Genomic DNA, 115343 nt, shown 5'->3' on the forward strand with positions numbered 1-115343 from the left:
TTGCGGTTGACCGCGGCCCGGGCGACGCCTCGCAGATCGGCTTTGCAACCTTCGGCGGCACGATTGCGGTGCAGTCGGTGGAACCGTCGCTGACGCCGAAGTTCACGGTCTTCGGTTCGTACGGCAGTTTCAACACCTGGACGAGCGGCGCCGAATTCAACACCGGCGATATGCAGCAGTGGGGCGATGCGCGTGCGGTGGTGGGCTACAACCACGTCGGCAGCGATGGTTATCTGACCAACGGGGCGCAGCGCCGCGACAACTTTTTCTTCAAACTCGACAAGCCGCTCGGCGACGACACGCTGCTCACCCTGTATGCGGACTACAGCCGCATTCATCAGAACGTGTCGCTCGGCGCGACCGCGGCGCAGATCCGTCAGTTCGGGCCCAACTTCGGCCTGAGCGGCGATCCGTCGAGCCAGTCGTACTACGGCTACAACTTCGATCGCATCAGCACGGACTTCGAGTACATCGGCATTAAAACGAAACTCGCGGACTGGAAGATCGAAAACAAGCTGTACACCTACGCGTATTACCACGACGGCTTCAATGGTCTCGATCCGAACGGGGAAACGCCGAACGGCACCACCTTTGGGCCCAACAACGTGCCGGGCCAGCAGATGGCCAACAACTATCGCGCGTTCGGCGACGTGGTGAACGCCGAACGGCAGGTCGGCCCGGGCAAGCTGCAACTCGGTGCATGGCTCACGCATCAGTCGAATTCCCGCGACAACATGAACGTGGACGACTCGCTGAATTTCGCGCTCGAGCAGCTGAACTTCACGATGCACGATACCTTCCTCACGTTCGAACCGTTCATTCAGTACGAGTGGCAATTGCCGCACGGGCTGACCGTGACGCCGGGCGTCAAGTACGTGTCGTTCAATCGCAGTATCGACTCGCCGATCGATCAGGGCTCCGGTGCGGCGGTGGACTTCAGCCATACATGGACGAAGGTGCTGCCGTCGCTGACCCTGCATGAGCAGATCAACCCGAACTGGAGTGCGTACATCCAGTACGCACAAGGTTTCCTCGCACCGAACCTGAATGTGTTCTATGTGCAGAATCCCTCCGTTTCCGGCCAGCCGGATCCCGAGCAGACCGATAACTATCAGATCGGCACCACCTACAAGACCGATCGGCTCACCGTGTCGGCGGACCTGTACTACATCAACTTCCGCAATGCGGTGACGAGCCGCGTCGTGGGCGGCAACGCGACGTTCTCGAATGCGGGCGGCGCGGTCTACAAGGGCTTCGAATCGGAAGCGACGTTCTATGCCGGACTCGGTTTCAGCCTGTACGGCAACCTGACTTTCAATTCGGCCAAACAGAAAAGCACCGGCACGTGGATGCCGAACGCGCCGCAATCCACAGCCGCACTCGGCGTGATCTATGAACGCGGTCCGCTGGCCGGTTCGCTGATCACCAAGTTCGTCGGCCATCAGTTCGGTGACACGGGCGATACGCAGCCGCTCGGCGGATTCGCGGTGACGAACCTGTCCGGCGCCTACACGATCAGGAGCCCGGCTGCGTGGATGCACAACACGCGCCTTGGTTTCGAGATCGACAACCTTTTCAACCGCACCAGCATCAACGGGCTGGCCGGCTATACCGCTGCCGACAGCACGCCGCTGTACTGGACGATTCCCGGCCGTGCGTTCGTTGCCACGCTATCCACCGACTTCTAACTGGAGATTGACTCAATGAATGTCGACACCCTGTTGCATCTCGCGAACGATTCCGGAGGCGTGCTGTACGCGATCGCCGCGATGCTGTTCGTCGCATTGACGGTGATTGTCGAGCGCTTCTGGTTCCTGCATCGCCTCGCGGCGTGCGGTCACGATGCGCTCGAACAGATCGACCGGCTCGATCATCTCGACGCGGCGACGCTTGCCCGGCTCACGCAGCAATATCGCGACTTGCCGGTGGCACGTCTCTTTTCGATGGCCTCGCGTTTGCAGACCACGCACAACCGCGACGACCTCGACGCGCGCTTCAACGAGGTCATCATGCGCGAGGCGCCGCGCATCGACCGGCTGCTGTGGGTGCTCGATACGATCGTCACGCTCGCGCCCTTACTCGGCCTGTTCGGCACGATCATCGGCATGTTCAACGCGTTCCAGGTGTTGTCGAACCCGGGCAACACGCCAACCCAGGTGACTGGCGGCGTTGCCGAGGCGCTGGTTGCTACCGCGTCGGGGTTGTTTGTCGCGATGCTGGGCCTGGTGTTTTTCAACGGCTTGCATAACCGGGTTCGCTCCGTTGTGCACCAACTGGAAACGTTGAAGGCCGCGCTCGTGAATCGCATGGCCGGCGCCGTGCATGAGCCGGTAGTGCGAGGCGAGCGCGAAGGGCTGCGCGCCGTTGCTGGAAAGCCGGTGCCGCAAGGGGCATGACGATGAAGTATTTCGAAGCGCGCAAGGCACGCATCGAGATCATTCCGATGATCGACATCATGTTCTTTCTGCTGGTGTTCTTCATCATGATCACGCTGCACATGATTCCGAATGCGGGTCTGAAAACACAGTTGCCGTCGAGTGCGAGCACGCAGGCACTGCCGCCGGCAAAGGTGATGGTCACGCTGTCCGACGATGGCGCGATGTCGGTCGAGGGCAAAACGGTGACGGCCGCGGAACTCACGGCGATGTTGTCGGCCCGGCCCGATGCGGCGCATACGGCCGTGACCATCGCCGGCTCGAAAGTGGCGCAGATCCAGAAACTCGTTGCCGTGATGGACGCCTGCCGTGCCGCGGGCGTATCGCAGATCGCGTTGGCCGCACAACCCGTGGCGCAGTGAGATGGCGACGATCTCCACTTACGCCCGCGTGCCGGAGCGACGGCGCATCTATCTGGCGGCAGCGCTTGCTCTCGCCGTGGAGGCCGGCGTGCTCGCCGGCGCGTATCGGATGCTGACACATCGGCATGTTGCGCAGGCCGAGCGGCCGGCGACGATGTTGACGCTCGCGCCAGCGGTGGCTCCCACGCCTGCGCCCGTGCCTGCGGCGCAGCCGGTCGTGCCGCCAGTGGCGCCCCGGCCTCAGCCTCAGCCCGTGGTGCATCCGCTGCAGCCCGTGCGTCGTCTCGAGCGTGCGATGACGCCGCGCCCGGCCGTGCCCGTGCCCACGCCGGCAACGCCACCTGAACCGGCGCCGGCACCCACGCTGCCGTCGGCCACCCCGACGGAGCCGCCTGCGGTGTCTCATCAGGCCCCGCCACCGCCTGTCGCTGCGCCCGCGACACCGGCCAAACCGGGCGCGAGTTTCGAAGCCGCGTTACGGGCGGCGATCCAGTCTGCCTTGCATTACCCGGAGTCGGCTCGCATGGGCGGCATCGCCGGCCGGACGCGGGTGGCTTTCGACTACCGCGACGGTGTGATTGCCGACGCGCGAGTCGTCGTCTCCAGCGGTGTTGGCCTGCTCGATCGCGCCGCGCTGGCGGCAGTGCGCGACGCGGTGTGTCCGAAGCCGGAACCGGCCTTTGCAGGCAAGACGCTTTCCGAACAACTGTGGGTCACTTTCAACCTAAACGAAACCGAATGAAACCGATTCTTTCCGCACTGACGGCCGCACTCTCGCTCTCTGTTTTCGCCGTCGCAGGCACCGCCCGCGCGGGGGTATTACCGCCCGGCGCGCCGGTGCAGCACGTGCTGCTGATCAGCGTCGACGGCCTGCATACCAGCGACCTCGCTAATTTCATTCAGGCGCATCCCGATAGCACGCTGGCGAATCTGTCGAAGCAGGGCGTCGACTACACCAACGTCCATACGGTTGAGCCGGCTGATTCGTTTCCGGGCCTGCTGGCGCTCGTGACCGGCGGCACGCCTGCGGTGACCGGCGTGTATTACGACGACTCGTACGATCGCGAGCTTGCGGCACCGGGCAGCGATTGCAGCCGGACGGGGACACGGGTGCGTTATGACGAGTCGCTCGACACGACCGGCCCCGACGGGCGCGATGCAATCGATCCGGCCAAACTGCCGCGCGATCCGCAGCACGCTTGCGCGCCGGTCTATCCGCACGCGTTTCTGCGCGTCAATACGATCTTCGAAGCCGTGCATGAAGCGGGCGGCTATACCGCCTGGACCGACAAGCACCCGACTTACGAACTGGTCGAGGGGCCGTCCGGCCACGGCGTCGACGATCTGTTCCTGCCGGAGATCGGTGCCAACTACGAAGGCCTGAGCAATGTGACGACCCGTGAGATCACCGGTTCGCTCGGCAAAACCGAAGACTACGACGATCTGAAGGCGCACGCGATCATCAATGAGATCGACGGCTTGGCCCACGACGGCAGCCGACACACGGCCGTGCCGAACGTGTTCGGGCTGAATCTGCAGGCGGTGAATGTCGCGCAGAAACTGTACGGCTACCGCAATGCCGACGGTGGCCTGACGCCGGGTGTCGATCGCGCGATCGGTCATGCGGACCGGTTGATCGGGCAGTTCGTCGGCGAACTCGAGAAACAGCATCTGCGCGACGACACGCTGGTGATCGTGACGGCCAAGCACGGCAACGGTCCGATCGATCCGGCGCGTCTTAGCAAGATCGACGAGCGCCGTCTGCAAAAGGTGATCGACGACGCCGCGCCCGGTGCGCTCGCGCAACTGACCACCGACCACGGCGCATTGATCTGGCTGCACGATGCGTCCGCGACCGGGCGGATCAGCGCCGCGCTACGCAGCCAGGCGAAAGCGCTGGGGATTGCCGACGTGCTGAGCGGTGAGCGGCTGGCGTTGCGGTTCCCCACGCCGCTGCAGGACAGCCGCACACCGGACATCGTGGTGGTGTCGCGCGACGGTGTCATATTTACGCCACCAAAAGATGGCAAGCTCGCCGAACACGGCGGTTTTCATAACGACGATACGGCGGTGGCACTGCTGCTCTCGAGTCCGCGGCTTGCCGATCAAGGCCGCCACGTGACGTACCCGGTCTCGACGACCCAGGTCGCACCTACCATTCTGGCCGCGCTCGGCTTGCCGCCCACCGCATTACAGGCGGTCGCGCAGGAAGGCACCGCGGTGCTGCCGGCCGCGACCTGGGCACCGTCGCGACAACTGGCTCAGGATCAACGAGGAACGCATCCACTTGGCAAGTGAACTGCCGATTTCCCTGCTATGCGGGAGCACGCCGCGCGTGCTGGTCGTCGAGGACGATCAGCACGTCGCGCTTGAAATCCATGCCGCGCTCGAAGACTACGGTTTCGAGGTCGAATGCGTGCCGACCGGCCATCATGGTTTGCTGCGCGCGCTGAACGGCGACTTCGACGTGGTGGTGCTCGACCGCATGCTGCCGGACATCGACGGCCTGTCGATCCTGTCGACTCTGCGCAACGTCGGTAAGCGCACGCCGGTGCTCATTCTGAGCGCGCTCGGCGCCGTCGACGAACGCGTGCGCGGACTGCGGGCCGGCGGCGACGACTACGTGACCAAGCCGTTCGACGCGCTCGAACTGACCGCGCGGCTGAACGCATTGCTGCGGCGCCATTCGTCGGTGGGGGAGCCGTCCCTGCTGTGCGTTGGCGATCTGACGCTCGATCCTGCCACGCGCGTCGTTCAGCGTGCTGGACAGACGCTCGAGTTGCAACCGCGCGAACTGGCCCTGCTTGAATACCTGATGCGTCACGCGGGCCAGGTCGTCACGCGCGCGATGCTGTTCGAGTCGGTCTGGAATTACCCTTTCAATACGCAGACGAATGTCGTCGATATGCATATTTCCAATTTGCGGCGCAAGGTCAGCTGCAATGGGCGCCTCCCGGCCATGATCGTGACCGTGCGCAATGCCGGCTATATCCTCCATGCCGACAGCTAGGCGCACGGCGCGTGTCAACGCGGGCAGCGTCGGCTGGCTGGTGATCGTCTTCGTCTGTTCCGCGATCGCGTTGTTCGCGCTGCTGTACTGGCTGACGACCAGCTATCTTCTGCATGAAGTCGACGAGCGTCTGCGTGGCGAGGTGGCTGAATTCCACACGATCGGCCGCGCCGAAGCGATTGCAAGCATCGCCGCCTTGAGCCGGCGCGATATCGCCAACAGCAGACCGTATGGCGTGTTCGATGCAAACGGTGCGTGGCTCGCGGGCAATGTGGCGGCCTTGCCAGCCGAGCTGGACCGCAAACCCTTCAATTACACGCAGACTTTCGTGGATGGCGGCGCGCAGGTTGAAGGGCACTATCGCGGCATCATTGTGCCGACCACCAGCGGGGTGCGGATTGTGGTCGGACATTCGATCGATGAGATCCTCGTTTTCGACCATACCCTGGTGAAGACGCTATGCGCGGGCGTGATGCTGACGATTCTGCTGGCAATCGGCTGCGGTGCCGCGCTCAACTGGATGTCGAACCGGCGCATTCGCGCGATTAGCGAGGCGAGCCGCGAAATCATGAAGGGCAAGTTGAATCGCCGTCTGCCCACACGTGGCACGAACCACGATCTCGACCGGCTGGCGTCGATCGTCAATACGATGCTCGACGAAATCGAGCACCTCGTCGAAGAGGTGCGGGGCGTGTGCGCCGGCATCGCGCACGATCTGCGCACGCCGATGACGCACTTGCGCGCGGGACTTGAACGGGCCGGGCGGCGTTCGCAAACACCCGAGGACTATGCGAGCGCGATCGATAGCGCGATTGTGCAGTCGGATGTGGTGCTCAATCGTTTCACGGCGCTGCTAAGGATCGCGGAGATCGAGGCGGGCGGGCGTCGCGCGAGTTTTGGACCGGTATCGCTCGATACGGTGCTGCGCGATGTCGTCGATCTCTATGAACCGCTTGCCGACGAGCGGGGCTTGACGATGAAGTTGAAGGCGATTGCGCCGGTGGAAGTCATCGGCGATGCCGATCTGCTGTTTGGCGTGGTCGAAAATCTGCTCGACAATGCGTTGAAGTTCACGCCGCGAGGCGGCGAGATCACGCTCGAAGCGCGCCAGGCCGGTGAGCTTGCGATACTGGAGGTGGTGGACACAGGACCCGGCATCGAACCTGGCGAACGCGAAGCGGTGTTCCGGCCGTTTTATCGCAGTGGCGGGGCAAAAACGCAGGCAACGGCTGGGCATGGGCTGGGTCTGAGCCTGGTCGCGGCGATTGCGCGGGTACATGGCGCGGACATTTCAATCAACGACAACCAGCCGGGCTGCAAGATGCTGATGCGATTCGGACGGGATTGAGGCTTATGCGTCGTGTTGCCCGGTCGTCCGCCAAAAGCGCTACCCCAAGCTCACGATTAATGTAAATTGGTTGTCCTTGAGCGTGCTTTTCAACGGACTGACCCATGAAGAACGGAAAACCCAAACTGACTCGTCGGGATGCAGACGGTCTTTTCCCCGAGTTGCAGCAAAGCGGTTCCCATCTCGCCAGCCGGCCTGACAATCCGTTCGGAGACGAGGGTTCCAGAACGACCGATCGGCGTGATCGTGACGAGGCATCGCTCTGGAAAGATAACCTCGTCACCTTGCCGATAGGGGTCGAGTTGCCGCCCGGGTATGCGTCGGTGCAGCAGGTGCGCGACGCGATGGAAAAGGCATGGCGCATGAAATGGGTTCGGGAAAGCGGCAACGAGATCGTCGCGGAATTTCGTGAAGGCTGGGCGGCTGTCCGGCCGGCGAGCGGGGCGGTGGAGTTGAGAGACGCAACCGGCGTGGTCCGGGCCGTGTACGGCTGGGCAGGAGATGCCGAACTGAGACTTCTGCCGCGCTATCGGGTCGAATCGCAGGCGAACAGTTCAAGCGGTCTCGGCAGTCTGGTGGTCCGTGATCGCGAGAATGGACAGATTCTTGAACGGTCGGCGACCTGGTCTGCTCAGAGCGGAACCAACCACCCGGATTGGACCCGGCTTTCGACGTGGCTCGATAAGCAGTTTCCGCTTCACCGCGATCCGCTGCGACTCTGGACGGATTGCGAAGACAGCCGCGGTTGAATCCGGTGCATCGAAAATCCGCGTGACGCCACCCTTGCCGTGAGGCATGCAGGCCGTGCCTCGACAATCGCAAAGAACACCGCTATGCAACACCTGAAATACCTGCCCGGCTACCCGTCGACCCTGCAGGAAAAAGTCAGAAAGCTGATAGCCGATGACCGGCTCGGCGACTATCTGAGCGAGAGATACCCCGGCGCGCACACAGTGCAAACTGACCGTGCCCTTTACGAGTACTGCGCGGAACTCAAGCGCGAACACCTTCGCAACGGCGCGCAGATCGACAAGGTTGCCTACGACAGCAAACTCGACGTCGTGCGTCACGCGCTCGGCCTTCACACCAGCATTTCACGCGTGCAAGGCGGCAAACTGAAGGCCAAGAAGGAAATCCGCATTGCCTCGCTATTCAAGGACGCCGCGCCGGAATTTCTGAAGATGATCGTGGTGCACGAACTTGCTCATCTGAAAGAGAGCGACCATAACAAGGCGTTCTACCGCCTCTGCGAGTTCATGCAACCGGGCTACCACCAGATTGAATTCGATCTGCGTCTGTATCTCACGTATCGCGATCTGACGAAAAGTCAGACCTGAACGTCGAGCGTCAGGCCGCAACCGCATCGAGCTGTGCCGACGCTGTCAACAACACCGGAATCGACTTCGACGTCGGCGTGCCCGCGCCATCGGCGACCGAAGAGAGCGGTACCAGCGGATTCGTCTCCGGGTAGTAAGCCCCAAGACACCCACGCGGAATGTCGTACTCCACCAGCAGGAACCCGGCTGCGTGGCGCTCGATCCCGTCGGCCCATACGCTCGTGATATCCACGCGCTGACCCGCAGCAAAACCCAGCATCGCCAGATCGTCCTTGTTGGCGAACAGCACGCGGCGTTGCCCATACACGCCGCGATAACGATCGTCGAGACCGTAGATCGTCGTGTTGTACTGGTCGTGTGAACGCGTCGTCATCAGGGTCATCAGGCGCTCGCCGTGCTCCGCGCGCGCCTGATGAATCGGCGTGTCGACGTCGATGGCGTGCACCAGGAATTGCGCCTTGCCGCTCGGCGTTTTCCAGATCCGCTCGCGCGACGCCACGCCCAGGTGAAAACCACCCGGGTGCTTCAGGCGTTCGTTGTAGTCCTGGAAGCCCTCGATCACCTGCGCGATGCCGTCGCGAATCAATGCATAGTCGGCTGCCTGAGCGAGCCAGTCGACTTTGCCGCTGCCGAGCGTGGCGTGCGCCATGCGCGCGACGATCGCAATCTCCGACAACAGATTCTCCGAAGCCGGCTTGTTCATGCCGTACGAGATGTGCACCATGCTCATCGAATCCTCGACGCTCACGCCTTGCGCCACACCATTTTGCAGATCGATTTCGGTGCGTCCGAGCGTCGGCAGAATCAGCGCATCGCGTCCGTGTATGAGGTGGCTGCGGTTCAGCTTGGTCGTGATGTGCACGGTCAGATCGCATGAGCGCATGGCTTCCCATGTGCGCGGCGTGTCCGGCGTCGCGATCGAGAAATTGCCGCCGAGTCCGATGAACACCTTCACCTTGCCGTCGAGCATCGCCTGGATCGTGTTGACGACATCGAGACCGTGCTCGCGCGGCGGCTCGAAATCATAGACTTCGCCGAGCCGGTCAAGGAACGCCTGAGTGGGCCTTTCCTCGATGCCGACCGTGCGGTCGCCCTGCACGTTCGAGTGGCCGCGCACCGGGCACAGGCCGGCGCCACGGCGGCCGATATTGCCGCGCATCATCATCAGGTTCGACAGGATCTGCACCGTCGGCACGGAGTTCTTGTGCTGCGTGAGGCCCATGCCCCACGTCGAAATCACCGCGCGGCCCTTCACGTAGATATCGGCGAGCTTCAGCACGTCTTCAAACGGCACGCCCGATTCCGCGACGATGGTGTCCCAGCTTTCCGCGCGCAAGTCGTCGGCGAAGGCATCGAAGCCCACCGTGTGTTCGGCAATGAACGCGACGTCGAGCACGCGTTCGAGACCCGAGGCCAGCGCTTCGTCGTCGAGCTCGATCACGCGTTTGGCAACGCCCTTGATCAACGCGAAATCGCCGCCCACTTTCGGCCGGATGAACACGGAGCTGATCTTCGTGCTGCCCATCGTGATCATCTCGACCGGATGCTGCGGGCTCGCAAAGCGCTCGAGCCCACGCTCCTTCAGCGGATTGATCGACACGATGGTCGCGCCGCGCTTCGCGCACTCGCGCAGCTCGCCGAGCATGCGCGGATGGTTGGTCGCCGGATTCTGGCCGAAAATCAGCAGCGTATCGGCGTGCTCGAAATCGTCGAGCGTGACCGTACCCTTGCCGATGCCGACCGTGTGCGGCAAACCGCGGCTGGTCGCTTCGTGGCACATGTTCGAGCAATCGGGGAAGTTGTTGGTGCCGTACATGCGCACGAACAACTGGTACAGGAAGGCGGCTTCGTTGCTGGCGCGGCCCGACGTGTAGAAGGCGGCGCTGTCGGGATGGTCGAGGCGCTTGAGATGATCGGCGATCAGATCGAAGGCTTCGTCCCAGCCGATCGGCACATAGCGGTCGCGCACGGCGTCGTAGACGAGCGGATCGGTCAGGCGGCCGTGTTGTTCGAGCTCGTAATCCGACTGCGCCATCAGTTCTTCAACCGTGTGCGCTTCGAAAAAAGCCGGCGTCACGCGCTTGCTGGTCGCCTCGGCCGCCACGGCCTTGACGCCGTTTTCGCAGAACTCGAAGGTCGACGCATGCTCGCGGTCCGGCCACGCGCAACCCGGACAGTCGAAGCCGTCCGGCTGATTCTGCTTGAACAGCATGCGGTAGTCGCCGCCCGTCACCTTTTCCTTGAGCAGGTTGAGGGCGACGTATTTGAGGGCGCCCCAGCCGGCGGCGGGGTGGGTATACGGTTCGATGCGAGCTTCGGGTTTCTTCATGATCTTGCGGCCGGATGTGGCCTGGACGAGGCTTTTATGCCGATGCATGGAAGCCTACTGTGTTCCAAAAGCGCCGCAGCATACAGAAAATCGGAAAGAAGAGGGATACAGTTGCTTGATATTTGTCATAGACTGGCGTTCCCGCGCACGCGTTTGTTTGAGCCAGGTCCTTGAAACTGTACGAAAAACTCGCCGATGAAATGACCGAAGCCGTGCGCCGCGGCGTCTTCGCGGCGGGCGAGCGGATTCCGTCGGTGCGGCAGGCGAGCCTGCAGCACGGCGTCAGCATCAAGACCGTGCTGCACGCGTACGCGTTGCTGGAGAGCCGGGGGATTGTCGAGACCCGGCCGCAGTCGGGCTATTTCGTGCGCGACGCGGTAGCGACGGCGGCCGCGCTCGACGAGCCGCGTCTGAACCGCCAGCCGGCAGCCCATACGCCACCGGTCGCCGCTACGGTCGACGTGAGCCGCCTCGTGCTGTCGACCCTGCGCAGCATCCGCGCGCACGACGCCGTGCCGCTCGGCTCGCCGTACCCCGATCCGTCGCTGTTCCCGTGGCGGCGCATCAACCAGTACGCGAATGCGATCGCCCGGCGCCACGCGAGCTGGAATCTGATCGACGACCTGCCGCCCGGCAATCCCGAATTGATCCGCCAGATCGCGCGGCGCTATGCCGAGAACGGTGTGCCGGTCGACCCGGACGAAATCGTCATTACGCTCGGCGCGACAGAGGCCATCAACCTCAGCTTGCAGGCGGTCGCGAGGCCAGGCGATACGGTTGCCGTCGAGTCGCCGACTTACTACGCGATGCTGCACGCCATCGAGCGTCTCGGCATGCGCGCTATCGAAGTGGCGACGCATCCGGTCCACGGCATCGATATCGAGGCGCTGGCCGAGATCATCGGCCGGCAGAAGATCGCTGCGTGCATGGTGATGCCGAACTTTCAGAATCCACTCGGCTTCCAGATGCCGGACGGGCGCAAGCGGCAACTGGTCGAACTGCTCGCCGCGCACGAGATTCCTGCCATTGAGAACGATGTCTATCAGGAGCTGTACTTCGGCGAGGCGCGGCCGTCGACCCTGAAGAACTTCGATACGAAGGGGCTGGTGCTGCATTGCGCGTCGTTTTCGAAGAGCCTGACCGCGTCGTACCGGATCGGTTGGGCGATGCCTGGGCGCTATCGTGCGCAGGTCGAGAAGCTGAAGTTTCTCAACACGCTGACTACGCCTTCGGTGCCGCAAGTCGCCGTCGCCGATTATCTTCGGCAGGACGGTTACGACCGGCATCTGCGGCACGTGCGCAAGCTCTACCGGCAACAGGCGAGCATCATGATGGCGATGGTGCAGCGGTTTTTTCCGGCGGGCACACGCATGTCGACACCGCAAGGCGGCTACGTGCTGTGGGTGGAATTGCCCGAACGGGTCGATTCGATGCGGCTCTATCAGGCGGCACTCGCGCGCAGCATCACGATCGGGCCGGGCATGATGTTTTCGATGCGCGACGATTTTCGGCATTTCATCCGGCTCAATTACAGCTATCCGTGGACGGCGCAGACCGAGGCGGCATTGAAGACACTGGGTGAACTGGTGGCGCAGATGGCTCGATAGCGTCGTGCCGGGCCGGGTTCGAGCCGGCCGAGTTTGAGCAAAGCGAGGAGACATTCACGATGGAAGACAACGAACTCGATCCGGTGCTGCTCGCCATCCTGGCGCAGTTGTGGCGCGCGTATCAGGAAACGCCGGGCGGCGTGTGGTCGCTGGCCAAGCTTTCCAAGCAGGCCGACGTGCCCATGAGCGCCTTGCGGCGGCAGTTGACGGCGCTGACCGACGGCGGTCTGGTGGACACCACGTTCAACGAGGAAGGCACCGGGACGGCGCGTCTGAGCGAGATTGGCCAGGGCTTGTGCGCGGAGCTGTTTGCTGACGGTGGTCCGGCGGACCCTGCTGACCCGCCGCCGCAGCTTCATTGAATTGCAGCGCAATTCGCTGCGAGGACTTCGCGGCAGGCTCGGACGCTGATCTCGAACGGGTTTTTCGCTCACAAAGATACGAATTCCGTTATGGGCGAGATAACGGGAAATAATTTTTGCGCTGAAATTGACCTTCGAATATGGCCCCTTATGCTGGTGCCTTGCCCGGGACACAGCCGCGCTGTGGCAGGCACCTGGAAACCCTTTTCGGAGAATTCATGAAAGCAACGCTGGCGAGAGTGCTGAATCACTCACTGCGCATCAAAACCGTCCGGACCGTTCTCGCCGCTGCGCTCGGCGCGTCCCTCGCGTTCAGCGCCGCGACGGCGGCCGCCGCGAGCGCACAGCCGCTTGGCATCGCCTTCGTCTACCTCGGCAATCCGGGCGACGCCGGCTGGACCTACGCGCACGAGCAGGGCGTGAAAGAGATCGAGGCGAAATTCGGCGACAAGATCAAGGTGACGCGCGTCGAGAACGTACCGGAGTCGGCGGATTCGGAGCGGGTGTTTCGCGACCTGGCGTCCAAGGGCAACAAGATCGTGGTCGGTTCGAGCTTCGGCTTTCAGGATTTCGAATTGAAGGTCGCCAAGGATTTTCCGGACGCCGTATTCGAGCATGCGACCGGCTACAAGAAGGCCGCCAACTTCGCCACCTATGACGTGCGGACCTATCAGAGCGCCTACCTGGCCGGGCTGGTCGCCGGTTATACGACGAAGTCGAACACACTTGGCTTTGTCGGCTCGGTACCGGTGCCGGAGGTAGTGCGCAACATCAACGCGTTCACGATGGGCGCACGCTCGGTCAACCCGAATGCGCGCGTGAAGGTCGTGTGGATCAATAGCTGGTTCGATCCGGGCCGCGAGAAGCAGGCCGCCGAGACGCTGATCGGCCAGGGTGCCGACGTGCTGATCCAGAACACCGATTCGACGGCGACGATGCAGACGGCCGAGCAGAAGAAAGTGCATGCATTCGGTTGGGACTCCGACATGAAGAAGTTCGGGCCGAACGCGCAACTGGGTGCATGCGTGAGCAACTGGGGCGTGTACTACTCGCATCTGGTGCAGCAGGTGATGTCGGGTACGTGGAACAACTCGCCGGTATGGTGGGGGCTGAAAGAGAAGGCGATCGATCTGGCCGACATCAACACGGACGCGGTATCGCCGACGGCGCAAAAGGCGCTGAACCAGAAGCGCGACGACATCATCTCGGGCAAGTTCAATCCGTTTGCGGGTCCGATTACGGATCAATCCGGCGCGGTGAAGGTCGCCGCGGGCAAGTCGCTGAGCGATGCGGAACTGCTGCGCTTGAACTGGTTCGTGCAAGGGGTGGACGGGTCGCTGCCGAAGTAATTGATTGATCCGGTTACCTAACTATTATTATTAAAGGAGATCGCCCGTGAGCCTTACCGTTCCGACCGATGCCGGCGCCGGCGCCGCAGGTGTGGCGCCGACTTATCCGCCGCAAGGTTTAACGCCGACCCACGAGCAGATCGTGCGGCATTTGCGGCATTCGAGCCGGGTAGCCGAACGGGCGACGCTGCTGGGGCATCATCCGTTCGGCGCGGTGCTGATCGGTCCGGATCAGGAGACCGTGTTGATGGAGCAGGGCAATGTCGACACGGTGAATCACGCCGAGTCGGTGCTGGCTCGCGTGGCGGCGCTGAACTTCACGCCGGAGTACTTGTGGAGCTGCACGCTGTACACATCGGTCGAGCCTTGCTGCATGTGCGCCGGCACGATGTATTGGGCCAACATCGGCCGCGTCGTGTTCGGCATGACCGAGAAACGCCTGCTGGAGGCGACCGGCGATCACGCCGAAAATCCGACCATGAGCGTGGATTGCCGCTACGTGTTCGATCATTGCCAGAAGCTCGTCGAGGTGATCGGCCCGGTGGCCGAGGTGGAGGCGGAGGTGATGGCGGTGCAGCGGAGATTCTGGAGCGCGAGGTAGCGCTATTGCTCGTTCGTCGACGAGAGCATCGCCAGTCCGCAGAACCAGTCGCCACCGTGCGGCTGATATTTCCACCGCCCGGTGCTCTGCCTGATCACGGTGGAGCACTGGTCATTCACGACGATCCCCGGATTTGCCGCGGTGCATCGCAGCATCGCGGTTTCGCTTTGCTGTAGCGCGGGCATGACAGCTTTGCGCCGGAGGTCGGGTTCCGCGGGGATATCCGGTGCGCCGGTTCGCATGCTTTCGATCAGCCGCTGCAACTCCTCGATTCGCGTCGCATACCACGTCCCCAGACACCCGGCGTCGCGGCAATTCGCTTCCCGCCACGCCCACTTGCTGTCACTGTCGGTGAGAAACGCGCGACGGTCGATGACCCGTCGCCGCGCTTTCCAGTACAGTTGTCCAAGCGTGTCATCGAGTTTCGAGAGCGCTGGGTCGTTGCAGATCATCCGTTCGGTGAGCGAGCGACCCCGGTTGCAGTCGAAGCTGGTAGCGTGAGCGGGCAGATACGTGAGCATCAGTGCGACGACAAGGAGGGGGCGGAAAATTTTCATCGTGGTCTCGGCAGCGCATGGGTTTTTCATCCAACGGATGATCGGCCGGGTCGCCGGAGTACAGATGCCCGAGAACAGCGTGAGTTCGGGTGGGTGATTACCAAATCTTGCCTTGCACGGGCCACCCCCAGGACATGCGTGCCAATGCGGGACGCGAAAACGGGAGGAGCAATGAAACGACACTTCATGCCATGGCTGTACGCGGCGGCCGGCCTGCTGGCCTTGCCCGCAGTGGCTTCAGCGCAGTCGCAGGCATACACGAACAGCAGCGTCAATGTGCGCGCCGGGCCTGCCAGAGACTATCCCGTCGTGACGCAGTTGCCGGGTGGGGTGCCCGTGACCGTGATGGGTTGTATCAGCGGTTACCAATGGTGTGACGTCGCCGCGCCGAATCTGCGCGGCTGGGTCTATGCGGGGCGGCTCAGCTATCCCTATCAGGGCAGCAATGTGCCGGTGATGAGCTACGGCACGGTGATCGGCCTGCCGATCGTGACCTTCTCGATCGGGACTTATTGGGGCAATTATTATCGCGGCCGGCCGTGGTACAACCAGCGCTCGCGTTGGGCGAATCATCCGCCGCCTCCGCCGCCGAGACCCGGTGCGGGACGGCCGCCAGGAGGCCGTCCGCCAGGGAATGTGGGGGGCCGTCCGCCACCCGGGAATGTTGGCGGTCGCCCGCCAGGTAATCGGCCGCCGGGCAACGCGGGTGGCCGTCCACCGGGCAATGCAGGTGGCCGTCCGCCGGGCGGTCAGCCGCCGGGCAACGCGGGTGGCCGTCCACCGGGTGGTCAGCCACCGGGTAATGCGGGAGGCCGTCCGCCGGGTGGTCAGCCACCGGGTAATGCAGGTGGCCGTCCGCCGGGCGGTCAGCCGCCGGGCAATGCAGGAGGTCGTCCGCTAGGCGGGCGTCCACCGGGTGGCCAGCAAGGCGGTGGGAATAATCGCCCAGGCGGCCCCTCGCAGGGCGGCGGAGGCAGGCCCCCAGGAGGTGGAAACGGCTGAGGCATCCGGGGCCGGTCTATCCGGCCCACACGTGCTCCTCAGTACGCCGCGTTCAGAAACGCCGAGCTGACGGCTCGCAAGGTTTCCTGCGAGCGTGGATCGCTCAGCCGCGTATGCAATACCACCTTCGAGGTCGGCAGCGGCGGCAGGCCGAGTTGCTCGCCGACCTCGATCGCGCCTGCCGGCGCCACGCGCTGCGCCAGTGCGGCGACGGCAAGTCCCGCGCTGACGGCGGCGCCCACCGCCATCACGCCACCGCCGACGAATACCTCGGTCCACGCGATCCCGGCCGTATCGAGCGCATCCGTCGCAATCGCGCGAATCCCGCACGGCGCAGCGAGCGTCGCGAGCCTCAGCGGCTGCCCCTCGCGATGTTGCCAGCCCGGCGCGGCGAACCAGCCAAGCCGCTCCTCGGCCAGCAGTTGTCCATCGCGGCGATCGCCCTCGCGGCGGCCGATTGCCGCGTCCACTTCACCCCGCTCGAACCACGCGAGCACGTCGCGCGACGCGGCAATGCGTACCTCGATGACGAGCAGCGGATCGTAAGTCGCGAGCCGTCCCAGCAGGGCCGGCAGATTCGGCCCGGCCACGTGATCGCTGATGCCCAGCTTGAGCCGGCGTTCCGGCGTGTCGGCGGCGCTTCCCGCCAGGGCGCGTTCATGAGCCAGCAGCAATTGCCGGGCAGCGCCGATGAACACATCACCGCGCGGCGAGAGTCTGACCACTCGCGGCGTGCGCTCCAGCAAGCGGTAGCCCAGACGCTCTTCAAGTCGTTTGAGCTTGAGGCTCATCGCGGCTTGTGAGGTGTCCATGACTTCGGCCGCGCGCGTGAAACTGCCGAGATCCGCCACCAGCACGAAGGCCTGGATCGCATCCAGATCGAGAGGACGGGAGAGGGTTGGCATATTGAAATTTTATTGCAGATATAAATCACCATATCTTGCTGTAATGATCGCACCGGCGCAAGCTCGTCATCAGTCAAAACCAGGAAGGAGTTCGTCATGTTTGCCAAACAATATTCGCACCGTCTGCCGTCCACCTATGACATGGGAATCATCCGCGAACGCGCGACGCGGCGCGGCCCGCTGTGGGACGAAACCGAAGGCCTGGGTTTCAAGGCCTTCGTCGTCCGTGAGCGCGGCCGCTATGGCGCTACGGCGAACGTCTATTCCGCGGTGTACCTGTGGCTCGACGCCGAGCAAACCGCCGACTTTTTCATGGGCTCGCGCTTTCAGAATGTGATCGACGATTTCGGCCGGCCCGAGGTCGAAACCTGGCTGCCGCTCGACGCCCGCAAGGGGCCGGCGCAGCGGGCGCTCGCCTTGTATCGCGACGAACAGCCGATCGGCGAGCAGGACAACCGTGCCGAGTTGCGCGCCGCGCTGACCGGGGAGAATCGCCGCATCGCGGAGCAGGACGATACGGTGGCCGTGGTCTCCGCGCTCGATGTCGCCAACTGGAAGCTGATCCGTCTCACGTTGTCGTCGGCGGCGCCGGTCGCCACCGCGGGCCGCACGGTCTACGAGGTGCTGCATCTCGCGCGGCCGGGCGTCGCGAGTCTGAAGTGAGTGCGTGTGGCACATCAGGCCGCGGCACGTTCAATCGTGGCGGCTCCAACAGTAGGGCGGGTGAAAGCGGTTCGACAGCCGCGCCTGCTGTGCGCGATTCACACGCGCGAGCCGCTCCGCTCGATGCCCGTGCAGCGCTGTCCGCCCATCTGGCAGGGCTGGTGCTGACGGCGGGCTTGATCGTTGGATTCACCGTGTTGATGGCGCCGTTGCTGCATTGGCTGGCGAGGTAGCCGCCCGGCCGAAGTATTTCGCGCTATGCATCGCGATTAAAGTGCGCCGCCCTCGCGTAAACCCCGGTGCGCCGCGTACACTAACCTGCCGATGTGGGGTTAGGGGGCGCACAAATGACACGCGAAGCGACATCAGATTACGCGATGGGAGCAACGCCTGAGAGCACCCGCTACGGGCCGGATCGGGCCGAGGGGGTGCTGGCTTCGGAGCGTACGGTGTTGCGGCTGATTACCCGCAACACTCCGCTGCCCGAATTGCTCGATGAAGTATGCCGTCGCGCGGAAGCGCTGCTCGGCGAAGGCGCGGCCTGTTCGATCCTGCTACTGGATGCGGACGGCGTGCGCGCACGCGTGGGCGGCGCGCCTTCGCTGCCGGCGCATTTCAGTGCCGCGATCGACGGCGTTGCGATTGGTCCAGGGGTAGGTTCTTGCGGCACCGCGATGTTCGAGCGGCGCATGGTGACCGTCGAAAATATCGAAACCGATCCGCTGTGGGACGATTTCCGGCACCTCGCGTTGCCGCTCGGCTTGCGCGCGTGCTGGTCGGTGCCATTTGAAAACGATTCCGGCACCGTGCTGGGCGCGTTCGCGGTCTATCACCGCACGCCGCGCCGGCCGAGCGCCGAAGAGGCGGCGATACTCTACGACATCAGCCACAGTGTCGGTCTCGCCGTCCATCAGGACGCCATGGCGCAACGCCTCGCGCGCAGCGAGGAGCATCACCGGCTGGTGGTGGACCATCTGAACGAGGGCATCGTCGTGCAGGCGCGCGACGGCGTGGTGCTGGCCTGCAATCCGAGTGCGCGACGCATTCTGCGGGCAGGCGCCGAACTGATCGGCCACGACATTCTGACGGTGATGGTGCGTGCGTATCACGAGGACGGCTCCCTCATCACCGAGGCCGATCGTCCAACTTGCCGGGTGCTGGCGAGCGGTAAGCCCTTGCTCGGCATCACGATCGGTCTGGAACTGATCGACGGCGATGTCATCTGGATTACTGAGAATGTCGTGCCGATCATCAAGCCGGGCGATAGCGAACCCAGTTCGGTGCTGATCTCGTTCACGGACATCGGGCCGGTGCGCGAAGCGCAACGGCAGCTCAAGTTTCTGGCCACTCGCGATCCGCTTACCGGGCTCTACAACCGCGCCTATCTCGCCGAGCGGATGCGCGATCTGTTCGCGCCGGCGGGCGTGGCCGGGATGGGCGAACTGGCGCGGGTGGCCGTGCTGTTCGTCGATCTGGATGGCTTCAAGAAGGTCAACGACACCGCGGGTCACGAGGCCGGGGATGCGCTGCTGTGCAGCGTGGCAGAGCGGCTGTCGGCGTGTGTCGCGTTCGGTGACACGCTCGCGCGCGTAGGCGGCGACGAGTTCGTGATCGTGGTCAGCGCATACGAAAACACCGCTCATCTGATCGCGCTCGCCCAGCGCATTCTCGACACGATCGCGGTACCGTTCGCGGTGGCGGACAACGAGTACTACATGGGCGCGTCGATCGGCATCAGTCTGTTTCCCGAAGACGGCCAGGACGTGCCCACGCTGATGCGTAACGCCGACTCCGCGATGTACCACGCGAAACAATGCGGCCGTAACAATTTTCAGTTCTTCACGGCCGAACTGAATCAGCGTCTGCAACGCCGCTTCATGATCGAGCAGGCCTTGCGGCGCGCGCTCGCTACCGACGAACTGAGCCTCGTGTATCAGCCGATCGTCGATAGTCAGTGCGGCCGTACGATCGGCGCCGAAGCGCTGCTGCGCTGGTACAACAGCGATCTGGGCAATGTCTCGCCGGTGGAATTCATCCCCGTGGCCGAAGACGCCGGCCTGATCGTCGAGATCGGCGCCTGGGTGCTGGCCCGCGCCTGCGAGCAGGCCGCGCAATGGCGGCGCACGCTCGCGCCGGATTTGATCGTTGCGGTGAATCTCTCGCCCCGGCAGTTCAAAGGCGGCCTGGTGGAGCGGATCGAGCGCTGTCTCGAGCAGTCCGGACTCGAACCGGGCGCGCTGGAGCTGGAGATCACCGAGCGGCTTCTGATGAGCGACAGCGATGCTGTCCTGCCGATGCTCACTGCGTTGAGCGCGATGGGCGTGCGGATTTCCGTCGACGATTTCGGCACCGGCTATTCGTCGCTGTCGTACCTGAAGCGGTTTCCGCTGCATAACCTGAAGATCGACCGATCCTTCGTCGCCGGGTTGCCGGACCATCGCGATTCGATCGCGATCACCCAGGCGGTGGTGGCGATGGCTCATTCGCTTGGCATGAATGTCACTGCTGAGGGTGTGGAGACTGCGGAGCAGGCGGCGTTTTTGCGCGGGATCGCTTGCGACAAGCAGCAGGGGTATTTTTACAGCCGGCCGGTCGGCGCGAGTGCTTATGCGCGTAGTTTATGTGACGCGCAAGTGGGGATGGCCGGCGCGTCATGACTGTTCTGGCGTTTGCGGCCATGGCTGCAAACGCCGAAAACCACGTCGGCGGGCGGGCTAATATAGCGGGCTAATACAGCAACCTTGCTGCTACGCGCGCCCCGATCCGATTGTTCAGATTGACGAACAAGTGCCTTCGCGTTCCCGGTATTTATCCGCGCGTCCGGTCTCCCTACAATCCTCCCATCGAATGTTATTTCCGCGCCGTGCCGAAACGGCCTCGCGCGATGGGAGCCGCAATGGGACCCGTTCTACCCGCCTTGATCAAGAACCAGCTTTACCGGCCATCGGTGGTGCTGCCGATGGTCGCCCTCATGCAGGTGATGGTGTCGCAGGATTTCAACCTCGGGCAGGTCGGTTGGGTTGTCGCGACGCGCGGTGCGCAAGCCGCGCTGCAACGTTCGCGCGAATTGATCTGCGCGGTGCACTGCCACGCCTGAATACCCTCCGTCAGACGCAATCTCTGTCAACCGGCGCGCGCGCCACCGGACCCGCACCGCGCAACGGAAACGATCGAAAGGACGATAAAGGCAAGTCGAAGCGCTGAGCGTAAGATGCTACGACCAGCATCCCAGCCTCGGGAGATTTGCCATGCCACAGCATTTCGACGCAGTTGTGATCGGCACGGGACAAGGCGGTGCGCCGCTCGCCGTGCGCCTTGGGCAAAGCGGGCGTAAAACCGCGGTCATCGAACGGGCGGCTTTCGGCGGGACCTGTGTGAATGTCGGTTGCACGCCGACCAAGTCGTATGTGGCAAGCGCTCGCGTGGCCCACGTGGCGCGTCATGCCGCGGAGTTGGGCGTACAGGTGGGCGGCGCGGTCAGCGTCGATCTGGCAGCGGTCAAGGCACGCAAGGACAGGATCATCGGCGAGTCGCGCGACGGCGTCGAGAAATGGCTGCGCGGCGCCGACAATGTCACCGTCTTCAACGGCCACGCACGCTTCACCGGCGCACATACGCTTGCCGTCAGCGGCCCGGATGGCGCCGTGCTCCACGAACTCAGCGCCGACGAAATCTTCATCAATACCGGCACGCGCGCAGTCGTGCCGCCGCTCGACGGGATCGAGCGAATTCGCTACTACACCAACTCCAATCTGCTCGAACTGACGGAATTGCCGGACCATCTGGCGATTGTCGGCGGCAGTTATATCGCGCTCGAATTCGCGCAGATTTTTCGCCGTTTCGGCAGCCGGGTGACGGTGCTGGTGCGCGGTGAACGCATACTCACGCGCGAGGATGCCGACTTCGCCGATTCCGTGCAGAAGGTGCTTGCGCGCGAAGGCGTCGAGTTTATGTTCGGCGCTCAACCTTCGCGGGTCGAGCCGCATCCGCATCATGAGAACGAGGTATGCATCGGCTTCGAGCAGAACATTGCCGCGCTCGAAGCATCGCACGTGCTGTTCGCCACGGGGCGTGAACCGAATACCGACGATCTCGGCCTCGACGCCGCCGGTATCGCGCGGGACAAGCACGGCACGATTCCCGTCGACGGCCAGTTGCGCACCAACGTGCCGGGCATCTGGGCAATCGGCGACATCAACGGACGCGGCGCGTTTACCCACACGTCCTACGACGATTTCCATATCGTTGCGGCCAATCTGCTCGACGGAGGCACACGCAGCGTCGACACACGCATCATGGCGTATGCGGTATTCGTCGACCCGCCGCTTGCGCGCGTCGGGCTCTCGGAGGCCGATGTGCGCAAGGCCGGCCGCGATGCGCTGATCGCCACCATGCCGATGACGCGGGTGGGCCGCGCCCGCGAGCGCGGCGAGACCGACGGCTTCATGAAGGTGCTGGTCGACGCCGGGAGCAAGCAGATTCTTGGCGCAGCGATCCACGGCATCGAAGGCGACGAAGCGCTGCACACGTTCATCGACATCATGACCGCCGGCGCGCCGTATCCGACCTTGCAATACGCGATGCACATTCACCCGACCATCAGCGAACTGGTGCCGACTTTGCTCGATGGGCTCAAACCGATGAAATGAGCGGTGCGCCCGGCCGCAACCGCGGACCCAGGCGACAGGCGATAGGCGACAGACCAAGCCGGAGCACAAGCGATGAAACGCATAAGCAGCGGTCCAGGTAGCGGCAATCTCTTCGAGTTCGGCGCGCCGGCAAGCTCTGACGAGCAAGTCGACGCGCTTGTGGAAGACGCCGGCGTGAGCATCGAGCGGATCGTCTCGAGAGGGCACGCAAGTCCGCCGGACTTCTGGTATGACAGTCCGCGCGCCGAGTGGGTCGCGCTGCTGAGCGGCGCGGCCACCCTCGAATTCGAAGGCGAACGTGAGCCGCGTCCGATGAAAGCGGGTGACCATGTGCTGATCGAAGCGCATTGCCGGCACCGGGTGGCGTGGACCAGCGACACCGAGCCGAGCGTGTGGCTGGCGGTCTACACCCCGGAGGTGCGGCGCTGACCGGTGTTCAGACGCAGCCAGGCGGCGTCAGGCGTCGCCGGACAGGTTGATGGGCAGTGACCGATAACGAAGATTACGTCACCATAACGGGATTACACTCGAACTGGCGCGTATCCTGGAGCGAGATCATGCATGATGCCGACCCCAAAAGCACTTTTCGCGGACTTCCGCTGACCCCGGAGCAGGACGCGGAGGTGAGACATTACATAAAAAAGCAGAAGCAGCAGGGCGCGGAGTGGGATACGCCGGAGCTGGCGGCTATGCTGCACGACATGCTGGAACCGCCGGGCGATGACGACGAGGAATTCGATCCCGTTTTCGACGAAACGAAAGACGTCGCGGAACGTGCCGCGGCCTCGATCGACGAGTCGATGGATCCGATCGAGGCGAGCGAAGAGCGGCAAGCCGCCATGGAAATCGAGGCGATGAAAGGCACGAAGCGCTAGGCTCGCGTGACCTGAACCACTGGCGAGCGGCGCTTATTGATCTTGGGTTTGGCCTTGGGTTTTGCCCTGCGTTTGGCCCCGGATCGGTCCTGCGCCGGCCCGACGTCGAGGCAGCGGGGCGCGGCGCTCGTGACTCCACCACGAATCAGGAAAAAAACATGAGCATTAGCATCGTCCAGCTTGGGTCGCCGAGAGCCGCCGACGAAGGCCTGCGGATCGGCACCGTTCGGCGACCACCGCGCGGCGTACCCCGGACGGAATTCGCGACTCGCGACTATTACGACGTGTGGCTACCTAATCTGTCGCCCGCTGCGGAATTGATCAAAGACGCGAAGGCGGCCGCCAGCGACACCGAGTGGCATGCATTTGCGAAAAAATTCCGCGCGCAGATGAGCGATGGCGACACCGCTAAGGTGTTGGACCTGCTTGCCGCATTGTCACAAACGACGCACTTTTCTGTCGGCTGCTACTGCGAGGACGAAAATCGGTGCCATCGCAGTATTCTTCGTCAATTGTTAAACGAGCGCGGCGCGCTGATCCGCTGACGCGTGCCGCTGTGGCCGGTATTCGACAAGTCCGGTTGTCATCGCCGATAATCGGCGGCGTGCGAAGCCTGACCGGGCTTCCAATCTCGACTACACAATCAGGAAACCGACCGATGGGCAAGGGACGCGTCGAAGCCTTCAGCGATGGCGTGATCGCCATCATCATCACGATCATGGTGCTCGAGTTGAAGGTGCCGGAAGGCCACGATCTCGCCGCGCTGCGCCCCGTGATTCCCGTGTTTTGCGCATACGTGCTGAGCTTCATCTACGTCGGCATCTACTGGAACAATCATCACCATATGTTCCATGCCGTGCAGAAGGTCAACGGCGCGGTACTCTGGGCCAATCTGCATCTGCTGTTCTGGTTGTCGCTGCTGCCGGCCGTCACGCACTGGATCGGCGAAAGCCATCTCGCCGCGTGGCCGGCCGCGATGTACGGCGCCGTGCTGTTCATGTCGGCGATCGCGTATTTCATTCTGACCCGTGTGCTGATCCGCGAGCACGGCACGGAGTCGACGATCGCGAAGGCGGTCGGCAACGACTTCAAGGGCAAGGTTTCGGTCGTCATTTATCTCGCGGGCATGGTGCTGGCATTCGTGCAGCCGTGGATCTCGGCCGCGCTCTACGCACTGGCCGCGGCGTGGTGGCTGGTGCCCGACCGGCGTATCGAACACATGATGGAAGCTTGATCATGTGGCTGGCGCTCAAACTCGCATCATGACTTTGCGTACCCACAGCGTCCCAGCCACCCGAATCGGCCTGATCTCCGACACGCACAACCTCGTGCGTCCCGAAGCTCTGCAATATCTCGCCGGGTGCGACGCGATCATCCACGCGGGCGATGTCTGCAATCAGGCGGCGCTCGATGCACTCGCCCGGATCGCGCCGCTTACCGCCGTGCGCGGCAATAACGACATCGCCGGGCCGCTCGCCTCGTTGCCGACACACGTCAAGCTGACTGTGCAACAGGTGACGATCCTCGTCGTGCACGATATCGCCGACGTAGGCGACGATCCGCGTGGTGAAGGCATCGGCGTGGTCGTGACGGGACACTCGCATAAGCCCGCGATCAGCGAGCGCGACGGCGTGCTGTTCATCAATCCAGGGAGTGCCGGACCGAGGCGTTTCAAGTTGCCGATTTCCGCCGGCATGCTCGTTATCGAAGGCGCGCACGCAAGCGCGACATTCGATTTGCTGGTGACATAAAAAAACGGGCCGGCAAATCTGCCGACCCGTTTGGGGACACGTGTGCTGGTTCTGCAACCGGCTCTACCGCATAACCCAGGATCAGGCGCGTGCCGTAGCCGTGGCCGCGTAGCGTTCATCCATCTCTTCCGCTTCACGCTCGCCGCGCAGCACCGCATGCGCTTCGGCACGCGTGGCCACGCACGGACCCGAGCCGAGCAGCGGCTTGCGAGCCGTTTCACGCAGCGCCAGCACCGAGACGATACCGATCAACGAAGCACCCATCAGGTAGTACGCCGGCATCATCAGATTGCCGGTGCTGTCGACCAGCCAGGCCGTCACGAGCGGCGTTGTTCCGCCGAACAGCGACACCGAAATGTTGAAGCCGATGGCGAGCGCGCCATAGCGGATCTTCGTCGGGAACAGCGCCGGCAGCGCCGACGGCATCACGCCGGTAAAGCACGACAGCAGCACGCCGAGAATCATCAGGCCGCTGAACACCGGCAGCATCGTGCCCATGCGAATCAGCAGTAGCGCGGGAATCGACAGCGCGAACAGACCCACGCAACCGAACAGCATCACCGGCTTGCGGCCGATCGTGTCGGACAGGCGGCCGGCTGCGAGCGTCATCGGCATCATCAGCACCATCACGAGCAGCACGAGGAACAGACCGTGCGTTTCATTGAAGTGCAGCGTGGCCGACAGATAGCTCGGCAGATACGAGAGCGCCATGTAATCGGTGACGTTGAAGATCAGCACGAGGCCGACGCACAGCAGAAGCGGCTTCCATTGCTGCATCAGCAATTCGCGGAAAGACTGCTTCGGGATCGCCTTGTCTTCGGCTTCGCGCTGCTCGGCCTGCTTCTTGAACGCAGGCGTTTCTTCGAGCTTCATCCGGATGTACAGGCCGATCAGACCCAGCGGACCCGCGATCAGGAACGGCACACGCCAGCCCCAGGAAAGCAGGGCCTCGCTCGACAGCGTCGCCGTCAGGAGCGTGACGGTACCCGCGCCGAGCACGTAGCCGATCAGCGTGCCGAATTCGAGGAAGCTGCCCATGAAGCCGCGGCGCTTGTCCGTCGAGAACTCGGCGATGAAAGTCGCGGCGCCGCCGTACTCACCGCCCGTCGAGAAACCCTGCACCAGACGCGCGACCAGCAGCAACACCGGCGCGAAAATGCCGATGCTCGCGTAGCTCGGAATCAGCCCGATCGCGAGGGTGCCGGCAGCCATCATGATCATGGTCATGGCCAGTACGCGCTGACGGCCGATGCGGTCGCCCAGCGGCCCGAACACCATGCCGCCGATCGGCCGCACCAGGAACGCCGCGGCAAACGTGCCGAAGGTGGCGAGCAACTGGGCGGACGGGCTCGACGACGGGAAGAACACTTTGCCGAGCGTGACAGCAATGTAGCTGTACACGCCGAAATCGAACCATTCCATCGCGTTGCCGAGCGCCATGGCGCCGACGGCCCGCTTGAGGAGGGATTTGTCGACGACGGTGATGTCGTCGAGGGAGAGGCGTTGTTCTTCTTTGTGGTGTCGCCAGAAGCCGTTGCTGGAAGCGGTCAAGGTGAAAACTCCAATGACTGCGACGAAACTCATGAAAACGCACATGAACGTTCCGCCACGGGTGCTGGGGGAAGTGCAGTTTCGCGAGCAGCGCGATGGCGTCTCCCTCGCCGGCAGGCGATGGAAGGGGGCGTGGAAAAGAAAGCAGAACGCCCGTGCCTCGCGAACGAATCGCGAAAAAACACTCGTCTAGATTGTGCTGACTGTTGCATCTGCGTGGCCGTGGAAGGGGGGCAGATGCATGAGGACGCTGGGGTGGCTGAAAGCTGGCCCACGCGCCGCTGGAAGGCTTGAAACGAAAAAGGCCGGTGCTTTATTTGCCGCTTATGCAGAGTTCAAGCGGGGAAACGACCGACAAGCCTTCTTGTATAAAAACTGTCCAATTCAGGGTGTGGCGGGCCGGGGAAAAGGCAAGCGAAAGGCACGCGAAAACCACTTTGAAAAGAACGCGAATGAAGGTGAAATGCTGTTGGAAAGAGGCACATGATAGCACGATGACGGAGGATCGTGCAAACCCGGCGTGCGCAGGCCGTCCCCGGAAAGGCGCTCAATCCCTTACCGGATGGGGGATTCAGCGGATCGCGAAGGTATGGAAAGGCGGCTTAAAAACGGCCTGAAAATGTACTGACTGGTGAAGCCGGAGGCGCCCCGAAGAAGGACCGGTGAACGGAAAACAGACGAAAAAAAACCGCGCACCTGGCGCGGATTTTTTGTCTGACCCGGTTCAGTTCGGCGAGCGAGGCCGGATGCCGGGGAGCAAGCAATTATTCAGCCGGCGGCGGCACATAACCCTGCGCCGTATCCGCGCCTTCGCCGAAGAAGAACTTTTCCGTCTGCTTCATCAGATATTGGCGTGCGCGCGGATCGGCCATGTTCAGGCGGTTTTCGTTGATCAGCATGGTTTGCTGTTTCAACCAGGCTTGCCACGCTTCCTTCGAAATGCTTTCGTAGATCCGCTTGCCGAGTTCTCCCGGCAGCGGCGGGAAATCGAGGCCTTCGGCTTCCTTGCCGAGTTTCGCGCATTGAACCATACGAGTCATGCTGTGCTTCTCCTTTGTCGACCGGAGCGAGTGCTTCAGCACTTACTCTCCGGTCTCATAAAAAATAGTTACGGCGGGCAGTAGTCGCTTTATATAGGGACGTTCAGAGCTGTTTCATCAGCACGAGCGACTTGCGCTGCCAGTTATAGAGCCGGCGACGGTCTTCCGGCAGGTCGTCGACCGTGACCTTGACGAAGCCGCGCTTGAGGAACCAGTGTTCGGTACGTGTGGTGAGCACGAAAATCCGCGTCAAGCCACGCGCCCGTGCGCGTTGTTCGATGCGTTTGAGCAGACGTTCGCCGTCGCCGGTGCCTTGCGCTTCAGGCGCCACCGTGAGACAGGCCATTTCGCCGATGCGCTCCTGCGGGTACGGGTACAGCGCCGCGCAGCCGAACAGCACGCCATCGTGCTCGATGACCGAGAAATGATCGATGTCGCGTTCGATCTGGTGGCGGCCGCGCCGCACCAGCGTGCCGTCGGATTCGAGCGGTTCGATCAGCGAGAGAATCCCGCCGACGTCGTCCGGCGTGGCTTCGCGCAGGCTTTCGAGGTTCTCGTACGAGATCATCGTGCCCACGCCGTCGTGCAGGAACAGTTCGAGCAGCAGGCTGCCGTCGAGCGCGTAGGGGATGATATGCGCCCGCGCCACGCCGCCGCGGCAGGCGCGGATCGAATGTTTCAGGTAGAAGCCCGCGTCGCCGGTGACTTCGCCGCTTTCATGCAGCTTGTACGCGTCGTCGAGCGACAGTTCGCGCACCAGTTCGGGGCCGTCTTCGCCGGCTTCCATCAGGCCCGGCGTTTCGGTCAGGAACACAATCTTGTCGGCGCGCAGCGCGATCGCGGCCGCCGAGGCGACGTCTTCCATCGACAGATTGAAGGCTTCGCCGGTGGGCGAGAAGCCGAGCGGCGATAGCAGCACCAGTTTGCGGCTCGCGAGCGAGTGACGGATCGAATCCGCGTCGATCTTGCGCACCACGCCGGTGTGCTGGAAATCGACCCCGTCGAGAATGCCGACCGGGCGCGCCGTCACGAAGTTGCCGGACACCACGCTGATGTGCGCGTGCGCCATCGGCGTATTCGGCAGACCCTGGCTGATCGCCGCCTCGATATCCAGACGCACTTCGCCGGCCGCTTCTTTCGCCGATTCGAGCGCGCGCGCATCGGTAATGCGCATGCCGTGCGAGAACTCGGACTCCACGCCGTGCAGGCTCATCTGCTCTTCGACCTGCGGTCGCGAGCCGTGCACCAGCACGATCTGGATGCCCATGGCCTGCAGCAGCGCGATATCGGACACGAGCGCATTCAGGAGCCCCTGATGCACCACTTCGCCGCCGAAACCGACGACAAACGTCTTGTTACGGAACGCATGGATGTAAGGGGCGACTGAGCGCATCCAGTCGACGAATTGCGCATGCTGGGCGAGATCTTCCGTTGCTCCGGCGGGGGCCGGAACGCTCGCGGGCGCGGGGACGAGGTCGGTTTGGGAATTCATGCCGGGGATTATAATGCGCCCCCATGTCGAATGTACCCAAAAGTCCCGCTACGGCGAACGAGAATTCAGCGCCGGCCGCCGATCCGAAGAACGCCGGCGACACGCAGCGCCGCCATGCGCAGGACGCGAACCGCAACGCGCCGAAAACGGTGCGCGAGCCGCGTCGTGGCGCGGACGACGCGCAAGCGCCCGCGCCCAGGAAAAATCCCCCTCAGGGCGGCCGTCGCGAAGCCGCTGCGCCCGCTCAAAAAGCGCCGCAAACGGACGAAGCCGGGCGCAATGCGCGCCGTGAAGCTCGCCCGCCACGCCCGCGGCGTGTCGTCGAGCCGAATCCGATTCCGCCGATCACGTTCCCCGAAGCGCTGCCGGTCTCCGGCCGCCGCGAGGAGATCGCACGCGCGATCGCGCAGAATCAGGTCGTGATCGTCTGCGGTGAGACCGGTTCGGGCAAGACGACCCAGTTGCCGAAAATCTGCCTCGAACTCGGGCGGGGTCTCGGCGCGGGCGGCACCGGTCTGATCGGCCATACGCAGCCGCGCCGGATCGCGGCATCGGCAACGGGCCGCCGGATTGCGGAAGAACTCGGCACGCCGTTCGGCGAAGTGGTCGGCTACAAGGTGCGTTTCACCGATAACCTGTCGCCGGGCGCGTCGGTCAAGCTGATGACCGACGGCATTCTGCTCGCCGAAACGCAGACCGATCCGCTGCTCAACGCGTACGACACGCTGATCATCGACGAAGCGCACGAGCGCAGCCTGAACATCGATTTTCTGCTCGGCTATCTGAAGGAAATTCTCGTCAAGCGTCCCGATCTGAAGCTGATCGTGACCTCGGCGACGATCGACGCCGACCGTTTCGCGCGCCATTTCGGCAGCGACGAGAAACCCGCGCCGGTGATCGAAGTAAGCGGGCGGCTCTATCCGGTCGAAGTGCGTTACCGGCCAGTCGTGGAAGACAGTCCGGCGGTGAAGGCGGCGCAAGGAACTTCGACAGCGTCGCGCGAAGCGCGCGAGCGGCCGAAAACCCAGCGCGAGACGGACCGCGATCTGATGGAAGCGATCGTCGACGCCGTCGACGAACTGTGCCGCGAAGGTCCCGGCGATGTGCTGGTGTTCCTGCCCGGCGAGCGCGAAATTCGCGATGCCGCCGAAGCGCTGCGCAAGCACCATCCGCCGCACACGGAAATTCTGCCGTTGTTCGCGCGCCTCTCGGCCGCGGAACAGGAACGCGTGTTCCGCACGTCGAACGCGCGCCGCATCGTGCTGGCCACCAACGTCGCCGAAACCTCGCTGACGGTGCCCGGGATTCGCTACGTGGTCGACACGGGTCTGGCGCGCGTGAAGCGCTACTCGTACCGCAACAAGGTCGAACAGCTGCAGGTCGAGTCGATTTCGCAAGCCGCCGCGAATCAGCGGGCAGGGCGTTGCGGCCGGGTGGCCGACGGCGTCTGCATTCGTCTGTATGAGGAAAGCGACTTTCAGGGCCGGGTGCGCTTCACTGATCCGGAAATCTTGCGCTCATCGCTGGCGTCGGTGATTTTGCGGATGAAGTCGCTGCACCTGACGGCGATCGAAACGTTTCCGTTCATCGAGCCGCCGCCGGGCCGCGCGATTGCCGATGGCTATCAGCTGCTCAACGAACTCGGCGCGGTCGACGACGACAACCAGCTCACGCCGCTTGGGCGAGAGCTCGCGCGATTACCGCTCGATCCGCGCATCGGCCGGATGATTCTCGCCGCGCGCGATCAGCAGGCGCTCAAGGAAGTGCTCATCATTGCCAGCGCGTTGTCGGTGCAGGACCCGCGCGACCGGCCGATCGAAGCGCAGGAGCAGGCCGATCAGGCGCATCGCCGTTTCGCTGACGAGCGCTCCGAATTCCTCCAGTGGCTGAAAATCTGGAACTGGTTCGAAGAAGCGATCGCGCACAAGAAGTCGAACAAGCAGTTGCACGACGAGTGCCGCAAGAACTTCCTGTCACAACTGCGGCTGCGCGAATGGCGCGATGTGCATTCGCAACTGCTGACCGTGGTGCGTGAACACGGCTGGCGTCTGAACGAAGCCGAAGCGACCTTCGAGCAGATCCATCTGGCGCTGTTGACCGGCCTGCTCGGCAACATCGGCCTGAAAGCCGACGATGAACCGTATTACCTCGGCGCGCGCAGCATCAAGTTCTACCTGTGGCCGGGTTCCGCGCTGGTGAAGAAGGCCGGCAAGTGGGTGATGGCCGCGGAACTGGTCGAAACGAGCCGGCTGTACGCGCGCTGTATCGCGAAGATCGAGCCGGAGTGGATCGAGAAGATCGGCTCGCATCTGTTGAAAAAATCGCTCTCGGAGCCGCATTGGGAGAAGCGCGCGGCACAGGTGTCGGCGTTCGAGCGCGCGATGCTGTACGGCCTGCCGATCTATCACCGGCGGCGCGTGAGCTTCGGCAAGCAGGACCCGTCGCGGGCGCGCGAGCTGTTCATTCGCGGTGCGCTGGTGGAAGGCGAATTCGATACGAAGCTGGCGTTTTTCGCGCATAACCGCAAGCTGCTCGCCGATATCGAGCAACTGGAACACAAGTCGCGCCGTCAGGACGTGCTGGTCGACGACGAACTGATCTTCGGCTTCTACGACCAGGCGATTCCGCAAGGCATTTACACGGGGGCGTCGTTCGAGCGCTGGTATCGCGATGAGCTGAAAAAGAGCGGCCAGCAGGAAGACAAGCTGCGCCTGCTGTATCTGTCGCGCGACGATCTGATGCGGCACGAAGCCGCCGGGGTGACGACCGATCTGTTCCCGAAGCGGATGACGATGGCGGGCGTCGAGATGATGCTCACCTATCACTTCGAACCCGGTTCGCCGCGCGACGGCGTGACGCTCGCGGTGCCGCTGTATGCGTTGAATCAGGTCGACGCGCGACGCTGCGAATGGCTCGTGCCCGGCATGCTGAAAGAGAAGACGCAACTGCTGCTGAAATCGCTGCCGCAGAAGCTGCGGCGTCATTGCGTGCCGCTGCCTGAGTTCGCGGCGGGTTTCGTCGAGCGGCACAGCGGCCCGCGCTTCGGCGCGGGCGGTTTGCTCGAGTCGCTGATTGCGGACATTCGCGAGCAGACCCAGGTCGCGATGAAGCAAGCGGACTTCAAGCTCGAGACGCTGACACCGCATCTGTTCATGAACTTCAAGGTGATCGACGAGCATGGCCGCCAGCTCGCGATGGGCCGCAACCTGTCGCAACTGCGCGCCGAACTCGGCGGCCAGGCGCAGCAGCATTTCCAGAAGATCGCGTCGGGGGCGGCCGGGATAGCGTTGGCGGATGCGGGCGGCGGCGGTGGGGTGGCCGCCGGTGTGCAAGCCGGCGGTTCGGGTGGTGCGGATCGCGCGGGATTGCGCGGTAAGAGCGCTGCCGTACCTGGTCCGCAAACCGCGTCGCAAGACGGCACGCAAGGCACCGCGCTGTACGAAAAGCTGACGACGTGGAATTTCGGCAAACTCCCCGAGTTGCTGGAAATTCGCCGCGGCGGCCAGACATTGTTTGGCTATCCGGCGCTTGTCGACCGCGGCACGCATTGCGATGTCGAAGTGTTCGATTCACCCGATGAAGCCGCGCGTATCCATCGCGCCGGGCTGCGTCGATTGTTCGCGTTGCAACTGAAAGAGCCGATCAAATACCTGGAGAAGAACCTCCCGGGTCTGCGCGAAATGGCGATGCAGTTCATGCCGCGCGGCACCCAGGAGGAGCTGCGCGATCAACTGATCGACACCGCGCTCGATCGCGCGTGTTTGCAGGATCCGCTGCCCGACGACGACGTCAGTTTCCACACGCGCCGTGACGAGGGCCGCAGCCGTCTGACGTTATTGGCTCAGGAAATCTCGCGGCTGGTCGGGCAGATTCTGAATGAATACGCCACGGTGACGAAGAAACTGGTGCAGGCCAAGTCGTTCACGACGCCGTATGCGGACATGCAGAATCAGCTCGACGGGCTGATCGGCAAGCGCTTTGTAGTCGACACGCCGTATCCGCAACTGGCGCATTTCCCGCGCTATCTGAAGGGTATGGCGCTGCGCGTCGACAAGCTGAAGGCGGACCCGGCGCGCGACGCCCGGCAATTCGCCGAATTTCAGCCGCTCCAGCAGAATTACCAGCGCGCGCTGGCGCAACGCGGCGGCGTGCTGGATCCGCGTTTGTCGGAATTTCGCTGGTTGCTGGAGGAGTTGCGGATTTCGCTGTTCGCGCAGGAGTTGCGGACGCCGATGCCGGTATCGGTGAAGCGCCTTCACAAGGTGTGGGAGTCGATGCAACGCTGAGCGGCGCTTGGGGTGGGGCATGCATTTGCTCCATCCTGGCGGCGTGAGTCGCGCAGTATTGCGCGTAAAAAAGCGCGCAACACCACTCCTTGTGAGAATGGCATCGCGCGTAAGGGGGCGGGCCCTTCCGGACCCGCGCCAGCTCGCTGCCATGACGACAACGCTAAAGTCATCACCGTGACCGGCCCGGATCGCACCGATCCTGCTTCCTGGGTGTGCGGCTTACCAATGCATGCCGGCGCCGAGCGACGCGCCGAACTGGCCGCGCGAGTCGGACGTGCCTTGCACCTTGTAGACCCACTTGCCCGTTTCAGACAGTTGCGACACGCCGATTGCCACCGCCGATTGACCCCCATAGGTGCCGCCGGCCATTGCAACCATGCCGCGACCCGGCAGCACCGCTTGCGGCAGGCCCGCGACGGCTAGCGCCGCGGCCGTGCCGCCATACGAATCGCGGCGGGCCGAGCGGATCTGGTCGTCGGTATAGCTGTTGGCCTGACCGACGGCGCCGCTCACGCTTTGTTGCAACTGATTGACGTTGACCGCGTCTGTGCCTTGCACGCCGGCCGCGACGTTGGTGATCTGCCGCTCCTGCCCCGCTGCGCCGACCGATACCGTATTCGCCCGATCCGCGACCGAGCCTTGGCCCAACGCGACCGAGTTGTCGGCGCCGGCGTTCGCCGAAGCGCCGAGCGCGGTGGCGTTGTTGCCGCTCGCAACGGAGTTCGCGCCCGCCGCCACCGCATTGGTGCCCGTGGCTAGCGCGCTCGCGCCCGCCGCTACCGCGTTGGTACCCGTGGCTTGCGCATTCGCGCCTGCAGCGACGGCATGCGTGCCGCTGGCCAGCGCACCTTCCGTATTGCTATCGCCTTGCGCGCCGAAGAACGGATCGGCCGTATTGACGGCGATGTTGCTGACCGCGCCACTGATGGCCGCATTTAACTGGCCGAGATTGACGGCGTCGGTAGCATCCACGCCGTTCGCGACGTTGTGGAGCACGGTGGCGCCGCTTGCGGCGTCGCCACCCAGCGTGACGCTGTTCCGGTTCACCGTGCCGTCGGCGTTGGTGTCGTACATGAGGGCGCCGTCGACTTTGACGGCGGCGGCATCCGCCTGGGCGGCGACCGCTTTGAGTTGCGCGACATTGACCGCGTCGCGATCGTCGCGGCCCGGGGCGAGACTGCTGATCGTGCGGTTGCCGACGTTGACTTCCCCCATCGAGTTCTGTGGAACCGCCAGGCCATACGCGGTATAGCCCGTCTGCGCGCCGAATCGGGTCACGGAACTGGCGCCGAGCGCCACACTGTTGCCGTGGATGGCCCACGCGTTATCGCCCAGCGCGAGGCTGTCTGTTCCGGTGGCGCGGGCGGCGTTACCGATTGCGATGGCGGCGACGCCTGTGGCACCGGCGTTGCTGCCGAGCGCGATGGCGCCCCCCATGCTCGCGGTCGCGCCCGCGCCTATCGCGACCGCTTCCGTCGCCGTGGCGGACGCGAGTCTGCCGGCTGCAAGCGCATTCGTGCCGGCGAGAGCGGATGCGTCGTCGGTGCCGTTGTCCGCGCCGTCGGCCTTGAAGTAGCGCGGCTTGCCAGCATCGGCGAGCGCCTTTAGCTGGCCGACATTGACGGCATCCTGATCGGCCGAGCCGGCCGCGAGGCCGCTCATGGTGCGATTGCCGATGTTCACTTCGCCATTCGAATTTTGCGCAGTCGCGAGGCCGAACGCGCGGTAACCGGTTTGCGCGCCGAACAGGGTGGCGGAGCCGGCGCCGAGCGCCACACTGTTGTCGTGCAGGGCCCATGCGTTTGCGCCGAGCGCGGCGCTGGTGGCCGCGCTGGCCCTGGCACTGTCACCGAGCGCGACGGCGGACCTGCCGGCAGCGCCGGCGCCGCTGCCGAACGCCGTCGCACCGCGCGCGTTGGCTACGGCGCCGAAGCCGATTGCGGTGGCCGCTTCGGCCGAGGCGTTGGCTTGCGCGCCTAGCGAGGTCGCCCCTGTGTCAGTTGCCGAAGCCAGCGCGCCGAGGGCCGTGCTATTGACGGCAATGGCTGACGCGCGCATGCCGCCGGCGAAGGCGCCGGACTGCTGCGCAAGCGCCTCGTGGCCGAGCGCGACCGCGCTCAGGCCCGTGGCGCTTGCCAGCACCCCCAACGCGACCGAGTTCGGGCCGCTGGCGTAGGCCTTCATGCCGGCTGCGAGTGCCGACATGTTTGGCGCCGCGTAGGCTTCGAATTGCGAGGGACCGGAGCCGCTGGCGTCGAAATATAGTGTGGCGGCGGTGCCCGCGGCGTGGGCGGTGGGCACACTCGCCCATAGCACGGCCGTGGCGACGGCGACTCTCGTTCCTGAGGTTTCACACCACCAGCCTGATTGGTAAATCTTATTCATATTCTTAAAACGCTCCTCGGAATGACGAACGTGAACATCGCGTGAAATGAGGGCGATTCGAAAGGCGTCATCGCCCTTGTTTATTGCGCGTAATAAAGCACCGCGAATAACGTATTTTCTGTCATTCGTTTTCGTGCTCTGAAAAGTGGCTGCGCGTTGAATCGCCGGTCTCATGCCCTGATGTTCATGGAGATTGAATGTTGGGCGATGAACGACGGGATTGTCCGGTGCGGGCGGGAAGCGGCGGAATAAGCCAATTCCTAATTGAATCAAAAATCAGTAATTATTGTGGATTTAATTCTGATGAATTTATTGTTAATTGAGTGAATTAAGGAATGATCCTTTTTTGTCTTGGCGTAGACCCTGGTTAATTAAGAAAAAATAATCCTCGTCTGTTAAATCTGAAACTATCGGGAGCGCGTCAAGGCGTGCACCGTTAGCCAATGGACGAACTCGTGTTCAAGTCCTGTGTTTCTTCCTCATCCGTTACCCGCAGTCACCCGCATCCACCTGCATCCACATCAACCGCTGGTCACGGCAATCGTTCTACAATGTCGGCTGTTCTCCGAAGTGAGTTTTCATGCGTAAATTTTTTCTTCCCGGCTTGACTGCCACGTTCGCCGCGGGTGCGGCCGTGGTTGCCGCCGCAGGCTTTTTTTCTCCGGCGGCCCACGCCAACAACGTGATCGTGCTCAATTCCGGCGAAGCCACGCTGAGCCTGATCGACGAGACAACCCATCAGGTCGTCGGCACCGTGCCGACGGGCAAGGAACCGCATCACCTGATGGCCACGCCGGACAATTCGTCGCTGATCGTCGCGAATTCGGTGTCGAACAATCTGATGTTCGTCGATCCGAAGTCGGGCAAGGTGCAGCGCTGGGTCGAGAACATCGAGGATCCGTATCAGATCGGCTTTTCGCCCGACCGCAAGTGGCTCGTTACCACCGGGCTGCGTCTCGATCGCCTCGACATCTATCACTACGACAACGCGAAGAACCAGATGACGCTGGCGTCGCGGCTGCCGCTCGCGGTCATGCCGAGCCACATGGCGTTCACCAACGACAGTAAAACGGTATTCGTCACGCTGCAGGTGTCGGGCGAACTGGCCGCGATCGATCTGGCCACGCAAACCGTCAAGTGGAAAATGAAGGTCGGCAAGGTGCCGGCCGGCCTGTGGATGACACCGGGTGAGAAGTACCTGCTGGTCGGCATGACCGGCGCCGATTACGTCGCGGTGGTCGACTGGCGTAACCAGAAGGTCGTCAAGACGATCCAGACCGGCAAGGGCGCGCATAACTTCCGCTCGCTGGCCGACGGCAGGCACGTGGCGGTGTCGAACCGCGTCGCGAGCACGATCAGCATCATCGACGAGGACACGCTCACCAACGTCGGCGACATTACCGGTCTGATGCCGGGCCCGGACGACATGGAACTATCCGCCGACAAACGCTATCTGTGGGTGACGTTCCGTTTCGCGAAGCACGTTGGCATCATCGACCTGACTACGCGTAAGCTGATCCAGACGATTGCCGTCGGCCGTTCGCCGCACGGCATCTATTTCTTCAATCGCGCGCCGGTGACGGCGCCGAACGGCGCGTAACGCGGGATCAGCCGCCACGAATGAAGTAACCAGGCCAGCACCATGTTCCAACTGATTTTTTCGTCTCTCGACAGTTTCGTCTCGGCCTTGCAGACGCTGCTGTACGTCGACGTGGTGCAGCCGCTGCTGTTCCGTTTCGATCTGATGGATTACGACGAGGACACTTACGACAGCCTGTATTGGGTGATCGTCGGCGTGCTCGAAGTGCTGGCGATGTACGCGGTGCTGCGCCCGCTCGAGGCGCTGCGCCCGGTCGAGCAGTGGGAGAACCGCAAGGCGGTGCGGGTCGACGTGATCTACACCTGGATCGCCAAGCTCGGCATTCTCAACCTGTTCTTCTTCTTCGCGCTGCAACCGCTCTTCGACAACGTGCAGGCCTGGCTGCGGCTGCACGACATCGCGAACGTCAATTTCGACAATCTGTGGCCAGGCGTCACCACGCAGCCGCTCGTCACCTTCGTGATGTACCTGCTGGTGCTCGATTTCGCCGGTTACTGGTATCACCGCTGGCAACATCGGATCGGTGTGTGGTGGGAGCTGCACGCGGTGCATCACAGCCAGCAGCAGATGTCGCTGTGGACCGACGACCGTAACCACTTGCTCGACGATCTCTTGCAGGCGTCGTTTTTCGCGACGATCGCGCTGGTGATCGGCGTGCCGCCGTCGCAATTTGTCGTGCTGGTGGCGATCACCAACCTCGCGCAGAGCGTGCAGCACGCGAATATCCGTCTGTACTTCGGCTGGCTTGGCGAGCGCCTGCTGGTCAGTCCGACCTTCCATCGCCGGCATCACGCGATCGGCTATGGTCACGAAGGGCTCAGGTACGGCTGCAACTTCGGCGTGCTGTTCCCGTGGTGGGACATGATGTTCCGCAGCGTGTCGTGGAGCCGTGAAATGGAGCCGACCGGCATTCGCGATCAACTCGAAGGGCGCCGTTATGGCAACGGTTTCTGGGCGCAACACTGGCTTGCTTTTGTGCGCATCGCCGGGCGGCTTTCGGCGAAACGGCGTGCCAAAGGCAACGACGCCGCCGCAGTCTGAACATTCTTCCGCCCGCTGCTGCCTGCTTCTGCCGGGTTCTTCCGCTTCCTCCTGCTTGCCCCTGCTTCTTGTCGCGCGGCCGGTTTCCCCGGCGGCGCGCCACGTGGTTTATCCTGTGCACGTTCGCGCGTGCGTTCCGTGGTTCGCTTCCGGGCTTCTTGCTGGGCCAGTTGCCGGATCTGTTTCTGGTCCGCACTCCGGTCCACGTCCCGGTCCGTATCCCGGTTCGTTTCGCTATTTTCTTTGTTCCATGGTTTCGTTCACCGGCACTGGCTCGCATGAATGATTTGTTGCGCTCGTTCGGACGCGCGCTCACCAACGCGCTCCACCCGCGCATGCTCTGGCTGACCTTCATGCCGTTTCTCGCGGCAACGGTCGGGTGGGGCGTGATTCTGTGGTTTTCCTGGCAGTCGCTGATCGGCGCGACCCGTTCGTGGCTCGACACCTGGTCGCTCACGGCCACGCTTTATCGGCTCTTCGACTGGCTCGGTTTTTCGGCGTTGCACGCGGCCGTTGCGCCTTTCATTGTGATCGCGGTGGCGATTCCGCTAATCGTCGTCAGCGTGTTGCTGCTGATCGCTACGCTGTCGATGCCGGCGGTGGTCCGCTTTCTGTCGGCACGGCAATTCGCGAGCCTTGAAATGCGTCACGGCGGAACGTGGTACGGTAGCCTCGGTCAGGCGTTGTGGACCACGCTGGTGTGTCTGGTGCTGCTGATCGTCACGCTGCCGCTCTGGCTGGTGCCACCGTTTTTTGCGCTGATTCCGCCGCTGCTGTGGGGCTGGCTGACCTATCGCGTGATGAGCTACGACGCGCTCGCGCTGCATGCGACGCGCGACGAACGGCGTGCACTGGTACGGCGCTTCCGGCTGCCGCTGCTGCTGATCGGCATCGCCAGCGGCCTGCTGGGTTCGCTGCCGACGCTGCTATGGGCCTCGTCGGTTTGGCTGATCGTGCTGTTCCCGGTGATCACCGCGGTGACGATCTGGATCTACGCGTTCATCCTCGTGTTTTCGGCATTGTGGTTCAGTCACTACTGTCTGCGCGCGCTTCAACGCATGCGCGCGGAAGAGCACGGCGCGCGGCACGCGCCGGTTCCTTACTGATTAAATGAAAGAGGCGGCAATGGCATTTGGCGTCATCATCATCGGCGATGAAATCCTGTCGGGCAGGCGTATCGACAAGCATTTGCCGAAGGTCATCGAATTGCTGGGCGCGCGTGGGCTCTCGCTCGGCTGGGCGGAGTACATCGGCGACGATCCGGAGCGCATCACCGCGACGCTGCGGCGCACGTTTGCATCGGGCGACATCGTGTTTTCAACGGGCGGCATCGGCGCCACCCCGGACGACCACACGCGTCAATGCGCGGCGGCGGCGTTAGGCGTGCCGCTCACCCTGCATCCGGAAGCCGCGAAGCTGATTCAGGAGCGCATCCGCGACATGCATCCGGCGAACTCGGCTACACCGCTGGATCTGGAAACGCCGGAGAACCGGCATCGTCTGAACATGGGCACGTTTCCGCAGAGCGCGTCCATCATTCCGAACGGCTACAACAAGATTCCGGGCTTCTCGATCAAGGAGCATTACTTCGTGCCGGGCTTCCCCGTGATGGCGTGGCCGATGATCGAGTGGGTGCTGGATACCCAGTATGCACATCTGCATCACGCGATGCCGCACGCGGAAAAGTCGCTGCTGGTGTTCGAGCTGCCGGAGTCGCGCCTCACGCCGTTGATGGAAAAGATCGAACGTGACTTTCCGGGCGTGCGGGTGTTCAGTCTGCCGAGCGTCGGCGATGCGGAGCGCGGCGGCGTGTATGCGCGGCATCACATCGATCTGGGCGTGAAGGGCGAGCCCGAAGCGGTGGCGGCGGCGTTCGTCAAGCTGCGCGAGGGCGTGCACCTGCTGGGCGGCGATATTGTCGAGCCGGAAGCGGCTGCGGGTAAGGCGCAGGGCTGAGCTGCAGCCGGTTCGCCGCCTACACCGAAGGTAGTCCGGGCGCGTTCGCGCCCATTCCTCATCGGGCTAAACTGATAAGACTCCATGCATCATCGGCCTGTCACATGCAGCGCCGACGATGCGTCTAATTGTCCCGCCGGTCGCCCGTACGATCAGGCGCCGATCCAGGGCAAACCGCGAAAACACCAGCCCGATACCGTCTTCCGATGCCCCTGGCCGTCCTTGTCGCCTTCGAAGCCTTCCAGCAGGTCGTACGCCTTCGCATAGCCCGCCTGGGTGGCGGCGATGGCGGCGAGCTTGGAGCGCGCGGCGCTGCGGCACAAAAACAGCACGGGCGTGTCGGGCGAGGCTGCCTGGCTCAGTTGCTGAAGGAATTCCTGGTTCGGCACGGCGCCCGGATAGCGTGTCCATTCAACATGCGCGTATTGCCCGTCGCCGATAACCGGCCGGCCGACCCAATCGAGTTCGGCACGGGTGCGCACGTCGATGAGACGCGTGCGCGGATCGAGTTGCAGCAGTTCGAACGCCTCGGCAGGCGACACCGCGCCCGCATAGGGCAACTGGTTCTCGGTGCGGCGTTTTTTCCGCCTGGGCGTACAACTGTTCGAGCGTGCTCATGAGCGCAAACCTCCTTCGGACCAAATGACCATTCTAGCGCGCGGCGTGTGGCGCGCATGCGGTTCGGATCCAGCATCCGGACTGTCCGAGGCGAATGAGCAAACGCCCCGTTGTGGTGCATACTTCCGGAAATGCACCAAGATAAAGATGCTGCTCGTTGCTTATTTAGCTGATGCACTAGTTCGGTGCATTTCATGGGCTAAAGATTTCATGACTGCATGTTGTTCGGTGCGTCTATTCCCTGCAAACGCGCGCGCCGTGCGGTTTTGCGCCGGGTTGGCGCATACATGGCACAGAAGCTGCTTTATTGGTGCCGATCGATTTATTCCAGCGGGCTTTTATGTTCATCCTCAACGATCCAGGGGTGGACGCGCCGGGATGGGTCAGCTAGATTGGGCGGCGGCTGAATCCGCCGAATTCGTTAATCAGGAGATAGGTTATGAGTAAATCCGTGGCCGACGTCGTTCAACTCGTCAAAGACGAAGACGTCAAGTTTGTCGACTTCCGTTTCACCGACACGCGCGGCAAAGAGCAACACGTTTCGGTGCCGGTGTCGGCATTCGATGAAGACAAGTTCGAAAGCGGCCATGCGTTTGACGGTTCGTCGATTGCCGGCTGGAAGGGCATCGAAGCCTCGGACATGTTGCTGATCCCGGACGCGAACACCGCCTTTATCGACCCGTTCTACGAAGAGTCGACCCTCGTGTTGACCTGCGACGTCGTCGAACCGGCTGACGGCAAGGGCTACGAACGCGACCCGCGTTCGCTGGCAAAGCGCGCTGAAGCGTATCTGAAGAGCACCGGCCTCGGCGACACGGCCTTCTTCGGTCCGGAACCGGAATTCTTCATTTTCGACTCGGTCCAGTGGAACACGGATCAGTCGGGCTGCTTCATCAAGATCGGTTCGGAAGAAGCACCGTGGTCGTCGGCCAAGGAATTCGAAGGCGGCAACACCGGCCACCGTCCGGGCACGAAGGGCGGCTACTTCCCGGTCGCTCCGGTCGACACGTTCCAGGACATCCGTTCGGAAATGTGCCTGCTGCTCGAACAGATCGGCATCCCGGTCGAAGTGCACCACCACGAAGTCGCGGGTCAAGGCCAGAACGAAATCGGCACGAAGTTCTCGACGCTGGTGCAACGCGCTGACTGGCTGCAGCAAATGAAGTACATCATCCACAACGTCGCGCACACGTACGGCAAGACGGCTACGTTCATGCCGAAGCCGGTGGTTGGCGATAACGGTTCGGGCATGCACGTTCACCAGTCGATCTGGAAAGACGGCCAGAACCTGTTCGCAGGCAACGGTTACGCAGGTCTGTCGGAATTCGCGCTGTTCTACATCGGCGGCATCATCAAGCATGCTCGCGCGCTGAACGCGATCACGAACCCGGGTACGAACTCGTACAAGCGTCTCGTGCCGCACTTCGAAGCACCGGTGAAGCTGGCTTACTCGGCTCGCAACCGTTCGGCATCGATCCGCATTCCGCACGTGTCGAACCCGAAGGGCCGCCGTATCGAAACGCGTTTCCCGGATCCGCTGGCGAATCCGTACCTGTGCTTCTCCGCGCTGATGATGGCGGGTCTGGACGGCGTGCAGAACAAGATTCACCCGGGCGAAGCTGCCGACAAGAACCTGTACGACCTGCCGCCGGAAGAGGATGCAAAGATCCCGACCGTGTGCGCCGGCCTCGACCAGGCGCTCGACGCACTCGACGCGGACCGCGAATTCCTGACGCGCGGTGGCGTGTTCACGGATTCGATGCTCGACGCGTACATCGAACTGAAGACGGGCGAGCTGCAACGCTATCGTCAGTCGGTGCACCCGATCGAATTCGAAATGTACTACTCGCTGTAAGCGGCAATGGCGCTTCGCCCTTCAAACGGCGAAGCGTTTTGCCCGACGCTCGCGATCGGTCACGAAGGGACGGCGGCGCCGTCCCTTTTTTGTTGGACCCGAAGGCGTCTGCTTATGACGTGCGCGGCGTAGAAGCAATCGAAGCAGGGCAATAAGCGGTACACCTGATTTATCACCATCTCCTATCGGCCAGACTGCAAGATGGTTCTGAAGAATCTGATGAAGGCAAGGAAAGGGCACGAGCAGACGCTGTCGGAGGACGCTCAGCTAGTGAGCTCCGGTTTGCTGCCGGGCTTCGAGGCATTGCCCACGGTCGTGCTGGTGCTCGAAAAGCGCACGCTGCGCGTGGTGTTTGCGAACCCATCGGCAGAATCGATGCTCGAGTTGTCGCGTAGGCAACTGACGCAGATGGCGTGGCAGGACATCTTCTCGAATGCCAGCGAACTGGTCGAGACCATCTCCGCGATTGCTGCCAACCGTTTTCACGCGACCCATCTGGACGCCATACTCGAGCGCCCGGGCCATGAGCCGCTGCATGTGCATGCGGTCGTCGGTTTTCTGGAAAGCGCGCAAGACTACGTGCTGCTCGAACTGTTCGAGAACGAGCGGCATTTACGCTCTGATCGTGAGGAGCGCATCAATGACCTCACGGCAGTCAACAAACAACTGATCAGGAATCTCGCGCACGAGATCAAGAATCCGCTCGGCGGGATTCGCGGCGCGGCGCAACTGCTCGAGTTCGAACTTGGTGAGCGTGAGCGCGACGAGTTGCGCGAGTACACGCAGGTCATCATCAAGGAATCGGACCGGCTGCAAACTCTGGTCGATCGCTTGCTGGAGCCGCACCGTCATCCGCATATCGTCGGCGACGTGAATATTCACGAGGTATGTGAGCGCGTGCGCCAGGTGATTCTCGCGGAGTTTCCGCGCGGTCTCACGATCGAACGCGATTACGACGTGAGCGTGCCGGACCTGCGTGGCGACAAGGAGCAACTGATTCAGGCGCTGCTGAATATCGTGCGCAATGCGGCTGAAGCATTGCGTGAACGCATTTCGCAAGGCGACGCGCGCATCGAATTGCGCACGCGTATTGCACGCAAGATCACTGTGTCGAAACGCTTATGTAAGCTGGCACTGGACTTGCATATCACTGACAACGGACCTGGCATTCCCGAGGAAATCCGTGACCGCATTTTCTACCCGCTCGTTTCGGGGCGCGAGGACGGTAGCGGTCTTGGCCTGACGCTCGCGCAGACCTTCGTGCAACAACACGACGGACTGATCGAAGTGGAAAGCCGGCCGGGCCATACCGAGTTTCAGATTCTGCTGCCGCTCGACTGCTAACACCACAGACCCAGTGAGAAAACGCCGGGCCGCCCCAAGTTTTCTCGCCCCCTCGGGGGCCTGGCGCAAAGCGACAGGTTTGGGGGCTCCTTCAAGACTTCTGACCGACCTATATGAAGCCGATCTGGATAGTAGACGACGATCAATCGATTCGCTGGGTGCTCGAAAAAGCGCTCGCTCGCGAAAACTTCGCGACCCGCAGCTTCGCGAACGTGCGCGAGGCTTCCGCGGCGCTCGATCACGAAAGCCCCCAGGTGCTGGTCTCCGACATCAGGATGCCTGGCGGCTCCGGCCTTGAACTGCTGCAGACCGTTCGCGACAAGGTGCCGGGTTTGCCCGTCATCATCATGACTGCCTTCTCGGACCTGGACAGCGCGGTCGCCGCATTCCAGGGCGGTGCATTCGAATACCTCGCCAAACCGTTCGACGTCGACAAGGCGGTCGAACTGATCCGCCGCGCGGTGGACGAAAGTATGCGCGGCGAGCAGACGTGGGACGACCGCGTCGCCGATGCACCGGAAATGCTCGGCCAGGCGCCGGCGATGCAGGACATGTTTCGTGCGATCGGCCGGCTGTCGCATTCCGCGGCTACCGTGCTCATTACCGGCGAATCAGGCACCGGGAAGGAACTTGTCGCGCGCGCGTTGCACCGACATAGCCCACGCGCGAACGGTCCGTTTATCGCGTTGAATACGGCGGCGATTCCGAAGGATCTGCTGGAGTCCGAACTGTTCGGTCACGAGCGCGGTGCGTTTACCGGCGCGCAGGCCATGCGCCAGGGGCGCTTCGAGCAGGCCGAAAACGGTACGCTGTTTCTCGATGAAATCGGCGACATGCCGTTCGATTTGCAGACGCGCCTGTTGCGCGTGCTCTCGGACGGACAGTTCTACCGCGTCGGTGGCCACAATCCGTTGCGCGCCAATGTGCGCGTGATCGCGGCGACGCACCAGAATCTCGAATCGCGCGTGCGGCAGGGTTTGTTCCGCGAGGATTTGTATCACCGCCTCAATGTGATCCGCTTGCGCCTGCCGGCATTGCGCGAACGCAGCGAAGACATTCCGTTGCTCACGCGGCATTTCCTGCAAAAGAGCGCGCGCGATCTGGGCGTGGAGCCGAAGCGCGTGTCTGAAGATGCGCTCGCTTATCTGGCCTCGCTGCCGTTTGCGGGCAACGTGCGTCAACTGGAGAATCTCGCCAACTGGCTCACGGTGATGGCGCCGGCGCAGACCGTCGAGATCAAGGACTTGCCGCCCGATCTGGGGCCCGCGCAGCCCGGTGTAAGCGATTTCGCGGCCGGCGGCAGCGGCGTGACCGGCACGGGTGAAGCAGGCCTTGCCGGTGGCGCGCCGATCAACGGCGGCAGCGCGCTCACGCATCCGGCCGGCGCTGCCGGCATGCCTGTCGCGACCGCCGTCGCCGCCTGGGAAGGCGGCTTGCGCACGGAAGTCGCGCGGATGCTGCGCGAGAATGCGGCCGACGTCATGGACGAACTTGCGCGCCGTTTCGAAGCGGCGGTGATTCGCGAGGCGCTGGACTTCACGCGCGGACGCAAGGTGGAGGCGGCGGAGCGCCTCGGCATCGGTCGCAATACGATTACGCGCAAGATTCAGGAACTCAATCTCGAGCCCTGAGGGTTGCGGGTGAGGGGCGGCGCCAGCCGCTCCCGCTCGTCGCTTCAAAGGCGTTCAGGCTCACGCAAGGCATAATTGACGCTGTTCTCATTCGACAGCTGACGATGCCTGCTTCTCCCGTTCCTCCCGCTCCTCCCGTTTCTCCCGGTCCTTTCTCCTGGCCGCTTTCCCCCGATCCCTTTCTGTCGCTCGAGGCGCTCGACGACCCCGGCGCGCTCGCATGGGTCGAGGCGCAGAATGCACGCACGCGTGCCGCGTGGTGCAGCGGCGCGGAATTCGAGTCGCTCAAACAGCGGCTTGCCGATGCTTATCTGCCGCGTGAGCGTCCGGTCATTCCCGATCGCTGGAAGGACTGGGCCTACGATCTGTGGCAGGACGAACGCAATCCCAAGGGCATCTGGCGACGCACGACGTGGGCGGCCTGGCGCAGTGGCGCGCCGGTCTGGCAGAACCTGCTCGACTTCGACGCGCTCGGCGCGGCCGAAGGGACGCCGTGGGTCTGTGCCGAGCTCGACATTCTTTATCCGGATGGCGATCGTGCGCTGATCACACTGTCGCCGGGCGGCTCGGATGCGTTGGTGGTACGCGAGTTCGACATCGACGCGCAACGTTTTGTCGACGACGGTTTCGTGATTGCGAAGGCCGGCAAGCACACGGCGTCGTGGATCGATCGGGATACGCTGTATGTCGGCTGGGACAATGGCCGCAAGACGCTGACGCGCTCCGGCTATCCGCGCGAAGTGCGGCGTTGGGCGCGGGGCAGTGCGCTGGCGGATGCGCCGGTGGTCTTCAAGGGGGCGTTCGGCGACATCGGCGTGGAGGCGCACTACGATCCGCTCGAGCAGCGCCACACGGTGGTGAGCAGCGTCGATTTCTTCGACTCGCACACGTATTACCTCGAGAGGGCTGAGGGCGCGGCGAACGGTGCCGATGTCTGGCGACAGTACGACTTGCCGTCGCACGTCGCTGCAGGTGGCTGGGAGGGCTGGCTGCTGCTCGAGCCGCGCCTCGATTGGGACTGCAACGGTGTGCGCTATCCGGGCGGCGCGTTGCTGGCGATTCGCGAAGCCGCGTTCCTGCGTGGCGAGCGCGACGTGGTGCCGCTTTTCACGCCGACCGCGCAAACCTCCGCCTGCGAGTGGACGCACACGCGCAATTACCTGATCGTGTCGTACCTGGAGGAGGTACAGAGCAAGACCTCGCTGTGGATTCCGTCGCAAGCGGCGGATCAGACCTGGCATTGGCAGCAACGCCTCTTTCCTTCGGGTGACGACGTGCAAGCCGATGTCTCGCCCGTCGAGCCGACGCTGAACGATGAAGTATTCGTCGATACCGACGATTATTTGCAGCCGCCTGCGTACTGGCTCGCCGATCTCGCGCAGGACGACCTGACCGATTGGACCTTGCTCGACCGCTGGCCGACTCAGTTCGATGCGGCACCGTTCGCGGTGACGCGTGGACATGCGGTTTCGACGGACGGTACACGAGTGCCGTATACCGTGATCGGCCCGCGGGTTGCACAAGACGCCGCACAGCCGCCGCGTCCATGCCTGCTCAACGGCTACGGCGGTTTCGCGATTCCGCTGCTGCCGGGCTATCTGACCGGGCAGGGCATTGGCTGGCTCGCGCGCGGCGGCGTCTATGTGGTCGCGCATATTCGCGGCGGCGGCGAGTTCGGCACGCGCTGGCATACGGCGGCGCAAGGCGAGCATCGGCAGCGCGCGTTCGACGATTTCATCGCGGTGGCTGAGGCGCTCATCAGCACAGGCGTGACCAGCGCGGCGCAACTCGGCATTCAGGGCGGCAGCAACGGTGGCCTGCTGGTCGCGGCGTGCATGGTGCAGCGGCCCGAGTTGTTCGGCGCGGTGGTCTGCGAGGTGCCGCTGCTCGACATGAGCCGCTATCACCTGCTGCATGCAGGCGCGTCATGGATCGATGAATACGGCGATCCGGACGAGCCCGGCGAGGCGCGCGTGCTGGCGGCTTACTCGCCCTATCACCGCGTGAGTGCGGACGTGGCGTATCCGCCGGTGCTGTTCACTACGTCGACAGCGGACGACCGTGTGCATCCCGGACACGCGCGCAAGATGGCCGCGCGTATGCAGGCGCTGGGTGCGCAAAGGGTCTGGTATCGCGAGAACACGGAAGGGGGGCACGGCGGCTCCGATGAACTGGAGCAGGCCGAGCATGACGCGATGGTGTTCGAGTTCCTGTGGCGCTGTCTGAACGGGCCGGCGTAAGCTTCGCCGGTCGCGGGTTCAGCCGATGTTCAACCAAGCTGCGCGACGACCGGTGCGTGATCCGACGGCTGATCCCATTTGCGCGGCACCTTGTCGACATCGCACGACGAGCATAGCGGGGCGAGCGCTTTCGATAGCAGAATGTGGTCGATACGCAGCCCCGCGTTGCGGCGGAACGCCATCATCCGGTAGTCCCACCACGAGTAGATCTTCTCCGGCTGCTCGAACTGGCGGAACGCATCGACGAGACCGAGTTCGATCAGCCGCACGAACTCGGCGCGCTCTTCGGGCGACACCAGATTCTGACCTTCCCACGCTTTCGGATCGTGCACGTCGCGATCTTCCGGCGCGATGTTGTAGTCACCGAGCAGCGCGAGTTTCGGATGCTGCGCCATTTCACTCGCGACCCAGTCGTGCAGTGCGGTGAGCCAGTTCAACTTGTAGGCGAATTTGTCGGTGCCCGGCGCCTGGCCGTTCGGGAAATACGCGGAGATGATGCGCACGCCCTCGACAGTCGCGGCGATCACGCGTTGCTGCGGATCGTCGAACCCGGGGATATTGCGCACGATGCCGGTTTCGTCGACGTTCAGGCCGTCGCGCACCAGGATGCCGACGCCGTTATAGGTCTTCTGGCCCGCGAACCAGCTCCGGTAGCCTTTTTCTTCGAGCTCGGCGCGGGGGAATTTGTCGTCGGTCAGCTTCAGTTCCTGCAGGCACAACACATCCGTCTGGCTGGTTTCGAGCCAGTCGATGACGTGTTGCAGACGCACTTTCAGGGAGTTGACGTTCCAGGTGGCGATTTTCATGAGGTTCTCACATTCTTGCTGAGCGAGGCTTTGTGGGTGCTGCCCCGGCATTTTTGCTTTTTTCCGCTTTAACGGCTACCCCGTCTCCATCCGGCGGCCCGGATTCGGGGTGGCGGGAGCGGGTCGATTCCGATAGTTCCGCATCTTATCGCGCGAGACGGGCGACCGTGAAAATTGCCTCGGCGGCCGCGAAAAATAAAAGCGCGCCGGCGTCACGCCCCGGCGTATAGTGGGATCACATCTACGCGCATCGGGGATCCATCATGGCTCAAACTTATCCAGCCCTTTATAAGGACTTCGAAGTGCATCCGCTGGTGTTCTCGCGGGAGTTCGACAAGTTTGACGGTCACAAGCGTCATGCCGAAGGTTACGACGTTGCGGTACGCGTCTGCCGGCCGGGCGCGATCAGCGGCTCGAAGGCGAGCCGCGTATTCCGTCTCGTCCTGGCGTCCACGTTCTCCGATTTCGGCGTGGCGAAACGTAGCGCGAGTCAGTACGGCGCGGACATTATCGACGGCAAGGTAGAAGGCGCAACGGTCCAGGATCTCTGAGTGTTCCGCTCATTTGCAGCGTCCCTATGCTGCTTGAGAACGAACACGCGCTGAGCTTCGTCGGCAATTATTTCAGTCTTATTTCACCGGATTGTTTGACGTCTCGCACACGACCCGATATACTCTTTTTCTCTGACGCGGGGTGGAGCAGTCTGGCAGCTCGTCGGGCTCATAACCCGAAGGTCGTAGGTTCAAATCCTACCCCCGCAACCAAGTATTGTTGAAAGCCCGCTAGCGCAAGCTAAGCGGGCTTTTTAACTTCTAACGTCTCTCGTGCATGCGCACGCGCTTGCATTCAGTCCGGCCCGATCGCCCATTCCACTGCAGCTTGCGCATGCAACGCAGTCGTGTCGAACACGGGTAACGCGGAATCTTCCGGCTTGATCAGCAGGGTGATTTCCGTGCAGCCGAGAATCACCGCCTGCGCACCCCGCGCAGCGAGCCCTTCGATCACACGCTGATACACCGCACGCGACGCATCGTTCACTTTGCCGTGGCACAGCTCGTCGTAGATGATGCGATGCACATCCGCGCGTCCCGCTTCATCGGGTACCAGTGTCTCGAGGCCGTAACGCTCGTTCAGGCGCCCCGTGTAGAACGTCTGCTCCATCGTATAGCGCGTACCCAGCAAGCCGACCCGCTCGATTCCTGCGGCGCGCAGCGCGTTGCCGGTCGGATCGGCGATGTGCAGGAACGGTATCTCGATCGCCTGCTCGATCGATTCATACACGCGATGCATTGTGTTGGTCGCGAGTATCACAAGGTCGGCGCCGCCTCGCTCGAGTTGACGCGCGGCATCGGCCAGCTGTTCGCTGAGCGCGGTCCAGTCGCCGGCGCGCTGGCTGGCCTCGATCGGCGCGAAGTCGAGCGTCAGCATCAGGCTGCGAGCATTGTGATGGCCGCCAAGACGCGCCTTCGCATGACGGTTCAGGAGCTTGTAGTACTCGGTGGACGATTCCCAGCTCATGCCGCCGATCACGCCGATGGTTTTCATGGTCTTGCTCCGTGGATGGGTGATGCAGGCCGTGGTGCACCGAAGGAGAGTGCTGAAGCCGGCGCGGAACACTCCGGCATCGAACGTTCGAAAAATCGAGTATAGGCGGGCGCCAGTGTCGGCAGCCGGTACGGATTCCCTTCTGCTCACCGGTACGGCATCGTGTTAAAACGCCGGCACGCAAGTTCTGACACCGATAGAATCGTAGTCACTCGAATAGCGGTCAACCAGCAACAGGGAGCGAACCATGGATCTGATCATCCGCCACGCAATGCTGCCACCGAGCGCCGCGCCGCAGCAGAAGCAGCCGGTCGACATCGGCATCGAAGCGGGCCGCATCGTCGCCGTCGAACCGAATCTGGCCGCGAGCGCACGCGAAGAAATCGACGCCGCCGGTTCGCTCGTTACGCCGCCATTCGTCGATCCGCATTTCCATATGGACGCAACGCTCTCATACGGTCTGCCGCGCGTGAACGCATCGGGTACCTTGCTGGAAGGCATCGCGCTGTGGGGCGAACTGAAGCCGCACCTGACGCAGGAGGCGTTGATCGAGCGCGCGCTGCAGTACTGCGATTGGGCGGTCGGGCGTGGTCTGCTGGCGATTCGCAGTCATGTGGATGTATGCGATCCACGCCTGCTCGCGGTCGAGGCGCTGGTCGAAGTGAAGCGTCGTGTCGCGCCGTATCTCGACCTGCAACTGGTCGCGTTTCCGCAGGACGGCGTGTTGCGCAGTGCCGGCGCATTCGAGAACCTCAAGCGTGCGATTGCGATGGGCGTCGACGTGATCGGCGGGATTCCGCATTTCGAGCGCACGATGGCCGACGGCGCGCAGTCCGTGCGCATGTTGTGCGAGTTCGCGGCAGAGCGGGGCTTGCGCGTCGACATGCATTGCGACGAATCGGACGATCCGCTGTCGCGCCATATCGAAACGCTCGCTGCAGAAACGCACCGGCTCGGTTTGCATGGGCGCGTCGCCGGTTCGCACCTGACCTCGATGCATTCAATGGACAACTACTACGTCAGCAAGCTCCTGCCGCTGATGCGCGACTCGGGCGTCGCGGCGATCGCCAATCCGTTGATCAACATCACCCTGCAAGGCCGCAGCGACACGTATCCGAAACGGCGTGGCATGACCCGTGTGCCGGAGATGATGGCGGCGGGCATCAACGTGGCGTTCGGTCACGATTGCGTGATGGACCCGTGGTACAGCCTCGGCTCGGGCGACATGCTCGAAGTTGCTCACATGGGTTTGCATGTTGCGCAGATGACGGGTGTCGACGGCATGCATGCGTGTTTCGACGCTGTCACGGTGAATGCCGCGCGCATTCTCGGTCTGGAAGGCTATGGCATCGCGCCGGGAAGCGCGGCCAATCTCGTGCTGCTCGACGCACGCGATCCGGTCGAAGCGATCCGCCTGCGCGCCGCGCGGCTTGCGGTGGTGAGCCGCGGCAAGGTTGTGAGCCGTGCGCCTGCGGCGCGCGCCGCGTTATCGCTGGAAGGGCGTCCGGCGCAAGTGGATTTCAAGCTGCATCGCGCCTAGCGCTCAGAGCGCAGGACATGCCGGCGCGAGAAAAGGAAAAGCCGGTGCCTGCTCATGCAGGTCACCGGCTTTTATCCTGAAGTCGACGCCGTCCGCAACGCCGACTATCGAGGCATCAACGCAAGCTCAATGCGCCGCGCCAGGCGTCATGCCGTTGTGCCGCAGCAAGGCATCGATATTCGGCTCGCGGCCGCGGAACGCCTTGAACGATTCCATCGCAGGGCGGCTGCCGCCCACTTCCAGAATCTCCTTGCGATAGCGCATGCCGGTTGTCTGATCGAGCACGCTGCCGCTGGCTGCCTGTGCGGCTTCTTCGAACGCGGCGTACGCATCGGCAGACAGTACTTCAGCCCACTTGTAGCTGTAGTAGCCCGCCGCATAACCGCCCGCGAAAATGTGGCTGAACGTATTCGGCCAGCGCGAGAACGAAGCTTGCGGCACCACGTGGAAACGCTCGTTGATCTCGCTCGCAAGTTCGGTCGCGTTCTTCGTACCGGACGCATCGAAACCGGTGTGCAGTTGCATGTCGAACATGGAGAACACGATCTGACGCAAGGTGCCGAGACCGCTCTGGAAATTCTTCGCGGCGAGCATCTTGTCGAAGAGATCGCGCGGCAACGGCTTGGCGGTGTCGACGTGCGAGGTCATGTCGCTCAGAACGTCCCATTCCCAGCAGAAGTTCTCCATGAATTGCGACGGCAATTCAACCGCGTCCCACTCGACGCCGTTGATACCGGATACGCCCAGTTCATCCACCTTCGTGAGCATGTGATGCAGTCCGTGGCCGAACTCGTGGAACAGCGTGATCACTTCGTCATGCGTGAAGCAGGCCGGTTTGCCGCCAACCGGTGCCGAGAAGTTACAGGTCAGATAGGCCACGGGCGTTTGCACGCCGCCGTGCGTGTGTTTGTGGCGGCCGCGTGCGTCGTCCATCCATGCGCCGCCGCGTTTGCCTTCACGTGCATACAGATCGAGATAGAACTGGGCGACGAGCCCGCCGTCCTGATTCTCAACGCGGAAAAAACGCACGTCAGGGTGCCAGACGGCCGCTTCGTCGCGACGGATGCGCACGCCGAACAGCGTTTCGGTGACCTTGAACAGGCCCTTGAATACGGCGTCTTCCGGAAAGTACTGTTTGACCTCGTTCTCGGAGAACGAATAGCGTTTCTGGCGCAGACGTTCGGCGGCGAAGGTCATGTCCCATGGCTGCAGGTCGCTCATGCCGAGTTCGCTCGCGGCGAATTCGCGCAGTTCCTTCCAGTCCTGTTCGGCATGCGGACGCGCGCGCGTGGCGAGATCTTCGAGGAATGCCATCACCTGTGCCGGCGATTCGGCCATCTTCGGCGCGAGCGAGACTTCGGCGAAGTTGTTGTAGCCGAGCATGTGTGCTTCTTCGGCGCGCAGTTTCAACTGATCGGCAAGCACCTGGGTGTTGTCCCATTCGGGCTTGCCGCCGCCGTATTGCGGGCCGAGCTCGGAGGCGCGCGTCACATACGCGCGGTAGATCGCTTCGCGCATCGCGCGGTTTTCCGAGTACTGCATGACCGGGAAATACGACGGGAAATGCAGCGTGAATTTGTAGCCGGTCTTGCCTTCGCGTTCGGCCGCTTCTTTCGCGGCTTCGATCACGTCTTCGGGCAGGCCGGCCAGTTGCGCCTCATCGCCGGCCTCGACGATGTAAGCGTACGCGTTCGTCGCATCGAGCACGTGATCCGAAAACGCTTTCGACAATCCTGCCTGGCGTTCCTGCAATTCAGCGAAATGCGGCTTCTGGTCTTCGGGCAATTCCGCGCCCGAAAGGCGGAAATCGCGCAGTGCATTGCCGAGGATCTTCTTACGGTCACCGGTCAGCGATGCGAAATCGCTGCTGGCGTTCAGTGCCTTGTATTTCTCATACAACGCGAGATTCTGACCGACGCTCGACCAGAATTCGGTGACGCGCGGCAGATTTTCACCGTATACGGCGCGCAGTTCCGGCGTGTCCGCCACGGCGTTCAGATGGCCGACCACGCTCCAGGCGCGCGACAGCGGTTCGGTGGCGCGCTCCACCGGCTCGACCACGTCGGCCCACGAGGCGGGCGTAATCGGCTGGGCGGCGCGCTCGACGGCGGCGGCCGCATCGGCGAGCAGCACGTCGAGCGCGGGTGTGACGTGTTCGGGGCGAATTTCGCCAAAGCGCGGCAGGTCGGAGAAATCGAGGAGCGGATTGTCGTGCTTCGAGGGGGTAGTGGACATAAGGCTTCCTGTCTGACGCGGGTGAACGGGTAATCGGTGCATCGACGGGCGCGCGCTGCAACGCCCCGATGACACTCTATAGAGACATTATTGGGGCAGGGCGCGCCGATTCCAATCCGTCGGCAGACAAATTATCAGATGTCGCGCGACTGTGCGCGCAGAGCGGATGCCGCGCGCGCGTTAGTCGACGGCGATGCGTCGCTGCGCGCGGTGGGAAAGTGGGCGATGGGAATTGCTGCCATGCGGCATTGGCAGATCGGGCCGCACGGCATGGAAAGCCTTTTGCGTGCCGGGCAGGACGCCTCGACGCCCCGGCGGCACGCGCGGGCGTGTTTAAGCCTTGGCCGCCGCTTCGCGCTCGGCGGCTTCGATCGTATTGACGAGCAGCATCGTAATTGTCATCGGACCGACGCCGCCCGGCACCGGTGTGATGTAACCGGCCACTTCCTTGACGCCGGCGAAATCGACGTCGCCGCACAGCTTGCCGGCTTCGTCGCGATTCATGCCGACGTCGATCACGGCTGCGCCCGGCTTCACCATATCGGCGGTGAGAATGTTGCGCAGCCCGGTGGCGGCGACCACCACGTCGGCGTTACGGGTGTGGGCGGCCAGATCGCGCGTCTTGCTGTGGCAGATCGTGACGGTCGCACCGGCTTCGAGCAGCAGCAGCGCCATCGGCTTGCCGACGATGTTCGAGCGGCCGATCACCACCGCGTTCGCGCCTTGCAGCGGAATTTCGTAAGCCGCCAGCATCTTCATCACGCCGTACGGCGTGCAAGGGCGGAACAACGGCCGGCCGGTCATCAGCGCGCCGGCATTGGCGACGTGAAAACCATCCACGTCCTTTTCCGGGGCGATTGCCTCGATCACCTTGTGGCTGTCGATATGCGGCGGCAACGGCAGTTGCACCAGAATGCCGTGGATCAGCGGGTCGCGATTCAGTTCGTCGATGCGCGCCAGCAGATCGGCTTCCGGCAGATCGGCCGGATAGCGGTCGAACGACGAACCGAGGCCGTTGTCGTGGCACGCCTTGACCTTGTTGCGCACATAGACTTCACTGGCCGGATTGTCGCCGACCAGCACCACGGCGAGGCCCGGCTGATGGCCGCGAGCAGTGAGGGCGGCGGCACGCGTGGCGACTTCGGCGCGCAGGGTCTTGGAAAGGGCTAGGCCGTCGATCAGTTTGGCAGTCATGGTCGGTCGAGATGGGCAGTTTGGAAAGCGGGACAGAGCGCAGGCGCGCGTGACATGGGCGGCACGTGCGATGGCGCTTTTCATCGGAAACGGGGCGGCACATGAAAAGCGCGCGGCGCGAATCAGGGATAAGCGGCGCTGCAAAGTCCGACATTATACCGACCCTGCATGGCGGGCTATGCGGGGATTGCTGCCGCGTGGGAACAGGGCGGCTTCGCGGAGCTTCGGGCTGTGCAGGGGGGCGCTGGCAACGGGGGCGAAGGCGGTTAGGCAGGTGCTGGTGCCGGCGCGAACCTCAGCATGGATGCCGGCGCCGGACACCGGCGCGAATTCAGAAACAGATCGGCCGCGAACGGGCTGATGCGCCGCCGCGGCCGTCGAACCCCTGCGGTCTTTATGGCTGCACGGCTTGCCAGCTATCGTCCGGATCGAACGATTTAACGGCGGCCGCGGCGCGTGCGGTTTGCGGCCCCAGGTTCTTCTGATAGACCTGACCCTCCTGATTGACGATAAAGCTCATCACGCCAGTCTTGCCATACTCGGCCGGCGAGGCGATCAGACCAAACCCTTTGCTCAGCACGCCGTTCTCCACATAGTTCTGCGCGCCACCTTTCGCGTGCGGACCTTGTGCCGTCAGGATCCGGTAGTGATAGCCGTGATAGGCCTCGGTCGGCAGGGTGCCGTTGGGCATGGTGGCGGCGAGCGGTCCGAGCGGGCTTTCCGTTTCGCCGGGCGCGGTGACCCAATACAGGCCGTCATGCTGGCCTTGCGTACTGACGAAGCGCTGGGCGTAGTGCTGGGTCAGGTTGTGATAGTCGTATTGCGAGTCGAGGTAGGCGAGCGAGGTCAGGATCGCCGCGCGTTCGTTACGGCCGATGCGGCGTGTCAGCATTTCGTCCTGCGCGGCGGGCGGATCGAAACGCCAGCCGTGCGCGGCCTGCACCAGCGGAATCGGCAACGTCCAGCCACTGTCGCCGACTGCCAGATGCGCGGTTGCGCGTCCCTTGCTCTTCACAGGGTCCTCGACGATCTGATGCCCCTTCGACCATGCGCCGAGGAACTGGTAGATATCGTCTTCGCCGATTCCTTCGGAAGGAATGAAGCGATGGAAATCGTTGCCGAGCACGTGTTTGAGCGCGTCCTCGTCGTTGCGGGCCAGGGCGTCGACGAACGCACTGGCGGCTGCGTCGGCCGTGGGATAGACCGCCTGGGCGTGTGCGGCGGTTGTGCCGAGCAGCAGTACCGGCGCCACCAGCAGGCTGCCGGTCGTGCCGAGGGCGGCGGCGAGTGTCCGAACGTGGGCGCGCAGGGCGCCGCGGGGAAATAAGCGAATCATTAGAGACTCCTCCTGATCGTTCAACGGTTGCGGCCGAGATGGCGTTCACCGCCGCCACCGCCCAGTCTGCCGCCGCCACCGAAGCTGCCACCTCCGCCGCCGCGCTGGACACCACCGCCGTTTGCGCCGAGACCTCCACCGCTGCGTTGCTGGCCGCCACCGTTGGCGCCGAAGCCGCCGGAACGGTTACCGGCAGCATTGCGGCTGGTCTGGCCACGCTGCATGTCCTGCCGGGCGGTATTGCCGTCACCGGCGCCGCGCAGCGCGTTATCGCGATTGACGTTCTGTGCGCGGTTTTGCAGATCGGCGTTGGCGGTGCCTCCCTGATGAATTCCCTGCACGCGCTGGCTCGCATTGCCGCTCAGGTTCTGGCCGGTGCGGTTCTGCAGGGTTTGCTGCGCCTGGGCACGGGCAGCGTCGTCACGGCCGCGGTAGGCATCGCGTTGTGCACCGCCGAGGTTGTTGTTGACGTTGCGGTTGAGGTTCGCGTTGTTGACATTGCGATTGACGTTGGTGTTGCGGTTCCAGTTCGTCGTGCTGCTGTTCACGTTGAGCCGGTTGTTCACATTGATGTTGTTGTACCGGTTCACGTTGATGTTGACGTCATGCGTATTCCAGTTGAAGCCGCCCCACAACGAATTGGCTACGGCGACGCCCGCGCCGAACGCGAGGCCGGTAGCGAAACCGGTTGCGATTGCATAACCGGGCGGCGGTGGAACATACACGGGCGGATAGGCGGGATAGGGCCACGTACCGTAGACGACGGTCGGGTTATACGTCGGCACGTACACCACTTGTGGATTGGCCGGCACGATCTGAATCGTGCTTTGCTCGACCACGACCTTCTGCTGTGAACTGGTCTTCAGATTGCCGGCGGCCTGCGCCTGTTTGCGCAAGCGTTGCACGGAATCCATCACGTCGTTGGGCTGGGCAAGAAAGGCGTTGCCCAGTTGCGAGACCCAGTCGGGTTTCGACGCCATCGTCGCGAGGACCTGCGGGAAGGCGACCAGCGATTGCACGCTCGGATCCCATGGCTCGGACGCGACTGCTTTGACGGCGTCATCGCCCTGTAGCTTCGCGTTCGCTTTCGACCATGCAGCCGCGGCCTGCACGTCTTGCGGGAAGGTGGCTGCCATCAGCACCTGCGCGAGCAGGGCGTCGGGATAGAGCGCGATGGGCGCGGTCAGCGAATCGAGTTGCTGGTTCGATATCTTTGCGGCGCTTTGTGCATAAGCGGCAGTCGGCGCGGCGAGTCCCATGACGAACGGCGCACCCGCGAATGCGGCGCAGATAAGCAACACACGCGAACAGTGTGTTCCGGATCGTTTCACGATGAAATCCTCCCGGCTGGGTTAGACGCGCGAGACTGATGCGCAGCGCATGCTGCGTTGCCCGGACGCAATGAAATGTGGAGCGTGGTGAAGAGCGTGGCGGGTGGCCCAGATGTGGCCGAACCGATCGATACGACACATGCACCGGCGAAGCAGCCAGGCCACTTCACCTGCTTTGCATTGCCTGACGCCGGGTATGACAACTGCAGTTCATCTGTCCTGTGCTCATAGGGCATCAGCGATTCCTGCTAAGGAGTTCTGTGTAAATTAGGGGGCACAGCCGAGCTTGTCAATCTTGTCGGAGGAAAGAAGTTAATGACGTTTGACGTAAACAGATGCTGACTAATACACAGTAATGCTGAATAGATACAGACGCGCCGAGCCATGCGGCTTGTCGTCATTGCGTTGGATCAGAAAGCGAAGGGAGAGGCGGCGGGGCAGAGCGGGGCGCGGACGCGGACGGAAAAGGACGGGCCGGACGTGTCGGCAGTCCGGCCGCTGAAACTCAATCGCGATCCGCGGAGTGGGCCGCGGTCGTTATCGCGCTTGTTATATCTATTGCGCCGGTTGCGGCTTGTTCGACAACGCGAGACGCAGCAGATCGGCGACCGTGTTGACGTTGAGCTTTTCCATGATGTTCGCGCGATGCGCTTCAACTGTCTTGATGCTGATGCCGAGGTCGTCGGCGATCTGCTTGTTCAGACGGCCGGCGATGATGCGCTCGAGCACCTGGTGTTCACGCGCGGTCAGCTTGCCGAGACGTTCGGCGGCGGCGCGCTGTTGCTGCACGCTGGTGCTTTCGCTGCGTGCCTTGTCGAGCATGCGCTCGACCAGCTTGCGCAGTTCTGCTTCGTCGAACGGTTTTTCGATGAAGTCCATCGCGCCTTTTTTCATCGTCGACACGGCCATCGGCACGTCGCCGTGACCCGTCACGAAGATGATCGGCAGCGACGCGTTGTCGGCGATCAGGCGTTCCTGCAACTCGAGCCCGCTCATGCCGGACATCCGCACATCGAGAATCAGACAAGCGATCTGGCCCGGATGCGTATGCGGCTGCCATGCGTCGATGAACTGCTCGGCGCTGGAGAAGCATTGCACGCGGTAGCCGTTCGCCTCCAGCAGCCAGCGCAGCGAATCTCGCACGGCCTCGTCGTCGTCGACGACAAAGACTGTTTCCTGTGTGGTGACTGGGCTGTTCATAGCTCTCCCGTAACGGTTTGTGGTGTCGGCGCCTCTGACCCGCCGTTGCTCGGGCCGTCAGGCTCTCCAATAGGCAGACTGCAATGGAACGTGGCGCCCGTGATGTGGCCGTCAGACTCGACGTTGTTCACCACCCACAGACGACCGCGGTGCGATTCGATAATCGAACGGCAAATGTTCAGCCCCATGCCCATACCGTCGGACTTGGTGCTGTAAAACGGTTCAAACAGACGCTCGGCGGTTGCTTCGTCGACCCCCGGGCCCTGATCCACAACGCTGATGCAGACAAATCCGCTGTCGAGCCGCACGACCACGCGAATCACGGGGTCGACCGCATTCGGGCGCGCATCGTGCATGGCTTCCACGCCGTTCTTCAGCAGGTTCACCAGTACCTGCTCGATCAGCACCGGGTCGACGTAGATCACCGGCAAGCGCGAGCGCAGATCGGTCACGATGCGAATCTTGCGCTTGCGCGCTTCGAGTTCCGCGAGACCCACGGCGTCGGCGACGATATCGGCCACGCGCGTGGCCTGGCGTTTCGGCTCGCTGCGTTTCACGAACTCGCGAATGCGCTTGATGATCATGCCGGCCCGCACCGCCTGTTGAGCGGTTTTTTCGAGCACGGGCAGGAGATTGTCAGGCGTCGTCCGACCGGATTTAACCAGTGCGACGGTTCCTGAGCAATAGTTATTGATCGCGGCGAGCGGCTGGTTCAGTTCGTGCGCGAGCGACGAAGCCATTTCGCCCATCGTCATCAGGCGGCTGGTGAACTGCAGCTTCTCGTCCTGCTGACGCGAGAGTTCCTGAGCCTGCTTGCGGGTGGTGATGTCGGTCGCGATCTGCATCTGCGCGAGGTGGCCGTCCACCCACTGAATGTACTGACGGCGCACTTCGAACCATTTCTGGATGCTTTGCACATAGACTTCCTGCGCATCGGCCGTACTTTCGGTCAGGGCCGCAGCAGGCAGGCCCGCGTAGGTGTCCACCATGTCGATCGAATCGGACGACGCCTGCGCGCTATCGAACCCGCCGCCCGCCAGTTCCAGATGACCGTCCGGGCGAATGCCGAACAGGTGGCGGTAGTAGCGGTTGGCGAACAGCAATTCGGCTTCGTCGGCGGCCAGCACGGAGACGGCGGCGTCCAGACTTTCGAGCACGGTCGTGAAGCGTTCGTGCGCGGCGGCGAGTTCTTCGCGCGCGCGCTTCGGCTCAGTGATGTCGGTCATCGACGACATCCAGCCGGTCTGGCGGCCCGAGCTGTCGATCAGCGGCGACACGTAGAGCCGCGCGTGGAACGACGAACCGTCTTTGCGGCGCACCCGCAATTCGAAACCTGAAGACGGCGCCTTGCCGCGCAGCGTCATGTCGAGCTGGCGTTGCATCTCAGGGTAGGCGTCGCGCGGCCAGTATGCGAACGGCGCGTTCTTGCCGACCAGATCGCTTTCGTCCCAGCCGGTCATCCGGCAGAAAGCCGGGTTCACGTGCGTGATACGGCCGTGCATGTCGAGCACGCGCATACCGATCAGCACCGAGTTTTCCATTGCGCGACGAAAGAAGGCCTCGGCGTACAGCGCCTGCTGGGCCTCGAAACGTTGCCGTGTGTGCTTCCACAGGCTCCACAGACTCCACAGCACGAAGCACGACAGGCCGGCCACCAGCCACACCAGCGTGTTGTTGGTGAAGTTGGTCATCTGCGGGAACGCGTAGACGCGTACCGAGACACCCTGGCCCGGCGGGTCGAGCGGCAGATCATAGAACATGTCGCGCGGCAGGCGCGGGCGGGTCGACGTGGTGGTCAACTCGCGGTTGTTCACGTCGATGATCGAGATTTTGTATTTGGCCGACAGCTCGGGCGGAATGTCGTGCTTGAGGATGCCTTCCACCGAGAACACGGCGGCAATCGTGCCGAGGAAGTCACGGTCGCGGAACACCGGTGTCTGCAGCGTGATGTAGCCATTGCCGAGGTCGTCGTAGATCAGCGGCGAATACACCTGGCGGCGCGTGTTGCGGGCCTCGGCGAAGGCGGCTTTGACGGCCTCGTCCATCTGCGCGTCGTTCGGTTTGGCAAGGCGCTGGCCGAACACGGGGAGGGCGGTATTGGGCCAGCGCGGTTGCTGCTGACTCGTATACCAGTTCATGTAGAGGATCTCGGGATGCCCCTGCATGATGTCTGTGGTGGACACCTGGAATGAATGCGGATCGGCGTGGCCGGCGACGAGATCGCGGGCGAGGGCCTGAATCTGTTCCTGCGCGCCGGTCATGGACAGGCGGATCTGCTGCTGCGCCCACGCGACATTGCGGTAGAGCGTGTCTTCCTGCTGCTGCTGTTCGCGCCGGTTGAGGCTCCACAGAATCAGGCTCATGACGACCAGAAAAACCAGGATCGACAGCAGCGGCGTGAGCAAATAGGAGTTCGACCACCACGGTCCGTGGTGCCAGCGGGAGGACGGCGTCGAATCCGCCGGCGAACCAGCGGTGCGCGCCGAGCGAGCGAAAAGCCGTTCGGTCAACATGCGTGGCATTGTAGCGCAGCAAGTCACTAGCAAATGGCGCAAAAAAGCGCTGAAAGAACCGTTATTCGGCGCAAACTAGCCGACGTATCCGTCGATCGGCAGTCAAATCAGGTTGCGCCGCAACAATTTTCCGCATTATGAGAACTGATCTCGTAATTCGAAAATTTTGTTGCGCGGACGTCGGGACCCCTTTTACAATCGGCCGAAGCTGCCGCGGCCGTGCTTCGTCCGCGTCGTCTGTTCAAAGAGCGTTCCTCTATATCCAGGAGACGAGCATGTCCGCTGTACCCGACGAAGTCATGAAATATGTCGCCGCTGAAAAAGACGACGATCCCCAGGAAACCGGCGAATGGCTGGAAGCGCTGGATGGCGTGATTTCTGCTGTGGGCCCCGATCGCGCTCACTACCTCATCGAGAAACAGATCGAATTCGCCCGTGTACACGGCGAACATCTGCCGTTCTCTGCAAACACCCCGTACATCAATACGATTCCTGTGTCGCGTCAGGCGCCGATTCCCGGCGACCAGGACCTCGAACACCGCATCCGCTCGTACACGCGCTGGAACGCCATTGCCATGGTGCTGCGCGCAGGCAAGGATACGAACGTCGGCGGCCACATCGCCTCGTTCGCGTCGGCCGCCACGCTGTACGACGTCGGCTATAACCATTTCTGGCACGCGCCGTCGGCTGAACATGGCGGCGACCTCGTGTTCGTGCAGGGCCATTCGTCGCCGGGTGTGTACTCGCGCGCGTTCCTGCTCGGCCGTCTGAGCGAAAACCAGCTCGACAACTTCCGTCAGGAAGTGGGCGGCGAGGGCATCTCGTCGTATCCGCACCCGTGGCTGATGCCGGACTTCTGGCAATTCCCGACCGTCTCGATGGGCCTCGGCCCGATCATGGCGATCTACCAGGCGCGCTTCATGAAGTACATGCAGGCGCGTGGCATTGCGAAGACCGAAGGCCGCAAGGTCTGGGCGTTCCTCGGCGACGGCGAAACGGATGAACCGGAATCGCTCGGCGCAATCGGTATGGCCGGTCGCGAACGTCTCGACAACCTGGTGTTCGTGATCAACTGTAACCTGCAGCGCCTGGATGGCCCGGTGCGCGGTAACGGCAAGATCATCCAGGAACTCGAAAGCGAATTCCGCGGCGCCGGCTGGAACGTCATCAAGGTCGTCTGGGGCAGCCGCTGGGATGCGCTGTTCCAACGCGACAAGTCGGGCGCGCTGATGCGCCGGATGATGGAAGTCGTCGACGGCGAATATCAGACGTACAAGTCGGAGTCGGGCGCGTTTGTTCGCGAACACTTCTTCAACACGCCGGAACTGAAGGCGCTGGTCGCCGACTGGTCCGACGAAGACGTGTGGAACCTGAACCGCGGCGGCCACGATCCGCACAAGATTTACGCAGCGTTCTCGGAAGCCTCGAATGCCAAGGGCCAGCCGACCGTCATCCTCGCGAAGACGATCAAGGGCTACGGCATGGGCGAAGCCGGTCAGGCGATGAACATCACCCACCAGCAGAAGAAGCTGCACGTGGATCAGCTGAAGAAATTCCGCGATCAGTTCCGCCTGCCGATCTCCGACGAAGATCTCGTCAACGTGCCGTACCTCAAGTTCGAAGAAGGTTCGAAGGAACTCGAGTACATGCGCGCTCGCCGCCAGGACCTCGGCGGTTATCTGCCGGCGCGTCGCCAGAAGGCCGAGTCGCTGCCGGTGCCGGCGCTGGACGCATTCGAGCCGCTGCTGAAGGGCACGGGCGAAGGCCGCGAGATCTCCACGACGATGGCGTTCGTGCGGATCCTGAACATCCTGCTGAAAGACAAGGCACTCGGCAAGCGCATCGTGCCGATCGTGCCGGACGAGTCGCGTACCTTCGGTATGGAAGGCCTGTTCCGTCAGATCGGTATCTGGAATCAGGACGGCCAGAAGTACATTCCGGAAGACTCCGATCAGCTGATGTTCTATCGCGAATCGGAATCCGGTCAGATCCTGCAGGAAGGCATCAACGAAGCCGGTGGTATGTGTGACTGGATCGCAGCCGCGACGTCGTACTCGACGCACGGCGAGATCATGATCCCGTTCTACATCTTCTATTCGATGTTCGGCTTCCAGCGCATCGGCGATCTGGCATGGGCGGCGGGCGATATGCGTTCGCGCGGCTTCCTGCTGGGCGGTACCGCTGGGCGCACCACGCTGAACGGCGAAGGTCTGCAACACGAAGACGGCCACTCGCTCCTGTGGGCGGCATCGGTGCCGAACTGCATCAGCTATGACCCGACCTTCGGCTACGAACTCGCTGTCATCATGCAGGACGGTCTGCGCCGCATGGTTGCTGACCAGGAAGACGTGTACTACTACATCACGGTGATGAACGAGAACTACGAGCACCCGGCGATTCCGCAGGGCGAAGCTGTAGCGGCCGACATCATCAAGGGTATGTATTCGTTCAGGAAGGCTGACGCGAATCAGAAGGCGCCGCGTGTTCAACTGATGGGCGCGGGCACGATCTTCAACGAAGTGATCGCCGCTGCCGATCTTCTGAAGAACGACTGGGGCGTCGCAGCCGATCTGTGGAGCGTGCCGAGCTTCACCGAACTTGCTCGCGAAGGCCACGAAGTGCAGCGCTGGAACCTGCTGCACCCGACGGAAGAGAAGAAGGTCTCGCACGTCGAGAAGCTGCTGAAGGACGCACAAGGTCCGGTCATCGCTTCGACCGACTACGTGCGCGCGCTGACCGAGCAGATCCGCGCGTTCGTGCCGCAGAAATTCGTCGTGCTGGGCACGGATGGCTACGGCCGTTCGGACACGCGTGAAAAGCTGCGTCATTTCTTCGAAGTCGATCGCTACTGGGTCACGGTTGCCGCGTTGAATGCGCTGGCAGACGAAGGCACGATCGAACGCAAGGTGGTCGCCGAGGCGCTCAAGAAGTACAACCTTGATCCCGCCAAACCCAACCCGATGACCGTCTAAGGCATCATTCCCCGTGTGCCATGGCGTGCGCGCCTGCCCCTGATCGCCAGGGGCGGGTGGCGTGCGCGGCCCAGGAGACACTAACAATGAGTCAAGCGATCGAAATCAAGGTGCCGGACATCGGCGATTACAAGGACATTCCTGTGATCGAGGTGCTGGTGAAGGCGGGTGATACCGTCGAGAAAGAGCAATCGCTCGTTACGCTGGAATCCGACAAGGCGACCATGGACGTGCCGAGCTCGGCTGCCGGCGTCGTCAAGGAAGTGAAGGTCAAGGTTGGCGACAACGTGTCGGAAGGCTCGCTGATCGTCGTGCTGGAAGGCGCGGGCGCGGCGGCTGCCGCACCGGCTCCCGCTCCGGCGCCTGCTGCTGCACCGGCCCCCGCAGCGGCTCCGGCTGCGGCGCCTGCCCCGGCGCCCGCTGCCGCCAGCGGCGGTCTGCAAGAAGTCAAAGTGCCGGATATCGGCGACTACAAAGACATTCCCGTGATCGAAGTCGCGGTGAAGGTCGGCGATCGCGTCGAGAAAGAGCAGTCGCTGGTGACGCTCGAATCGGACAAGGCGACCATGGACGTGCCGAGCTCGGCTGCCGGCGTCGTCAAGGAAGTGAAGGTCAAGGTCGGCGATAACGTGTCGGAAGGCTCGGTCATCGTCGTGCTGGAAGCCGAAGGTGGCGCAGCCGCGTCGGCACCGGCTCCCGCGCCGAAGCAGACGGCCGAAAAGCCGTCGGACGCGCCGGCTGCACCGTCGCCGGCACCGGCTCAACCGTCCGCACTGGCGCAAGCGCCGGTGATCCAGGCGGGCGAGGGTGGTGCCCGTCAGGCGAGCCATGCTTCGCCGTCCGTGCGCAAGTTCGCGCGCGAACTCGGCGTCGACGTGGTGCAAGTGCAGGGCACGGGTCCGAAGGGCCGCATTACGCAAGCCGACGTGACCGCCTTCATCAAGGGCGTGATGACTGGTCAGCGTGCCGCACCGGCTGGCGCTGCGCCGGCTGCCGCGGGCGGTGGCGAACTGAATCTGCTGCCGTGGCCGAAGGTCGACTTCACCAAATTCGGCCCGGTCGATCCGAAGCCGCTGTCGCGCATCAAGAAGATCTCGGGCGCGAATCTGCATCGCAACTGGGTCATGATTCCGCACGTCACGAACAACGACGAAGCGGACATCACCGATCTCGAAGCGCTGCGCGTGCAGTTGAACAAGGAAAACGAAAAGGCCGGCGTGAAAGTCACGATGCTGGCGTTCGTAATCAAGGCGGTGGTTGCCGCTTTGAAGCAGTTCCCGACGTTCAATGCCAGCCTCGACGGCGACAACCTGGTGTTCAAGCAGTACTTCCATATCGGGTTTGCTGCCGATACGCCGAACGGTCTGGTCGTTCCGGTGATTCGCGATGCGGACAAGAAGGGTTTGATCGATATCGCGAAGGAAATGACCGAGCTTTCGAAGGCCGCGCGTGATGGCAAGCTGAAGCCGGATCAGATGCAAGGTGGCTGCTTCTCGATTTCTTCGCTGGGTGGGATTGGCGGGACTAACTTCACGCCGATTATCAATGCGCCTGAAGTCGCCATTCTCGGTTTGTCGCGTGGCGCGATGAAGCCGGTTTGGGATGGCAAGCAGTTTGTGCCGCGTCTGATTCTGCCGCTGTCGTTGTCGTATGACCATCGGGTGATCGATGGTGCTGCGGCGGCGCGGTTCAATGCGTATCTAGGTGCGATTCTTGCCGATTTTCGGCGTGTGATTCTTTGATCTGATGTTGCGTGGGGCGCGGGTTGGTTTTTGTCGGTTATCCGCGTCTCTCTGTAGAACCTGCTTTCTTAGTGGTCTATTAGCGTCGCCCCTGTGCGGGGCGGCACTTACTTTTCTTTGTCTTCCAAAGAAAAGTAAGCAAAAGAAAGGCGCGTCCTTGGGCGGACAGCAAAGGATGTTTCTGTTCGCCGCGCTGCCAGCTTTTGGGCCGCATGTTTCTGGTTCTTCGCTTCATCACGATCAATAAGAGAAGGGGACACTATGAGTCTCGTCGAAGTAAAAGTGCCGGATATCGGTGACTTCAAAGACGTCGATGTCATCGAAGTCAATATCAAGCCGGGCGATGTCATCGAAACCGAACAGGCGTTGATGACGCTCGAGTCCGATAAGGCCTCCATCGAAGTGCCGAGCGACACCGCCGGCACAGTCAAGGAAGTACGCGTCAAAGCCGGCGACAAAGTCTCGCAAGGCACGATCATCGCGCTGGTCGAAACGTCGGCAGACGCGGGAGCGGCTAAAGAGGCACCGAAGGCTGCGGCCAAAGAACCCGAGAAGGCACCGGCGGCTGCAGCGCAAGCTGCAGCCACCGCGCCGAAGGCTGCCGCGCCCGCTCCGCAAGCCGGTAGCTTCTCCGGCAACGCGGATATCGAGTGCGACATGCTCGTGCTCGGTTCGGGCCCCGGCGGTTACTCGGCCGCGTTCCGCTCCGCCGACCTCGGCATGAAGACGGTGCTCGTCGAACGTTATTCAACGCTCGGCGGCGTCTGTCTGAATGTCGGCTGTATTCCGTCGAAGGCGCTGCTGCACACGGCGCTCGTTATCGACGAAGCCGAAGCGCTGGGCTCGCATGGCATCACGTTCGGCAAGCCGCAAATCGATCTCGACAAGCTGCGCGACTTCAAGTCGGGCGTCGTCAAGAAGCTCACCGGCGGTCTCGCCGGCATGGCCAAGATGCGCAAGGTCGAAGTCGTGACGGGCACGGGCTCGTTCGTCGATCCGTATCACATGGAAGTGCAGACCGAAGGCGGCAAGAAGGTCGTCAAGTTCAAGCAGGCGATCATCGCCGCGGGCTCGGAAGCGGTGAAGCTGCCGTTCATTCCGGAAGATCCACGTGTGGTCGATTCGACCGGCGCGCTTGAACTGCGTCAGATTCCGCAACGCATGCTGGTCATCGGCGGCGGCATTATCGGTCTCGAAATGGCGACGGTCTACGCTACGCTCGGCGCGCAGATCGACGTGGTCGAAATGCTCGACGGCCTGATGGCCGGCGCGGATCGGGATCTGGTCAAGGTCTGGGAAAAGTACAACAGCAAGCGTTTTGCGAACGTCATGCTGAAGACCAAAACCACCGGGGCAGAGGCGAAAGACGACGGCATCTACGTGTCGTTCGAAGGCGAAAAGGCGCCGGCCGAAGCGCAGCGCTACGACCTCGTGCTGGTTGCCGTCGGCCGTACGCCGAATGGCAAGAAGATCGGTGCGGACAAGGCGGGTGTGGCGGTAACGGATCGCGGCTTCATCGACGTCGACAAGCAGATGCGCACCAATGTCCCGCACATCTTCGCGATCGGCGATATCGTCGGCCAGCCGATGCTCGCGCACAAAGCCGTGCATGAAGGTCATGTCGCCGCTGAAGCCGCTCATGGCGAAAAGGCATACTTCGACGCGCTGCAGATCCCGTCGGTGGCCTACACCGATCCGGAAGTCGCATGGGCCGGCAAGACGGAAGACCAGCTGAAAGCCGCAGGCATCAAGTACGGCAAGGCGGTGTTCCCGTGGGCCGCTTCGGGCCGCGCAATCGCCAACGGTCGCGATGAAGGCTTTACCAAGCTGCTGTTCGACGAAGAAACCCATCGCGTGATCGGCGGCGGTATTGTCGGTCTGAATGCCGGCGATCTGATCAGCGAAGTCTGTCTGGCAGTCGAAATGGGCGCGGACGCAACGGATATCGGTAAGACGATTCACCCGCATCCGACACTTGGCGAATCGATCGGCATGGCCGCCGAGTTGTACGAAGGCGTTTGTACCGACCTGCCGCCGCAGAAAAAGAAGTAATGCCACTGGGTCCGCCTGCATGGGGGCGGACTCGGGCGGGCTCAATAATGCAGAGGCAAAAAAACGGCGCGCCCCGCAAAGGGCGCGCCGTTTTCTTTTGCAGCAAGCAGCGTTTGCCGTGAAGCGACGCATGAAACATACGTCGTGCATCTCAGACAGCGGGCAAAAAAATCCCGGCTTGGCGCCGGGCAAACGATACGTTATTCAACGTATCGGAGCGTTCGGCCAGATAAAACCGTGTGAGCGGCAACGGCACGGCGCTGTTGCTTGCGGTAACGCCGGCTCAACCTTGAGGCTGAGCCGGCGCAATGTGATGCCTGGAAGTGATGCCTGAAACTTAGACTGCCTTCTTTGCCGAGCGCGATGCTTGTGCAGCGGCTTGCGATGCTGCCTTCGATGCGGCCGTTGCGGCTGCATTGAAGTTGCTTTCGGCGATTTCGACAGCTTGCTTGGTTGCCTTGTGGACCGTTTCGTACGTGGTGTTGGCGGCGGTGATAGCCGACTTGATCACGGCGACAGCGGTTTCCGAACCGGCCGGTGCATTCTTCGCAACGTTTTCGACGAGCGACTGGACCTTGCGGTTTTGCTCTTCGAATTGAGCTTCCGCGACGCGGGTGAATTCACCTTGCGTGGCCGAAACGATCTCATACACGTGACGGCCGTACGACAGCGCCTTTTCAGCCACCGGCTGTGCAAGGCTTGCTTGCAGTGCCAGCAGTTCCTGCGCGTCCTTCACCGACAGCGCGCGTTGGGCATTTTCCTGGCTTTCTGCGAGCGTCGATTTCACGACTTGCAGGTTCAGTTCAACCAGCTTTTCGACGCCTTCAAATGCTTTGGTCGTCAGGCCAAACAACGTTTCAAAGTTGGCTTTCTGGGCTGCAGCGAATTGCTCAGGGGTCAGCAGAGTCATGGTTTACGCTCCTGGGTCGCGGCCTGTCTGTGCGGACCGCATTGGGTTAGTGGCAAGACGCTTTAAGATCGTCTCCCCGGACTACGATGTATTGTGCATCGCAGCAATGGTTCCCATTTTAGGATGGCCGCAACGAATGTCAAGCGTTTTTTGTGCGTTGCACAATGTTGATAAATTGCTGATAAAACAATGCGTTATGCAGTAGGCATGACATTCATATGGTGCGGGTTAATTTGTCCGCCGCACCACGCTGGTGCGGGAAGAATCTGCATTTGTTACCGATTTCAGGGGAGGTTTTGACCCTTGATGACGCGCTGCATTGGCGAGAACGCAACGCGGGCGTTTGACAAAAAATCCATCCACCGGCCCTCTCGATGTAAACCAGAAAGTGTCACGGAACGTTAATGCTCTATGCTGGTCGAATGCGCGTTGGCGGTCTCCAGCAGGCGTTTAACAGCCTTCAGCGGGGCCCCTGCTGACGTCCGGTGGGCCGGCACATTGTGTCGGCACGTGGCGCTGGCAAAGCTTTGCACGCTGGCGCTCCGACCGTATTTCCCCTGATCAAGGTTGTCTCGAAATTGCCGTTATGCTGAAAGGATCGTCTCGATTCCGGCATCTGGCGGCAAAGGCGAGGCGCAACGCGTTGGCGATCGTTTTTTTCGATCGAAACGTGGCACTTATTTGTGTTTTTGCGATCGGAGCTTACAAGCCGGTTTAAGGAGCGCGTATAAGTGCTTCAAATTGCTAATTTTTCGTTGTTTTACTACACTTGCGGAAACCTCTTGCCGCTCCCTACCGAACACCCATGAAAACCGACATGTTTTCGTCGCTAAAAGTGATCCACGGCGCGGCCCGTAGCACCGCTCTGTCGGTGGCCGCCTCCATGGTCATCGCGGCGGCGTTCGCCACGCCCGTCAGCACTTTTGCCGCCACGCCCGCTACACCCGCCACCAAGGCGAAAACTTCCAAACACGCGAAAGCAGCCAAAAAGCCTGTCGCGGCCACTGCCAGCAAAGTGTCAGGCAAGAAGGCCGTGAAGGGCGCTGCTGTGAAGACCGTGGCCGCCGCGGGCGACGACGCTCCGCGCGCGAGTGTCAAGCGCAAGCGCGTGACGTACACCTCGAACGGCCGCCACCATTCGGTGGTACGCCGTGTCGCGTACGAACCGCGTCCGCCTACCGTCGGCCAGGCTTTCGGTCTGCACGAAACGCCGGACGCGCTGATGCTGCGCTCAAGCGTTGCCTATGTGATCGACCAGAATAGCGGCGAGTCGCTGTTCGACAAGAATTCGCGCGCCGTGGTGCCGATCGCATCGATCACCAAGCTGATGACCGCGATGGTGGTGCTCGATTCGAAAGAACCGATGACCGACCAGATCGAAGTCACCGACGAAGACCGTGACTACGAGAAGAACACCGGCTCGCGCCTGTCAGTGGGTTCGGTACTCTCGCGTGAAGACATGCTGCACATCGCGCTGATGGCTTCGGAAAACCGCGCGGCCGCAGCGTTGTCGCGTTATTTCCCGGGCGGCCGTCCGGCCTTCCTCGCGGCAATGAATGCGAAGGCCAAGCAACTCGGCATGACCGACACGCACTTCGAGAACCCCACGGGTTTGACGAGCCAGAACGTGTCGAGCGCACGCGACCTCGTGAAGATGGTCAACGCGGCGTATCAATATCCGCTGATCCGCAAGTTCTCGACCGATCATAGCTACGAGGTCTACACGGGCAAGCGTTCGCTGGCGTACAACAGCACCAATGCATTGGTGCGCAACCCGACGTGGGACATCGGCCTGCAAAAGACCGGTTTCATCAACGAAGCGGGCGAGTGCCTGGTGATGCAGGCGACCATTCACGGCCGCCCGATGATCATGGTGCTGCTCGATTCGTCGGGTAAGTATTCGCGCTTTGCCGACGCAACGCGTCTGCGCACCTGGCTCGACAACGGTGGCGATCAGCCGCGCATCACAAGTGCGGATGCCGGCGGCGCGGGTACCTGAAGCCGCTTTGCATCTTCTGGCAGCCGGTTTTCGAACCGACCAGAAAAAAAGCCTCGCAAATGCGAGGCTTTTTTATTGAACCGCAGGAGCAGCAACAACCGCACGCTTATGCGTGCTGTGGACGCTCCTGCTGTATCTGCGGGCGATAACCGAGCGACGCGGAAATCAGCAACGCCGTCTGGCTGAGTTGTGCCAGCCACGAATCCTGTAAGCGATCCGCCGGGGCGGACAGCGACAGGCCCGCAACCAGCTTGCCGGTGTCGTCGTAAATCCCCGCTGCGATACAGCGCACGCCCAGCTCCAGTTCTTCGTTATCGCGCGCGCACGCCTGTTGACGCACGTGCGACAGTTCGCGTTCGAGTTTGGTCAGATCGGTGATGCTGTTCTGCGTGTGGCCGGACAGGCCGGTACGCGTGGCATAAGCCCGCACGCGGGTCGATTCGTCCGCAGCGAGGAACAGCTTGCCCACCGAGGTCAGATGCAGCGGCGCGCGACCGCCGATCGCCCGTACCACCTGCATGCCGGAGCGCTCGGAGTAGGCCCGTTCTATATAGACGATTTCGTCGCCCTGGCGTACCGACAGGTTCACTGTCTGCCCGGTTTGACGGTGCAGTTCGCGCATCGGCGTGAGCGCCGCGTCGCGTACCGAGAGCCGCGCCTTCACCAGATTGCCCAGTTCGAGCAGGCGCATGCCGAGGCGGTAGGTGCCGGGGTCCGACCGGTCGACCAGCCGGCACATCACCATGTCGTTCAGGATGCGGTGCGCGGTGGACGGATGCAGCTCCGTGCGGATGGCAAGTTCTTTCAGGCTGACCGGGTCGCTATGCGCAGCGAGAGCATCGAGCAAGCGCATCATGCGTTCGATCACCTGGATCGACGTTTTGGGATCCGGGTTCGTATCGCTCATGGGAGGAATCGGTTGACGCGTCAAACAGCGGAAATTGATTGTATCCCGTATTGTGAAAAGAAGGAAAGCGGTTGGAAGCGCTATTCCAATTTAACGTGGCATTCGTCCTATGCCTTCCGGCCGTTGGTATTGTGCGCTAAACAGCGGATAATCAGGGACGTTTTCCCGAAGGAGGGCTCATGCGAGTCGGATTGTTCGTCACCTGCCTGATTGACCTGATGCGTCCGGAGATCGGTTTTTCGGTCATCAAGCTGATCGAAGGCGCTGGTTTCGAGGTGATGGTGCCGCCTGCGCAAACCTGCTGTGGGCAGCCTGCGTACAACTCGGGTGAGCGGCGCATCGCACGCGATCTGGCCGAGAAAACCTTGCGCGAGTTCGAACAATTCGACTACATCGTGGTGCCGTCCGGTTCCTGCGGCGGCATGATCCGTGCACATTACGGCGACCTGTTTGCAGACGATCCTGAACTGATGAACCGCTTTGGCCGCTTGCGGGCCAAGGTGTTCGAGCTGACCGATTTCCTTGTCAATGTGGCCAGGGTGCAATTGCAGCCGGGTGAGTTCTCGGGCCAGGTGACTTATCACGATTCCTGTTCGGGACTGCGCGAACTTGGCGTCAAGGCACAGCCGCGCGCGTTGCTGGCGCAGGTGGGCGTGGCGGTGACCGAAATGAAGGATTGCGAGCACTGTTGCGGCTTTGGTGGCACCTTCGCGATCAAGTACGGCGACATTTCGACCGCGATTGTCGACGAGAAATGCGCGAATATCGGTGCGAGCGGCGCCGGTACGGTGGTGCTCGGCGACCTCGGCTGCATGCTCAATATTGAAGGCCGCTTGCGGCGCACGGGCGACACCACCACCCGCGTGCTGCACATCGCCCAGGTGCTGGCGGGCGACGCTTAAGAAGCGTCGCGGCGCCCAAATACGCGCTTGATTCCAGACACGCCATTTCAGGCGCGTCATTCGCGCACTTCTGTCGCGCAATTCAGTCGAATTCGCTCAAGGCTGCCATGCAAGTCCAATCGATGCATTTCAAGGCCCGAGCGGGCCAAAAACTCGCCGACCAGCGTTTGCAGCAGAACCTCACCAAGCTGTCGACCAAGTTCGTGTCGGCCCGCGCCGCGTCCATGACCGCGATCGATTTTTCCGCCACCCGTGCCGCGCTCAAGGAGCGCCGCAATCGCGCGCTGGAAAATCTCGATGTCTGGCTCGAGACCTTCGAACGCGAAGCGGCCCGGCGCGGCGTAACGGTGCTGTTCGCCGAGACGACGCAGGAGGCCGCGCGCCTCGTCGGCGATATTGCGCGCCGGCACGAGGTGAAGAAGGTGATCAAGACCAAGTCGATGGTCACCGAGGAAATGCGCCTGAACGAGGTGTTGGGGCAGATGGGAGTGCAGTCGATCGAAACCGATCTGGGCGAATACATTCTGCAGATCAACGACAACGAGCCGCCCAGCCATATCATTGCGCCGGTCGTCCATAAAGATAAGGACGAGATCGCCGACCTTTTCGCGAAAACGCACGGCCGGCCTCGCCTGACCGAGATCACGGACATGACTCGCGAAGCGCGCGAGATGCTGCGCCCGCACTTCATGAGCGCGGACATGGGCGTGACCGGCGGCAACTTCGTGGTGGCTGAGACGGGCTCGGTCGCGCTGGTTACGAACGAGGGCAACGAAGGCATGTGCACGGTGATGCCGCGCGTGCATGTGGCCGTGACCGGCATCGAGAAAGTGTTGCCAACGCTGGAAGATCTGGCGACGGCGATGCGCCTCTTGCCGCGTTCGGCCACCGGCCAGGCAACCTCGAATTATTTTTCAGTGCTGACCGGGCCACGTGGCGCGGGCGATCAGGACGGTCCCGAGCATATGTATGTGGTGCTGGTCGACGGCGGCCGCACGGGGCTGATCGGCGGCGATTTCCAGGACATGCTCCGCTGTATCCGTTGCGGCGCCTGCATGAACCACTGCCCGGTGTATCAGAAGGTGGGTGGTCATGCCTACGGCTGGGTTTATCCGGGGCCGATGGGCTCCGTGCTGACGCCAAGCTACGTCGGGATCGACAAGGCGCTGGATCTGCCTCAGGCGGCAACGTTGTGCGGTGAATGCAACAGCGTATGTCCGGTGGGCATTCCCTTGTCCGATTTGCTGCGCAAGCTGCGCGAGAAGCAGGTCGAGCGCCGGCTGCGACCGTGGCGCGAGCGGCTAGGGCTTGCCGTGTGGGGTTTCCTCGCGCTGCACCCGGATGCTTATGCGCTTTTCACCAAGCTGGCGGTTCGTGTGCTGGAACAAATGGGCGGCCGGAATCGTTCGATCACCAAACTGCCGTTGGGTGGTGCGGGTTGGACCAATACGCGCGACATGCCGGCGCCGGTCGGCCGTACGTTCAGAGAACTTTACGCCGCACAACGCAGCCATATTGGCTGAGCGGGCGAGGCGTGCGGCTGGATTGCGCCTGCGCCTGCCCGCCATGTTGCCGGGTCAGTGGTCCGACATGCCGGGCTGGCGGCCGTAAGAACCTCTAGTCGAGGCATTGCCGCTGTTGCCGCGCCCGCCGCCATTACCTGCCTGCTGGGGCGGGGGCGACGGCGGACTGCCTGCGCCGGGGCGTGGCGCATTCGACCCGCTCGGTCCTCTCGGACCACCCACGGCGCCTTGAGGCGGCGGCCCCCCGCGTGGACCGGCGCCATTTGGCTGACCATGCCAGCCGCCGTTATCTCCGCGATTTCCGTTGTTTCCATAGTTGCCGTTATTCGGCCGGCCCCGATCCGGATAACCCGGGTAGCCCCGATATCCCGGTCCCGGCCCCGGTCCGTAATAGCGGCCCGGTCCGTCGTAGTAACCCGGCCCTGAGTAATTGCCGTAGCCCATGTAGACACTGGTTTGCGGCACAACCGGCACGCCTGTGGCGTAGCCGTCGTAACTGCCATAGTCGTTGTAGCCGCCGCCATAGCCGTTGCCGTTCATGGCTGTGCCGTCAGGATAGACGGCACAGCCGCCTAGCAATGCGGCAGCAACGGCCAGACCTGCAAGTGGAGCAATACGTTTCATTTTGGGGACCAGTGCGAAGTTTTCATTTCTGTAAGACATCTATTATCGCCAACCGTCGCACCAGCTTTGTATGCGTTTGTAAGGACTTTTCTTTTACGCCACGACGTACGTCAACGTTGTGCACGGCAAACCGGTCAACGGACTGTTCCATCCAGAGCAACGCTGTATCTCGTCCCTGTGGGTTTTTCCCGATTGTGAATTCCTATAGCATTTCGACTGGGCATAGTGCGTCACGAGCGTACGAGCCCCAATCGGAGAAACAACATCATGAAAAAGATAATATCGGTGTACTGGCCCCTCGCCATCGTTGTGCCGCTTGCTGCGGCAGCCTATCTGCACATTTGCGGCAATGAAGCTATGCGTTCGTCGCAAGCGCCGCTCGCGGCCGATCAACTGACCGCGGAACTGGCTCGTGCCGTCTCGTACGGCATGGTCGATAGCAGGGCGACGTTGCCGGCCAAACCCATGCGCGCCGTCACGGCAATGCCGCTAGCTGAAGCGTCTTAAGTCTTAAGTAACCAGGCGGCCGCCTTCCGGCGCGATTTGGCGCGGCTTTGTATAATCGCGCCACCGTTTCTTAACCGTCGATCCGCGGGCGTTCAGCGTCCGAAAGCCTCTGATGAAAACCGTGTCCATCTGCTTTGTCTGCCTGGGGAACATTTGCCGTTCGCCAACCGCGGAAGGCGTGATGCGCCGTCTGGTCGGGGAGGCGAAGCTTGCGGAGCGGATTCTGATCGATTCCGCCGGCACGGGTGACTGGCACATCGGCCAGCCGCCGGACGAGCGCGCGCAAGTTGCCGCCGGCCGGCGCGGTTATCAGCTTGCTGCGTTGCGCGGGCGTCAGATTGCGGCAGCCGACTTCGAGCGCTTCGACCTGCTGATCGCGATGGATGACAAAAACGTCGCCGCACTGCGCCAGGTTTGTCCGGCGCAGCAGCGCGACAAAATCCGCCTGCTGATGGAGTTCGTGCCTGAAGCGGACGGCCGCTGGTCCGGCGCGCGAGAAGTGGCCGACCCCTATTTCGGCGGCGCCGAGGGCTTCGAGCAGGTGCTGGATCAATGCGAAGTGGCCTGCCGTGGGTTGATCGCGGCGTTGCGCCCCCAACTGATTGCATGAGTCTGGCTGTGGCCGGCTAGCGTCGGCTGCGCAATCCAGTAATTAAGCAAATGACCCAAATCACGGTAGGGATACTTGACTAATTCACTCATGTATTTATACTTGACCAAACTTGTCGAGAATTGCGGTTCCCACACCATATGAGACTCACCACGAAAGGCCGTTTCGCCGTCACGGCGATGATTGACCTGGCACTGCGCCAGGAGCAGGGCCCGGTGACGCTTGCGGGTATCAGCCAGCGCCAACACATCTCCCTGTCTTATCTCGAGCAGCTGTTTGGCAAGCTGCGTCGTCACGAAATCGTCGAATCCGTGCGCGGACCCGGCGGCGGCTACAATCTGGCCCGCCGCGCCGAAGACGTGACCGTCGCCGACATCATCATCGCTGTCGACGAGCCGCTCGACGCCACCCAGTGCGGCGGCAAGGGCTCGTGCGAGGGTACCAAGCAGCACGACGGCCATTGCATGACGCACGAATTGTGGTCGACGCTGAACCAGAAAATGGTCGAGTACCTGGATTCGGTTTCCCTGAAAGATCTGGTCGATCAGCAGCGCTCGCGCGAAGGTGCGCCGGCGGTGTTGCGCGATCGCCGCAATGAGGCGCCGGCGGTCGAACCTGCCCGCGTCGTGCCGAAAGGGCCTAATTCAGTTTTCAACATGGCCAGTTCCTAGGCGCGGCAGTCTGAACACACCGCAGCCTGATCAGGAACCCAGAAGCCAGAGCAATGACGTCCCCGGAGCAATTGATGAATAACGACACTCTCCACCTGCCCATTTATATGGACTACAGCGCGACGACGCCGATCGATCCGCGTGTGGTGGACAAGATGATTCCGTACCTGCGTGAGCAGTTCGGCAACCCCGCGTCGCGCAGCCACTCGTATGGCTGGGACGCGGAACGTGCGGTCGAGGAAGCGCGCGAGAACGTCGCCGCGCTGGTGAATGCCGACCCGCGCGAAATTATCTGGACCTCGGGCGCAACGGAGTCGGACAACCTCGCGATCAAGGGTGCGGCGCACTTCTACAAGAGCAAGGGCAAGCACATCATCACGGTGAAGACCGAGCACAAGGCTGTGCTCGACACCTGCCGCGAACTCGAGCGCGAAGGCTTCGAAGTCACCTATCTGGATGTAAAGGACGACGGCCTGATCGACCTCGAGAAGTTCAAGGCCGCGCTGCGTCCGGATACGATTCTGGTCTCGGTCATGTCGGTGAATAACGAGATCGGTGTGGTGCAGGACATCGAGGCGATCGGCGAGATCACCCGTGCAAAGGGCATCATTTTCCACGTCGACGCGGCGCAAGCCACGGGCAAGATCGAGATCGATCTGCAAAAGCTGAAGGTCGATCTGATGTCGTTCTCGGCGCACAAGACGTACGGTCCGAAGGGCATCGGCGCGCTGTACGTGCGTCGCAAGCCGCGTATCCGCATCGAAGCGCAAATGCACGGCGGCGGTCATGAGCGCGGCATGCGTTCGGGCACGCTGGCTACGCACCAGATCGTCGGTATGGGCGAAGCGTTCCGTATCGCACGTGAAGAAATGGCGACGGAAAACGAACGTATCCGCATGCTGCGCGACCGTCTGCTGCGCGGCCTGTCGGAAATGGAAGAAACGTATGTGAACGGCGACATGGAAAAGCGCGTCCCGCACAACCTGAACATCAGCTTCAATTTCGTCGAAGGCGAATCGCTGATCATGGCGGTGAAGGACGTGGCGGTGTCGTCGGGTTCGGCTTGCACGTCGGCTTCACTGGAACCGTCGTACGTGCTGCGCGCACTCGGCCGCAACGACGAGCTGGCGCATAGCTCGATCCGTTTCACGGTGGGCCGCTTCACGACCGAGCAGGACGTCGATTACGTGATCAACCTGCTGAAGACCAAGATTTCGAAGCTGCGCGATTTGTCGCCGCTGTGGGAAATGCACAAGGACGGGATCGATATTTCGACGATCCAATGGGCAGCGCACTGACGCGCCAGTTCGGACAACGTCGAATTTATCGAATTGCAATTTGCAGGTTGAAACGGATCAAGGAGTGTAATCATGGCTTATAGCGACAAGGTTCTGGACCACTACGAAAACCCGCGCAACGTCGGTTCCTTCGCGAAGGACGACGATGCAGTCGGTACCGGCATGGTCGGCGCGCCGGCATGCGGCGACGTGATGAAGCTGCAGATTCGCGTGGGCGCGGACGGCATCATCGAAGATGCGAAGTTCAAGACGTACGGCTGCGGTTCGGCAATCGCATCGAGCTCGCTCGTCACCGAATGGGTGAAGGGCAAGACGCTCGATCAGGCAATGTCGATCAAGAACACGCAGATCGCCGAAGAACTGGCGCTGCCGCCGGTAAAGATCCACTGCTCGATTCTCGCGGAAGACGCGATCAAGGCAGCGGTCGCCGATTACAAGCAGCGTCACGGTGAAGCGGTCGTCGAAGGTGACAAGCAACACGCATAAGCGTGTTCGAGTGAGTCGAAGCGGGCGGTGCGGGTAGAAATGCACGGCCCGGCATGAGCGATATTTGATGCAGGCAGGGTAGCGGCGTGTCAGCCGGCATATGAATGCCGAAGGCACGCGGCGCAATGAGAAACGCTATGGCAATTACGTTGACCGAAAAGGCAGCACAGCACGTCCAGAAGTATCTGACTCGCCGCGGCAAGGGTGTCGGGCTGCGCGTAGGCGTGCGCACGACCGGTTGCTCGGGTTTGGCGTACAAGCTCGAGTACGTGGATGAACTCGCGCCCGAAGACGAAGTATTCGACTGCAACGGCGTGAAGATCATTGTCGACCCGAAGAGCCTCGCCTATATCGACGGCACCGAACTCGACTTCGCACGCGAAGGGTTGAACGAAGGCTTCAAGTTCAACAACCCGAACGTGAAGGATGAGTGCGGCTGCGGCGAATCGTTCCGCGTGTAAAGCGGCTCATTCCGCGTGCAGCGGATCAAAGGCGGCGCGTGCCGCCTTTTTAGTTTCATCCGCGTGTTTAGCCTGCACTCCGGTGCGCTTTCCTGAACGGACTCCTTTTATCTGATGGCATCGCTGAACGACAGCCACTTCGACCTGTTCGATCTGCCGGCGCAATTCGCGCTCGACGCAGCGGCACTCGATCACGCCTACCGCACGGTACAGGCACAGGTGCATCCGGACCGCTTCGCGGCAGCCGGCGACGCGCAGAAGCGCATCGCGATGCAATGGGCGACGCGCACCAACGAGGCCTATCAGACGCTGCGCGATCCGTTGAAGCGCGCGACCTATCTGCTGCACCTGCGCGGCATCGACGTCGGCGCGGAGAACAACACGGCGATGGAGCCGGCGTTCCTGATGCAGCAGATGGAGTGGCGCGAAGGTATCGAAGACGCGGCCGGGGCGAAAAACGTCGACGCGCTCGATGCCTTGCTGACCGAACTGCGCGACGAAGAGCGCATGCGCTTCGACAAGCTCGGCGCGCTGCTCGACAGCGGTGCGAATCAGGCGGCGGGCGAGGCAGTGCGGCAGTTGATGTTCATCGAGCGGGTGGCGTCGGAAATCGGTACGCAGATCGAGCGGCTCGAAAACTAGCGGTCCAGCGTCGCGCATGAATACGCAGCCAGAGCAGACGTAGCAAACGCATTTAGCAACGCTTCAAGCAACGCATCCAGCAACGCGAAAATTCAGGACGGGGCCAAGCAGCTCCGAGAAGATCCAGATGGCCTTACTGCAAATCTCCGAACCCGGCATGGCGCCGGCGCCCCATCAGCGGCGCCTCGCGGTCGGTATCGATCTCGGCACCACCAATTCCCTCGTCGCCGCCGTGCGCAGCGGCGTGCCCGACGTGCTGCCCGACGAAGACGGCCATGCGCTGCTGCCCTCGGTGGTGCGTTACCTGGAAAAGGGCGGCCGCCGTATCGGCCGCAAGGCCAAGGCTGAAGCCGCCACCGATCCGCGCAACACGATCGTCTCGGTCAAGCGCTTCATGGGCCGCGGCAAGGCGGAAGTGGAGGGCGCCGAGAATGCCCCCTACGATTTCGTCGATGCGCCCGGCATGGTGCAAATCCGTACCGTCGACGGCGTGAAGAGCCCGGTTGAAGTGTCGGCGGAAATTCTCGCGACGCTGCGCCAGCGTGCCGAAGACACGCTGGGCGACGAACTGGTCGGCGCGGTGATCACCGTGCCCGCATATTTCGACGAAGCGCAACGCCAGGCGACCAAAGATGCCGCGCGTCTGGCCGGCCTGAACGTGCTGCGTCTGTTGAACGAGCCGACTGCGGCCGCGATCGCCTACGGCCTCGATAACGGCTCCGAAGGCCTCTACGCGGTCTACGACCTCGGCGGCGGCACCTTCGATCTGTCGATCCTGAAGCTCACCAAGGGTGTCTTCGAAGTGCTCGCGGCGGGCGGCGATTCCGCGCTCGGCGGCGACGATTTCGACCACGCCCTGTATCGCCACGTGCTGGAGCAGGCGGGTATCGCGCCGCAAACGCTCGCGCCTGAAGACGTCCGCCTGCTGCTCGATGCAGTACGCGTGACCAAGGAGGCTTTGTCGGATGCGCCGGGTGCGAAGGTACAGGCCACGCTCTCGAACGGCACCCAGATCGATCTGACGGTCGACGAGGCCACTTTCGAGGCGATTACTCAGGCGCTGGTTCAACGCACGCTTGGACCCACGAAGAAAGCGCTGCGCGATGCCAAGGTGACGACCAAAGAGGTCAAGGGCGTGGTGCTGGTGGGCGGTGCGACGCGCATGCCGGTGATTCGCCGCGCGGTCGAGTCGTTCTTCGGCCAGCCACCGCTCATCAATCTGGACCCGGATCAGGTCGTCGCGCTCGGTGCGGCGATCCAGGCCGATCTGCTCGCGGGCAATCGCGGCGCCGACGGTGACGACTGGCTGTTGCTCGACGTGATTCCGCTGTCGCTCGGCGTCGAAACGATGGGCGGTTTGACGGAGAAAATCATCCCGCGCAATTCGACCATTCCGGTCGCCCGCGCGCAGGACTTCACCACCTTCAAGGACGGCCAGACGGCGATGGCGATCCACGTCGTGCAAGGCGAGCGCGAGCTCGTCAGCGATTGCCGTTCGCTCGCGCGTTTCGAGCTGCGCGGTATTCCGCCGATGGCGGCCGGCGCGGCGCGGATTCGCGTCACGTATCAGGTCGACGCGGACGGTTTGCTGTCCGTATTCGCGCGCGAGCAGGGCTCCGGCGTGGAAGCGTCGGTGGTGGTCAAGCCGTCCTACGGTCTGGCCGACGACGACGTCGCCAGGATGCTCGAAGAAAGCTTCTCGACCGCTGAAGTCGACATGCGCGCGCGCGCGCTGCGTGAAGCGCAAGTCGAAGCGCGCCGTCTGGTGGAAGCAACCGACGCGGCGCTCGCCGCCGACGCCGAATTGCTCGACGACAGCGAACGCGCCGAACTCGACGCGCTGCTCACCGCGTTGCGCAACATCGCGCAAAGCGACGACGCCGATGCGATCGAAGCCGCGACAAAAACGCTCGCCGAAGGCACCGACGAATTCGCTGCCCGCCGCATGAACAAGGGCATTCGCCGCGCGCTGGCCGGCCGCAAGCTCGACGAGATCTGAGCGCCTTGCGGCGTGTGTCGCGTGATGCGCGGCCGCCCGCAATGAACCGCGCTGCATGGACTTAAAAAGTCCGTGCAGCGTCAGTAAAATGGTACGGAGCCTGTTTGCGGCCGCCGTGCCGCAGACCCAAACGGAAAATGTATGCCTCAAATCGTTGTGCTGCCCCACGTCGAACTGTGCCCGGAAGGCGCGGTGATCGATGCCGTGCCCGGCAAGAGCATCTGCGACAATCTGCTCGATAACGGCATCGAAATCGAGCACGCCTGCGAGAAGTCCTGCGCGTGCACGACCTGCCACGTGATCGTGCGTGAGGGTTTCGCCGCCTTGACGCCATCCGAGGAAGACGAGGACGATCTGCTGGACAAGGCGTGGGGGCTCGAACCGGCGTCACGCCTGTCATGCCAGGCCATGGTGCCGGCTGAGCAGGATCTGGTCGTCGAAATTCCGCGTTACTCGATCAATCACGCGAAGGAAAATCACTAACTGGAGGATGCAGCCATGAAGTGGACCGATACGCAAGACATCGCGATGGCCCTGACTGACAAGCACCAGGGCATTGACCCGCAACAGGTGCGCTTCACTGATTTGCACCGCTGGGTTACCGAGCTGGAGGGTTTCGACGACGACCCTAACCGGTCGAACGAAAAGATCCTGGAAGCGATTCAGGCCGCATGGATCGAAGACGCGGATTACTGAGTCCACTCCCGCTGCGCGAAAGAAAAAGGCGATTCCATTGGAATCGCCTTTTTTAATGCCCGGAGAATCTTCAGGCTGCCACGAGTGTGCCGTTTTCGACCCGCACACGCTGACCTTGCTGGAAGGGCGGCGCGTCGTGATAGGTGAAATAGCGCATCTTGCCGTTTTCCATTCGCACCCGCACCGAATACGACGTCGTGCTGCGGATGTGTTTTTCAACCGAGTTACCGGCGAGACCGCCGCCGAGCGCGCCGAGGATGGTCATCGCGGCACGTCCATTGCCGGCGCCGAACTGATTGCCGACCACGCCGCCGGCCACTGCGCCACCAACCGCACCGATACCGGTGCCGTGGCCTTCCTGACGCACCGCGGAGATCGCGGCGACCGTGCCACAACTTGAGCAGTACGCCGGTTGCGATGGTTGCTGCTGATATTGCGGTGCCGGCTGGGCCTGTTGCTGCTGGGCGTACTGAGGCTGCTGCGCCGGCTGCGGAACGGGTTGAGGCACCGGTTGCTGGGCCGCCTGCTGGGCCGCCTGTTGGGGGGCGGGCTGCTGGGCAGGCGCCTGCGCCGCCGTGTTTGCCGGGGCCGCCGAATCGACCACACCCGGTTGGGTGGCCACTTGCGCCGCCTGGGTTTGATCCGTTTGCGCGCTGGTGCTCGACGCCTTCGGGAACAGGCCCGTGACGGCCGCGGTCGCGGCCAGACTGGCGATGATCACCGCACCGGCAGCGGTAGCGACGAGCGGGTGAAGACGACGTTGTTGCGTGGATTTGGTATCTGGATTATCCATATTGGCCTCCGTCTGGAGCAGAGTCGACTGTTATTGAGACTCAGTGTCGGGCAAATCGATCCCCGGAGGGTTTCAATTTGTAACGATTTCCGGGCAATCATCGCGTCCCGTGCGCGTCGAAGTCCGCCCGGTGCGGCGGCGTGCCTGATTCCTTGCGGGTCCGGGGGAGGCTGGAAAAACGGCGGACTGGTAGAGCATACGCACCTTTTACCGACGGTTACAAACTGTCAGGTTACGGTTCTACGTTTTTTCGCAGCTGCAATAAAAAACGCCCGGTATTGAGCCGGGCGTTCCTCTTTTGCGAGTCGTTACCGCGAGCGACGCGGCGATCAGTCTTCGCGGCGCAGATGCGGGAACAGAATCACGTCGCGAATGCTTGGGCTGTCGGTCAGCATCATCACCAGCCGGTCGATGCCGATGCCGCAACCGCCGGCCGGCGGCATGCCGTATTCCAGCGCGCGGATGTAGTCGGCGTCGTAGAACATCGCTTCTTCGTCGCCGGCGTCTTTCTGGTCGACCTGCTTCTTGAAGCGGGCCGCCTGGTCTTCCGGATCGTTCAGCTCGGAGAAACCGTTGGCGATTTCACGGCCCGTGATGAACAACTCGAAGCGCTCGGTGATGCCATCGAACTTGTCCGACGCGCGCGCCAGCGGCGACACTTCGATCGGGTAATCGATGATGAAAGTCGGCTCCCACAGTTGCGACTCGGCGGTCTCTTCGAACAGCGCCAGTTGCAACGCGCCCACGCCGGCGTTCAGGAACTGCGGCTGCGATGCGTCCACGCCGAACTTCTTCAGTTCCGTGCGCAGGAATGCGTCGTCGCTGAGTTGTGCGTCCGTGTATTGCGGTGCGTATTTCTGAATCGCCTGGCTGATCGTCAGACGATGGAACGGCTTGGCCAGATCGAGTTCACGGCCCTGATAGGTGATCGTCGCGCTGCCGAGCGCGTCGACCGCCGCCTGGCGGATCAACTGCTCGGTGAAGTCCATGATCCACTTGTAATCGGTGTACGCCGCGTAGAACTCGATCATCGTGAATTCCGGATTGTGGCGTACCGACACGCCCTCATTGCGGAAGTTACGGTTGATCTCGAAGACACGCTCGAAGCCGCCGACCACGAGGCGCTTCAGATACAGTTCCGGCGCGATGCGCAGGAACATCTGCATGTCGAGCGCGTTGTGATGCGTGGTGAACGGCTTGGCCGCCGCGCCGCCCGGAATCGGGTGCAGCATCGGCGTTTCGACTTCCATGAAATCGGCGTCCGCCATGAACTTGCGGATCGACGACATCGCCTTGGTGCGCGCGACGAAGGTCTTGCGCGTTTCCGGCGTGACGATCAGATCGACGTAGCGCTGGCGGTACTTCATTTCCTGATCGGCGAGACCATGGAACTTGTCCGGCAGCGGACGTAGCGACTTCGACAGCAAACGCAGTTCGGTACAGCGCACCGAGAGTTCGCCCTTGTTGGTACGGAACAGCACGCCGCGCGCCGCGACGATGTCGCCCATGTCCCACTTCTTGAAGGCGTCGTACGTTTCCTGGCCGACGTCGGCCGGCGTAATGAAAAACTGGATCTGACCCGACCCGTCGCGCACGGTCGCAAAGCTTGCCTTGCCCATCACGCGCTTGAGCATCATGCGGCCGGCGATCGCGACTTCGAGCGGATTGGCTTCGAGTGCTTCCTTGTCGGTCCCGGCGTACTGCGTTTGCAGATCTTCGGCGTGATGCGTGGGGCGGAAATCGTTCGGATAGGCGACGCCGTGCTCACGCAGCTCGCGCAGCTTTTCGCGGCGTTCGGCCATGATCTTGTTGTCGTCTACCTCGGGCGCGACATTCTGGGCCGCATTAGGCTGGGTCGGTTCGGTCATGATGGTTTGGTATTCGGTGGCCCGCACCAGGATGGTCCGCATGCGGGTGGCCAGTCAGTAAAAACCTCAGGCGCTATAACAAAGATGCACAAAGATGCACAAAGATGCAAAGAAACGGCGCGGCGCTGTCAGGCATGCCGCGCCGGTTGCGCTTAGACGCCCTGTTTCAGGCTGGCGCTGATGAACGGATCGAGGTCGCCGTCGAGCACGCTCTTGGTATTGCTGATTTCGACGTTGGTGCGCAGATCCTTGATACGGCTGTTGTCCAGCACGTACGAGCGGATCTGATGACCCCAGCCCACATCGGTCTTGCCGGCTTCGAGCTTGTCCTGCTCTTCCTGACGCTTGCGGATTTCCGCTTCGTACAGGCGCGATTTCAGCATGGCCATGGCTTCGGCACGGTTGCGGTGCTGCGAACGGTCGTTCTGGCACTGCACGACGATGCCCGACGGCATGTGCGTAATCCGCACGGCCGAATCGGTCTTGTTGATGTGCTGACCGCCCGCGCCGGACGCGCGATACGTGTCGATACGCAGATCGGCCGGGTTGATGTCGACTTCGATCGAATCGTCGATTTCCGGGTACACGAACACCGACGAGAACGACGTATGGCGGCCGCCCGACGAATCGAACGGCGACTTGCGCACGAGACGGTGCACGCCGGTTTCGGTACGCAGAAAGCCGTACGCGTATTCGCCTTCGATCTTGATCGTGGCGTTCTTGATGCCCGCGACGTCGCCGTCGGTCTGTTCCAGCACTTCGGTCTTGAAGCCCTTGCGCTCGCAGTAGCGCAGGTACTGGCGCAGCAGCATGGACGCCCAGTCGCACGCCTCGGTGCCGCCGGCGCCGGCCTGGATGTCCAGGAAGGCGTTGTTCGGATCGGCCGGGTTCGCGAACATCCGGCGGAATTCCATGTCGGCGACACGTTGTTCGATGCCTTGCGCGTCTGCTTCGCAGGCGATGAGGGTTTCCTCGTCGTCTTCTTCGCGGGCCATGTCGAACAGGTCCTGCGTGTCGCGCAGGTCATTATCGAGCGACGTGAGTTTGCCGACGGTGTCGTCGAGCAGCTTCTTTTCCCGGCCGAGGGCCTGGGCGTGCTTCGAGTCGTTCCAGACGTCCGGGTCTTCGAGTTCCCGGTTGACTTCGATTAGACGCAGTGCTTTGTCGTCGTAGTCAAAGATACCCCCGTAGCGAGTCCGCGCGCGTGCGCAGGTCCGCCAGTGAGGCTTCGATCGCGTTGAGACGTTCCGCTTCCATGTCGATCTTTTATAGCTTCGTAAAAAGGGGAAATTATAGCCGATCGGCGCCCCGCGCCGGAGGCTTGTGAGCGATCCGGCGCGGGTTTGGGGTTGATTTTGCGGTGATTTTTGGCGCTTGGCACGCGTCTCGCGACCCGTCAGCCGCTTCAGCTCGCCGCGTGCTCGACGATCAATTGCACCCGCGCCACGCCATTCCATGTGTCGCTGGCGAGGCGATAGGCGACGGTGGTGCGCGCGGGCAGCGTGTCGGTGTGATTGAACCAGATCGCGTTGAAGCGCTGGCGGCCACGCACCAGTTGCAGTTTCAGATGTTTGTCTTTGACCAGCGCTTGCGACGCGATGTCGAATTCGCCGGAAAACACCGGCGCCGGGAAGCCTTGGCCCCACACGGCGGCATCGAGCATTTCGACGAATTGCGGCGTGAAGTAGGCGTCTTCGAGTTCGCCGTCGGTTTCGACCGTGCGCGACAACGCCTCTTCGGAGAGCCATTCGCGGCCCACGGCCTCGAACGCGGCGGTAAAGCGCGGCACGTCGGCGGCGGCAATCGTCAGACCCGCGGCCATCGCGTGGCCGCCGAATTTGACGATCAGGCCCGGTTCGCGCTTCGAGATCAGATCGAGCGCGTCACGCAGATGGAAGCCCGAAATCGAACGGCCCGAGCCTTTGACGAGCTGACCGCTGTCGTCGGCGAGCGCGAAGGTGAACGATGGGCGGTGGAATTTCTCCTTCAACCGTCCCGCGACGATGCCGATCACACCTTGATGCCAGGTCGGATTGAACAGCGTGATGGTGGTCGTGCCTTCAGGGTTGATTGCCGACAGGTCTTCGAGCGCCTGCTGCTGCATGCCGGCTTCGATTTCGCGGCGCTCGCGGTTCATCGTGTCGAGTTGCTGCGCGAGATCCCATGCGCAGCCGATGTCGTCGGTGGTCAGACATTCAATGCCGAGCGACATGTCGGACAGACGGCCGGCCGCGTTCAGGCGCGGGCCGAGCGCGAAACCGAGGTCGAAACCCGATGCGCTGCGGGCGTCGCGCGCGGCGGCGCGGAACAGGGCGGCGATGCCCGGCTGCATCTTGCCTTTGCGAATCCGCTGCAAGCCCTGCGCGACCAATACGCGGTTATTGCCGTCGAGCTTGACCACGTCGGCGACCGTGCCGAGCGCGACCAGATCGAGCAGGCCGTCCAGACGCGGTTCGGGGAAATCGTCGCTGAAAGCGCCGCGGCGGCGCAATTCCGCGCGCAACGCCAGCAGCACATAAAACATGACGCCGACCCCGGCGATGCACTTGCTCGGAAACGTGCAGCCCGGCTGGTTCGGATTGACGATGGCGCGTGCAGCCGGCAGTTCGTCGCCAGGGAGGTGATGGTCGGTGACCAGCACGTCGATGCCGAGCGCATTGGCCGCTTCCACGCCGTCGACGCTGGCGATGCCGTTATCGACTGTAATCAGCAGTTCCGGCTTGCCCGACGCGCTGCGAGCGGCCAGCGCGACGATCTCGGGCGTCAGACCATAACCGTATTCAAAGCGGTTCGGCACCAGATACTCGATCTGGCCGCCGAACATGCGCAGCCCGCGCACCGCGACCGCGCAGGCGGTGGCGCCGTCGCAGTCGTAGTCGGCGACTACCAGCATGCGGCGCTGGTTCTGGATCGCATCGGCGAGCAGCGCCGCCGCGTCTTCGCAGCCCTTGAGCGTTGCAGGCGGCACGAGCCGCGCGAGACCGGTTTCGATTTCGTCGGGCATGCACACGCCGCGCGCGGCATACAGGCGCGCGAGCACCGGATGCAGGCCGTGGCGGGTGAGGATTTCGGCGTCGACAGGTGACGCGGCGCGCGTAACGATTCGAGTCATTCGGAAAGGCCGTGGATCATTCGATGTTTCATTCGGTGTGTCATTCGATAAACAGCGAGGCGAACACGCGCCGCCGCCAGAATTTGCGCAGGTCGCCGCGCGTCACCGTGAGCGTCACCGAGCCGGTGTCGCCGCATAGCGTCAGGCCGAGTTCATCGAGCCGGCCCGCTTGCAGCGCGGCCAGCGCCGGTTCGAACCAGTCGGTTTGCAACGCGGCGAAGGCGTCGTTCCAGCGTGCCCAGTCCTGCTCGATGTAGGGCGCGGAGAACGGATCGAGTTCGACCAGCGTGGTGCCGTTGTCATGGGCATTCGTGCCGCTCGAGGCGTTGCCTGAAGCGCCGCCCGCAGCGCTACGCGCTGTCAGTGCGGCGAAGGACGCCGGCGGTGCGCCGGTCTCGACGCCTGCGGTCATGGCGAGACCACGCGTGGCTGCGGCGTCGGACAATACCCGCGCGAACGGGCTCGTCACTGCCTGCGCCGTTCCCTGGGCGTGAAACCAGATCGAGTTGACGGCCGGCAGGCCACGCGCCTCGCGCGCTTCGTTGACCGGATGCTCGAACCACGCCATCTGCACTTCGTTCTGCAATTTCATCCAGGCGCGCGAGCGGTCGCCGGAATGCGCTTCGTGCGGCAGCCAGATTTCGATGTTGCGGCCGCTCGCACGCAACGGCGACGCCCCCGCCAGCGTGCCGAAACCGTCTCCCGACAAGTACCAGCGCGCGGGCCTGGGCGCTTCGATCCGCACGCCGAGTTCTTCGATCAAGGGCCGGGCGACCGCCAGCAGGACGCTGGCTTCGTCGTCGGACAGGTCGAGCGAGGCCGGATCGATCAGCACCAGATGGTCATGCGCGATGCGCACGTGCACCGGTTGCACGCAGGCCCACGTGGCGCTGCCCGGCTCGCCGCCGTCGGCACGCAGCATGTACGGCGCAAGCGGTGCTTCATCGGCGGCCGCCGCGCCGCCCGGCAGTGCGCCGAACTGGCGCGCCACCCAGCGCTCATGCGGCAGCGTGCGCTGAAAATCTTCGCCGATCACCCGTTCGACCAGCGTCGCGCGCGCGATCAACCGGTCGAGGGCCGGACTGCGGATGTCGTGCAGGGCGGTGGAGGCGTCCGCTGCGGCGGGCAGCGCGAAGGGCAGGAGAAGATGAAGGCGGTTGGCGTGCATGATGCTGCGCATTGTAGGGCAAAGAGTGCGAGTATTCAGACCATATCGGCGGATTCGGGCAACGCGCCCGAGTCCCGCCGATGGCAGCAGCCGAGCGCGGCGGCACCGCGCGCATGACGCGGGAGACCGACATGTCGCGTGAACTGAAAACCGAGCAGGAATTGCTGGAACTGGTCGTGAAAGCGCTCGACGCCAATCCGGCCACGGCCGGCTGGATTCCGACCGGCCTCCACGAGACCGTCGACGACGAGGACGGCTGCAACTGGGATATCACCCACCTGCATCGGGACCGCAAGGACGCGGAACTGCGCGATATGGCGGCCAGCCAGGCGGCCGGGATCATCAATGGTCTGAGGAGCCGCTACAACCTGCGTTAGGGGCGGGGCCACGCGCCCCGCGCACAGGGCCATTGCGCGAATGCGCGGCATTGTATGGCAAACTTCGCGCTTGATTGACGGCAGTAGCAGCAGCGACGGGGCGCCGGCTTCGGTGGCGCGGGGGTTTGCGAGGGGCGCGCCGGACGGCACCGGAACGTTTTACCGGAACCATCCGGGTTGCCGCGACACCAATAGATCACGACGCTCAGGCCGCATGACAGGCGCGACGGCGGCAGGTTGGCGCCGTCGTGTGCAGCAAAAGGCCGGAAGCAGACGAAGAACGCAGAAAAGGATTCGCTTGAAATTTCCCTACGAATGGCAGATTGGCTGGCGCTACACCCGCGCCGGCAAACGCACGACCGGTAACGGCTTCATTTCCTTCATCGCACTCGTGTCGATGTCGGGCATCGCGCTCGGTGTCGCGGCGCTGATCGTCGTGTTGTCCGTGATGAACGGTTTCCAGAAAGAGGTGCGCGACCGGATGCTGTCGGTGCTGGCGCATGTCGAGATCTTTTCGCCGACCGGTTCGATGCCCAACTGGCAACTGACCGCCCAGGAAGCGCGCCAGAACAAGGAAGTGATCGGTGCGGCGCCGTACGTCGACGCGCAGGCGCTGCTCACGCGCCAGGACGCCGTGAGCGGCGTGGCGCTGCGCGGCGTCGAACCGTCGCTGGAACCTGAAGTGTCCGATATCGGCAAGGAAATGAAGGGCGGCAAGCTGACCGACCTCGTGCCGGGCGACTTCGGTATCGTGCTGGGCGCGGACCTGGCCACCAATCTCGGCGTGACGGTCAACGACAAGATCACGCTGGTTGCGCCCGAAGGCACCATCACGCCCGCCGGCATGCTGCCGCGGCTGAAACAGTTCACGGTGGTGGGCATCTTCGAGTCGGGCCATTACGAATACGACAGCACGCTCGCGCTGATCAACATCAAGGACGCCGAGGCGCTGTTCCGGCTATCCGCGCCGACCGGCGTGCGGCTGCGCCTGACCGACATGCAGCGGGCGCCGGAGGTCGCGCATCAGTTGGCGCGCACCTTGTCGGGCGATTTGTACATCCGCGACTGGACCCAGCAGAACAAGACCTGGTTCTCGGCGGTGCAGATCGAAAAACGCATGATGTTCATCATCCTCACGCTGATCATCGCGGTGGCGGCGTTCAATCTGGTGTCGTCGCTGGTAATGACGGTGACTAACAAACAGGCTGACATCGCGATTCTGCGCACGCTCGGCGCGCAGCCCGGCTCGATCATGAAGATTTTCGTGGTGCAGGGCGTGACGATCGGCTTTATCGGTACGGCGACCGGCGTGGCGCTCGGCTGCCTGATTGCGTGGAGCATTCCGTGGCTCGTGCCGATGATCGAGCATCTGCTCGGTGTGCAGTTCCTGCCGCCGTCGGTGTATTTCATCAGCGAACTGCCGTCCGAACTGATTCCCGCCGACGTGGCGCGGATCGGCATCATTGCGTTCCTGATGTCGGCGCTGGCGACCCTTTATCCGAGCTGGCGTGGTGCGAAAGTCCGTCCTGCGGAGGCGCTGCGCTATGAATGACCGTTCCACTAGCGTATCCATGGTTTCTGACGACAACGCGTTGCATCCCTATGTGCTGGAAGCAACCGGCATTTCGAAGTCGTTCGTGCAGGGCGGCCTCAATGTCCAGGTGCTCAACAACGCGCAATTGAGCGTGCGGCGCGGTGAAAAGCTGGCGATCGTCGGCGCGTCGGGTTCCGGCAAGAGCACGCTGCTGCATGTGCTCGGCGGACTCGACGATCCGAGCGCGGGTCATGTCTCGGTGATGGGCAAGCCGTTTACGAAACTCTCCGAGCGCGAACGTAACGACCTGCGCAATCGCGCACTCGGTTTCGTGTACCAGTTTCACCATCTGTTGCCGGAATTCACCGCGCTCGACAATGTCGCGATGCCGCTGCGGATTCGCCGCATGACCACCGAGGCCGCGCGGCGCGAGGCGCTTGCGGTGCTGGAGCGGGTCGGCATGGGGCATCGCGCGAAGCATCGTCCGGGTGAGCTGTCGGGCGGCGAGCGTCAGCGCGTGGCCATTGCCCGGGCGCTGGTGACCAAGCCCGCTTGTGTGCTCGCCGACGAACCCACGGGCAATCTGGACGGCGGCACGGCCGACACCGTGTTCAACCTGATGCTCGAACTCTCGCAAACGCTCGACACCAGCTTCGTGATCGTCACGCACGATCCCGAGCTGGCCGGACGTTGCGACCGGATCATGCGGCTGCGCGACGGCGTCTTGCACGAAGAGCCGCCTGTGCCGGTTTAAGCGCCGCGCACAACGCGAGCGAGGCTCTGCCGCTAACGAGGAGGCGCGCCATGTGGATCGATACGCACTGCCATCTCGACGCTTCCGAATTCAACGCCGACCGCGAGGCGGTCGCCGATGCGGCGCGTCAGGCCGGTGTCGGGCGTATCGTGATTCCGGCGATCGGCCGCGAGAACTTCACGACGGTACGTGAACTCGCGCACCGTATCGACGGCGGCGCGTATGCGCTCGGCATTCATCCGCTCTTCACGCCGGGGGCGCACGAGAGCGATCTCGAACTGCTGCGCATGGAAATCGAGGCGAGTCTCGACGATCCACGGTTTGTCGGCATAGGCGAAATCGGCCTCGACTATTTCGTCGAGGGTCTCGACGATGCGCGCCAGCAGTTCTTCTACAACGGTCAACTTCAACTGGCGCGCGAATTCGATCTGCCGGTGATTTGCCACGTGCGCAAATCGCAGGATCAGGTGATCAAAGGGCTGCGGCGGCATCAGATTCATCGCGGCATCGCGCACGCCTTCAACGGTAGTTTTCAGCAGGCCGAGGTATATATCGACCAGGGCATGCATCTCGGTTTTGGCGGCAATCTGACCTTCGAGCGGGCACGGCAAATCCGGCGCCTGGCGGAGCAGTTGCCGTTCGAGGCGCTGGTCGTCGAGACCGACGCGCCGGACATCGCCCCATCCTGGATCTACAGGCAGCGCAACTCGCCGGATCAGATTCCTGCTATCGGCGCGGGCCTCGCGCAACTGCGCGGCATGAGCGCCGACGAAGCCGCCCTAGGCACAACGGCTAACGCGCTCGCCGCGCTGCCGCGGCTGGCACTTTCCTCTGCATAATTGAACGCGATGGTCTGAGTGGTTCGCGTTGGGCGGAACACATGCCCGGCGGGTCTGCTGACGTCTGCTCGCTGAGCGTCGTGTCGTCCGGCGAAGGCTGAACCGAGGGCGCGGAGGTCGGATGCGGGCATGGTGGTGCGGGTTTGCGTTGGGGGTGATCGGGCTGCAGCGGCAGGCGGCGTTGCCGGATTGGCTTGGGCGGTCAGTGCTGGTGTCGCTCGGGTGTGTTGCGATTCTTGTCGCGGTGTGGGGCTTGCGCTGGCGTGTTTCAGTAGCCGCTGAGGCGCGTTCGGCTGCCGCAAAATCATCCATTGGTCGTGCCTTGTCCGGCACGCGCGCGCGTTCTTGCGCCGGCTGGGGCGCGCTGTGGATCGCGGCCCTTTGTGTGGGTTTCGGCTATGCCGCCTGGCGTGCGGAAGTCCGGCTCGCGGTGAGCTTGCCGAGCGCCTGGGAAGGGCGCGATATCGACGTTGTCGGTAGTATCAAGGGACTGCCGTCACGCGACGACAAGGGTGCGCGCTTCCTTTTTGAAGTCGAGTCGGCGGATGCACCGATCGCCGCTTTTCCGCGCGTGATTCAACTCTCGTGGATTGCCGCAGATGCGCCTGCGCCGCCGCTCGAACCGGGCACGCGCTGGCGTCTGACCGTGCGGCTCAAACGCCCGCATGGCAATGCGAACTTCGGCGTGCGCGATGCGGAAGCCAGTTTGCTGGCGCGCAATGTACGCGCCACCGGCTATGTGAGCGCGCCGGCTCAAGCTGTGCGCCTGCCTGGCATTGCGCGTGGCATAAGCGTGACGGTCGATTGCTGGCGCGCCGCGCTGCGTGCGCGTATTGACACCGTGCTCGCCGACGCGCCGCATCGTGGGATTGTGGTGGCGCTCGCCATCGGCGCGCAGGACGAGGTCAGCGCGGCCGACTGGCTGTTGATGCGCGGCACGGGCACCAGCCATCTGGTGGCGATCTCGGGTTTGCACATCGGCTTTGCCGCCGGCCTCGCGGCGTGGCTCGCCGGGGTGGTGTGGCGGCGCTCGGGATTCGTCGGCCGCAACTGGCCGCTGCTGCTGCCCGCGCAGGTCGTCGCGGTGACGGGCGGCGCGTTGTTCGCCGGGCTGCATGCAGCGTTGGCGGGTTTCAACGTGCCGGCCCAGCGCGCGCTGTGGATGGCGGGGGTGGTGGCGCTGGCGTTTATCAGCGGGCGCAACCTCGCGCGATCGGTGGTGCTGGCGTGGGCGTTGGGCCTCGTGCTGCTGATCGATCCGTGGGCCGTGGTGGCGGCAGGATTCTGGCTGTCGTTCTGCGCGGTGGCGGCGATTCTGTTTGCGATGTCGGGACGGCCGCGGGTGCAGGACCACGAGCAGCGCCGCGACGAAGAGGGTGAAGGCAGCGTGACGCCGGCAAGGTTCGCGCGCCTGTGGTCTGTCGTATGCCGCCGCGCTCGGGCTTTCGGCGAACGGTTGCGCGGTGCCGCGCATGTGCAGTTCGCGGTGACCGTCGCGCTTGCACCGCTCACCGTCTATTGGTTTGCCCAGATTCCGTTGATCGGCCCGCTCGCGAATGCCTTCGCGATTCCGTGGGTGAGTCTGCTGGTGACGCCGGCCGTATTGGCAGGTGTCGCGTTGCCCACGCCGTTCGACGCCTACGCTTTTCGCGCCGCGCACATCTTGCTCGACCTGCTGGCGACAGGCCTGCAAACGCTGTCCGGTCCGGCGTGGACGCTCTGGCGGCTGCCCCAGCCGGACCCGTGGACGCTCACCGCGGCGGCGGTTGGCGTTTGCTGGTGTCTGGCGCCGCGTGGCTGGCCGCTGCGCTGGGCCGCGCCGATCACGTGGCTGCCGCTGCTGATGCCGGCGCCATCCGGGCCGCCGCACGGCAGCTTTCGCCTGACGGCGCTGGATATTGGTCAAGGCACCTCCGTGCTGGTCGAAACCGCGCATCACACACTGTTATTCGACACCGGACCCGGACCGGAATCGACGCATGCGGGTGAACGGGTAGTCGTGCCGTTTTTGCAGGCGCACGGCGTCAAAGCGCTCGATACGCTGCTTGTCAGCCACGCCGATTCCGACCACTCGGGCGGCGCGCCCGCTGTACTGGAGGCGATCGAGGTACGTCAAATGATGGCGGCATTGGCGCCCGCGAATCCGTTGTGGTCGAACGCGCGGCAGCGCGGCGCGGCTACGCTGCCCTGTGCGGCTGGCCAGCATTGGCAATGGGACGGCGTGGAGTTCGCGATACTGTGGCCGGATGCCGGACCGCTGCAAGGCAAGCCGAATGCCCATTGCTGCGTGTTGCGGGTGAGTACGATGCCGGCTCGCACGAGCCTGTCGACGGCGGCGAGCCCGCCGGCCGCTAATGTTCAAACGGTGGCGCCGCGCATGGCCGCCGTGCTGGCGGCTGATATCGAAGCGCCGGTCGAACGCATGCTGCTCGCACGCGATCGCGACGCGTTGCGCGCCCAGGTGCTGGTCGTGCCGCATCATGGAAGCAAGACCTCGTCGACCGAGCCGTTCCTCGACTCTATCGACCCGCTCATCGCGCTATTTCAGGTAGGCTATCGCAACCGGTTTCATCATCCGAATGCAGGTGTGTTCGAGCGTTACAAGGCACGGCATATCGAGCTTGCACGCAGCGATGCGGACGGCGCGGTGCGGGTTGACGTCAATCCGAACATCAACTCCGACATCGACCCGGCTATCGAACCAGGCACCGGAGCCGAGGCCAGCGAGGGACTTGATTCCGCAGTCGCCCCGCGAGTCGATCCGGGCCGGAGCGCCGCCACCCTGACGCTCGAGCGCTATCGCGACACTCAGCACCGCTACTGGATGGATCGCTGATGGATTGCCGGCCGTACAGAGAGAACAAATGCGCCGCCGGGCCGGAGTCTGAACGAAGAGTCAGGCGTGGGGCCCTCGCGCCAAAACAGAACGGAGAGTGCCGCAGTTGAAAAACATCATCCACTTCTCGCATGCGAACGGGTTCCCGGCGTCAACCTACCGAACGATCTTCGCCGAGCTCGCCGACGACTACGAACTGCGCTCCATCGAGCGCATCGGTCACGACGCGCGTTATCCGGTCACGCAGGACTGGCCGCATCTGGTCGAACAGTTGCTCGACGACGTGGGCCGGTCTTATGAGCAGCCGGTGTGGCTGGTCGGCCATTCGCTGGGCGGCTATCTGTCGCTGATGGCGGCGCTGAAAAAGCCGCAGTGGGTGAGGGGGGTGATCATGCTCGATTCGCCCGTGATCGCCGGTTGGCGCAGCAGCATGCTGCGGGTGTCGCAATGGACCGGGCTTGACGAACGCCTGTCGCCCGCGGCCGCCACCCGCGCGCGCCGTACGCAGTGGGCAAGCCGTGACGAGGCGTGGCGGCACTTTCATTCGAAACCGGCGTTCGCGCGTTGGGACGAGCGCATGCTGTCGGACTACATCGACTTCGGCATCCCGCAGAGCTCGCCGGACGGCGGCCGCTCGCTTGCATTCGACCGGCGCACCGAATATCAGATCTACAAGACCTTGCCGCATACGCTTGGGCCCCGCCTCGCGCGTGGCGCGCCCGTGCCGGTGGGGTTCATCGCCGGTACGCGGTCAAAGGAAGTGCGCCAGGCGGGGCTGGACGCCACCCGCCGCGCAACCGGCGGTCATGTGGAATGGATCGAAGGCAGCCATCTGTATCCGATGGAAAGACCGCTCGAAACCGCGCGTGCGGTGCAGCGGATGCTGCGCGAACTGGAGCGGCGGACTTAAGGCCGTGACGGACGCCGCGCGAGGCGGCGTCCGCGTTCACCGGCGTGGCGGTCTGTCCATAAGAGGCGTGGCGGCAGACGTGAGGCGGCGCGGTCCGCTAATGCGCTTCACCGGCGCCGCGAAAACGGTGCATGATCGGCTAACGGCGATTGCTATCGCCGCAGCATACTTTCGTGCAGATGTCGCCAGGAATTCGCTGGGTTGAGACCCTGCTTTACGGTATAATCCGTTTTTCCCGCGAGCATCCAGCGATGACCAAATATGTTTTCGTCACCGGCGGCGTAGTATCTTCCCTCGGCAAGGGTATTGCCGCCGCTTCCCTCGCCGCGATCCTCGAATCGCGCGGTCTTAAAGTCACCCTCCTCAAGCTCGATCCCTACATCAATGTCGACCCCGGCACGATGAGTCCGTTTCAACACGGCGAAGTGTTCGTGACGGAAGACGGAGCGGAGACTGACCTCGACCTTGGCCACTATGAGCGCTTCATCAGCACGAAGATGCGCAAGGCCAATAACTTCACCACAGGCCAGATTTACGAATCGGTGATCCGCAAGGAACGCCGTGGCGATTATCTCGGCAAGACGGTGCAGGTCATTCCGCACATCACCAACGAAATCCAGGCGTTCATCGAACGCGGCGCGGCTTCCGCGACGTGTGGTGAGCCGGACGTCGCCATCGTCGAAGTGGGCGGCACCGTAGGCGATATCGAATCACTGCCGTTCCTCGAGGCCGCGCGTCAGATGAGTCTGCGCATGGGCCGCAACAGCGCGTGCTTCGTGCACCTCACGCTGGTGCCCTGGGTCGCGACCGCGGGCGAGCTGAAAACCAAGCCTACCCAGCACAGCGTGCAGAAACTGCGTGAAATCGGTATCTCGCCGCACGTGCTGCTATGTCGCGCCGACCGCCGCATTCCGGACGACGAGCGCGCGAAGATCTCGATGTTCTCGAACGTGCCGGAAGACGCGGTGATTTCCGTGTGGGACGCCGACAGCATCTACAAGATTCCGCAGATGCTGCACGACCAGGGTCTTGACGCGATCATCTGCGAAGAGCTCAAGCTCACGCCGAAGCCCGCCGATCTGTCGATGTGGGCGAATCTCGTCGAAAAACTCGAGCATCCGAAGCACGAAGTCACGATCGGCATGGTCGGCAAGTATGTCGATCTGACCGAGTCGTACAAGTCGCTGATCGAAGCGCTGCGCCATGCGTCGATGCATACGTCGACCAAGGTCAACATCGAGTACATCGATTCGGAAGAGATCGAGACGCAAGGCGTCGAGAGCCTCAAGCATCTGGATGCCGTGCTCGTGCCGGGTGGCTTCGGCCGTCGCGGCACTGAAGGCAAGATTGCCGCGATCCGCTATGCACGCGAAGCGAAGGTGCCGTATCTCGGCATCTGCCTCGGCATGCAGCTGGCCGTGATCGAATTCGCCCGCGACGTGGTCGGCCTGAAAGGCGCGAACAGCACCGAGTTCGATCAGGAAACCGAGAACCGCGTGGTTGCGCTGATCACCGAGTGGTACGACCGTGAAGGCCGGGTCGAGAAGCGTACCGAAGAATCGGATCTGGGCGGCACGATGCGTCTGGGTTCACAACGTTGCCCGATCAAGCCCGGCACGATGGCCGAAGAGATCTATGGCAAGGATGTGAACGAACGCCATCGTCACCGTTATGAAGTCAATAACCGCTTCGTGCCCCAACTCGAAGCCGGTGGCCTTATCATCAGCGCCCGTACTCCGAGTGAAGATCTGCCGGAAATGATGGAATTGCCGCGCAGCATGCACCCGTGGTTCGTCGGCGTGCAGTTCCACCCGGAATTCACGTCCACGCCGCGCGACGGCCATCCGTTGTTCAAGTCGTTTGTCGAAGCGGCGCTTGCGCACCAGCAGCCGCGCACGACGGCGGAAGTCGGGGAGAAAGCATGAAGCTGGGCGATTTCGAAATCGGGCTCGACAAGCCGTTTTTCCTGATCGCAGGCACCTGTGTTGTCGAATCGGAGCAGATGACGATCGATACGGCAGGTCAGCTGAAAGAAATCTGCGCGAAACTGAACATTCCGTTCATCTACAAATCGTCATACGACAAAGCCAACCGCAGCAGCGGCAAGTCGTTTCGCGGTCTGGGCATGGACGAAGGTTTGCGCATTCTGTCGGAAGTGAAGCGTCAGCTTGGTCTGCCGGTGCTGACCGATGTGCACGCGGAGCATGAGATCGAGCAGGTTGCGTCCGTGGTTGACGTTCTGCAAACGCCTGCTTTCCTGTGCCGTCAAACTGATTTCATTCAGGCTTGTGCGCGTTCGGGCAAACCGGTCAACATCAAGAAAGGCCAGTTTCTCGCACCGCACGACATGACGAATGTGATCGACAAGGCGCGCGATGCGGCGCGTGAAGCGGGCCTTTCGGAAGACCGCTTCATGGCGTGCGAGCGCGGCGTGTCGTTCGGTTATAACAATCTGGTTTCGGACATGCGATCGCTTGCGATCATGCGCGAAACCAAGGCGCCGGTCGTGTTCGACGCTACCCACTCGGTGCAGTTGCCGGGCGGGCAGGGCACGAGCTCGGGCGGCCAGCGCGAATTCGTGCCGGTGCTGGCGCGTGCCGCGGTAGCCGTTGGCGTGTCGGGTCTCTTTATGGAAACCCATCCGAAGCCTTCGGAAGCCAGGTCGGACGGCCCGAACGCGGTACCGTTGCATCGCATGGCCGAGCTGCTCGAAACGCTTGTGACGCTCGATCGGGCGGTCAAGCGCGCGCCGTTCCTCGAAAGCGATTTCAACTGATTCAGGCATTCACCGCGTGTCACGATTGGTTTGCATAATCGGTGCGCGGCGAATGCACGTAATGGTCGTCGAAAGCATCAGGGCGCAAGTAGTTTGCCGGGGAGACCGGCGGTGTCCGGTGCAGTTTCACAGTAAAGAATTCAACGTCATTTCTTGAGGAAACCATGAGTGCTATCGTAGATATCATCGGTCGAGAGATTCTCGATTCGCGAGGCAACCCCACCGTCGAATGCGACGTGCTGCTCGAATCGGGCACGATGGGCCGCGCTGCGGTGCCGTCGGGCGCGTCGACGGGTTCGCGCGAAGCGATCGAGCTGCGCGACGGCGAAGCCGGCCGTTACGGCGGCAAGGGCGTGCTGAAGGCCGTCGAGCACATCAACACCGAAATCTCCGAAGCGATCATGGGCCTCGACGCTTCCGAGCAGGCTTTCCTCGACAAGACCCTGCTGGAACTCGACGGCACCGACAACAAGTCGCGCCTCGGTGCGAACGCGCTGCTGGCTGTTTCGATGGCCGTCGCGAAGGCTGCCGCTGAAGAAGCCGGCCTGCCGCTGTATCGCTACTTCGGTGGTTCGGGCGCCATGCAACTGCCGGTGCCGATGATGAACATCGTCAACGGTGGCGCGCACGCGAACAACAGCCTGGACATCCAGGAATTCATGATCGTGCCGGTCAGCCAGCCGACCTTCCGCGAAGCACTGCGCTGCGGCGCCGAAGTGTTCCACGCGCTGAAGAAGATCCTGTCGGACCGCGGCATGAGCACGGCGGTGGGCGACGAAGGCGGCTTCGCGCCGAACTTCGGCAGCAACGAAGAATGCCTGTCGACCATCCTGCAAGCCATTGAAAAGGCCGGCTACCGCGCGGGTGAAGACGTGCTGCTCGCGCTCGACTGCGCGGCCAGCGAGTTCTATCACGACGGCAAGTACCAGTTGGCGGGCGAAGGCCTGCAACTGTCGTCCACGGAATTCGCCGACTACCTGGCGAATCTGGCCGACAAGTTCCCGATCGTCTCGATCGAAGACGGCATGCACGAAAGCGACTGGGCCGGCTGGAAGACACTGACCGACAAGCTCGGCAAGAAGGTGCAACTGGTGGGCGACGATCTGTTCGTCACCAACACGCGCATCCTCAAGGAAGGCATTGAGAAGGGCATCGCCAACTCGATCCTGATCAAGATCAACCAGATCGGTACGCTGACGGAAACCTTCGCGGCGATCGAAATGGCGAAGCGCGCCGGCTACACGGCTGTGATCTCGCACCGCTCGGGCGAAACCGAAGATTCGACGATCGCGGACATCGCAGTCGGCCTGAACGCCGGTCAGATCAAGACGGGTTCGCTGTCGCGCTCGGATCGTATCTCGAAATACAACCAGTTGCTGCGCATCGAGGAAGACCTCGGCGATATCGCTAGCTATCCGGGCAAGTCGGCGTTCTACAATCTGCGCTAATGGTCCTGCTGCTAGCGCCGACCAATGAGCCGGTTATCCTTCGTTTCTGATTGACCCCGCCGCCCTGCGTATAGCGCAGGGCGGCGTGTATTTATTGTGCTTACTTCATGCGGCTTGTCACTGCTGTCCTGATCGTTCTACTGGCGCTGATCCAGTACCCGCTCTGGTGGGGGCACGGCGGCTGGTTGCGCGTGCATGAGTTGCAGCAGCAACTGGCGCAGCAACTGCAGAAGAACGCCGATTCGAAGCTGCGCAACGAGCGCATTCAGGGTGAAGTGCAGGATCTGCAGAACGGCACGGCCGCGGTGGAAGAGCGGGCGCGTTACGAAATGGGCATGGTGAAAGACGGCGAGGTATTCGTGCAGTTCGTCTCGCCGAACGCGCCGTTGCCGAATACGAATACACCTTCGGTTACCACCTCTACGCGTGGTGAGGTGTCGGCGGCGCCGCTGCATGTGGTGCCGAACCCGGAGTCGCGCGCGAAACCGGATCGAAAGCATGCCGGTAAGGCAGCGGTCAAAGACAAGAAGGCCACGCACTGAGCGTGGCGTCAGGCCGTATCGCTTGCGGTGCGCCTGTCCGATAGTATCCGCTTCGGCTTACCAGCCCCAGTACGGCGAATAACCCAATCCGACGCCCGTACCCCAGCCGTGCCCCCAACCGCCGCCGTAATAGCCGCCGTACACGTTGACGGGCGGCGAGTAATAACGCGCATACGCCTGAGCCGCGTTGTCGGCGGCAATCGCCTGATTCTGCTCGGCCATCACCTGACGATCGATCGCATCATAGCGCTCACGTTCTTCGGGCGTGAGCGGCTGGGCGGTGCTGGCCATGCCCGACTGGTCGGCCGGCAACCGGCTATAAATCGGCGACGGGCCCGGCGGGTCCATCACGCAGCCCGTCAGCGCGGCGCCGCCGGCGATGGCTGCCAGCACGGCGAATGAGCGCATGCAATGCTTTAGCGATGTATTGATGTTCATTTTGATCTCCATCGGTCGGATGCCGAAGCAAAACATGCGCAACGCGCACCGCCGACGATCCAACGCAACGCTCAACGATAACGCGCCGCCCGTGCCCCGAAAAGGCACCTGGCGGCGTGTCATTTTACTGCGGTAATCAGAGGCGTAATGAGCCGCGCCGGGCCGATTCAGTGCCGCTGACTGGCGGCCGGCGTCACACCTTGTGAGAGCGCATCGGCGACAAAAAGTTGCGCCACGTCGACCGGGTCGAATTCGTACCGCTGGTTGCAGAACTCGCAATGAATCTCGACATGGCCGCGCTCTTCGATCACGCTGTCTACTTCCTCGCGGCCCAGCATCTTCAGCATGGCGCCGACTTTTTCACGCGAACAACTGCACTCGAAACGCGTCGTGGCCGGCTCGAAATGCTGCACATTTTCCTGCCAGAACAGACGGCGGAATATCGTAGCGGGCTCTTCCTTCAGCAGCTCGTCTTGCGACATCGTGCCGCCGAGCGTGCAGACGCGCTCCCACGTATCCGCATCCAGATCGCCCGGATGGGGGACGATGCCGCCGTCGCCGGGCAGCTTCTGCAACAGCATGCCGACCGCGCGTTCGGTGTTCGCCGCGAGCCACAGGCGCGTGTCGAGCTGCTCCGAGTGATGCATGTAGTGTTCGAGCACTTCGGACATCGACTTGAGCGGGCCGTCCACGCCCGACAGCGGCACGATACTTTGATACGGCTGCTGGCCGGGCTGCTTCTCGCGCGGGTCGAGCGTGATCACGCAGCGGCCGTGGCCGCTTGCGTTGACGAGATCGATCATGGAGGTGGTGTCGTCGATCGTACTGCCCGCTTCGCCGGAGAGCTTGGCAGTGGCGCGCATCGACAGGTCGGAGCTGCATTGCACCACCAGCATCTTCGCCGGTCCGTCGCCGAAAATCTGCATGACGAGCGTGCCGTCAAACTTGAGGTTCGCCGAAAGCAGCGCGCACGCAGCCATCATCTCGCCCAGAATCGTCCGCACGGGCGCCGGATAGTCCCGGCGCGTCAGCACTTCCTGCCACGTATTGCGCAGCGAAACGATCTCGCCGCGCACCGGCGCCGCGCTGAACATGAATTTTTGCAACTGGTCGCTCACAACTTTTCCTCGGTCGAATGACGCAGCCTGATGCTGCGCCGTGCGCGCCGCGCGCTCCGGCTGGTTAGCCGATGCGCACGAGCTGCGCCTTGAAATATTCGCGGCGCTCGGCATAGCTTGCCGTGCCGCGCTGCATATTGGCGATATCCGTCTCGGTCAGTTCGCGCACCACCTTGGCGGGCGCGCCGAGAATCAGCGAATTGTCGGGAAACACCTTGCCTTCCGTGACGATGGCGCCCGCTCCAACCAGACAGTTGCGGCCGATTACCGCACCATTCAAGACCACCGCCTGAATTCCGATCAGCGAGCCTTCCTTGATCGTGCAGCCGTGCAACATGACCTGGTGGCCGATCGTTACATTCGGCTCGATTGTCAGCGGGAAGCCCGGATCGGTATGAAGCACCGCGTTTTCCTGGACGTTGCTGCCCGCGCCAAGGGTAATCGGTTCGTTGTCGCCGCGAATTGTCGCGCCGAACCAGACGCTCGAATTTTCTTCAAGCGTTACCTTGCCGATAATGTTCGCCGAATCCGCGACGAACACGCTTTCATGGATGGTCGGGGCTGCTTCGCCAAGCTTGTAAATTGTCACGGTGTCTCCTCTTGATCGGTCGCCGGGTGCTGCACGGGTTGGCTCGGGGCGAACGGGCTACGAACGGGCTGCCTCGGGGCTGCAAAGCGGGGCTGCAAAACGCTCGAGAATGCCCGAAAGGTCCCGATGGAGCGGGTTGCCCTGCCGGACCTGCGCAACAGGCACGCGAGATGGTCGAATCGAGTATTGTAAACGGTTGTGTGCTTAGGCCGCTTGGCGGTGCTGCGAGCGGTCCTGCGCCCAGCTTTGGCGAACGCCGTGCCGCCCGGTTTTGCCTTTCGCCGCGCCTTTTGCCGTGCTCTTTGCCAACCTGTCGCCATGAATTCCGCTATTCCGTCTCTTTCTCCCGCTGCGCCAGTATCGAATCCTGAAAATACTTCGAATCGTGCGAATTGCGCGCGTACGGCTGCACTGGCGACATTGCACGAAATCGATCCGGCAACCAAGGCGGACGCGGCCCGTGCGCTATACGCCGCAGTGCTCGATGGCCGCCTCGCCTGTCCCGCCGACCTCGAACTCACCGAGCCGCCAGACTTGCCGGGTCGTCCCACGCGCCCGGAACTGGTCGACCCACGCAAGCTGAAGCGCCGCAGCATGCAATCGCCCGAAGGACGAGCCGTCCTGCTGCACGCGCTGGCGCATATCGAATTCAATGCCATCAACCTCGCGCTCGACGCTGTCTGGCGCTTTGCCGGCATGCCCGCCGCGTTCTATGTCGACTGGCTCAAGGTTGCCGCGGAAGAGGCTCATCACTTCTCGCTGCTGGTCGCGCGGCTGGCGGAATTCGGCCATGCCTACGGTGATTTTCCCGCCCACGACGGCCTCTGGGATATGTGCGAGCGCACCCGTGCCGACGTGCTGGCGCGCATGGCGCTGGTGCCGCGCACCCTCGAGGCGCGCGGCCTCGATGCCTCGCCGCCCATCCGCGCCCGTCTGCAGCAGGCGGGCGATCACGCGTCGGCGGCGATTCTCGACGTGATCCTGCGCGACGAAATCGGCCACGTGCTGATCGGCAACCGCTGGTTTCGTCATTTGTGCGACGAGAGCGGTGTCGATCCGCATACCACCTACACGCGCCTCGCCGAGCAGCATCACGCACCGAAATTACGCGGTCCGTTCAATTTCGAGGCACGCCGCGACGCCGGTTTCGATGAGACGGAGCTGGCCGCGCTGGTCGCTCTGGCGGGCCTCGACGCCGAGCACTCCGTCCCGCCGGCCGCGCGCGACTGAAGCCTTTTTCCACAATCAGCCCCCACGCATCGTCGGGCTATCTCGTTATAATCGAACGATCATTCTTTTTTCGGGCGCGCCGTTCATGAATACCTCCAGGTCTGAATTCGTCGCCGTGCGCGGCATCCGTCTGCACGTGCGGCGCTGGGGCAACCCCGATGCGCCGATGCTGTTCATGCTGCACGGCTGGATGGACGTGGCGGCATCGTTCCAGTTCGTCGTCGACGCGTTGGGCGGCGACTGGCAGGTGATCGCGCCCGATATGCGCGGCTTCGGCCTGTCGGACTGGCCGGTCGCCGAGCGCGGCGGCGGCAACTACTGGATTCAGGACTACCTGGCCGATCTCGACGCGCTGCTCGACCACTATGCACCGACCGGCGAAGTCAATCTGGTCGGCCACAGCATGGGCGCGAACATCGCCTGCCTGTATGCCGGCGTGCGGCCGGAGCGGGTGCGGCGCGTGGTCGATCTGGAGGGCTTCGGTCTGGCGCCTTCGCACTCGGCGCAGGCGCCCAAACGTCTGCGCAACTGGCTCGACGAATTGCGCGATCCGCCGCAACTGAAGCGCTACGCGTCGCTGGACGAGGTCGCGGGGCGCCTGATCAAGACCAATCCGCGCCTCGCCTTGCCGCGCGCGCAGTTCCTCGCGCAGCATTGGTCCAAGCCGGACGGAGAAGGGCGCTTCATGCTGCTCGCCGATCCGGCGCACAAACTGCGCGGACCGACGCTGTACCGCCTCGACGAAGTGATGGCGGTGTGGCGCAAGGTCGCCGCCAAGGTGCTGCACGTGGAGGCGGCGAATTCGCCCACGCTTGCCCAGATCGCCGGCGAGACTCCACTCGACGAATTCAAGGCGCGTTTCCAGGCGTTTCCGAACTGGCGCGAAAAGATCATCGACGAAGCCGGACACATGGTGCATCACGATCAGCCGGAGCAGGTGGCCGCATTGATCGAGGGTTTCTGCGCCTGAAGCTTGCAAAAAGGTTTCGGTGCGAGGTCCCCTATCGCGAGATAGCGCTGCGATCACTTACTGCGTTGCAGTAAAATGAGTACAGAACCTTCTCAAGACAAAGATGAACGCCGACCTCCATTGTCACTCCACCGTTTCCGATGGCCAGTTCGCCCCGGCCGATGTCGCGCGCCGCGCGCACGCGGGCGGCGTGACGCTGTGGGCGCTGACCGATCACGACGAGCTGGGCGGCCAGCACGAAGCGCGCAGCGCCGCCGAGGCGCTCGACATGGCTTACGTGAGTGGCGTGGAAATCTCGGTGACATGGGCTTCGCGCACGGTGCACATTGTCGGGCTCGGCATCGATCCAACCAGTTCGATCCTGATCGACGGCCTCGCGCGCACCCGCAACGGCCGCGCGGCGCGCGCCGAAGCAATCGGCGAACAGCTGGCCACGCTCGGTATTCCCGACGCCTATCAGGGCGCGCTCAAATACGTATCGAATCCGGACATGATCTCGCGCACGCACTTCGCGCGTTTCATGGTCGAAAGCGGCTACGCCAGCTCGACGCAGGACGTGTTCAATCGCTATCTCGGCGACGGCAAGCCCGGCTATGTGTCACATCGGTGGGCGAAACTGGCGGACGCGGTTGGCTGGATTCAGGCGGCCGGCGGCGAGGCGATCGTCGCGCACCCGGGTCGCTACGCATACTCGCCGGTGGAGTTCGACGCGTTTTTCGCTGAATTCATCGACCTCGGCGGCAAAGCCATCGAAGTGGTGACGGGCAGCCACACGCCGGATCAGTACCGCGAATATGCGGACGTCGCGCGCCGTTATGGCTTCGAAGCCTCGCGCGGTTCCGACTTCCATGCACCCGGCGAGGGCCGCATCGATCTCGGTACGCTGCCGCAACTGCCTTCCGATCTCAAGCCTGTCTGGGAACGCTGGTTGTGATCGCGCGCCGCGCCACGGCGGCACGATACGCGCGAAAGCCCTTGTTCGACGGGCTTGCGTTCACCCGACTTTCCATCCGTAGTCACCGTTAGCCAAAATGTCCCAATACTTTCGGCTTCATCCGGATAACCCGCAGCCGCGCCTCGTCAAGCAGGCCGTGCAGATCATCAACGATGGCGGCGTCGTCGCATTGCCGACCGATTCGAGCTACGCGCTCGCCTGTCATCTCGACGACAAGGATGCGGTCGAGCGTTTGCGGCGGATTCGCGGGCTCGACGAGAAAGCGCTGCTGTCGCTGCTGGTGCGCGATCTGTCGGAGCTGGCGAACTTCGCGATGGTCGATAACCGCCAGTTTCGTTTGATCAAATCGGTCACGCCAGGCCCCTATGTGTTTGTCTTGCAGGCCACCAAGGAGGTGCCACGGCGCCTGTCGCATCCGTCGCGCAAGACGATCGGCCTGCGGGTACCTGAGCACGCCATCACACTTGCGATTCTCGAAGAGCTGGGTCAGCCACTGATTGGCTCCACGCTGATCATGCCGGACGAAACCCAGCCGCTGAACGATCCGGAAGAGATTCGCGAGCGGCTCGAGAAACAGCTGGACCTGGTGATCGACGGCGGCCCCTGCGTGTGCGAACCGTCCACCGTGATCGATCTGAGCGGCGCTGAGCCGGTGCTGGTGCGGGCAGGGCGCGGTTCTCTCGCGCCGTTCGGTCTCGAAGAGACGGCATAAGCGAAAGCGGACAGACGTACGCAGTCGCGTTGTTACAATAGCGAGTTATGGATTCTTCCCTGATACAGACCATTGCGGTTTACGCGTTGCCGGTGATTTTCGCGATCACGTTGCATGAAGCCGCGCATGGCTACGTCGCGCGCTGGCTCGGCGACAATACCGCGTACGTGCTCGGCCGCGTCTCCCTCAATCCGATGCGGCATATCGATCCGCTCGGCACGATCGCGATTCCCTTGCTGTTGTACTTCGCCACCAGCGGTGCGTTCATGTTCGGTTACGCGAAGCCCGTGCCGGTCGCCTTCGGCAATCTGCGCAATCCGCGTTGGGGTAGTCTGTGGGTCGCGGCCGCCGGACCGGCCTGCAATTTCGTGCAGGCGCTGGTGTGGGGCCTGGTCGGCGTCGCGTTTGCTGTAACGGGCGTCGACGAACCTTTCTTCACACGTATGGCGGCAGCCGGCGTCGGCGTGAACCTCGTGCTTGGCGTACTCAATCTGTTCCCGTTGCCCCCGCTCGACGGCGGCCGCGTGCTGATGGCGCTGTTGCCGCCACGGCAATCGATCGCGCTGTCGCGCCTCGAGCCGTACGGTTTTTTCATCGTGATGGCGCTGGTCATGACGGGCACGCTCACGCGTTATTGGCTCAGCCCGCTCGTCACGCTCGGCTATGGTGCGATCACCGCAATTCTGACTCCACTTGTTTCGCTTTTCTAAATAACCATGTTCCCAGACCGTATCTTCTCCGGCATGCGGCCCACCGGGTCGCTGCACCTCGGCCACTATCACGGCGTGCTGAAAAACTGGGTGCGGCTGCAGTCCGAATACCCGTGCTTCTTTTGTGTGGTCGATTGGCACGCGCTGACGACGCACTACGAAACGCCCGAAGTGATCGAAAAGAACGTCTGGGACGTGCTGATCGACTGGCTCGCCTCCGGCATCGATCCGGCGCAGGCCACGCTCTTCATCCAGAGCAAGGTGCCCGAGCATGCGGAGCTGGCATTGCTGCTCGGCATGAGCACGCCGCTCGGCTGGCTCGAACGTGTGCCGACTTACAAGGAGCAGCAGGAGAAGCTGAAGGACAAGGATCTGTCCACCTACGGCTTCCTCGGCTATCCGGTGCTGATGGCGGCGGATATTCTGCTGTATCGCGGCTCGCTCGTGCCGGTCGGCGAAGACCAGGTGCCGCACGTCGAAATGACGCGCGAAATTGCGCGCCGCTTCAACTATCTGTATGGCCGCGAGCCGGGCTTCGAAGAGAAGGCCAATGAAGCCGCGAAGAAGTTGGGCGGCAAGCGCGCCAAGCTTTATCACGAGCTGCGCAACGCCTATCAGCAGGAAGGCGACGACGAGGCACTCGAACAGGCGCGGGCAATGCTGCAGGAATCGCAGAGCCTGTCGATGAGCGATCGCGAACGTCTGTTCGGCTACCTCGAAGGCTCGCGCAAGATCATTCTGGTCGAGCCGCAAGCCATGCTGACCGAGGCGTCGCGTATGCCGGGTCTGGACGGCCAGAAGATGTCGAAGTCGTACGGCAACACGATCGGCTTGCGCGAAGACGCGGAAACGATCACCAAGAAGGTCCGCACCATGCCGACCGATCCGGCTCGCGTGCGCCGCACCGATCCGGGCGATCCGGACAAGTGCCCGGTGTGGCAACTGCATCAGGTCTACACGGACGAAGCCACGCACGAGTGGGTGCAGAAGGGCTGCCGAACGGCAGGAATTGGCTGCCTCGAGTGCAAGCAGCCGGTGATCGAAGGCATTCTGCGCGAACAGCAGCCGATGCTGGAGCGCGCGCAGAAGTACATGGACGATCCGTCGCTGTTGCGCGCGATCGTCGCCGACGGCTGCGACAAGGCTCGCAAGTACGCGTCGGAAACGATGCGCGACGTGCGCGAGGCAATGGGCCTCTCGTACAACTGACACCACTTTGTCGCGCTGACATGATGAGCACGCCCGTGACCATGCTGGACGGTTCCTCGCACGGAAACGGCGAACCGTCGCGCTGGGTGCGTCACTGGGCGCATCTGGTCGCGGCTGGCGGCGCGGTGCTCGACGTGGCGTCGGGAGCAGGGCGGCATGCGCGCTTCTTTGCCGGGCTGGGCCATCCGGTGACCGCGCTTGACCGGGACGCGGCCGCGCTGGACCTGATGCGCGACGAAGCACTTGTCACCACCCTCGTTGCCGACCTTGAAGGCGCCGCGTGGCCGTTGCCCTCCGGCGCGAAGTTTGCCGCGATCGTGGTCACGAACTACCTGCACCGGCCGCTGTTTCCGCAGCTGTTGCGTTCGCTCGCGCCCGGCGGCGTGCTGGTTTACGAGACCTTTGCGCAAGGCAACGAAAGCGTCGGCAAACCGTCTAATCCGGCGTTTTTGCTCGCGCCCGGCGAGTTGTTCGACGTGGTGCGAGGCCATCTCCGGGTGGTCGCATTTGAAGACGGATTTCTCGCGCAGCCGCGTCCGGCTTACGTCCAGCGGATATGCGCAATCATGGAGGCGGATCGTTCAGCCGGCCGCACAGAGGCGGTGCCCCCGCCTTGTTACGAGCTGGCTGGCTAATCCGCTACAATCGCGGTTTACCTGATCAAATTCATGGCGTTTCATGACTAACGGCAATCAAAGCAGCACTGGCGGCGTTCAGATTCGCGGCAGCATTCCTGCCATCATTACCCCGATGCTCGAAGACGGCGGTCTCGATCTGCCGGCGTTTCGCAAACTGATCGACTGGCATATCGAAGAGGGCACGAACGCGCTGGTCGTGGTCGGCACGAGCGGCGAGTCGGCCACGCTGTCGGTCGAGGAACACGTGCTGATGGTCAAAACCGCAGTCGAGCATACGGCGGGCCGGATTCCGGTGATCGCGGGCTCGGGCGGCAACTCCACTACGGAAGCCATCGAACTCACGCAGCAGGCCAAGGAAGTCGGCGCGGACGCCACTTTGCAGGTCGTTCCGTACTACAACAAGCCGACTCAGGAAGGCATCTATCGCCACTTCGCGAAGATTGCCGAAACCGTCGATCTGCCGGTGATCCTGTACAACGTGCCGGGCCGTACGGTCGCGGACATGAGCAACGAAACGATTCTGCGTTGCGCGCAGGTGCCGGGCATCATCGGTGTGAAGGAAGCGACCGGCAACATCGATCGCGCCGCGCACCTGATCAAGTCGGCGCCGGCCCATTTCGGCATCTACAGCGGTGACGACCCCACGGCAATCGCGCTGATGCTGCTTGGCGGCCACGGTAATATTTCGGTCACCGCGAACGTCGCGCCGCGCGCGATGAGCGAGCTGTGCAAAGCCGCGCTGGCCGCGGACGCAAAGACTGCCCGCGAGATTCATTTGAAACTCCTGTCGCTGCATAAGAACCTGTTCATCGAATCGAACCCGATTCCTGCGAAATGGGCGTTGCAGCAACTGGGTCGTGTGCAGGGCGGAATCCGCCTGCCGCTTACGCCGCTCGACGCGCAATACCACGAAGTGGTGCGCGGCGCGTTGCGCGAAGCGGGTCTGCTGGGCTAAGCGGGTTTGTCCCGGCAACTCCCAGCTTAACCAAAGCCTGCCACCGGCATTCCCTTAACCGACGTCGATCCAGCCCACGTTCCCGGCACACAGAACCAGGCACCGCGTTCCAGCATCACGAAGGACCTCATGAAACGTTCCGCACTTTCCCTCCACGCAACCCGCATGGCGGCGCTGGCGCTTGCTCTCGTAACGCTCGCCGGCTGTGACACGCTGAACGACTGGTTCGCCTCCGACCGCGTCAACTACAAGGGCGCGGGCAGCGCGCCGCCGCTCGCTGTTCCGGGCGATCTGACCACCACACCGACCGATCAGCGCTACGTGGCGCCGCCGGCCAATCTGGCGCTGGGCGGCTCGCCGCAACGCGCGGTCACGGCAGCGGGCAATGCGACGGAAGGCCTGCCGAGTGCGCAAGACCCGTTGGGCATGCACATCGAGCGTGACGGCGATCGCCGCTGGCTGGTCGTCGACGGCCGCACGCCTGAACAACTGTGGCCGCAATTGCAGGAGTTCTGGCAGGAGAATGGCTTCGCGCTGAAAACCGATGCGCCGGCCACCGGCATCATGACGACCGACTGGGCCGAAAACCGCGCCAATATTCCGGACGACTGGTTCCGTCGGACGGTCGGCAAGGTGATTGACTTTGCTTACTCGTCGGGTACCCGTGACAGCTTCCGCACGCTCGTGTCGCGCGGTCCGGCTGACACCACCGACATCTCCATCACGCATAGCGCGATGGAAGAAATGCTGACGGGCCAGGACAAGACGTCGTCGCGCTGGGAAGAGCGTCCGCGCGATCCGGCGCTGGAAGCACTGTTCCTGACCAAGCTGATGCAGAAGTTCGGCCTGACCGAAGCGCAGTCGAAGCAGCTCCTGACTGACGCCCGCCCGGCCACTGCGCCGGCCACGATCGACCAGAGCGCGGGCGTATCGACGCTCGACCTGCAGGAATCGTTCGATCGCGCATGGCTGCGCGTGGGCCTTGCGCTCGACCGCACCAACTTTACCGTCGACAACCGTGATCGCGCGAAAGGTATCTACTACGTGCGTTACGCCGACTCGATGCAGGAGCTGAAGAAGGAAGGGCTCTTCGGCAAGCTGTTCTACAGCGGCAATTCGTCGAAGAAGCCGGGCCAGGAGTTCCTCGTCAATGTCCGCGCGAAGGGCGACGCCGTGACGCAGGTGGCGGTGCTGGATGCGAACGGGCAGGTGGATAACTCGTCCGACGCGCAGCGCATCGTGACGCTGCTGCACGCGCAACTGAACTAGGCGGGCTGTGCGCTTCGCCAGTCTCGGCAGCGGCAGCGAAGGCAATGCCTTGCTGGTGGAAGCGCAGAACGGCGCGACCACCACACGGGTTCTGCTTGATTGCGGCTTTTCAGCCAAGGAAGTCGAGCGGCGGTTGGCGCGGCTCGGCGCGGGCGTCGAAGGTCTCGACGCCATTCTGATTACACATGAGCATAGCGACCACATTGGCAGCGCGCTGACGCTGGCGCGCAAGTGGTCGATCCCGCTGTACATGAGCTGGGGCACCGCCCGCGCGGTGGGTGCCGACGAAGCCGATGTCGACCTGCAGGTGTTGTGGGGCGACGAAGCGGTGGCAATCGGCGACCTCAGCGTTCTCCCCTACACCGTTCCTCACGACGCCCGCGAGCCGCTGCAATACGTGCTCTCCAATGGCGCGAGCCGGCTTGGCGTGCTGACCGACGTCGGCACCTCCACGCCGCACATCAGCGCGGTGCTGAGCGGTTGCGACGCGCTGGTGCTCGAGTGCAATCACGATGTGCGGATGCTGGCGGGCAGCCGGTATCCACAATCGCTGAAGGCGCGCATTGGCGGCAATCATGGGCATCTGAACAATGAGGCGGCGGCTGAAATCCTGGCCTCGCTCGACCGCTCGCGCTTGCGCTATCTGGTGGCCGCGCATCTGAGCCAGCAGAACAATTCGCCGGAACTGGCGCAGGCTGCCATGGCGGGTGTGCTAGGCGCCGCGCCGACCGAAGTAATCGTTGCTTCTCAGGATGAAGGCTTCGCGTGGCTGAGCTTGTGATCTGTTCCTGATTATCAGCGGCGAGCTCGTGTCCGGCGATTCACTGTTAGCGCGCCGGCAGTTGCAAAAGCAAAAAGCCCATGACGATTGCTCGCCATGGGCTTTTTCTTCAAGGCCGGCGTTTCAGACGCCGGCCCTCGTCAGGCTTAGTTGCGGTTGCCGCCGAAGATGCCGAGCAGCGCGAGCAGGTTGACGAACACGTTGTACAGGTCCAGATAGATCGCGAGCGTGGCGGTGATGTAGTTCGTTTCGCCGCCGTTCACGACGCGCTGCACGTCGAACAGCATGTAGGCCGAGAAGATCACGATGGCCAGCACCGAGACGGTCAGCATCAACGCCGGCAGGTGCAGGAACACGTTCGCGACCGAAGCCAGCAGCAGCACGATCACGCCCATGAACAGCCACTTGCCGAGACCCGAGAAGTCACGCTTGCTGACGGTGGCGATCGTTGCCATGGAGGCGAAGATCACACCAGTGCCACCAAACGCGAGCATGATCAGCGACGGGCCGTTCGAAAAACCGAGCACGAAGCTCAGGATGCGGGAGAGCATCAGGCCCATGAAGAACGTGAAACCGAGCAGCACGAACACGCCGACTGCGCTGTCTTTGGTCTTCTGGATCGCGAACATGAAGCCGAAGGCGATCGCGAAGAACGCCAGCATGCTCATGGCAGGGCTGGTGGCGGCGAACAGCGAAAAGCCAGTGGTCAGGCCTACCCACGCGCCGAGCACGGTCGGAATCATGGACAGCGCTAGCAGCCAGTAGGTGTTCCGTAGTACGCGGTTGCGGGTCTCGACCGTGCTGACCGCGCCATTGCGGCCAAAGCTATACGGATGATCGTTCATGGTCTCTCCTTACCTCAGAAGCGTGTTGCGTAATGGTTGTGCCGCGGGTTGGGCAGCAGGTCGTACAGCGCCGGCCGGAATTTTTACCGCCAGTCGCAGGGTTCTCATTCCTAAGATTGGCGCGCTGGCGGGGAGTTTCAATACCCAGAAAATGTCCACACGGCCTACGCTACCAGTATTCTCTGACTCCTGCTTGAATTCTTTCAATACTGTAAGGGTTCAATCGCAATCATACACGGGAACATGCTACAATAGCGGATTCATTTGAATCTGTAACCTCTTAATTTTTTGGAGTTTTTATGGCGATCGAACGCACCCTGTCGATTATCAAGCCGGACGCAGTGGCAAAGAACGTGATCGGTCAGATCTACAGCCGTTTCGAAAACGCTGGCCTGAAGATCGTGGCTTCGCGCATGGTCCAATTGTCGCGCGCAGACGCAGAGAAGTTCTACGCTGTGCACGCAGCACGTCCGTTCTTCAAGGATCTGGTTGATTTCATGATCTCGGGCCCGGTGGTCGTGCAAGCGCTGGAAGGCGAAAACGCGATCCTGAAGCACCGCGACCTGATGGGTGCAACGGACCCGAAGAAGGCAGAAAAGGGCACGATCCGCGCCGATTTCGCCGACAGCATCGACGCTAACGCGGTGCACGGTTCGGACGCCGCTGAAACGGCAGCAGTTGAAATCGCGTTCTTCTTCCCGGAAGTGAACGTTTACTCGCGTTAAGCGGGTTTAAGCTGCCGGCGTGATTCGTGTGCAGCCGTTGGATTTGTCGCACGAATCCGCACGAACAGCCCGGCAAAGTAGTAAGGTAAAGCAGCAGGAATGGGCGCGAACGGCATTGCGTTCATGCAGCTTGTTGCATGAACACAGTCTCGCACTGAAATGGCAGGATTCGATATGACGAGCAGTCCCACCGTCAACCTTCTCGACCTTGACGCCCAAGGGCTTGTCGCCTACTGCGACAGCCTGGGCGAGAAGCCGTTTCGCGCCAAGCAATTGCAGCGCTGGATCCATCAGTACAACGCTGCCGACTTCGACGGCATGACCGATCTGGCGAAGTCCTTGCGCGAAAAGCTCAAG

General features: G+C 62.8%; 101 protein-coding genes, 1 tRNA gene and 1 pseudogene (2 of these 103 only partly in view). 75 read left to right on the top strand and 28 right to left on the bottom strand.

The window, feature by feature from the left end; all coding sequences use genetic code 11:
- The 9 genes from GH665_RS06810 to GH665_RS06850 all read left to right on the top strand — a co-directional run.
- On the top strand, positions 1-1688 hold the 3' portion of the coding sequence (locus GH665_RS06810) for a TonB-dependent receptor (RefSeq protein WP_153135220.1). Its footprint begins 484 nt before the window's first position; the window shows 1688 of its 2172 coding nt (coding positions 485-2172); its start codon lies beyond the left edge, outside the window; its stop codon occupies positions 1686-1688.
- 15 nt (positions 1689-1703) lie between these two features.
- Positions 1704-2396 carry a MotA/TolQ/ExbB proton channel family protein gene (locus GH665_RS06815; protein WP_153135221.1) on the top strand — a complete coding sequence of 231 codons (693 nt, stop codon included), beginning with the start codon at positions 1704-1706 and terminating at the stop codon, positions 2394-2396.
- Positions 2397-2398: 2 nt separating this feature from the next.
- Positions 2399-2797 (top strand): ExbD/TolR family protein, encoded by a 399-nt coding sequence (locus tag GH665_RS06820; RefSeq protein ID WP_153135222.1) that lies wholly within the window; start codon positions 2399-2401, stop codon positions 2795-2797.
- Between the two features lies 1 nt (position 2798).
- The gene (locus GH665_RS06825; RefSeq protein WP_153135223.1) at positions 2799-3539 is read left to right on the top strand and encodes a TonB family protein; all 741 of its coding nucleotides are present in this window, start codon (positions 2799-2801) and stop codon (positions 3537-3539) included.
- On the top strand, positions 3536-5095 hold the full coding sequence (locus tag GH665_RS06830; protein WP_153135224.1) for an alkaline phosphatase family protein: 1560 nt from the start codon (positions 3536-3538) through the stop codon (positions 5093-5095). Before GH665_RS06825 ends, GH665_RS06830 begins: the two co-directional genes overlap by 4 nt.
- Positions 5085-5807, top strand: a complete 723-nt coding sequence (locus GH665_RS06835) for a response regulator transcription factor (RefSeq protein WP_246216156.1) — start codon at positions 5085-5087, stop codon at positions 5805-5807. The genes GH665_RS06830 and GH665_RS06835 overlap by 11 nt, the downstream gene beginning before the upstream one ends.
- Positions 5794-7155, top strand: coding sequence for a sensor histidine kinase (locus GH665_RS06840; protein ID WP_167530926.1), 1362 nt, complete (start codon positions 5794-5796; stop codon positions 7153-7155). The genes GH665_RS06835 and GH665_RS06840 overlap by 14 nt, the downstream gene beginning before the upstream one ends.
- 104 nt (positions 7156-7259) lie before the next feature.
- Positions 7260-7904, top strand: a complete 645-nt coding sequence (locus GH665_RS06845) for a hypothetical protein (protein WP_153135226.1) — start codon at positions 7260-7262, stop codon at positions 7902-7904.
- 84 nt (positions 7905-7988) lie between these two features.
- A complete protein-coding gene (locus tag GH665_RS06850; protein WP_153135227.1) occupies positions 7989-8492 on the top strand; it encodes a M48 metallopeptidase family protein in 504 nt (167 codons plus the stop codon).
- A gap of 10 nt (positions 8493-8502) precedes the next feature.
- On the opposite strand, the gene GH665_RS06855 is transcribed toward GH665_RS06850, so the two are convergent.
- Complete coding sequence (locus GH665_RS06855; RefSeq protein WP_153138276.1) at positions 8503-10821, bottom strand: FdhF/YdeP family oxidoreductase; 2319 nt, start codon at positions 10819-10821, stop codon at positions 8503-8505.
- A gap of 170 nt (positions 10822-10991) precedes the next feature.
- Here GH665_RS06855 and GH665_RS06860 point away from each other — a divergent pair, with 170 nt between their 5' ends.
- The 4 genes from GH665_RS06860 (at position 10992) to GH665_RS06875 (ending at position 14740) form a co-directional block, all read left to right on the top strand.
- Positions 10992-12428 carry an aminotransferase-like domain-containing protein gene (locus tag GH665_RS06860; RefSeq protein WP_153135228.1) on the top strand — a complete coding sequence of 479 codons (1437 nt, stop codon included), beginning with the start codon at positions 10992-10994 and terminating at the stop codon, positions 12426-12428.
- Between the two features lie 59 nt (positions 12429-12487).
- Positions 12488-12790: a helix-turn-helix domain-containing protein gene (locus tag GH665_RS06865; protein WP_153135229.1), complete on the top strand. Its 303-nt coding sequence runs from the start codon at positions 12488-12490 to the stop codon at positions 12788-12790.
- Positions 12791-13008: 218 nt separating this feature from the next.
- A complete protein-coding gene (locus GH665_RS06870; protein ID WP_153135230.1) occupies positions 13009-14139 on the top strand; it encodes a BMP family ABC transporter substrate-binding protein in 1131 nt (376 codons plus the stop codon).
- 46 nt (positions 14140-14185) lie between these two features.
- The gene (locus tag GH665_RS06875) at positions 14186-14740 is read left to right on the top strand and encodes a nucleoside deaminase (protein ID WP_153135231.1); all 555 of its coding nucleotides are present in this window, start codon (positions 14186-14188) and stop codon (positions 14738-14740) included.
- 2 nt (positions 14741-14742) lie between these two features.
- Here the strand turns inward: GH665_RS06875 and GH665_RS06880 are convergent, their stop codons facing one another.
- The gene (locus tag GH665_RS06880; protein WP_153135232.1) at positions 14743-15297 is read right to left on the bottom strand and encodes a lysozyme inhibitor LprI family protein; all 555 of its coding nucleotides are present in this window, start codon (positions 15295-15297) and stop codon (positions 14743-14745) included.
- Between the two features lie 171 nt (positions 15298-15468).
- Here GH665_RS06880 and GH665_RS06885 point away from each other — a divergent pair, with 171 nt between their 5' ends.
- On the top strand, positions 15469-16299 hold the full coding sequence (locus GH665_RS06885; RefSeq protein WP_153135233.1) for an SH3 domain-containing protein: 831 nt from the start codon (positions 15469-15471) through the stop codon (positions 16297-16299).
- Between the two features lie 38 nt (positions 16300-16337).
- Here the strand turns inward: GH665_RS06885 and GH665_RS06890 are convergent, their stop codons facing one another.
- A complete protein-coding gene (locus GH665_RS06890) occupies positions 16338-17204 on the bottom strand; it encodes a LysR family transcriptional regulator (protein WP_153135234.1) in 867 nt (288 codons plus the stop codon).
- Positions 17205-17300: 96 nt separating this feature from the next.
- Here GH665_RS06890 and GH665_RS06895 point away from each other — a divergent pair, with 96 nt between their 5' ends.
- From GH665_RS06895 to GH665_RS06940, 10 genes are all read left to right on the top strand, one after another.
- Positions 17301-17867 (top strand): DUF4865 family protein, encoded by a 567-nt coding sequence (locus GH665_RS06895; RefSeq protein ID WP_153135235.1) that lies wholly within the window; start codon positions 17301-17303, stop codon positions 17865-17867.
- Positions 17868-17956: 89 nt separating this feature from the next.
- A complete protein-coding gene (locus GH665_RS06900; RefSeq protein WP_153135236.1) occupies positions 17957-18100 on the top strand; it encodes a hypothetical protein in 144 nt (47 codons plus the stop codon).
- 114 nt (positions 18101-18214) lie between these two features.
- The gene (locus GH665_RS06905; protein WP_153135237.1) at positions 18215-20524 is read left to right on the top strand and encodes a putative bifunctional diguanylate cyclase/phosphodiesterase; all 2310 of its coding nucleotides are present in this window, start codon (positions 18215-18217) and stop codon (positions 20522-20524) included.
- A 239-nt stretch (positions 20525-20763) separates the two neighbouring features.
- Positions 20764-20964: a hypothetical protein gene (locus GH665_RS06910; protein ID WP_028199450.1), complete on the top strand. Its 201-nt coding sequence runs from the start codon at positions 20764-20766 to the stop codon at positions 20962-20964.
- A 151-nt stretch (positions 20965-21115) separates the two neighbouring features.
- Positions 21116-22516 carry an FAD-containing oxidoreductase gene (locus GH665_RS06915; protein ID WP_153135238.1) on the top strand — a complete coding sequence of 467 codons (1401 nt, stop codon included), beginning with the start codon at positions 21116-21118 and terminating at the stop codon, positions 22514-22516.
- Positions 22517-22588: 72 nt separating this feature from the next.
- A complete protein-coding gene (locus GH665_RS06920) occupies positions 22589-22945 on the top strand; it encodes a cupin domain-containing protein (protein WP_153135239.1) in 357 nt (118 codons plus the stop codon).
- 128 nt (positions 22946-23073) lie between these two features.
- Positions 23074-23391, top strand: a complete 318-nt coding sequence (locus GH665_RS06925; protein ID WP_153138278.1) for a hypothetical protein — start codon at positions 23074-23076, stop codon at positions 23389-23391.
- A gap of 158 nt (positions 23392-23549) precedes the next feature.
- Entirely contained in the window at positions 23550-23936 is a 387-nt protein-coding gene (locus GH665_RS06930) for a DUF488 domain-containing protein (protein ID WP_153135240.1), read from the top strand.
- 113 nt (positions 23937-24049) lie between these two features.
- On the top strand, positions 24050-24625 hold the full coding sequence (locus tag GH665_RS06935; protein WP_153135241.1) for a TMEM175 family protein: 576 nt from the start codon (positions 24050-24052) through the stop codon (positions 24623-24625).
- Positions 24626-24653: 28 nt separating this feature from the next.
- Positions 24654-25142, top strand: coding sequence for a metallophosphoesterase family protein (locus GH665_RS06940; protein ID WP_153135242.1), 489 nt, complete (start codon positions 24654-24656; stop codon positions 25140-25142).
- 81 nt (positions 25143-25223) lie between these two features.
- Here GH665_RS06940 and proP read toward each other — a convergent pair whose 3' ends face one another.
- Positions 25224-26726, bottom strand: a complete 1503-nt coding sequence (gene proP, locus GH665_RS06945) for a glycine betaine/L-proline transporter ProP (protein WP_246216157.1) — start codon at positions 26724-26726, stop codon at positions 25224-25226.
- 208 nt (positions 26727-26934) lie between these two features.
- On the opposite strand from proP, the gene GH665_RS06950 reads away from it, so the two are divergent.
- Positions 26935-27180 carry a hypothetical protein gene (locus GH665_RS06950; protein WP_153135243.1) on the top strand — a complete coding sequence of 82 codons (246 nt, stop codon included), beginning with the start codon at positions 26935-26937 and terminating at the stop codon, positions 27178-27180.
- Between the two features lie 277 nt (positions 27181-27457).
- On the opposite strand, the gene GH665_RS06955 is transcribed toward GH665_RS06950, so the two are convergent.
- Positions 27458-27733, bottom strand: coding sequence for an oxidative damage protection protein (locus GH665_RS06955; RefSeq protein ID WP_027775455.1), 276 nt, complete (start codon positions 27731-27733; stop codon positions 27458-27460).
- A gap of 103 nt (positions 27734-27836) precedes the next feature.
- Complete coding sequence (gene argA, locus GH665_RS06960) at positions 27837-29225, bottom strand: amino-acid N-acetyltransferase (protein ID WP_028199458.1); 1389 nt, start codon at positions 29223-29225, stop codon at positions 27837-27839.
- Between the two features lie 23 nt (positions 29226-29248).
- Here argA and hrpA point away from each other — a divergent pair, with 23 nt between their 5' ends.
- The gene (gene hrpA / locus GH665_RS06965) at positions 29249-33511 is read left to right on the top strand and encodes an ATP-dependent RNA helicase HrpA (RefSeq protein ID WP_153135244.1); all 4263 of its coding nucleotides are present in this window, start codon (positions 29249-29251) and stop codon (positions 33509-33511) included.
- A gap of 222 nt (positions 33512-33733) precedes the next feature.
- Here the strand turns inward: hrpA and GH665_RS39400 are convergent, their stop codons facing one another.
- The gene (locus tag GH665_RS39400; RefSeq protein WP_281357211.1) at positions 33734-35899 is read right to left on the bottom strand and encodes a YadA family autotransporter adhesin; all 2166 of its coding nucleotides are present in this window, start codon (positions 35897-35899) and stop codon (positions 33734-33736) included.
- 580 nt (positions 35900-36479) lie between these two features.
- On the opposite strand from GH665_RS39400, the gene GH665_RS06975 reads away from it, so the two are divergent.
- From GH665_RS06975 to GH665_RS06990, 4 genes are all read left to right on the top strand, one after another.
- Positions 36480-37499 carry a YVTN family beta-propeller repeat protein gene (locus GH665_RS06975; RefSeq protein WP_153135246.1) on the top strand — a complete coding sequence of 340 codons (1020 nt, stop codon included), beginning with the start codon at positions 36480-36482 and terminating at the stop codon, positions 37497-37499.
- A gap of 42 nt (positions 37500-37541) precedes the next feature.
- Entirely contained in the window at positions 37542-38540 is a 999-nt protein-coding gene (locus tag GH665_RS06980) for a sterol desaturase family protein (RefSeq protein ID WP_153135247.1), read from the top strand.
- A 278-nt stretch (positions 38541-38818) separates the two neighbouring features.
- Complete coding sequence (locus GH665_RS06985) at positions 38819-39646, top strand: EI24 domain-containing protein (protein ID WP_153135248.1); 828 nt, start codon at positions 38819-38821, stop codon at positions 39644-39646.
- 19 nt (positions 39647-39665) lie between these two features.
- Positions 39666-40496 carry a competence/damage-inducible protein A gene (locus GH665_RS06990; RefSeq protein WP_153135249.1) on the top strand — a complete coding sequence of 277 codons (831 nt, stop codon included), beginning with the start codon at positions 39666-39668 and terminating at the stop codon, positions 40494-40496.
- A gap of 152 nt (positions 40497-40648) precedes the next feature.
- Here the strand turns inward: GH665_RS06990 and GH665_RS06995 are convergent.
- Positions 40649-41114 (bottom strand): annotated as a pseudogene (locus GH665_RS06995) (rhodanese-like domain-containing protein).
- A gap of 439 nt (positions 41115-41553) precedes the next feature.
- On the opposite strand from GH665_RS06995, the gene glnA reads away from it, so the two are divergent.
- From glnA to GH665_RS07015, 4 genes are all read left to right on the top strand, one after another.
- Positions 41554-42969, top strand: coding sequence for a type I glutamate--ammonia ligase (gene glnA / locus GH665_RS07000; RefSeq protein ID WP_153135250.1), 1416 nt, complete (start codon positions 41554-41556; stop codon positions 42967-42969).
- A 201-nt stretch (positions 42970-43170) separates the two neighbouring features.
- Complete coding sequence (gene glnL / locus GH665_RS07005) at positions 43171-44313, top strand: nitrogen regulation protein NR(II) (RefSeq protein WP_153135251.1); 1143 nt, start codon at positions 43171-43173, stop codon at positions 44311-44313.
- A 113-nt stretch (positions 44314-44426) separates the two neighbouring features.
- On the top strand, positions 44427-45944 hold the full coding sequence (gene ntrC / locus GH665_RS07010; RefSeq protein WP_153135252.1) for a nitrogen regulation protein NR(I): 1518 nt from the start codon (positions 44427-44429) through the stop codon (positions 45942-45944).
- A 104-nt stretch (positions 45945-46048) separates the two neighbouring features.
- Positions 46049-48184: a prolyl oligopeptidase family serine peptidase gene (locus GH665_RS07015; protein ID WP_153135253.1), complete on the top strand. Its 2136-nt coding sequence runs from the start codon at positions 46049-46051 to the stop codon at positions 48182-48184.
- Between the two features lie 29 nt (positions 48185-48213).
- Here GH665_RS07015 and xth read toward each other — a convergent pair whose 3' ends face one another.
- Positions 48214-48990, bottom strand: a complete 777-nt coding sequence (xth, locus tag GH665_RS07020) for an exodeoxyribonuclease III (RefSeq protein ID WP_153135254.1) — start codon at positions 48988-48990, stop codon at positions 48214-48216.
- 263 nt (positions 48991-49253) lie between these two features.
- On the opposite strand from xth, the gene GH665_RS07025 reads away from it, so the two are divergent.
- Positions 49254-49541, top strand: coding sequence for a hypothetical protein (locus tag GH665_RS07025; RefSeq protein WP_028199471.1), 288 nt, complete (start codon positions 49254-49256; stop codon positions 49539-49541).
- Positions 49542-49677: 136 nt separating this feature from the next.
- A tRNA-Met gene (locus tag GH665_RS07030) sits at positions 49678-49754 on the top strand.
- A gap of 82 nt (positions 49755-49836) precedes the next feature.
- Here the strand turns inward: GH665_RS07030 and GH665_RS07035 are convergent.
- On the bottom strand, positions 49837-50535 hold the full coding sequence (locus GH665_RS07035) for an aspartate/glutamate racemase family protein (RefSeq protein ID WP_153135255.1): 699 nt from the start codon (positions 50533-50535) through the stop codon (positions 49837-49839).
- 247 nt (positions 50536-50782) lie between these two features.
- Between GH665_RS07035 and GH665_RS07040 the strand changes: the two genes are divergently transcribed.
- Positions 50783-52075 carry an amidohydrolase family protein gene (locus GH665_RS07040; RefSeq protein WP_153135256.1) on the top strand — a complete coding sequence of 431 codons (1293 nt, stop codon included), beginning with the start codon at positions 50783-50785 and terminating at the stop codon, positions 52073-52075.
- Positions 52076-52201: 126 nt separating this feature from the next.
- Here GH665_RS07040 and GH665_RS07045 read toward each other — a convergent pair whose 3' ends face one another.
- The 6 genes from GH665_RS07045 to fixL form a co-directional block, all read right to left on the bottom strand.
- Entirely contained in the window at positions 52202-54310 is a 2109-nt protein-coding gene (locus GH665_RS07045; protein WP_153135257.1) for a M3 family metallopeptidase, read from the bottom strand.
- Positions 54311-54643: 333 nt separating this feature from the next.
- Positions 54644-55504, bottom strand: a complete 861-nt coding sequence (gene folD / locus GH665_RS07050) for a bifunctional methylenetetrahydrofolate dehydrogenase/methenyltetrahydrofolate cyclohydrolase FolD (RefSeq protein WP_153135258.1) — start codon at positions 55502-55504, stop codon at positions 54644-54646.
- Positions 55505-55898: 394 nt separating this feature from the next.
- Positions 55899-56840, bottom strand: a complete 942-nt coding sequence (locus GH665_RS07055) for a DUF2950 domain-containing protein (protein WP_153135259.1) — start codon at positions 56838-56840, stop codon at positions 55899-55901.
- A 20-nt stretch (positions 56841-56860) separates the two neighbouring features.
- Positions 56861-58171 carry a DUF3300 domain-containing protein gene (locus GH665_RS07060; RefSeq protein ID WP_153135260.1) on the bottom strand — a complete coding sequence of 437 codons (1311 nt, stop codon included), beginning with the start codon at positions 58169-58171 and terminating at the stop codon, positions 56861-56863.
- Between the two features lie 555 nt (positions 58172-58726).
- Positions 58727-59371: an oxygen response regulator transcription factor FixJ gene (gene fixJ / locus GH665_RS07065; protein ID WP_011488992.1), complete on the bottom strand. Its 645-nt coding sequence runs from the start codon at positions 59369-59371 to the stop codon at positions 58727-58729.
- The gene (fixL, locus tag GH665_RS07070; RefSeq protein ID WP_106351640.1) at positions 59368-61884 is read right to left on the bottom strand and encodes an oxygen sensor histidine kinase FixL; all 2517 of its coding nucleotides are present in this window, start codon (positions 61882-61884) and stop codon (positions 59368-59370) included. Before fixL ends, fixJ begins: the two co-directional genes overlap by 4 nt.
- A 275-nt stretch (positions 61885-62159) precedes the next feature.
- On the opposite strand from fixL, the gene aceE reads away from it, so the two are divergent.
- The 3 genes from aceE (at position 62160) to lpdA (ending at position 68650) form a co-directional block, all read left to right on the top strand.
- Positions 62160-64856 carry a pyruvate dehydrogenase (acetyl-transferring), homodimeric type gene (aceE, locus tag GH665_RS07075; protein ID WP_153135261.1) on the top strand — a complete coding sequence of 899 codons (2697 nt, stop codon included), beginning with the start codon at positions 62160-62162 and terminating at the stop codon, positions 64854-64856.
- Positions 64857-64942: 86 nt separating this feature from the next.
- Complete coding sequence (gene aceF / locus GH665_RS07080) at positions 64943-66598, top strand: dihydrolipoyllysine-residue acetyltransferase (protein WP_153135262.1); 1656 nt, start codon at positions 64943-64945, stop codon at positions 66596-66598.
- Between the two features lie 261 nt (positions 66599-66859).
- Entirely contained in the window at positions 66860-68650 is a 1791-nt protein-coding gene (gene lpdA, locus GH665_RS07085; RefSeq protein WP_153135263.1) for a dihydrolipoyl dehydrogenase, read from the top strand.
- Positions 68651-68987: 337 nt separating this feature from the next.
- On the opposite strand, the gene GH665_RS07090 is transcribed toward lpdA, so the two are convergent.
- Positions 68988-69560: a phasin family protein gene (locus GH665_RS07090; RefSeq protein WP_028199484.1), complete on the bottom strand. Its 573-nt coding sequence runs from the start codon at positions 69558-69560 to the stop codon at positions 68988-68990.
- A gap of 805 nt (positions 69561-70365) precedes the next feature.
- Between GH665_RS07090 and pbpG the strand changes: the two genes are divergently transcribed.
- A complete protein-coding gene (gene pbpG / locus GH665_RS07095; RefSeq protein ID WP_153135264.1) occupies positions 70366-71559 on the top strand; it encodes a D-alanyl-D-alanine endopeptidase in 1194 nt (397 codons plus the stop codon).
- A 106-nt stretch (positions 71560-71665) separates the two neighbouring features.
- Here the strand turns inward: pbpG and GH665_RS07100 are convergent, their stop codons facing one another.
- Complete coding sequence (locus tag GH665_RS07100; RefSeq protein ID WP_028199486.1) at positions 71666-72466, bottom strand: IclR family transcriptional regulator; 801 nt, start codon at positions 72464-72466, stop codon at positions 71666-71668.
- A 179-nt stretch (positions 72467-72645) separates the two neighbouring features.
- Here GH665_RS07100 and GH665_RS07105 point away from each other — a divergent pair, with 179 nt between their 5' ends.
- A complete protein-coding gene (locus GH665_RS07105; protein WP_153135265.1) occupies positions 72646-73368 on the top strand; it encodes a (Fe-S)-binding protein in 723 nt (240 codons plus the stop codon).
- Between the two features lie 107 nt (positions 73369-73475).
- Entirely contained in the window at positions 73476-74891 is a 1416-nt protein-coding gene (locus tag GH665_RS07110) for a lactate utilization protein B (protein WP_153135266.1), read from the top strand.
- Positions 74892-74945: 54 nt separating this feature from the next.
- Here the strand turns inward: GH665_RS07110 and GH665_RS07115 are convergent, their stop codons facing one another.
- Positions 74946-75515 (bottom strand): hypothetical protein, encoded by a 570-nt coding sequence (locus GH665_RS07115; RefSeq protein WP_153135267.1) that lies wholly within the window; start codon positions 75513-75515, stop codon positions 74946-74948.
- A gap of 267 nt (positions 75516-75782) precedes the next feature.
- Between GH665_RS07115 and GH665_RS07120 the strand changes: the two genes are divergently transcribed.
- The 10 genes from GH665_RS07120 (at position 75783) to iscX (ending at position 82885) form a co-directional block, all read left to right on the top strand.
- Complete coding sequence (locus GH665_RS07120) at positions 75783-76022, top strand: hypothetical protein (RefSeq protein ID WP_153135268.1); 240 nt, start codon at positions 75783-75785, stop codon at positions 76020-76022.
- A 112-nt stretch (positions 76023-76134) separates the two neighbouring features.
- A complete protein-coding gene (locus GH665_RS07125) occupies positions 76135-76632 on the top strand; it encodes a low molecular weight protein-tyrosine-phosphatase (RefSeq protein WP_153135269.1) in 498 nt (165 codons plus the stop codon).
- 140 nt (positions 76633-76772) lie between these two features.
- Positions 76773-77303: a Fe-S cluster assembly transcriptional regulator IscR gene (gene iscR, locus GH665_RS07130; RefSeq protein WP_153135270.1), complete on the top strand. Its 531-nt coding sequence runs from the start codon at positions 76773-76775 to the stop codon at positions 77301-77303.
- 74 nt (positions 77304-77377) lie between these two features.
- Positions 77378-78601, top strand: a complete 1224-nt coding sequence (locus GH665_RS07135) for an IscS subfamily cysteine desulfurase (RefSeq protein ID WP_153135271.1) — start codon at positions 77378-77380, stop codon at positions 78599-78601.
- A 72-nt stretch (positions 78602-78673) separates the two neighbouring features.
- Positions 78674-79087 carry a Fe-S cluster assembly scaffold IscU gene (gene iscU / locus GH665_RS07140; RefSeq protein WP_028199493.1) on the top strand — a complete coding sequence of 138 codons (414 nt, stop codon included), beginning with the start codon at positions 78674-78676 and terminating at the stop codon, positions 79085-79087.
- Between the two features lie 137 nt (positions 79088-79224).
- A complete protein-coding gene (gene iscA / locus GH665_RS07145; protein WP_028199494.1) occupies positions 79225-79548 on the top strand; it encodes an iron-sulfur cluster assembly protein IscA in 324 nt (107 codons plus the stop codon).
- Between the two features lie 114 nt (positions 79549-79662).
- On the top strand, positions 79663-80190 hold the full coding sequence (hscB, locus tag GH665_RS07150; protein WP_153135272.1) for a Fe-S protein assembly co-chaperone HscB: 528 nt from the start codon (positions 79663-79665) through the stop codon (positions 80188-80190).
- Positions 80191-80317: 127 nt separating this feature from the next.
- Positions 80318-82189, top strand: coding sequence for a Fe-S protein assembly chaperone HscA (hscA, locus tag GH665_RS07155; protein ID WP_153135273.1), 1872 nt, complete (start codon positions 80318-80320; stop codon positions 82187-82189).
- 141 nt (positions 82190-82330) lie between these two features.
- Positions 82331-82672: an ISC system 2Fe-2S type ferredoxin gene (fdx, locus tag GH665_RS07160; protein WP_028199497.1), complete on the top strand. Its 342-nt coding sequence runs from the start codon at positions 82331-82333 to the stop codon at positions 82670-82672.
- A 15-nt stretch (positions 82673-82687) separates the two neighbouring features.
- Positions 82688-82885: a Fe-S cluster assembly protein IscX gene (gene iscX / locus GH665_RS07165; RefSeq protein ID WP_028199498.1), complete on the top strand. Its 198-nt coding sequence runs from the start codon at positions 82688-82690 to the stop codon at positions 82883-82885.
- Between the two features lie 70 nt (positions 82886-82955).
- Here the strand turns inward: iscX and GH665_RS07170 are convergent, their stop codons facing one another.
- From GH665_RS07170 to GH665_RS07190, 5 genes are all read right to left on the bottom strand, one after another.
- The gene (locus GH665_RS07170) at positions 82956-83678 is read right to left on the bottom strand and encodes a glycine zipper 2TM domain-containing protein (protein WP_153135274.1); all 723 of its coding nucleotides are present in this window, start codon (positions 83676-83678) and stop codon (positions 82956-82958) included.
- A gap of 329 nt (positions 83679-84007) precedes the next feature.
- Positions 84008-85546 (bottom strand): lysine--tRNA ligase, encoded by a 1539-nt coding sequence (gene lysS, locus GH665_RS07175; protein ID WP_153138281.1) that lies wholly within the window; start codon positions 85544-85546, stop codon positions 84008-84010.
- Positions 85547-85698: 152 nt separating this feature from the next.
- A protein-coding gene (gene prfB, locus GH665_RS07180) for a peptide chain release factor 2 (RefSeq protein ID WP_153135275.1) occupies positions 85699-86803 on the bottom strand; the annotation gives its coding sequence in 2 pieces (ribosomal slippage) (positions 85699-86721 and positions 86723-86803; 1104 coding nt in all).
- Between the two features lie 148 nt (positions 86804-86951).
- Positions 86952-88658: a single-stranded-DNA-specific exonuclease RecJ gene (gene recJ, locus GH665_RS07185; protein ID WP_153135276.1), complete on the bottom strand. Its 1707-nt coding sequence runs from the start codon at positions 88656-88658 to the stop codon at positions 86952-86954.
- Between the two features lie 40 nt (positions 88659-88698).
- Entirely contained in the window at positions 88699-89838 is a 1140-nt protein-coding gene (locus tag GH665_RS07190) for a regulator (RefSeq protein ID WP_153135277.1), read from the bottom strand.
- A 68-nt stretch (positions 89839-89906) separates the two neighbouring features.
- Between GH665_RS07190 and GH665_RS07195 the strand changes: the two genes are divergently transcribed.
- From GH665_RS07195 to ftsB, 10 genes are all read left to right on the top strand, one after another.
- Entirely contained in the window at positions 89907-90203 is a 297-nt protein-coding gene (locus GH665_RS07195) for a hypothetical protein (RefSeq protein ID WP_153135278.1), read from the top strand.
- A 298-nt stretch (positions 90204-90501) separates the two neighbouring features.
- On the top strand, positions 90502-91755 hold the full coding sequence (locus GH665_RS07200; protein WP_153135279.1) for a lipoprotein-releasing ABC transporter permease subunit: 1254 nt from the start codon (positions 90502-90504) through the stop codon (positions 91753-91755).
- Positions 91748-92491, top strand: a complete 744-nt coding sequence (gene lolD / locus GH665_RS07205) for a lipoprotein-releasing ABC transporter ATP-binding protein LolD (protein ID WP_030101777.1) — start codon at positions 91748-91750, stop codon at positions 92489-92491. The genes GH665_RS07200 and lolD overlap by 8 nt, the downstream gene beginning before the upstream one ends.
- 50 nt (positions 92492-92541) lie before the next feature.
- A complete protein-coding gene (locus tag GH665_RS07210; RefSeq protein WP_153135280.1) occupies positions 92542-93330 on the top strand; it encodes a TatD family hydrolase in 789 nt (262 codons plus the stop codon).
- A 121-nt stretch (positions 93331-93451) separates the two neighbouring features.
- The gene (locus GH665_RS07215; RefSeq protein ID WP_153135281.1) at positions 93452-96166 is read left to right on the top strand and encodes a DNA internalization-related competence protein ComEC/Rec2; all 2715 of its coding nucleotides are present in this window, start codon (positions 93452-93454) and stop codon (positions 96164-96166) included.
- 106 nt (positions 96167-96272) lie between these two features.
- The gene (locus GH665_RS07220) at positions 96273-97076 is read left to right on the top strand and encodes an alpha/beta fold hydrolase (RefSeq protein ID WP_153135282.1); all 804 of its coding nucleotides are present in this window, start codon (positions 96273-96275) and stop codon (positions 97074-97076) included.
- A 251-nt stretch (positions 97077-97327) separates the two neighbouring features.
- Positions 97328-99001 carry a CTP synthase gene (pyrG, locus tag GH665_RS07225; RefSeq protein ID WP_153135283.1) on the top strand — a complete coding sequence of 558 codons (1674 nt, stop codon included), beginning with the start codon at positions 97328-97330 and terminating at the stop codon, positions 98999-99001.
- Positions 98998-99852, top strand: coding sequence for a 3-deoxy-8-phosphooctulonate synthase (gene kdsA, locus GH665_RS07230; protein ID WP_153135284.1), 855 nt, complete (start codon positions 98998-99000; stop codon positions 99850-99852). Before pyrG ends, kdsA begins: the two co-directional genes overlap by 4 nt.
- Positions 99853-100016: 164 nt before the next feature.
- Positions 100017-101300, top strand: coding sequence for a phosphopyruvate hydratase (gene eno, locus GH665_RS07235; protein WP_153135285.1), 1284 nt, complete (start codon positions 100017-100019; stop codon positions 101298-101300).
- A gap of 107 nt (positions 101301-101407) precedes the next feature.
- The gene (ftsB, locus tag GH665_RS07240) at positions 101408-101842 is read left to right on the top strand and encodes a cell division protein FtsB (RefSeq protein WP_153135286.1); all 435 of its coding nucleotides are present in this window, start codon (positions 101408-101410) and stop codon (positions 101840-101842) included.
- Between the two features lie 57 nt (positions 101843-101899).
- Here ftsB and GH665_RS07245 read toward each other — a convergent pair whose 3' ends face one another.
- The 3 genes from GH665_RS07245 to GH665_RS07255 all read right to left on the bottom strand — a co-directional run bounded on the left by GH665_RS07245 (position 101900) and on the right by GH665_RS07255 (position 103987).
- Complete coding sequence (locus GH665_RS07245) at positions 101900-102280, bottom strand: hypothetical protein (RefSeq protein ID WP_153135287.1); 381 nt, start codon at positions 102278-102280, stop codon at positions 101900-101902.
- A 167-nt stretch (positions 102281-102447) separates the two neighbouring features.
- Positions 102448-103398 (bottom strand): Hsp33 family molecular chaperone HslO, encoded by a 951-nt coding sequence (hslO, locus tag GH665_RS07250; protein ID WP_153135288.1) that lies wholly within the window; start codon positions 103396-103398, stop codon positions 102448-102450.
- Positions 103399-103462: 64 nt separating this feature from the next.
- The gene (locus tag GH665_RS07255) at positions 103463-103987 is read right to left on the bottom strand and encodes a gamma carbonic anhydrase family protein (RefSeq protein WP_120343654.1); all 525 of its coding nucleotides are present in this window, start codon (positions 103985-103987) and stop codon (positions 103463-103465) included.
- Between the two features lie 318 nt (positions 103988-104305).
- Between GH665_RS07255 and GH665_RS07260 the strand changes: the two genes are divergently transcribed.
- The 10 genes from GH665_RS07260 to GH665_RS07305 all read left to right on the top strand — a co-directional run bounded on the left by GH665_RS07260 (position 104306) and on the right by GH665_RS07305 (position 113416).
- On the top strand, positions 104306-105217 hold the full coding sequence (locus GH665_RS07260; protein ID WP_153135289.1) for a ferritin-like domain-containing protein: 912 nt from the start codon (positions 104306-104308) through the stop codon (positions 105215-105217).
- 85 nt (positions 105218-105302) lie between these two features.
- The gene (locus GH665_RS07265; RefSeq protein ID WP_153135290.1) at positions 105303-106187 is read left to right on the top strand and encodes an alpha/beta fold hydrolase; all 885 of its coding nucleotides are present in this window, start codon (positions 105303-105305) and stop codon (positions 106185-106187) included.
- Positions 106188-106290: 103 nt separating this feature from the next.
- Positions 106291-107121: a 3',5'-nucleoside bisphosphate phosphatase gene (locus tag GH665_RS07270; RefSeq protein ID WP_153135291.1), complete on the top strand. Its 831-nt coding sequence runs from the start codon at positions 106291-106293 to the stop codon at positions 107119-107121.
- Positions 107122-107218: 97 nt separating this feature from the next.
- The gene (locus GH665_RS07275) at positions 107219-107854 is read left to right on the top strand and encodes an L-threonylcarbamoyladenylate synthase (RefSeq protein WP_153135292.1); all 636 of its coding nucleotides are present in this window, start codon (positions 107219-107221) and stop codon (positions 107852-107854) included.
- Between the two features lie 47 nt (positions 107855-107901).
- Positions 107902-108564: a site-2 protease family protein gene (locus GH665_RS07280; RefSeq protein WP_153135293.1), complete on the top strand. Its 663-nt coding sequence runs from the start codon at positions 107902-107904 to the stop codon at positions 108562-108564.
- A gap of 6 nt (positions 108565-108570) precedes the next feature.
- On the top strand, positions 108571-109773 hold the full coding sequence (locus tag GH665_RS07285; RefSeq protein WP_153135294.1) for a tryptophan--tRNA ligase: 1203 nt from the start codon (positions 108571-108573) through the stop codon (positions 109771-109773).
- 23 nt (positions 109774-109796) lie between these two features.
- Positions 109797-110408, top strand: a complete 612-nt coding sequence (locus tag GH665_RS07290) for a class I SAM-dependent methyltransferase (RefSeq protein WP_153138284.1) — start codon at positions 109797-109799, stop codon at positions 110406-110408.
- 43 nt (positions 110409-110451) lie between these two features.
- A complete protein-coding gene (dapA, locus tag GH665_RS07295; RefSeq protein ID WP_028199524.1) occupies positions 110452-111366 on the top strand; it encodes a 4-hydroxy-tetrahydrodipicolinate synthase in 915 nt (304 codons plus the stop codon).
- Positions 111367-111495: 129 nt separating this feature from the next.
- On the top strand, positions 111496-112635 hold the full coding sequence (gene bamC / locus GH665_RS07300) for an outer membrane protein assembly factor BamC (protein ID WP_153135295.1): 1140 nt from the start codon (positions 111496-111498) through the stop codon (positions 112633-112635).
- A gap of 7 nt (positions 112636-112642) precedes the next feature.
- A complete protein-coding gene (locus GH665_RS07305; protein ID WP_153135296.1) occupies positions 112643-113416 on the top strand; it encodes an MBL fold metallo-hydrolase in 774 nt (257 codons plus the stop codon).
- Between the two features lie 146 nt (positions 113417-113562).
- Here GH665_RS07305 and GH665_RS07310 read toward each other — a convergent pair whose 3' ends face one another.
- Positions 113563-114261: a Bax inhibitor-1/YccA family protein gene (locus GH665_RS07310; RefSeq protein WP_153135297.1), complete on the bottom strand. Its 699-nt coding sequence runs from the start codon at positions 114259-114261 to the stop codon at positions 113563-113565.
- A 299-nt stretch (positions 114262-114560) separates the two neighbouring features.
- Between GH665_RS07310 and ndk the strand changes: the two genes are divergently transcribed.
- Complete coding sequence (ndk, locus tag GH665_RS07315; protein WP_028199528.1) at positions 114561-114986, top strand: nucleoside-diphosphate kinase; 426 nt, start codon at positions 114561-114563, stop codon at positions 114984-114986.
- 174 nt (positions 114987-115160) lie between these two features.
- Positions 115161-115343, top strand: partial view of a dual-specificity RNA methyltransferase RlmN gene (gene rlmN, locus GH665_RS07320; protein WP_120343776.1) — the 5' end (the start) only. It continues 969 nt past the right edge of the window; 183 of the gene's 1152 nt are visible here — the first part of the coding sequence; its start codon is at positions 115161-115163; its stop codon lies off the right edge, out of view.

The organism is Paraburkholderia agricolaris (genome assembly GCF_009455635.1).
Lineage (GTDB): Bacteria > Pseudomonadota > Gammaproteobacteria > Burkholderiales > Burkholderiaceae > Paraburkholderia > Paraburkholderia agricolaris.

Bases quoted from the DNA above. Each gene is read 5' to 3' on its own strand.
- GH665_RS06815 (WP_153135221.1), top strand. From the start codon at position 1,704: ATGAATGTCGACACCCTGTTGCATCTCGCGAACGATTCCGGAGGCGTG.
- GH665_RS06820 (WP_153135222.1), top strand. From the start codon at position 2,399: ATGAAGTATTTCGAAGCGCGCAAGGCACGCATCGAGATCATTCCGATG.
- GH665_RS06825 (WP_153135223.1), top strand. From the start codon at position 2,799: ATGGCGACGATCTCCACTTACGCCCGCGTGCCGGAGCGACGGCGCATC.
- GH665_RS06830 (WP_153135224.1), top strand. From the start codon at position 3,536: ATGAAACCGATTCTTTCCGCACTGACGGCCGCACTCTCGCTCTCTGTT.
- GH665_RS06840 (WP_167530926.1), top strand. From the start codon at position 5,794: ATGCCGACAGCTAGGCGCACGGCGCGTGTCAACGCGGGCAGCGTCGGC.
- GH665_RS06845 (WP_153135226.1), top strand. From the start codon at position 7,260: ATGAAGAACGGAAAACCCAAACTGACTCGTCGGGATGCAGACGGTCTT.
- GH665_RS06850 (WP_153135227.1), top strand. From the start codon at position 7,989: ATGCAACACCTGAAATACCTGCCCGGCTACCCGTCGACCCTGCAGGAA.
- GH665_RS06855 (WP_153138276.1), bottom strand. From the start codon at position 10,821: ATGAAGAAACCCGAAGCTCGCATCGAACCGTATACCCACCCCGCCGCC.
- GH665_RS06865 (WP_153135229.1), top strand. From the start codon at position 12,488: ATGGAAGACAACGAACTCGATCCGGTGCTGCTCGCCATCCTGGCGCAG.
- GH665_RS06870 (WP_153135230.1), top strand. From the start codon at position 13,009: ATGAAAGCAACGCTGGCGAGAGTGCTGAATCACTCACTGCGCATCAAA.
- GH665_RS06880 (WP_153135232.1), bottom strand. From the start codon at position 15,297: ATGAAAATTTTCCGCCCCCTCCTTGTCGTCGCACTGATGCTCACGTAT.
- GH665_RS06885 (WP_153135233.1), top strand. From the start codon at position 15,469: ATGAAACGACACTTCATGCCATGGCTGTACGCGGCGGCCGGCCTGCTG.
- GH665_RS06890 (WP_153135234.1), bottom strand. From the start codon at position 17,204: ATGCCAACCCTCTCCCGTCCTCTCGATCTGGATGCGATCCAGGCCTTC.
- GH665_RS06895 (WP_153135235.1), top strand. From the start codon at position 17,301: ATGTTTGCCAAACAATATTCGCACCGTCTGCCGTCCACCTATGACATG.
- GH665_RS06905 (WP_153135237.1), top strand. From the start codon at position 18,215: ATGACACGCGAAGCGACATCAGATTACGCGATGGGAGCAACGCCTGAG.
- GH665_RS06910 (WP_028199450.1), top strand. From the start codon at position 20,764: ATGGGACCCGTTCTACCCGCCTTGATCAAGAACCAGCTTTACCGGCCA.
- GH665_RS06915 (WP_153135238.1), top strand. From the start codon at position 21,116: ATGCCACAGCATTTCGACGCAGTTGTGATCGGCACGGGACAAGGCGGT.
- GH665_RS06920 (WP_153135239.1), top strand. From the start codon at position 22,589: ATGAAACGCATAAGCAGCGGTCCAGGTAGCGGCAATCTCTTCGAGTTC.
- GH665_RS06925 (WP_153138278.1), top strand. From the start codon at position 23,074: ATGCATGATGCCGACCCCAAAAGCACTTTTCGCGGACTTCCGCTGACC.
- GH665_RS06930 (WP_153135240.1), top strand. From the start codon at position 23,550: ATGAGCATTAGCATCGTCCAGCTTGGGTCGCCGAGAGCCGCCGACGAA.
- GH665_RS06935 (WP_153135241.1), top strand. From the start codon at position 24,050: ATGGGCAAGGGACGCGTCGAAGCCTTCAGCGATGGCGTGATCGCCATC.
- GH665_RS06940 (WP_153135242.1), top strand. From the start codon at position 24,654: ATGACTTTGCGTACCCACAGCGTCCCAGCCACCCGAATCGGCCTGATC.
- proP (WP_246216157.1), bottom strand. From the start codon at position 26,726: ATGAGTTTCGTCGCAGTCATTGGAGTTTTCACCTTGACCGCTTCCAGC.
- GH665_RS06950 (WP_153135243.1), top strand. From the start codon at position 26,935: ATGAGGACGCTGGGGTGGCTGAAAGCTGGCCCACGCGCCGCTGGAAGG.
- GH665_RS06955 (WP_027775455.1), bottom strand. From the start codon at position 27,733: ATGACTCGTATGGTTCAATGCGCGAAACTCGGCAAGGAAGCCGAAGGC.
- argA (WP_028199458.1), bottom strand. From the start codon at position 29,225: ATGAATTCCCAAACCGACCTCGTCCCCGCGCCCGCGAGCGTTCCGGCC.
- hrpA (WP_153135244.1), top strand. From the start codon at position 29,249: ATGTCGAATGTACCCAAAAGTCCCGCTACGGCGAACGAGAATTCAGCG.
- GH665_RS39400 (WP_281357211.1), bottom strand. From the start codon at position 35,899: ATGAATAAGATTTACCAATCAGGCTGGTGGTGTGAAACCTCAGGAACG.
- GH665_RS06975 (WP_153135246.1), top strand. From the start codon at position 36,480: ATGCGTAAATTTTTTCTTCCCGGCTTGACTGCCACGTTCGCCGCGGGT.
- GH665_RS06980 (WP_153135247.1), top strand. From the start codon at position 37,542: ATGTTCCAACTGATTTTTTCGTCTCTCGACAGTTTCGTCTCGGCCTTG.
- GH665_RS06985 (WP_153135248.1), top strand. From the start codon at position 38,819: ATGAATGATTTGTTGCGCTCGTTCGGACGCGCGCTCACCAACGCGCTC.
- GH665_RS06990 (WP_153135249.1), top strand. From the start codon at position 39,666: ATGGCATTTGGCGTCATCATCATCGGCGATGAAATCCTGTCGGGCAGG.
- glnA (WP_153135250.1), top strand. From the start codon at position 41,554: ATGAGTAAATCCGTGGCCGACGTCGTTCAACTCGTCAAAGACGAAGAC.
- glnL (WP_153135251.1), top strand. From the start codon at position 43,171: ATGGTTCTGAAGAATCTGATGAAGGCAAGGAAAGGGCACGAGCAGACG.
- ntrC (WP_153135252.1), top strand. From the start codon at position 44,427: ATGAAGCCGATCTGGATAGTAGACGACGATCAATCGATTCGCTGGGTG.
- GH665_RS07015 (WP_153135253.1), top strand. From the start codon at position 46,049: ATGCCTGCTTCTCCCGTTCCTCCCGCTCCTCCCGTTTCTCCCGGTCCT.
- xth (WP_153135254.1), bottom strand. From the start codon at position 48,990: ATGAAAATCGCCACCTGGAACGTCAACTCCCTGAAAGTGCGTCTGCAA.
- GH665_RS07025 (WP_028199471.1), top strand. From the start codon at position 49,254: ATGGCTCAAACTTATCCAGCCCTTTATAAGGACTTCGAAGTGCATCCG.
- GH665_RS07035 (WP_153135255.1), bottom strand. From the start codon at position 50,535: ATGAAAACCATCGGCGTGATCGGCGGCATGAGCTGGGAATCGTCCACC.
- GH665_RS07040 (WP_153135256.1), top strand. From the start codon at position 50,783: ATGGATCTGATCATCCGCCACGCAATGCTGCCACCGAGCGCCGCGCCG.
- GH665_RS07045 (WP_153135257.1), bottom strand. From the start codon at position 54,310: ATGTCCACTACCCCCTCGAAGCACGACAATCCGCTCCTCGATTTCTCC.
- folD (WP_153135258.1), bottom strand. From the start codon at position 55,504: ATGACTGCCAAACTGATCGACGGCCTAGCCCTTTCCAAGACCCTGCGC.
- GH665_RS07055 (WP_153135259.1), bottom strand. From the start codon at position 56,840: ATGATTCGCTTATTTCCCCGCGGCGCCCTGCGCGCCCACGTTCGGACA.
- fixJ (WP_011488992.1), bottom strand. From the start codon at position 59,371: ATGAACAGCCCAGTCACCACACAGGAAACAGTCTTTGTCGTCGACGAC.
- fixL (WP_106351640.1), bottom strand. From the start codon at position 61,884: ATGTTGACCGAACGGCTTTTCGCTCGCTCGGCGCGCACCGCTGGTTCG.
- aceE (WP_153135261.1), top strand. From the start codon at position 62,160: ATGTCCGCTGTACCCGACGAAGTCATGAAATATGTCGCCGCTGAAAAA.
- aceF (WP_153135262.1), top strand. From the start codon at position 64,943: ATGAGTCAAGCGATCGAAATCAAGGTGCCGGACATCGGCGATTACAAG.
- lpdA (WP_153135263.1), top strand. From the start codon at position 66,860: ATGAGTCTCGTCGAAGTAAAAGTGCCGGATATCGGTGACTTCAAAGAC.
- GH665_RS07090 (WP_028199484.1), bottom strand. From the start codon at position 69,560: ATGACTCTGCTGACCCCTGAGCAATTCGCTGCAGCCCAGAAAGCCAAC.
- pbpG (WP_153135264.1), top strand. From the start codon at position 70,366: ATGAAAACCGACATGTTTTCGTCGCTAAAAGTGATCCACGGCGCGGCC.
- GH665_RS07100 (WP_028199486.1), bottom strand. From the start codon at position 72,466: ATGAGCGATACGAACCCGGATCCCAAAACGTCGATCCAGGTGATCGAA.
- GH665_RS07105 (WP_153135265.1), top strand. From the start codon at position 72,646: ATGCGAGTCGGATTGTTCGTCACCTGCCTGATTGACCTGATGCGTCCG.
- GH665_RS07110 (WP_153135266.1), top strand. From the start codon at position 73,476: ATGCAAGTCCAATCGATGCATTTCAAGGCCCGAGCGGGCCAAAAACTC.
- GH665_RS07115 (WP_153135267.1), bottom strand. From the start codon at position 75,515: ATGAAACGTATTGCTCCACTTGCAGGTCTGGCCGTTGCTGCCGCATTG.
- GH665_RS07120 (WP_153135268.1), top strand. From the start codon at position 75,783: ATGAAAAAGATAATATCGGTGTACTGGCCCCTCGCCATCGTTGTGCCG.
- GH665_RS07125 (WP_153135269.1), top strand. From the start codon at position 76,135: ATGAAAACCGTGTCCATCTGCTTTGTCTGCCTGGGGAACATTTGCCGT.
- iscR (WP_153135270.1), top strand. From the start codon at position 76,773: ATGAGACTCACCACGAAAGGCCGTTTCGCCGTCACGGCGATGATTGAC.
- GH665_RS07135 (WP_153135271.1), top strand. From the start codon at position 77,378: ATGAATAACGACACTCTCCACCTGCCCATTTATATGGACTACAGCGCG.
- iscU (WP_028199493.1), top strand. From the start codon at position 78,674: ATGGCTTATAGCGACAAGGTTCTGGACCACTACGAAAACCCGCGCAAC.
- iscA (WP_028199494.1), top strand. From the start codon at position 79,225: ATGGCAATTACGTTGACCGAAAAGGCAGCACAGCACGTCCAGAAGTAT.
- hscB (WP_153135272.1), top strand. From the start codon at position 79,663: ATGGCATCGCTGAACGACAGCCACTTCGACCTGTTCGATCTGCCGGCG.
- hscA (WP_153135273.1), top strand. From the start codon at position 80,318: ATGGCCTTACTGCAAATCTCCGAACCCGGCATGGCGCCGGCGCCCCAT.
- fdx (WP_028199497.1), top strand. From the start codon at position 82,331: ATGCCTCAAATCGTTGTGCTGCCCCACGTCGAACTGTGCCCGGAAGGC.
- iscX (WP_028199498.1), top strand. From the start codon at position 82,688: ATGAAGTGGACCGATACGCAAGACATCGCGATGGCCCTGACTGACAAG.
- GH665_RS07170 (WP_153135274.1), bottom strand. From the start codon at position 83,678: ATGGATAATCCAGATACCAAATCCACGCAACAACGTCGTCTTCACCCG.
- lysS (WP_153138281.1), bottom strand. From the start codon at position 85,546: ATGACCGAACCGACCCAGCCTAATGCGGCCCAGAATGTCGCGCCCGAG.
- recJ (WP_153135276.1), bottom strand. From the start codon at position 88,658: ATGACTCGAATCGTTACGCGCGCCGCGTCACCTGTCGACGCCGAAATC.
- GH665_RS07190 (WP_153135277.1), bottom strand. From the start codon at position 89,838: ATGCGCAGCATCATGCACGCCAACCGCCTTCATCTTCTCCTGCCCTTC.
- GH665_RS07195 (WP_153135278.1), top strand. From the start codon at position 89,907: ATGGCAGCAGCCGAGCGCGGCGGCACCGCGCGCATGACGCGGGAGACC.
- lolD (WP_030101777.1), top strand. From the start codon at position 91,748: ATGAATGACCGTTCCACTAGCGTATCCATGGTTTCTGACGACAACGCG.
- GH665_RS07210 (WP_153135280.1), top strand. From the start codon at position 92,542: ATGTGGATCGATACGCACTGCCATCTCGACGCTTCCGAATTCAACGCC.
- GH665_RS07215 (WP_153135281.1), top strand. From the start codon at position 93,452: ATGCGGGCATGGTGGTGCGGGTTTGCGTTGGGGGTGATCGGGCTGCAG.
- pyrG (WP_153135283.1), top strand. From the start codon at position 97,328: ATGACCAAATATGTTTTCGTCACCGGCGGCGTAGTATCTTCCCTCGGC.
- kdsA (WP_153135284.1), top strand. From the start codon at position 98,998: ATGAAGCTGGGCGATTTCGAAATCGGGCTCGACAAGCCGTTTTTCCTG.
- eno (WP_153135285.1), top strand. From the start codon at position 100,017: ATGAGTGCTATCGTAGATATCATCGGTCGAGAGATTCTCGATTCGCGA.
- ftsB (WP_153135286.1), top strand. From the start codon at position 101,408: ATGCGGCTTGTCACTGCTGTCCTGATCGTTCTACTGGCGCTGATCCAG.
- GH665_RS07245 (WP_153135287.1), bottom strand. From the start codon at position 102,280: ATGAACATCAATACATCGCTAAAGCATTGCATGCGCTCATTCGCCGTG.
- GH665_RS07260 (WP_153135289.1), top strand. From the start codon at position 104,306: ATGAATTCCGCTATTCCGTCTCTTTCTCCCGCTGCGCCAGTATCGAAT.
- GH665_RS07265 (WP_153135290.1), top strand. From the start codon at position 105,303: ATGAATACCTCCAGGTCTGAATTCGTCGCCGTGCGCGGCATCCGTCTG.
- GH665_RS07270 (WP_153135291.1), top strand. From the start codon at position 106,291: ATGAACGCCGACCTCCATTGTCACTCCACCGTTTCCGATGGCCAGTTC.
- GH665_RS07275 (WP_153135292.1), top strand. From the start codon at position 107,219: ATGTCCCAATACTTTCGGCTTCATCCGGATAACCCGCAGCCGCGCCTC.
- GH665_RS07280 (WP_153135293.1), top strand. From the start codon at position 107,902: ATGGATTCTTCCCTGATACAGACCATTGCGGTTTACGCGTTGCCGGTG.
- GH665_RS07285 (WP_153135294.1), top strand. From the start codon at position 108,571: ATGTTCCCAGACCGTATCTTCTCCGGCATGCGGCCCACCGGGTCGCTG.
- GH665_RS07290 (WP_153138284.1), top strand. From the start codon at position 109,797: ATGAGCACGCCCGTGACCATGCTGGACGGTTCCTCGCACGGAAACGGC.
- dapA (WP_028199524.1), top strand. From the start codon at position 110,452: ATGACTAACGGCAATCAAAGCAGCACTGGCGGCGTTCAGATTCGCGGC.
- bamC (WP_153135295.1), top strand. From the start codon at position 111,496: ATGAAACGTTCCGCACTTTCCCTCCACGCAACCCGCATGGCGGCGCTG.
- GH665_RS07310 (WP_153135297.1), bottom strand. From the start codon at position 114,261: ATGAACGATCATCCGTATAGCTTTGGCCGCAATGGCGCGGTCAGCACG.
- ndk (WP_028199528.1), top strand. From the start codon at position 114,561: ATGGCGATCGAACGCACCCTGTCGATTATCAAGCCGGACGCAGTGGCA.